This is a genomic window from Arthrobacter sp. BE255 (genome assembly GCF_031457335.1).
In the GTDB taxonomy this organism is placed as follows: Bacteria; Actinomycetota; Actinomycetes; order Actinomycetales; family Micrococcaceae; genus Arthrobacter.
Genome location: NZ_JAVDWK010000001.1, coordinates 1 through 113,200, shown reverse-complemented (window position 1 = coordinate 113,200; position 113,200 = coordinate 1). Strand labels below are relative to the sequence as shown.

At 66.9% G+C, this 113,200-nt stretch carries 100 protein-coding genes and 3 tRNA genes (1 of these 103 cut by a window edge); 39 read left to right on the top strand and 64 right to left on the bottom strand.

Features of this window, described 5'->3' with window-relative positions:
• The 4 genes in view from J2X42_RS00515 to J2X42_RS00500 are tightly spaced (at most 53 nt apart) and all read right to left on the bottom strand, a layout consistent with a single transcriptional unit that may run on beyond the window.
• Positions 1 to 1,699 carry the 5' portion of a glycoside hydrolase family 13 protein gene (locus tag J2X42_RS00515; RefSeq protein ID WP_310161113.1) on the bottom strand. It extends 14 nt beyond the left edge of the window, so 1,699 of the gene's 1,713 nt are visible here — the first part of the coding sequence; it begins with the start codon at positions 1,697 to 1,699; its stop codon lies beyond the left edge, outside the window.
• A 53-nt stretch (positions 1,700 to 1,752) separates the two neighbouring features.
• Complete coding sequence (locus J2X42_RS00510; protein WP_310161110.1) at positions 1,753 to 2,652, bottom strand: carbohydrate ABC transporter permease; 900 nt, start codon at positions 2,650 to 2,652, stop codon at positions 1,753 to 1,755.
• Positions 2,652 to 3,590, bottom strand: a complete 939-nt coding sequence (locus J2X42_RS00505; protein ID WP_310161107.1) for a sugar ABC transporter permease — start codon at positions 3,588 to 3,590, stop codon at positions 2,652 to 2,654. The genes J2X42_RS00510 and J2X42_RS00505 overlap by 1 nt, the downstream gene beginning before the upstream one ends.
• Positions 3,591 to 3,616: 26 nt before the next feature.
• A complete protein-coding gene (locus J2X42_RS00500) occupies positions 3,617 to 4,924 on the bottom strand; it encodes an extracellular solute-binding protein (protein WP_310161105.1) in 1,308 nt (435 codons plus the stop codon).
• Positions 4,925 to 5,152: 228 nt separating this feature from the next.
• On the opposite strand from J2X42_RS00500, the gene J2X42_RS00495 reads away from it, so the two are divergent.
• A complete protein-coding gene (locus tag J2X42_RS00495; protein ID WP_310161103.1) occupies positions 5,153 to 6,352 on the top strand; it encodes an ROK family transcriptional regulator in 1,200 nt (399 codons plus the stop codon).
• 136 nt (positions 6,353 to 6,488) lie between these two features.
• Here the strand turns inward: J2X42_RS00495 and J2X42_RS00490 are convergent, their stop codons facing one another.
• The 8 genes from J2X42_RS00490 to J2X42_RS00455 form a co-directional block, all read right to left on the bottom strand.
• Entirely contained in the window at positions 6,489 to 8,060 is a 1,572-nt protein-coding gene (locus J2X42_RS00490) for a Na+/H+ antiporter (RefSeq protein WP_310161102.1), read from the bottom strand.
• A 123-nt stretch (positions 8,061 to 8,183) separates the two neighbouring features.
• Entirely contained in the window at positions 8,184 to 8,840 is a 657-nt protein-coding gene (locus tag J2X42_RS00485; RefSeq protein WP_310161100.1) for an SDR family oxidoreductase, read from the bottom strand.
• 63 nt (positions 8,841 to 8,903) lie between these two features.
• Positions 8,904 to 9,461, bottom strand: coding sequence for a dihydrofolate reductase family protein (locus J2X42_RS00480; RefSeq protein ID WP_310161098.1), 558 nt, complete (start codon positions 9,459 to 9,461; stop codon positions 8,904 to 8,906).
• A gap of 137 nt (positions 9,462 to 9,598) precedes the next feature.
• On the bottom strand, positions 9,599 to 10,378 hold the full coding sequence (yidC, locus tag J2X42_RS00475) for a membrane protein insertase YidC (protein WP_310161095.1): 780 nt from the start codon (positions 10,376 to 10,378) through the stop codon (positions 9,599 to 9,601).
• Between the two features lie 139 nt (positions 10,379 to 10,517).
• Positions 10,518 to 10,591 (bottom strand) — tRNA-Met (locus J2X42_RS00470).
• A 61-nt stretch (positions 10,592 to 10,652) separates the two neighbouring features.
• Positions 10,653 to 10,724: transfer RNA gene (locus J2X42_RS00465), tRNA-Thr, on the bottom strand.
• Positions 10,725 to 10,973: 249 nt separating this feature from the next.
• Entirely contained in the window at positions 10,974 to 13,181 is a 2,208-nt protein-coding gene (locus tag J2X42_RS00460) for a DEAD/DEAH box helicase (RefSeq protein ID WP_310161093.1), read from the bottom strand.
• A gap of 384 nt (positions 13,182 to 13,565) precedes the next feature.
• The gene (locus J2X42_RS00455; RefSeq protein ID WP_310161092.1) at positions 13,566 to 14,219 is read right to left on the bottom strand and encodes an MOSC domain-containing protein; all 654 of its coding nucleotides are present in this window, start codon (positions 14,217 to 14,219) and stop codon (positions 13,566 to 13,568) included.
• 169 nt (positions 14,220 to 14,388) lie between these two features.
• On the opposite strand from J2X42_RS00455, the gene J2X42_RS00450 reads away from it, so the two are divergent.
• The 4 genes from J2X42_RS00450 to J2X42_RS00435 are packed head-to-tail and all read left to right on the top strand — an operon-like array spanning position 14,389 to position 19,006.
• Positions 14,389 to 14,997, top strand: coding sequence for a Tat pathway signal protein (locus J2X42_RS00450; RefSeq protein WP_396133996.1), 609 nt, complete (start codon positions 14,389 to 14,391; stop codon positions 14,995 to 14,997).
• A 2-nt stretch (positions 14,998 to 14,999) separates the two neighbouring features.
• Entirely contained in the window at positions 15,000 to 16,211 is a 1,212-nt protein-coding gene (locus tag J2X42_RS00445) for a glutathionylspermidine synthase family protein (RefSeq protein WP_310161089.1), read from the top strand.
• A gap of 31 nt (positions 16,212 to 16,242) precedes the next feature.
• Entirely contained in the window at positions 16,243 to 17,772 is a 1,530-nt protein-coding gene (locus J2X42_RS00440; protein WP_310161087.1) for an APC family permease, read from the top strand.
• Positions 17,773 to 17,782: 10 nt separating this feature from the next.
• Positions 17,783 to 19,006 (top strand): acyl-CoA dehydrogenase family protein, encoded by a 1,224-nt coding sequence (locus J2X42_RS00435; RefSeq protein WP_310161084.1) that lies wholly within the window; start codon positions 17,783 to 17,785, stop codon positions 19,004 to 19,006.
• Between the two features lie 28 nt (positions 19,007 to 19,034).
• On the opposite strand, the gene J2X42_RS00430 is transcribed toward J2X42_RS00435, so the two are convergent.
• The 8 genes from J2X42_RS00430 to J2X42_RS00395 all read right to left on the bottom strand — a co-directional run bounded on the left by J2X42_RS00430 (position 19,035) and on the right by J2X42_RS00395 (position 27,430).
• On the bottom strand, positions 19,035 to 19,808 hold the full coding sequence (locus J2X42_RS00430; protein ID WP_310161082.1) for an SDR family oxidoreductase: 774 nt from the start codon (positions 19,806 to 19,808) through the stop codon (positions 19,035 to 19,037).
• A gap of 9 nt (positions 19,809 to 19,817) precedes the next feature.
• Positions 19,818 to 21,206: a glycosyltransferase 87 family protein gene (locus tag J2X42_RS00425; protein WP_310161081.1), complete on the bottom strand. Its 1,389-nt coding sequence runs from the start codon at positions 21,204 to 21,206 to the stop codon at positions 19,818 to 19,820.
• A 126-nt stretch (positions 21,207 to 21,332) separates the two neighbouring features.
• Entirely contained in the window at positions 21,333 to 22,649 is a 1,317-nt protein-coding gene (locus tag J2X42_RS00420; RefSeq protein ID WP_310161077.1) for an MFS transporter, read from the bottom strand.
• Positions 22,646 to 23,134 carry a helix-turn-helix domain-containing protein gene (locus J2X42_RS00415; protein WP_310161074.1) on the bottom strand — a complete coding sequence of 163 codons (489 nt, stop codon included), beginning with the start codon at positions 23,132 to 23,134 and terminating at the stop codon, positions 22,646 to 22,648. The genes J2X42_RS00420 and J2X42_RS00415 overlap by 4 nt, the downstream gene beginning before the upstream one ends.
• Before the next feature lie 13 nt (positions 23,135 to 23,147).
• Positions 23,148 to 24,434: a glycosyltransferase 87 family protein gene (locus J2X42_RS00410; RefSeq protein ID WP_310161071.1), complete on the bottom strand. Its 1,287-nt coding sequence runs from the start codon at positions 24,432 to 24,434 to the stop codon at positions 23,148 to 23,150.
• Positions 24,431 to 25,594, bottom strand: coding sequence for a cystathionine gamma-synthase (locus J2X42_RS00405; protein WP_310161069.1), 1,164 nt, complete (start codon positions 25,592 to 25,594; stop codon positions 24,431 to 24,433). Before J2X42_RS00405 ends, J2X42_RS00410 begins: the two co-directional genes overlap by 4 nt.
• 15 nt (positions 25,595 to 25,609) lie before the next feature.
• Positions 25,610 to 26,995, bottom strand: coding sequence for a cystathionine beta-synthase (locus J2X42_RS00400; RefSeq protein ID WP_310161067.1), 1,386 nt, complete (start codon positions 26,993 to 26,995; stop codon positions 25,610 to 25,612).
• Between the two features lie 42 nt (positions 26,996 to 27,037).
• Positions 27,038 to 27,430 carry a VOC family protein gene (locus J2X42_RS00395; protein ID WP_310161064.1) on the bottom strand — a complete coding sequence of 131 codons (393 nt, stop codon included), beginning with the start codon at positions 27,428 to 27,430 and terminating at the stop codon, positions 27,038 to 27,040.
• Positions 27,431 to 27,564: 134 nt separating this feature from the next.
• Here J2X42_RS00395 and J2X42_RS00390 point away from each other — a divergent pair, with 134 nt between their 5' ends.
• The 3 genes from J2X42_RS00390 to J2X42_RS00380 all read left to right on the top strand — a co-directional run bounded on the left by J2X42_RS00390 (position 27,565) and on the right by J2X42_RS00380 (position 30,407).
• Positions 27,565 to 28,536 carry a 3-methyladenine DNA glycosylase gene (locus J2X42_RS00390; RefSeq protein ID WP_310161060.1) on the top strand — a complete coding sequence of 324 codons (972 nt, stop codon included), beginning with the start codon at positions 27,565 to 27,567 and terminating at the stop codon, positions 28,534 to 28,536.
• 96 nt (positions 28,537 to 28,632) lie between these two features.
• The gene (locus tag J2X42_RS00385) at positions 28,633 to 29,601 is read left to right on the top strand and encodes an ATP-binding cassette domain-containing protein (RefSeq protein WP_310161059.1); all 969 of its coding nucleotides are present in this window, start codon (positions 28,633 to 28,635) and stop codon (positions 29,599 to 29,601) included.
• Entirely contained in the window at positions 29,601 to 30,407 is an 807-nt protein-coding gene (locus tag J2X42_RS00380) for an ABC transporter permease (protein WP_310161056.1), read from the top strand. Before J2X42_RS00385 ends, J2X42_RS00380 begins: the two co-directional genes overlap by 1 nt.
• 83 nt (positions 30,408 to 30,490) lie before the next feature.
• Here the strand turns inward: J2X42_RS00380 and J2X42_RS00375 are convergent, their stop codons facing one another.
• Both J2X42_RS00375 and J2X42_RS00370 read right to left on the bottom strand, forming a co-directional pair.
• Complete coding sequence (locus J2X42_RS00375) at positions 30,491 to 31,183, bottom strand: response regulator transcription factor (protein WP_310161053.1); 693 nt, start codon at positions 31,181 to 31,183, stop codon at positions 30,491 to 30,493.
• Positions 31,176 to 33,221 carry a histidine kinase gene (locus J2X42_RS00370; RefSeq protein ID WP_310161050.1) on the bottom strand — a complete coding sequence of 682 codons (2,046 nt, stop codon included), beginning with the start codon at positions 33,219 to 33,221 and terminating at the stop codon, positions 31,176 to 31,178. Before J2X42_RS00370 ends, J2X42_RS00375 begins: the two co-directional genes overlap by 8 nt.
• Before the next feature lie 177 nt (positions 33,222 to 33,398).
• On the opposite strand from J2X42_RS00370, the gene J2X42_RS00365 reads away from it, so the two are divergent.
• Entirely contained in the window at positions 33,399 to 33,866 is a 468-nt protein-coding gene (locus J2X42_RS00365) for a hypothetical protein (protein ID WP_310161049.1), read from the top strand.
• Positions 33,850 to 35,331: a multicopper oxidase family protein gene (locus J2X42_RS00360; RefSeq protein WP_310161046.1), complete on the top strand. Its 1,482-nt coding sequence runs from the start codon at positions 33,850 to 33,852 to the stop codon at positions 35,329 to 35,331. The genes J2X42_RS00365 and J2X42_RS00360 overlap by 17 nt, the downstream gene beginning before the upstream one ends.
• 70 nt (positions 35,332 to 35,401) lie before the next feature.
• Here the strand turns inward: J2X42_RS00360 and J2X42_RS00355 are convergent, their stop codons facing one another.
• Positions 35,402 to 36,316 carry a hypothetical protein gene (locus J2X42_RS00355; protein WP_310161044.1) on the bottom strand — a complete coding sequence of 305 codons (915 nt, stop codon included), beginning with the start codon at positions 36,314 to 36,316 and terminating at the stop codon, positions 35,402 to 35,404.
• Positions 36,317 to 36,449: 133 nt separating this feature from the next.
• On the bottom strand, positions 36,450 to 38,126 hold the full coding sequence (locus J2X42_RS00350; protein ID WP_310161041.1) for an AMP-binding protein: 1,677 nt from the start codon (positions 38,124 to 38,126) through the stop codon (positions 36,450 to 36,452).
• A gap of 104 nt (positions 38,127 to 38,230) precedes the next feature.
• Here J2X42_RS00350 and J2X42_RS00345 point away from each other — a divergent pair, with 104 nt between their 5' ends.
• Positions 38,231 to 38,509, top strand: coding sequence for an antibiotic biosynthesis monooxygenase (locus J2X42_RS00345; RefSeq protein WP_310161040.1), 279 nt, complete (start codon positions 38,231 to 38,233; stop codon positions 38,507 to 38,509).
• 89 nt (positions 38,510 to 38,598) lie between these two features.
• Here J2X42_RS00345 and trxA read toward each other — a convergent pair whose 3' ends face one another.
• Positions 38,599 to 39,030: a thioredoxin gene (gene trxA, locus J2X42_RS00340; RefSeq protein WP_310161039.1), complete on the bottom strand. Its 432-nt coding sequence runs from the start codon at positions 39,028 to 39,030 to the stop codon at positions 38,599 to 38,601.
• 161 nt (positions 39,031 to 39,191) lie between these two features.
• On the opposite strand from trxA, the gene J2X42_RS00335 reads away from it, so the two are divergent.
• Complete coding sequence (locus J2X42_RS00335; protein WP_310161037.1) at positions 39,192 to 40,115, top strand: ABC transporter ATP-binding protein; 924 nt, start codon at positions 39,192 to 39,194, stop codon at positions 40,113 to 40,115.
• Positions 40,112 to 40,912 (top strand): ABC transporter permease subunit, encoded by an 801-nt coding sequence (locus tag J2X42_RS00330; protein WP_310161034.1) that lies wholly within the window; start codon positions 40,112 to 40,114, stop codon positions 40,910 to 40,912. The genes J2X42_RS00335 and J2X42_RS00330 overlap by 4 nt, the downstream gene beginning before the upstream one ends.
• A gap of 4 nt (positions 40,913 to 40,916) precedes the next feature.
• On the opposite strand, the gene J2X42_RS00325 is transcribed toward J2X42_RS00330, so the two are convergent.
• Together J2X42_RS00325 and J2X42_RS00320 are read right to left on the bottom strand one after the other, a co-directional pair.
• Positions 40,917 to 41,483 carry an acyl-CoA thioesterase gene (locus J2X42_RS00325; protein WP_310161032.1) on the bottom strand — a complete coding sequence of 189 codons (567 nt, stop codon included), beginning with the start codon at positions 41,481 to 41,483 and terminating at the stop codon, positions 40,917 to 40,919.
• A gap of 59 nt (positions 41,484 to 41,542) precedes the next feature.
• Complete coding sequence (locus tag J2X42_RS00320; RefSeq protein ID WP_310161030.1) at positions 41,543 to 43,531, bottom strand: beta-N-acetylglucosaminidase domain-containing protein; 1,989 nt, start codon at positions 43,529 to 43,531, stop codon at positions 41,543 to 41,545.
• Positions 43,532 to 44,040: 509 nt separating this feature from the next.
• Here J2X42_RS00320 and J2X42_RS00315 point away from each other — a divergent pair.
• Complete coding sequence (locus tag J2X42_RS00315; protein ID WP_310161026.1) at positions 44,041 to 44,997, top strand: LysM domain-containing protein; 957 nt, start codon at positions 44,041 to 44,043, stop codon at positions 44,995 to 44,997.
• 135 nt (positions 44,998 to 45,132) lie between these two features.
• On the opposite strand, the gene J2X42_RS00310 is transcribed toward J2X42_RS00315, so the two are convergent.
• The 3 genes from J2X42_RS00310 to J2X42_RS00300 all read right to left on the bottom strand — a co-directional run bounded on the left by J2X42_RS00310 (position 45,133) and on the right by J2X42_RS00300 (position 46,339).
• A complete protein-coding gene (locus J2X42_RS00310; protein WP_310161024.1) occupies positions 45,133 to 45,564 on the bottom strand; it encodes a CBS domain-containing protein in 432 nt (143 codons plus the stop codon).
• A gap of 256 nt (positions 45,565 to 45,820) precedes the next feature.
• Positions 45,821 to 45,902, bottom strand: a tRNA-Tyr gene (locus J2X42_RS00305).
• A 182-nt stretch (positions 45,903 to 46,084) separates the two neighbouring features.
• Positions 46,085 to 46,339: a hypothetical protein gene (locus tag J2X42_RS00300; protein ID WP_310161021.1), complete on the bottom strand. Its 255-nt coding sequence runs from the start codon at positions 46,337 to 46,339 to the stop codon at positions 46,085 to 46,087.
• Positions 46,340 to 46,533: 194 nt separating this feature from the next.
• Between J2X42_RS00300 and J2X42_RS00295 the strand changes: the two genes are divergently transcribed.
• Complete coding sequence (locus tag J2X42_RS00295; protein ID WP_310161018.1) at positions 46,534 to 47,025, top strand: YajQ family cyclic di-GMP-binding protein; 492 nt, start codon at positions 46,534 to 46,536, stop codon at positions 47,023 to 47,025.
• 174 nt (positions 47,026 to 47,199) lie between these two features.
• Here J2X42_RS00295 and htpX read toward each other — a convergent pair whose 3' ends face one another.
• Positions 47,200 to 48,066 (bottom strand): zinc metalloprotease HtpX, encoded by an 867-nt coding sequence (gene htpX / locus J2X42_RS00290; protein WP_310161016.1) that lies wholly within the window; start codon positions 48,064 to 48,066, stop codon positions 47,200 to 47,202.
• Positions 48,067 to 48,095: 29 nt separating this feature from the next.
• Positions 48,096 to 49,367: an MFS transporter gene (locus J2X42_RS00285; RefSeq protein WP_310161013.1), complete on the bottom strand. Its 1,272-nt coding sequence runs from the start codon at positions 49,365 to 49,367 to the stop codon at positions 48,096 to 48,098.
• Positions 49,368 to 49,444: 77 nt separating this feature from the next.
• On the opposite strand from J2X42_RS00285, the gene J2X42_RS00280 reads away from it, so the two are divergent.
• The 4 genes from J2X42_RS00280 (at position 49,445) to J2X42_RS00265 (ending at position 53,022) form a co-directional block, all read left to right on the top strand.
• Positions 49,445 to 50,215, top strand: coding sequence for a hypothetical protein (locus tag J2X42_RS00280; RefSeq protein WP_310161011.1), 771 nt, complete (start codon positions 49,445 to 49,447; stop codon positions 50,213 to 50,215).
• Between the two features lie 30 nt (positions 50,216 to 50,245).
• A complete protein-coding gene (locus tag J2X42_RS00275) occupies positions 50,246 to 50,740 on the top strand; it encodes a Fur family transcriptional regulator (protein ID WP_310161009.1) in 495 nt (164 codons plus the stop codon).
• Positions 50,737 to 52,224, top strand: a complete 1,488-nt coding sequence (locus J2X42_RS00270; RefSeq protein ID WP_310161008.1) for a catalase — start codon at positions 50,737 to 50,739, stop codon at positions 52,222 to 52,224. Before J2X42_RS00275 ends, J2X42_RS00270 begins: the two co-directional genes overlap by 4 nt.
• Before the next feature lie 162 nt (positions 52,225 to 52,386).
• Positions 52,387 to 53,022, top strand: coding sequence for a DUF2461 domain-containing protein (locus tag J2X42_RS00265; RefSeq protein WP_310161006.1), 636 nt, complete (start codon positions 52,387 to 52,389; stop codon positions 53,020 to 53,022).
• Positions 53,023 to 53,059: 37 nt separating this feature from the next.
• Here the strand turns inward: J2X42_RS00265 and J2X42_RS00260 are convergent, their stop codons facing one another.
• The 9 genes from J2X42_RS00260 to J2X42_RS00220 form a co-directional block, all read right to left on the bottom strand.
• Positions 53,060 to 53,671: a TetR/AcrR family transcriptional regulator gene (locus J2X42_RS00260; protein ID WP_310161003.1), complete on the bottom strand. Its 612-nt coding sequence runs from the start codon at positions 53,669 to 53,671 to the stop codon at positions 53,060 to 53,062.
• 9 nt (positions 53,672 to 53,680) lie between these two features.
• Positions 53,681 to 54,055, bottom strand: a complete 375-nt coding sequence (locus J2X42_RS00255) for a nuclear transport factor 2 family protein (protein WP_310161001.1) — start codon at positions 54,053 to 54,055, stop codon at positions 53,681 to 53,683.
• Positions 54,056 to 54,251: 196 nt separating this feature from the next.
• Positions 54,252 to 55,808, bottom strand: coding sequence for an amino acid permease (locus J2X42_RS00250; RefSeq protein ID WP_310160999.1), 1,557 nt, complete (start codon positions 55,806 to 55,808; stop codon positions 54,252 to 54,254).
• 175 nt (positions 55,809 to 55,983) lie between these two features.
• The gene (locus tag J2X42_RS00245) at positions 55,984 to 56,433 is read right to left on the bottom strand and encodes a DUF779 domain-containing protein (protein ID WP_310160997.1); all 450 of its coding nucleotides are present in this window, start codon (positions 56,431 to 56,433) and stop codon (positions 55,984 to 55,986) included.
• Entirely contained in the window at positions 56,433 to 57,455 is a 1,023-nt protein-coding gene (adhP, locus tag J2X42_RS00240) for an alcohol dehydrogenase AdhP (RefSeq protein WP_310160996.1), read from the bottom strand. Before adhP ends, J2X42_RS00245 begins: the two co-directional genes overlap by 1 nt.
• 55 nt (positions 57,456 to 57,510) lie before the next feature.
• Positions 57,511 to 59,034 carry an aldehyde dehydrogenase family protein gene (locus J2X42_RS00235; protein ID WP_310160994.1) on the bottom strand — a complete coding sequence of 508 codons (1,524 nt, stop codon included), beginning with the start codon at positions 59,032 to 59,034 and terminating at the stop codon, positions 57,511 to 57,513.
• A 182-nt stretch (positions 59,035 to 59,216) separates the two neighbouring features.
• On the bottom strand, positions 59,217 to 60,644 hold the full coding sequence (locus J2X42_RS00230; protein WP_310160992.1) for a GAF domain-containing protein: 1,428 nt from the start codon (positions 60,642 to 60,644) through the stop codon (positions 59,217 to 59,219).
• A gap of 159 nt (positions 60,645 to 60,803) precedes the next feature.
• Positions 60,804 to 62,246, bottom strand: a complete 1,443-nt coding sequence (locus tag J2X42_RS00225) for an FAD-dependent oxidoreductase (protein WP_310160991.1) — start codon at positions 62,244 to 62,246, stop codon at positions 60,804 to 60,806.
• A gap of 128 nt (positions 62,247 to 62,374) precedes the next feature.
• Positions 62,375 to 63,373, bottom strand: a complete 999-nt coding sequence (locus J2X42_RS00220) for a DNA topoisomerase IB (protein ID WP_310160989.1) — start codon at positions 63,371 to 63,373, stop codon at positions 62,375 to 62,377.
• Between the two features lie 138 nt (positions 63,374 to 63,511).
• Here J2X42_RS00220 and rarD point away from each other — a divergent pair, with 138 nt between their 5' ends.
• Positions 63,512 to 64,486, top strand: a complete 975-nt coding sequence (gene rarD, locus J2X42_RS00215) for an EamA family transporter RarD (RefSeq protein WP_310160986.1) — start codon at positions 63,512 to 63,514, stop codon at positions 64,484 to 64,486.
• 139 nt (positions 64,487 to 64,625) lie between these two features.
• Here rarD and gabT read toward each other — a convergent pair whose 3' ends face one another.
• Positions 64,626 to 65,996: a 4-aminobutyrate--2-oxoglutarate transaminase gene (gabT, locus tag J2X42_RS00210; RefSeq protein WP_310160985.1), complete on the bottom strand. Its 1,371-nt coding sequence runs from the start codon at positions 65,994 to 65,996 to the stop codon at positions 64,626 to 64,628.
• Between the two features lie 53 nt (positions 65,997 to 66,049).
• Complete coding sequence (locus J2X42_RS00205; RefSeq protein ID WP_310160982.1) at positions 66,050 to 67,480, bottom strand: gamma-aminobutyraldehyde dehydrogenase; 1,431 nt, start codon at positions 67,478 to 67,480, stop codon at positions 66,050 to 66,052.
• A gap of 157 nt (positions 67,481 to 67,637) precedes the next feature.
• On the opposite strand from J2X42_RS00205, the gene J2X42_RS00200 reads away from it, so the two are divergent.
• The gene (locus J2X42_RS00200; protein WP_310160979.1) at positions 67,638 to 69,074 is read left to right on the top strand and encodes a PucR family transcriptional regulator ligand-binding domain-containing protein; all 1,437 of its coding nucleotides are present in this window, start codon (positions 67,638 to 67,640) and stop codon (positions 69,072 to 69,074) included.
• A gap of 11 nt (positions 69,075 to 69,085) precedes the next feature.
• Here J2X42_RS00200 and J2X42_RS00195 read toward each other — a convergent pair whose 3' ends face one another.
• Positions 69,086 to 70,666, bottom strand: a complete 1,581-nt coding sequence (locus J2X42_RS00195) for a CYTH and CHAD domain-containing protein (protein ID WP_310160978.1) — start codon at positions 70,664 to 70,666, stop codon at positions 69,086 to 69,088.
• Between the two features lie 155 nt (positions 70,667 to 70,821).
• Between J2X42_RS00195 and J2X42_RS00190 the strand changes: the two genes are divergently transcribed.
• The 3 genes from J2X42_RS00190 (at position 70,822) to J2X42_RS00180 (ending at position 73,990) form a co-directional block, all read left to right on the top strand.
• A complete protein-coding gene (locus J2X42_RS00190) occupies positions 70,822 to 72,057 on the top strand; it encodes an MFS transporter (protein ID WP_396133994.1) in 1,236 nt (411 codons plus the stop codon).
• A gap of 6 nt (positions 72,058 to 72,063) precedes the next feature.
• Complete coding sequence (locus tag J2X42_RS00185) at positions 72,064 to 72,744, top strand: FadR/GntR family transcriptional regulator (RefSeq protein WP_310160974.1); 681 nt, start codon at positions 72,064 to 72,066, stop codon at positions 72,742 to 72,744.
• Between the two features lie 115 nt (positions 72,745 to 72,859).
• Positions 72,860 to 73,990: an AI-2E family transporter gene (locus J2X42_RS00180; RefSeq protein ID WP_310160972.1), complete on the top strand. Its 1,131-nt coding sequence runs from the start codon at positions 72,860 to 72,862 to the stop codon at positions 73,988 to 73,990.
• Positions 73,991 to 74,202: 212 nt separating this feature from the next.
• Here the strand turns inward: J2X42_RS00180 and J2X42_RS00175 are convergent, their stop codons facing one another.
• Positions 74,203 to 74,739, bottom strand: coding sequence for a hypothetical protein (locus J2X42_RS00175; RefSeq protein WP_310160970.1), 537 nt, complete (start codon positions 74,737 to 74,739; stop codon positions 74,203 to 74,205).
• A gap of 156 nt (positions 74,740 to 74,895) precedes the next feature.
• On the opposite strand from J2X42_RS00175, the gene J2X42_RS00170 reads away from it, so the two are divergent.
• Together J2X42_RS00170 and J2X42_RS00165 are read left to right on the top strand one after the other, a co-directional pair.
• Positions 74,896 to 75,186: a hypothetical protein gene (locus J2X42_RS00170; RefSeq protein WP_310160968.1), complete on the top strand. Its 291-nt coding sequence runs from the start codon at positions 74,896 to 74,898 to the stop codon at positions 75,184 to 75,186.
• A 7-nt stretch (positions 75,187 to 75,193) separates the two neighbouring features.
• Entirely contained in the window at positions 75,194 to 76,021 is an 828-nt protein-coding gene (locus tag J2X42_RS00165) for a DUF1206 domain-containing protein (protein ID WP_310160966.1), read from the top strand.
• Between the two features lie 137 nt (positions 76,022 to 76,158).
• On the opposite strand, the gene J2X42_RS00160 is transcribed toward J2X42_RS00165, so the two are convergent.
• The 3 genes from J2X42_RS00160 to J2X42_RS00150 form a co-directional block, all read right to left on the bottom strand.
• Positions 76,159 to 77,625: an FAD-dependent oxidoreductase gene (locus J2X42_RS00160; RefSeq protein ID WP_310160963.1), complete on the bottom strand. Its 1,467-nt coding sequence runs from the start codon at positions 77,623 to 77,625 to the stop codon at positions 76,159 to 76,161.
• Between the two features lie 87 nt (positions 77,626 to 77,712).
• A complete protein-coding gene (gene cobA / locus J2X42_RS00155; protein WP_310160962.1) occupies positions 77,713 to 78,978 on the bottom strand; it encodes a uroporphyrinogen-III C-methyltransferase in 1,266 nt (421 codons plus the stop codon).
• 198 nt (positions 78,979 to 79,176) lie between these two features.
• Complete coding sequence (locus J2X42_RS00150; protein WP_310160961.1) at positions 79,177 to 79,794, bottom strand: TetR family transcriptional regulator; 618 nt, start codon at positions 79,792 to 79,794, stop codon at positions 79,177 to 79,179.
• A gap of 68 nt (positions 79,795 to 79,862) precedes the next feature.
• On the opposite strand from J2X42_RS00150, the gene J2X42_RS00145 reads away from it, so the two are divergent.
• The gene (locus J2X42_RS00145; RefSeq protein WP_310160960.1) at positions 79,863 to 80,357 is read left to right on the top strand and encodes a cupin domain-containing protein; all 495 of its coding nucleotides are present in this window, start codon (positions 79,863 to 79,865) and stop codon (positions 80,355 to 80,357) included.
• Here J2X42_RS00145 and J2X42_RS00140 read toward each other — a convergent pair.
• The 10 genes from J2X42_RS00140 to J2X42_RS00095 form a co-directional block, all read right to left on the bottom strand.
• Positions 80,354 to 81,091 (bottom strand): DNA alkylation repair protein, encoded by a 738-nt coding sequence (locus J2X42_RS00140; RefSeq protein WP_310160958.1) that lies wholly within the window; start codon positions 81,089 to 81,091, stop codon positions 80,354 to 80,356. The genes J2X42_RS00145 and J2X42_RS00140 overlap by 4 nt on opposite strands.
• Before the next feature lie 138 nt (positions 81,092 to 81,229).
• Positions 81,230 to 82,282: an ABC transporter permease gene (locus J2X42_RS00135; protein ID WP_310160956.1), complete on the bottom strand. Its 1,053-nt coding sequence runs from the start codon at positions 82,280 to 82,282 to the stop codon at positions 81,230 to 81,232.
• On the bottom strand, positions 82,272 to 82,997 hold the full coding sequence (locus J2X42_RS00130; RefSeq protein ID WP_131131183.1) for an ABC transporter ATP-binding protein: 726 nt from the start codon (positions 82,995 to 82,997) through the stop codon (positions 82,272 to 82,274). Before J2X42_RS00130 ends, J2X42_RS00135 begins: the two co-directional genes overlap by 11 nt.
• A 52-nt stretch (positions 82,998 to 83,049) precedes the next feature.
• Positions 83,050 to 84,180, bottom strand: coding sequence for an ABC transporter substrate-binding protein (locus tag J2X42_RS00125; protein ID WP_310162112.1), 1,131 nt, complete (start codon positions 84,178 to 84,180; stop codon positions 83,050 to 83,052).
• A gap of 130 nt (positions 84,181 to 84,310) precedes the next feature.
• Positions 84,311 to 85,477, bottom strand: a complete 1,167-nt coding sequence (locus J2X42_RS00120; RefSeq protein WP_310160951.1) for an RtcB family protein — start codon at positions 85,475 to 85,477, stop codon at positions 84,311 to 84,313.
• Between the two features lie 157 nt (positions 85,478 to 85,634).
• Positions 85,635 to 87,068: a GTP-binding protein gene (locus tag J2X42_RS00115; protein WP_310160949.1), complete on the bottom strand. Its 1,434-nt coding sequence runs from the start codon at positions 87,066 to 87,068 to the stop codon at positions 85,635 to 85,637.
• Positions 87,069 to 88,016 (bottom strand): sulfate adenylyltransferase subunit CysD, encoded by a 948-nt coding sequence (gene cysD, locus J2X42_RS00110; RefSeq protein WP_310160947.1) that lies wholly within the window; start codon positions 88,014 to 88,016, stop codon positions 87,069 to 87,071.
• Positions 88,013 to 88,738 carry a phosphoadenylyl-sulfate reductase gene (locus tag J2X42_RS00105; protein WP_310162109.1) on the bottom strand — a complete coding sequence of 242 codons (726 nt, stop codon included), beginning with the start codon at positions 88,736 to 88,738 and terminating at the stop codon, positions 88,013 to 88,015. The genes cysD and J2X42_RS00105 overlap by 4 nt, the downstream gene beginning before the upstream one ends.
• 77 nt (positions 88,739 to 88,815) lie before the next feature.
• Positions 88,816 to 90,564, bottom strand: coding sequence for a nitrite/sulfite reductase (locus J2X42_RS00100; protein WP_310160944.1), 1,749 nt, complete (start codon positions 90,562 to 90,564; stop codon positions 88,816 to 88,818).
• 147 nt (positions 90,565 to 90,711) lie between these two features.
• Positions 90,712 to 91,422, bottom strand: coding sequence for a sirohydrochlorin chelatase (locus tag J2X42_RS00095; RefSeq protein ID WP_396133993.1), 711 nt, complete (start codon positions 91,420 to 91,422; stop codon positions 90,712 to 90,714).
• A 61-nt stretch (positions 91,423 to 91,483) separates the two neighbouring features.
• Here J2X42_RS00095 and J2X42_RS00090 point away from each other — a divergent pair, with 61 nt between their 5' ends.
• Complete coding sequence (locus tag J2X42_RS00090; RefSeq protein WP_310160942.1) at positions 91,484 to 92,179, top strand: TRIC cation channel family protein; 696 nt, start codon at positions 91,484 to 91,486, stop codon at positions 92,177 to 92,179.
• Between the two features lie 13 nt (positions 92,180 to 92,192).
• Positions 92,193 to 92,618 carry a hypothetical protein gene (locus J2X42_RS00085; protein ID WP_310160939.1) on the top strand — a complete coding sequence of 142 codons (426 nt, stop codon included), beginning with the start codon at positions 92,193 to 92,195 and terminating at the stop codon, positions 92,616 to 92,618.
• Positions 92,619 to 92,733: 115 nt separating this feature from the next.
• Here J2X42_RS00085 and J2X42_RS00080 read toward each other — a convergent pair whose 3' ends face one another.
• The 4 genes from J2X42_RS00080 to J2X42_RS00065 form a co-directional block, all read right to left on the bottom strand.
• Positions 92,734 to 93,570: a type IV toxin-antitoxin system AbiEi family antitoxin domain-containing protein gene (locus J2X42_RS00080; protein ID WP_310160937.1), complete on the bottom strand. Its 837-nt coding sequence runs from the start codon at positions 93,568 to 93,570 to the stop codon at positions 92,734 to 92,736.
• Between the two features lie 377 nt (positions 93,571 to 93,947).
• A complete protein-coding gene (locus J2X42_RS00075; protein ID WP_310160936.1) occupies positions 93,948 to 95,048 on the bottom strand; it encodes a polyprenyl synthetase family protein in 1,101 nt (366 codons plus the stop codon).
• Positions 95,045 to 96,376 carry a geranylgeranyl reductase family protein gene (locus tag J2X42_RS00070; protein WP_310160935.1) on the bottom strand — a complete coding sequence of 444 codons (1,332 nt, stop codon included), beginning with the start codon at positions 96,374 to 96,376 and terminating at the stop codon, positions 95,045 to 95,047. Before J2X42_RS00070 ends, J2X42_RS00075 begins: the two co-directional genes overlap by 4 nt.
• Positions 96,377 to 96,381: 5 nt before the next feature.
• Entirely contained in the window at positions 96,382 to 97,158 is a 777-nt protein-coding gene (locus J2X42_RS00065) for a demethylmenaquinone methyltransferase (protein WP_310160933.1), read from the bottom strand.
• Positions 97,159 to 97,265: 107 nt separating this feature from the next.
• On the opposite strand from J2X42_RS00065, the gene J2X42_RS00060 reads away from it, so the two are divergent.
• From J2X42_RS00060 to J2X42_RS00045, 4 genes are all read left to right on the top strand, one after another.
• Positions 97,266 to 98,672 carry an isochorismate synthase gene (locus tag J2X42_RS00060; protein WP_310160930.1) on the top strand — a complete coding sequence of 469 codons (1,407 nt, stop codon included), beginning with the start codon at positions 97,266 to 97,268 and terminating at the stop codon, positions 98,670 to 98,672.
• Positions 98,673 to 98,846: 174 nt separating this feature from the next.
• Positions 98,847 to 99,647, top strand: coding sequence for an ABC transporter substrate-binding protein (locus J2X42_RS00055; RefSeq protein WP_310160927.1), 801 nt, complete (start codon positions 98,847 to 98,849; stop codon positions 99,645 to 99,647).
• 125 nt (positions 99,648 to 99,772) lie between these two features.
• Positions 99,773 to 100,564, top strand: coding sequence for an amino acid ABC transporter permease (locus J2X42_RS00050; RefSeq protein WP_310160924.1), 792 nt, complete (start codon positions 99,773 to 99,775; stop codon positions 100,562 to 100,564).
• 11 nt (positions 100,565 to 100,575) lie between these two features.
• The gene (locus tag J2X42_RS00045; protein ID WP_310160922.1) at positions 100,576 to 101,379 is read left to right on the top strand and encodes an amino acid ABC transporter ATP-binding protein; all 804 of its coding nucleotides are present in this window, start codon (positions 100,576 to 100,578) and stop codon (positions 101,377 to 101,379) included.
• 83 nt (positions 101,380 to 101,462) lie between these two features.
• Here the strand turns inward: J2X42_RS00045 and J2X42_RS00040 are convergent, their stop codons facing one another.
• Positions 101,463 to 102,437 carry a type IV toxin-antitoxin system AbiEi family antitoxin domain-containing protein gene (locus J2X42_RS00040; protein ID WP_310160919.1) on the bottom strand — a complete coding sequence of 325 codons (975 nt, stop codon included), beginning with the start codon at positions 102,435 to 102,437 and terminating at the stop codon, positions 101,463 to 101,465.
• A gap of 193 nt (positions 102,438 to 102,630) precedes the next feature.
• Positions 102,631 to 104,394 (bottom strand): 2-succinyl-5-enolpyruvyl-6-hydroxy-3-cyclohexene-1-carboxylic-acid synthase, encoded by a 1,764-nt coding sequence (menD, locus tag J2X42_RS00035; protein ID WP_396133992.1) that lies wholly within the window; start codon positions 104,392 to 104,394, stop codon positions 102,631 to 102,633.
• 210 nt (positions 104,395 to 104,604) lie between these two features.
• Here menD and J2X42_RS00030 point away from each other — a divergent pair, with 210 nt between their 5' ends.
• The 6 genes from J2X42_RS00030 to J2X42_RS00005 all read left to right on the top strand — a co-directional run bounded on the left by J2X42_RS00030 (position 104,605) and on the right by J2X42_RS00005 (position 112,839).
• Positions 104,605 to 105,711 (top strand): LacI family DNA-binding transcriptional regulator, encoded by a 1,107-nt coding sequence (locus tag J2X42_RS00030; RefSeq protein ID WP_310160916.1) that lies wholly within the window; start codon positions 104,605 to 104,607, stop codon positions 105,709 to 105,711.
• A 338-nt stretch (positions 105,712 to 106,049) separates the two neighbouring features.
• The gene (locus tag J2X42_RS00025; RefSeq protein ID WP_310160913.1) at positions 106,050 to 107,324 is read left to right on the top strand and encodes a sugar ABC transporter substrate-binding protein; all 1,275 of its coding nucleotides are present in this window, start codon (positions 106,050 to 106,052) and stop codon (positions 107,322 to 107,324) included.
• Positions 107,325 to 107,347: 23 nt separating this feature from the next.
• A complete protein-coding gene (locus J2X42_RS00020; protein WP_310162103.1) occupies positions 107,348 to 108,277 on the top strand; it encodes a sugar ABC transporter permease in 930 nt (309 codons plus the stop codon).
• 7 nt (positions 108,278 to 108,284) lie between these two features.
• Positions 108,285 to 109,238, top strand: a complete 954-nt coding sequence (locus J2X42_RS00015; RefSeq protein WP_310160911.1) for a carbohydrate ABC transporter permease — start codon at positions 108,285 to 108,287, stop codon at positions 109,236 to 109,238.
• A gap of 41 nt (positions 109,239 to 109,279) precedes the next feature.
• Positions 109,280 to 111,190 carry a glycoside hydrolase family 3 N-terminal domain-containing protein gene (locus tag J2X42_RS00010; protein ID WP_310160910.1) on the top strand — a complete coding sequence of 637 codons (1,911 nt, stop codon included), beginning with the start codon at positions 109,280 to 109,282 and terminating at the stop codon, positions 111,188 to 111,190.
• Positions 111,187 to 112,839, top strand: coding sequence for a glucoamylase family protein (locus J2X42_RS00005; protein ID WP_310160905.1), 1,653 nt, complete (start codon positions 111,187 to 111,189; stop codon positions 112,837 to 112,839). The genes J2X42_RS00010 and J2X42_RS00005 overlap by 4 nt, the downstream gene beginning before the upstream one ends.
• Positions 112,840 to 113,200 lie beyond the last annotated feature (361 nt).

The following is a 113,200-nucleotide window of genomic DNA, read 5'->3' as shown; positions in this document are numbered from 1 at the left end:
CTGTGCTGTTGGCGCCCAGTTTTCCGCCCTCCAGCGGGGAGCTGCTGACCAGGACGGTCCCTTCCGGCAGTTCGACGGCGGTGTCCCCGAAGTTGGTGACGGACTGCCAGCCGCCCGGCCGGCTGAAGTGCAGGACCTCTGGGTTGCCGGTTTCCACCCACTCCAGTTCCTCCGCGGCCTGGAGTTCCCGGCGCAGCTTCAGGGCCGTGCGGTACAGCTCCAGGGTGGAGTTTTCGGTGCCGTCCTGCGCCTCCACCGCGTACTTGCTGAACCAGTCCGGCTGCGGCAGGTGCGCGCCGCCGTCGCCAAAGCCGAAGGAGGTCCCTTCAACCTTCCAGGGCAGCGGCACGCGGCAGCCGTCACGGCCCACCTCAACACCCTTGTTCCGGAAGAAGGAGGGGTCCTGACGCTCGGCGTCGGGAATCTCCGCCACTTCCTGCAGGCCCAGCTCCTCGCCCTGGTAAAGGTAGGCGGAGCCGGGGACAGCGAGCATCAGCAGGGTGGCGGCGCGGGCGCGGCGCTCGCCGAGCTCCACATCCAGTTCCTCCTTGGGGCCGCCGGCCAGCAGCCAGTCCTTGCCGTCCTGGCCCTTGGCATGCTTCTTGCCCGCGGACGTCTTGGGCAGGCCATAGCGCGTGGCGTGCCGGACGACGTCGTGGTTGGAGAAAACCCAGGTGGAGGACGCGCCGGTGGCGGCGGCCTCAGCCAGGTTGTGGGTGATGATTTCGCGGAAATCCGCGGCGCTGAAGTCTGCCTGGAGCAGGTCGAAGTTGAAGGCCTGGCCCAGTCCTTCGGGGCTGGCGTAGCGTGCACGCCGGGTGGCGTGCACCCAGGCCTCGGCCACGGCAGTGCGCGGCGGGTTGTATTCGTTGAACACCTCGCGCCATTCGACATAGATGTCGTGCACGTCGTCGCGGTCCCAGAAGGGGTGCGAGCCGTCGTCGAACCCGTCAGTGCCGGTATTGGCAGCGCTCAGCTCCAGCTTGGAGAGCAGCGGTTCGGTGAGGTCCTTGGTGAGGGCGTGCGCCACGTCCACCCGGAAGCCGTCCACGCCCCGGTCGGACCAGAAGCGCAGGGTCTTGAGGAAGTCGTCACGGACCTCGCGGCTGGACCAGTTCAGGTCCGGCTGCTCCTTGGCGAAGATGTGCATGTACCACTGGCCGGGGGTTCCGTCGGGCTCGGTGATGCGTTCCCAGGCGGGTCCGCCGAACACGGAGTCCCAGTCCGACGGCGGGAACTCGCCGTTGGGGCCCTTGCCGTCACGGAAGATGTAGCGGTCACGCGCGGCGGAGCCCTTCGGCGACGCGAGCGCCTCTTTGAACCATTCATGCCGGTTTGAGGAGTGGTTGGGGACGATGTCTGCGATCAGCTTGATGCCGGCGGCGTGCAGGGCCTTGGCCATCTCGTCGAAGTCCGCCAGGGTGCCCAGCTTAGGGTCCACGTCGCGGTAGTCGTCCACATCGTAGCCGCCGTCGGCCAGGGCCGACGGGTAGAACGGGCTCAGCCATACGGCGTCGATCCCCAGTTCCTTCAGGTACGGGACCTTGGCCGTGATGCCCCGGATGTCACCCAGGCCGTCACCGTTGGAGTCGGAGAAGCTGCGCGGGTAGATCTGGTAGACCGCGGCCTGGCGCCACCAGTTGGGATCGGCCAGGCGGTCGGAATCGGACAGGGTTGCCAGAGTGGCAGTGGTGGACAAGGGATGATCCTTTTCTCTTGGTTGGGTTGTTGTTGCTGGGTGGATTGTTCCGGCTATTTAACGGCCCCGCGCATGACTCCGGACAGTACCCAACGTTGGGCCAGGATGTAAACCACCAGGGTGGGTGCCATGGCCATCAGGTAGGACGCGAACGCGAGGCTGTAGTTGGTGTTGAATTCGCCCTGGAAAAGCATCTGCACCACGGGGAGCGTCTGCAGGGCGGGGTCGGCGATCATCATCTGCGGCAGCAGGAAGTCGTTCCACGAACCCAGGAAGGCGAAGATGCCCACCGTCGCGTTCATCGGGGCCAGCAGCGGGAAGATGATCTTGCGGAAAACCTGCCACGTGGTGGCCCCGTCCATCCGGGCCGATTCCTCCAGCTCCACCGGAATGGACCGGACGAAGGCGATGTAGAGCAGCGCGTTGAACGAGATGCCGCCCAGCACGTGCAGGAAGACGACGCCGGCCGGGTTGTCCAGGCCCAGGAGTGCAGTCTGCTTGATGAGGGGCAGGATGATCACCGGAAACGGGATGAACATGGCCGAGAGCAGGTACACGAAGGAACCCCGGAAGAAGCGGTGGTTCCAGTTCCGTGCGATCGCGTAGGCCACCAGTGAGCTGCATGCCAATGAGCCGAGCACGCTGAAGACGGTGACGAAGGCCGTGGACATAAAGGCCCGCGGGAAGTTGGTGGCCACGTATGCTGCTGCGAAGTTTTCCCAGTTCATCGGGGAGGGCCAGGCAAGGCCTGTCCCGGTGCCGATCTGGTCCGGGGACTTCAGTGCCATGGCCACGGTGAAGTACAGAGGAAGCAGCACGGTCAGCGAGGCCACCAGCATCAGGGCGGTGAGCCACCAGTTGACCTTGAAGCCTTCGCGGCCGGACCTGCGGTTCCTGCGGGCTGCTGCCTTCGTCGCGGCGGGCGCGGAGCGGGTGAGAGTTGGTGAAGCCATTAGAGAGAAACCCCCCGGCGCTGGATGAGGCGCAGCTGGATGACGGAGATCAGCAAGGTGATCAGGAAGTAGATGACGGCGTTGGCCATCTGGTACGAGTAGTCGCCGCCCGTGAAGCCGGAGAAGATGCGCATGGCCACTGACTGCGTCGCCATGCCGGGACCGCCGCCTGTGAGGCCCACGATGATCTCGTACGTCCCAAGGAACCCCTTGAAGCCGAGGATCACGTTGATCACCAGGTAGCCAAGGATGAGGGGCAGGGTGAGGCTGAGGAACTGCCGGAAGCTGCCGGCCCCGTCCAGGTCTGCGGCTTCGTAGACTTCGGAGGGCACGCTCTGGAGGCCGGCGAGGTAGATGATGGTGGCGCCGGGCGCGGCCTGCCACACGGTGACCAGCACAATGGCCAGCCAGGCGAGGTTTTCGTTGGCGAGGATGCTGGTGGCCAGCGGTGTGACGCCGAAGCGCTCGGCAAGGACCGGAAGCGTGTTCGAGAACAGGTAGTTGAACACGAAGGACACGATCAGGGCGGACAGCACCATGGGGATGAAGAACACGGTGCGGATGCCGGTGCGCCACTTGATCTTCGCGTTCAGGCCAAGCGCGATGGCCAGTGCCACGACGTTGACCACCACGGTGGTGGTCAGGGCAAAGACGAACGTGAAGATGTACGACTGCAGGACAGCCGGATCCTTGAAGATGTTGACGTAGTTGGAGAGCCCGATGAACTTCCAGTCGCCGTAGCCGGCGTAGTTGGTCAGGCTGAAGAACACTCCCACCAGTGCGGGAAGGGTGATGAAGAAGGCGAACAGCGCCAGGACCGGCACCACCATCCAGTAGTACGTCGGGTCGATCCGGCCCTTGGACCGGACAGGTGGCGTTTCTGCGGAGACTGCGCGCACGGACGGGGCTGCTTCGGCCGCCAGGGAAGATGTGGTCATGGGGGCTCCTGGAATCGGGGCGGGCATCAGACGGCTGTCCGTTCGGCGACACGGCGCCATTCGTCGTCGAGCGCGGAGAGGAACTGGTCGCCGTTCTTGCCGTACACAAAGGACTGGATGTAGTTGTTCACCGGAACTGAGGGCGGGAAGTACGTGACGGCGCCCTGGAAGTAACGGGCGTCCTTGATGGAGTCGTTGAGCCCGCTGATCTGCGGGTTGGTTACCGCCGGTGCGTCCTTCAGCGGAGAGAAGGCTGCGTTCTTTTCGTTGTAGGTGTTAACCACTTCCGGCTCAAGCAGGTAGCTGACAAACCGCTGCGCCGCTTCCATGTTGGGGGTGTTCCGTGTGATGGAGAGCGCCATGTCCACGTTGACCCGTGCCTTGGTCTCGTCCGGATTGTTGGTGACGGGCAGCGGGAAAGTGCCCAGCCGGATCGCCGGATTGGCGGCCACAAGCTGGGACAGGGCCCATGGCCCCTGCAGGTACATGGCTGCCTGGCCCTTGGCGAAGGCAGCATTGCCGTCAGCGTAGTTCTTGCTGGCTGCGCCGTTCTGCGCGTAGGACGCCAGCTGCAGCATCTTGGGCAGGGCCGGACCGAAATTGTTGGTGAATGATTCGGGGGCTGCCGTGCTGATGCCGGCGCCGGCGGCAGTGAGGTTCGTGAAGAATTCGGCGACGTCGAGCGAGCCGCCGGCGACGTAGTCGAACATGCCCTGCGCAAGGGTCCAGGTGTCCTTGTAGGTCCCATAAATCGGGGCGGTTCCGGCCGCCTTGAAGGTTTCGCACGCGGCCACGAATTCGTCCCAGGTGGTGGGGACGGCCACGCCGTTGGCTTCAAAGATGTCCCGGTTGTAGATGACGCCGGCCGCAGCCACCGAGAACGGCAGGGCACTGGTCTCATTGCCGTTGTACCGGCCCCAGGAACTGATGAGCTCCTGCATCTCCGGGTTGATGGTGGAGGCTGCCGGAAGGCCGGCGAGGTCGGCGAAGATACCCTTCTTCACGAAGTCGGCAGTGGCCTGGGCGAAGCCGCGGGTCACGACGTCGGGCGGATCGTTCCGCACCAGACCGGGAACAAAGTTGCCCTCATTAAAGTCCTGGATGACCCGGATGTCCGGGTTCAGTGCCTCGAAGTCCTTGATCACCTGGTTGAAGTAGTCCACCACCTCCGGCTTGTTCTGCATAAAACGCAGGGTGGTGACGCCGTCCTGCTTGCTGGCATTGGCGCTGGCGCCGCAGCCGGTGAGGGGCAGGATGGCGGCCGCGCCCGCCAGGCCGGCGGCCCGGAGCAGGGAACGCCTGCTGGGCAGCGATGCGGGGACAGAGGCGCTCACAGGGCCGTGGCTGACGTACGGATCTGGCGCCGACGGGGCCGGGACCGGGGCGGGCAGTGCTTCGGGATGCAGTTCACAGTTGCTCCTTTGCAAAAGGCGGAAGGGGAGGGCTGGAGGTAAGGCCAGTGGTCGGCGGCCGTCCGGCCACCACGCTCCAGGCTATTTATTTGGAATCTAAATTTAGTTCCTCAAGTATTATGTGGTGCAAAGCACAGAGAGGTCAACACCATGTCGGAAGTTTCCTCCGCAACGCCCCAGCTGCTGCGGCGCGTGAGCGCCGGAGCCGTCCTTGATTTCATGCGCGCCTCGGACGCGGTGACGGTCACGGAAGTCATGGAGGCCACCGGACTCACCCGCGCCACGGCCATTTCCGTGTGCGAGGACCTCATGGAACGGGGCTGGATCCGTGAGTTGGAGAACCAGCGGGCGTTTGGCGGCTACCAGAAAGGCCGGCCGGCACGCCGGTTTGAGCTCAACGAACGCGCCGGCTACGTCCTGGGCATGGACATCGGCATCCTCAAGGCGACCGTGGTGGTGTCCGACCTCCGCGGAAAGGCACTCGGCAGGTCCAGCCAGCCCTTCGCCGACGCCGAAATTTCAGCCGAAGAACGCATCTCGGTCATCGACCGCGCTGCCATGCTGGCGCTTCACAGCGTGGGGGCCAGCCCGGAGTCAGTCCTTGCCGTCTGCGCCGGGATCGCGGCGCCGGTGGACCGGAACGGCGACGTGCTGGTGACCCAGCACTTCTGGGGCCTGTTCGACGTCGGACTGAAGTCCGCCCTGCGCGACCGGCGGGGCTGGACGGTACTTCTGGAAAACGACGCGAACCTGGCCGCCCTGGGTGACCGCTGGCGGGGAGCTGCTGCCGGCGTCGACGACGTCGTGGTCATCCTCGCCAGTGAGCGGCTTGGCTCTGGCGTGATCGACGGCGGGCGGCTGCTGCACGGCCGCGGCGGAGGCGCCGGCGAGCTGGCCTTCCTGGACATGGTGGAGGGAGTGGGAGACACCTTCGGCATTGCGGCGCTGGCACGCGGCTGGGCAGCCGATGCCGTCGCGGGCAAGGCCAGGACTTCGCTGCGGGACCATGCCGACGGCGCCGAGGCTGAACAGGTGTTCGCCGCTGCCGCCGCCGGCGACGCCGTGGCGCTGGGTATCCTTGAGCGGATTGCCGACAGGATGGCCCGCGTGATCGGGGCCGTGGCCACCATCATCAACCCCGAACTGGTGGTCATTGGCGGCGCCGTGGCGAACTCCGCCGGGGTGCTGCTGGAGCCGATCTCCGAACGCCTGACAAAGTACACCGTCACTCCCCCGCGGGTGGCCGTCTCCCCGCTGGGCGATTCGATCGTGACGGTGGGAGCCGTACGGTGCGCGCTCGATTACGTGGAGAAGAACACCCTGGACCTGGAGCTCGCAGCGCAGGCCTGACACGTCCCGCCCAACTCTCCCCAAAGCGCGAACGTACACTTGAGGCCCCAGCCAAGCCCGAACTGGCAGATAATGCCCTTAAAACTCGGTTTTGAGGGCATTATCTGCCAGTTCGCGCTGTGTTGGACGCGCTAGGCTACTCCGGCATGATCATGGTCCGCAGGTCCAGCTGGCGCAGCACCCGGTCCGCCACTTCGGGGTCCATGTCGGGTTCGTTGCGTGCCAGCACTACTTCCTGCCGTGCGGCGTCCAGCGCGATGGTCTGGACAGCGATGGCCAGCCCGCGGCCCCTGACCCGCAGGTCATCCACGCTTTCGTTCCGGAGGCTGCCGTCCAGCAGTTCTGCGTGCAGGCGGCCCATCTTCGCCTTCACCAGCGCCACTTTCTCGGGCGGCAGGTCCTTCATCAGGTCGTGCTCCTTCAAGGCCGCCACGGCGGCAGCCTGTGCCCGCTGGGCCAGGACGCGGGCGGCGTCCCGCTCCTCCGACCCGTCGTTGGAGGCCTTAAGGATCCGCATCAGCCAGGGCAGCGTCAGCCCCGGGAGGACCAGCGTGGCCAGCAGCACCGCGCAGGCGATCACCAGCAGGTAGTCGCGGGCCGGGAACGGCGTTCCGTCCGCCAGGGTGAGCGGCAGTGCCAGGGCAAGGGCAAGGGTGGCCAGTCCCCGCATGCCGCACCAGGTCAGGATGAGGACTTCCTTGCCGGAGGTGGGCTGCAGGACGTTCTTGCGCTTCCGGGCCCCCAGCGCCAGGACCGCCAGCCAAAGGAACCGCACAGCAAACACCAGGACGCACACCAGCGCCGCCACACCCAGCATGCTGTAAATGTCGGTGCCCTCTGCCCGGATAACGTCCCTGATTTCCAGACCCACCAGGCCGAAGGCCAGGCCGGTGACCAGCAGTTCCACCACGTCCCAGAATGCCGTCCGGGTGACTCTCTCGGCCGCGTCCTGCGGGCGGGTATGCCGCTGCATCTCCAGGGCCGTGACCACGACGGCGATCACGCCGGAGGCGTGCATCTCCTCGGCCAGGATGTAGGCGGCGAACGGCACCACGAGGGTGACCGCGCTGCGCGCGACCATGGAGGCCACCAGCCTGGTGATGAGGGCTGTCAGCCAGCCCATGGCTATGCCCACCACCACCGCCACCGCAGCGCCGATGACAAAGTCCAGGACGACGTCGGGCCCTATCCTGGTGCCGCCCACGGCGGCGGCCACCGCTGCCTGGAAGATGACGATGGCGGCGGCGTCGTTGAACAGGCCCTCGCTTTGTAGGACGGTGATGAGCCGGCGGGGCATGTGCACCCGGCCGGCCACCGACTCCACGGCCACCGGATCCGGCGGTGCCACCATGGCCCCCAGGGCGATGGCCGCGGGAATGCCGATCCCCGGAATCATGAGCCAGGCCGCGCCCGCCACCACGGCGGTGGTGATGACCACCAGCGCGACGGCCAGCATGATCAGTGTCCGCCAGCGGACCCGGAAGACCGCCCACGAGCTGCGCTGGGCCGTTGCAAAGAGCAGCGGCGGCACGAAGATGGGCAGGATGAGTTCGGGCGGGATATCCAGGTCGGGGAAACCCGGGATGAAGGTGAGGCAGACCGCCAGGAGCAGCATCAGGACCGGATACGGGAGTCGGAGCCGGTCCCCCAGCCCCACGGCCACAACAGTGGCCAGCAGGAGTCCGATAATGAGTGCCAGCTGATCCATGTCCCTGCTTCCCCGGTGGGGCGCCTGTCCCGCCGTCCGGCGGGAGGCGGTGCTCCCTGTTTCAGCTTATCGGGGCCTCAACTGTACGTTCGCGCTGAGCCGTTGGTGCGCCGGGCCGGTGGGCTACGGCTGCGGCTCCAGGGCGGCGGCGATGGGCAGCGTGCCGTCGCGGAATTCGATGGTCCGGCCGGCCGTCTCCGGCAGGTCCAGCACCGCTGCGGCCACACTCGCGGTGTTGCTGCGGGAGGTTTCGCCGCCGCCCTCCCGTGCGGGGTCAACGTCGATCAGCCCGGTTCCCGGACGGTCCGTCAGCGTGCCGGGACCCAGGATGGTCCAGGCCAGCGAGGTGCCGCGCAGGTACTCATCCGCGGCCGCCTTGGCCTCCGCGTAGGCGAAGAAGCTGTGGTCGGCCGGGATGCCGTGGTCAGGCCCCGCACCGAGGTAGGACACCATGACATAGCGTCCGACGCCGGCCTCCGCCGCCGCGTCCATCGACCGGATGGCTGCGTCACGGTCCACGGCGTACGTCCGCTCGGGATTGCCGCCGCCGGCCCCGGCTGACCAGACCACTGCGTCGTGGCCGGCGAGGGACCCGGCGATCGCCGCCGTCGTCGAATTTTCCACATCAAGGACCGACGGCGTTGCGCCTGTGGCCGCGACATCGGCCGCGTGGTCCGGGTTGCGGATGATCGAGGTGACACTGTGCCCCTCTTCCGTGAGCAGGGTGGACAGGTGGAGGGCCACTTTGCCGTGGCCGCCGATGATTGCGATGCGGGTCATTCCCCCATTCTGCCCCTCCGGTGCATCCGATGCCTTCAGGAGGGCGCCGTCGGGCGGGCCCTGTCAGGCGAGGGTGCGGTAGCGGAGGTAGACCACGCCGTTTCCAAACGTGTGCTGTTCGAGGAGTTCCAGCCGCAGTCCCAGCCCGTCCGGCAGGAAGCGCAGGCCCCCGCCCACCGCCACCGGGTTGAGGAACACCCGGCACTCGTCCACCAGTCCGGCGTCGAGTGCGGCAGCGGCCAGGGTGGGGCCGCCGATGCCGATGTTGCCGTCCGTCCCCGCCTTCAGCGCCCGCACGGCGTCGGGGTCGAACGTCCGCTCGATCCTCGTCCGGGCAGTGTTGACGGTGGCGAGCGAGGAGGAGTAGACAACCTTGTCTGCCCCCTGCCAGATCCGGGCGAAGTCCTGGATCACCGGCGGGTCTTCGGCCGTGCCAAGGGCTTCCCAGACTGCCATGACGTCGTACATGCGACGCCCGAAAAGGTACGTTCCGACGTCGCGCTCGAGGTCGTTGATGAAGGCGTGGACTTCCTCGTCCGGGGCGCTCCAGTCGAAGTTACCGTCCCGGTCCGCGATGTAGCCGTCCAGGGACGCGATTCCTGAGTAGATGAGCTGGCCCATGCGCCCCATTCTGCCCCGGGCCGCAGCGGATGGACAGGCGCTGGTGCCTGTCCGGCGCGGTGCCCTGCGGTGAGGGGCGGGCTTTCGGCGCTAAGCCCGGTCCTTAGCGCCTGTCCTTAGCGCCGGGAGCCCACCCCTCATTTGATCGTGAACTGCTGCGCCATGGTCCAAAGGTTAGTGGTGGTCCAGTAGATCAGGACGCCGATCGGGAAGTAGACCCCGCCCGCGGCGAAGACGAGCGGCAGGATGTACAGGATCACCTTCTGCTGGCGCGCGAAAGGAGTGTCAGGAGACTCGTCAGGCACGTTCCTGACCATAATCCGTCGTTGCGTGATGAACTGCGAGACCGTCATGGCCAGGATCATCAGGACTGTCAGTAGTACGACCGCCCCCTGGTCACCGCCGCCATGCAGCACGGACGCCGGCATCGGAGCACCAAAAATGCTTGAGGCATCGAACTGCAGCGCCTGGTCGCGGCTCATCGCTCCGATGCCCTGGCCCTGCCCCGCTGCGGCCGGGATGCCGGAGAGCACCTGGAAGAGCGCGAGGAAGAATGGCACCTGGATCAGCATCGGCAGGCAGGCGGACAGAGGGTTGGTCCCGTGTTCCTTGTAGAGCGCCATCTGTTCCTGCGCCATGGCCTGCCGGGACAGCTGGTCCGTCTTGCCCTGGTACTTGGCCTGCAGCTTCTTCAGCTCAGGCTGCAGGAGCCGCATCCGGCGCTGGGCGCTGACCTGCCTCAGGAACACCGGAATCAGGGCGGCACGGATGATCAGCACGAGGCCGATGATGGACAAAGTCCACGTCCAGCCGCTGGCCGCAGGCATTCCGGCGCTGCTCAGGACGTCGTGGAGCCCGACCATAATGGCGGACACCAGCCACTTGAACGGAACCATTATTGTTTCGAAGACGTCCACTGATATCCCCCATCGCCGGCTGCAGCAAAGCTACGGCGAAAAGCGGCGCTTGTCACGGCCTCACGCCGCGGCGGCCGCACATCGTGCCTTGAAACAGAAAAGCCCCCGGAATCTCGGGGGATTCCGGGGGCTTAGCCTGTAGCGGTGGGGAGGCTCGATCTCCCGACCTCACGATTATGAGTCGTGCGCTCTAACCAACTGAGCTACACCGCCACGAATGAGAAAAACCTGCGCCAAGCCGGTCAAAACCGCCTTGACACAGGCCCTCATCCAGAGCCCCCCACCGGAATCGATCCGGTGACCTCGTTCTTACCAAGAACGCGCTCTACCACTGAGCTAGGGGGGCAACGAGTAAATACTCTACCCGAAGATTTCGCCACCAACAAATCGGCGGCCTGACGCGGTCCGGACCCCGAAAAAGCGCGTGAATCCGGGCCTGAAAGTGCTTCCGGCGGGGCGATTCGGGGCTGCCAGGGCCCGCTGCCGAAGCCGGTGTGACGAAGCGAACATGCGGCTTCGGCATGGAAGCGTTAAATGCCGATGGGCCGGCTCGAAAGCCGGCCCATCGAAGGGAACGCGTCAGGCTACCTGACGGTTACCACTTGCCCTTGCGGTTGAAGTCGCGCTGTCCGCCCTCGTTGCCGTGGCGGGGCTTGCGTGAGCCGTCGCCGTGGCCGGCGAAGCGGGAGTCGCTGGCCTGGCCGCGGGTGGCGCCGGTCTCGGCACCAGCGGAACGCTCGCTGTAGGAACGGCCGCCGCGGTCAGCGGAGGAACGCTCGCCGTCGGTCTTGCGGAATTCCTTCTTGAACCCGCCGTTGCCCTTGAAGTTGCCGCCACGGTCTCCGCCGCCGGAGTAACCGCCGCGGTCGCCGCCACGGTTGCCCTGGTAGCTGCCGCGCTCGCCGCCGCCGGACGGCTTGCGGCCGTTGTCCAGTTCGAGGTGGATCAGCTCGCCGCCGATGCGGGTGCGGGACAGGGCGCGCAGCTGCTCGGGGCTCAGGTCTGCCGGGAGCTCCACGAGGGAGTGGTCCGAGCGGATGTCGATGCCGCCGATCTGGGCCGAGGAGATGCCGCCTTCGTTGGCGATGGCGCCGACGATGGAGCCCGGCATGACGCGCTGGCGGCGTCCGACGGCGATCCGGTAGGTGGCGTTGCCCTCGGTGAGCGTGCGGGTCGGGCCACGGGAGCCGAAGCCGTCCTTGGCGCGCTCGCGCTTCTGGAACTCGGGAGCTGCGGGCAGTTCCTTGACCAGCAGCGGCTGTCCGCCCTGGGCCATGACGGCCAGCGCAGCAGCGATCTCCGAGGCGGGAACGTTGTGCTCTTCCTCGTAGGAGGAGATGAGGTCGCGGAACGCGGCAACGTCCTCGGACTCGAGGGTCTCGGTGATGCGCTCGGCGAACTTGCCCAGGCGCAGCGTGTTCACGGTCTCGGCCGTGGGCAGGTGCATCTGCTCCACCGGCTGGCGGGTGGCCTTCTCGATGGAACGCAGCAGGTACTTCTCCCGAGGCGTCATGAACAGGATGGCGTCACCGGAACGGCCTGCACGGCCGGTGCGGCCGATGCGGTGGACGTAGGACTCGGTGTCGTGCGGGATGTCGTAGTTGACCACGTGGCTGATGCGCTCCACGTCAAGGCCGCGGGCCGCGACGTCGGTGGCCACCAGGATGTCGATGCGGCCTTCCTTCAGCGCGTCGACAGTGCGTTCGCGCTGCTGCTGCGGGATGTCGCCGTTGATGGCGGCAGCCTGGAAGCCCCGCGCCTTCAGCTTGTCGGCCAGGTCCTCGGTAGCCATCTTGGTGCGCACGAACGCGATGACGCCGTCGAACTCTTCAACCTCGAGGATGCGGGTCAGGGCGTCGAGCTTGTGCGGGCCCATGACCTGCAGGTACCGCTGGCGGGTGTTGGCGCCGGTGGTGGTTTTGGACTTCACCGAGATTTCGGCCGGGTTGTTCAGGTACTGCTTGGACATCCGGCGGATCTGGCTCGGCATGGTGGCGGAGAACAGTGCCACCTGGCGGTCAGAGGGGGTCTGCTGGAAGATCTGCTCCACGTCTTCGGCGAAGCCCATGCGCAGCATTTCGTCGGCCTCGTCCAGCACCAGGTACTGGAGCTCGGACAGGTCCAGGGAACCCTTGGAGATGTGGTCGATCACGCGGCCGGGGGTACCGACAACAACCTGGGCACCGCGGCGCAGGCCGGCGAGCTGGGGGCCGTAGGCGGAGCCGCCGTAGACGGGGAGGACCGTGAAGTCATCGATGTGCTTGGCGTACGAGGTGAAGGCCTCGGCAACCTGGAGCGCGAGCTCGCGGGTCGGGGCCAGGACCAGGGCCTGGGTCTTGCGGGACGGGCCGTTGAGGTCGTGGAGCTCGGCCAGGCGGGACAGTGCCGGTACTGCGAATGCTGCAGTCTTACCGGTGCCGGTCTGGGCGAGGCCCACGACGTCGCGGCCTTCAAGCAGCAGCGGGATGGTTGCTGCCTGGATGGGGGAAGGCTTTTCGTAGCCGACATCCTGCAGGGCGGCGAGAACGCGGCCGTCGATGCCGAGGTCGGCGAACTTGATGCCCTCTTCTTCCTCGTCCTCAGCCTTGGCTGCGGGAGCGGCAGGCGCTTCCTCGGCCTTGGATTCGGCGGGAGCTTCGGCCTTCGGGGCGGGCTCGGCGGCCGGCTCGACGGCGGCGGGAGCAGCTTCGGGAGCGGGAGTTTCGGCGGGCTCGGCTGCGGGGACAGCGGCCTCAGTGAACTCGATGGTGGCGGTTTCGGCGGTCACTGCTTCAGCAGTGGCGTCGTTCTGATTTTCGGGCATAGGGAAATTTCCTCATCCATAGGGGGCCAGGCGGCACTACCCGAGGTGAGCGGAGCCGCAGTACATGTGCCGTGGATGCCGGGCAAACATTGACCGGCCGGTCACGTAGAAGTCCGGCGCTTTCGCAATCCCGTGGCAGGACTTCCCGCTGCATCTCTTGGCTGCTATCCCAGCAGTCTGTACAGCGTTTTCTTTAGCCGGCTCTCCCTATGAAAATGCCCGCTTCACATTTGCGGGCCCCAACACTTGCCAGTCCTGCCTCAAAAATTGGGCAGGAATAAGGGATTTCCGGAGTGGGGGATGTTTCAAGTGTAAGGCACAGATCCGCCCAGCACTAAATTAACGGCCGACGGCGGCGGTGAGCTTGCGCACACTGCCGCCTGGCTACTGCCCCAGCCGCCGCTGCAGCACCTCGAATTTGTCGTGGTATTCGGGCTGGAGGCGGATCTCGCCGTCGGCATCGGCATCCCGCAGGGCCTCCATGATTTCGAGGTCCGGCTCGCTGAACCACCGGCCGATGGTGATTCCGTGCTTGGGTACATAGAGGCGGTGGATATGGTCGCCGGCCCTTATGGTTCCGGTCCGGATCACGCGCAGGTAGGTGCCCACCCGGCCCGCTTCGGTGAAGCGCTTGACCCATTGGGGCTCCCCCATCCGGCGCTGGAAGGCCGCGCACGGGACGCGGGGCGATGTGACTTCCAGTTCGACGTCCAGGCCGATCTTCCAGCGTTCGCCGATCACTGCGCCGGTGGTTTCAATGCCGGCAACCCGCAGGTTCTCGCCGAAGATCCCCGGCGGAAGATCCCGCTGAAGCTCCCCCGCCCAGTAGTCGGCGTCGTCCTGGGAGTAGGCGTAGATGGCCTGGTCTTCACCGCCGTGGTGGATCCGGCTCGCCTGGACATCACCGTGGACGCCGAGTTTGTGGACCTTGACGGGTCCTTCCACCGGCCGTTTGTCGATGGCGGTGACGCCCACGCTGCCTTCGTCGGGAAGGAGCTGGTGGACACGGCAGACGGCTAGCACTGATGCGGTTTCCATGGCTCCAGTGTAGGTTCCCGGCGTTACAGCCACTGGGGAACCGGCGATGGGCAGTTCCCTCCGTTTCGTGCTCGCAGCCTGACCGGGCAGAGACTACGCTGAATTCAGGATTGAGATTCCGGCGCGAAGGTGCGCCCACATTCAACATGGACTACCGAGGGGGGACGCCGTGGACCCGAACAAGGATCCAGAGCACGATCCGCAGAAGGACCGTGCCGGCAACGGCCCTGAAGGCAGCACCGGTGACGCCGGCGACAACATCGCGGGCGCGCCAAAACCCCCGCCGTGGCAGGTCCCCAAGCCCGAACTTCATCCGGAACTCCTTAACGCTCCGCCCACCGTGGTGGACCCGTTCGCCAAGGACCGCGAGCGCCAGATGCATGAGGCCGCGGCCCGCAAGAAGCGCTCCCAGCGCCGGACGGTCGTGGTGGGACTCGGGGTGACGGCGCTCCTTGCCGGCACCATCACCGCCGTCGTGGCCAGCAACCAGGACGAAGCCGACTACGCCCAGGTGTGCTTCAACGACGAAACCGGCGAGCGCGTGGACGACACCCAGTGCAACAGCTCCGCGGGACGCAGCGGCGCACTTTATGCCTGGTACTTCTACTCGCGCGGCGCCAGCGTGCCCGCGGTGGGCCAGAACCGCTCCGCCTACCCCAGCTACACGAGCACCATCCCCAGCGGCGCCAAGGCCTCCACGGGGTACAGCACCAAGGGCGGAACCGTCAGCAGGGGCGGCTTTGGCAGCAGCTCCAAGAGCGGAAGCACGGGGGGCTAGGCGTGAAGCGGTTGTTATCGGAGCCCAGGCCCGGCTGGAAGCAGAAGATCGAAGAGCAGGGCCTGGTCTTCTCCACCACCACCATGCCTGACGGCCGGAAAATCGAATACTGGCACGAGGCCGCGTACTACGAATTCACCATGGACGAGGTGGAGACCCTGGAGGTCACGGCCGAGGACATGCACAAGATGTGCCTGGAGGCGGCGAAGTTCCTGGCGACCGGCGCGATGGGGAACATCGGCATCGGCCCGCAGGCCCTGGAGCTCGCCGCTGAGTCCCTGCAGGCCGGCGACATGGATGTCTACGGGCGTTTCGACTTCATCTACGACGGCCAGGGCGGACCGGCCAAGATGCTCGAGTACAACGCCGACACCCCCACGGGCCTGATCGAGGCCGCCGTCGCCCAATGGTTCTGGCTGCAGGACGTCTTCCCCGAAAAGGACCAGTGGAACGGCATCCATGAGGCCCTGATCCGGCAGTGGAAGAAGATGCAGTACCGCACCGGGATGAGCACCCTGCATATCGCCCACTCCGAGGCGGAGGAGTCCGGCGAGGACTGGATGACGGCCGCCTACATGCGGGACGTCGCCAGCCAGGCCGGCTGGACCACCATTGGCATCAACATGTCCGACATCGGCTGGGACCCCAACCTGAACCGCTTCGTGGACCTGGACAACTTCATGATCAGCACCATGTTCAAGCTGTACCCGTGGGAGCTGATGATGAAGGAGCCGTTCGGGCACCGGCTCCTGCAGCGGGCGCACAATCCCCGCTGGGTGGAGCCGGCGTGGAAGATGCTGCTCTCCAACAAGGCCCTCCTCGCCGCGCTCTGGCACCTCTACCCGGGCCACCCCAACCTGCTGCCCGCCTATCTCAACGAGACTGGACCCCTGAAGGAATGGGTGGCCAAGCCGCTGCACGGACGCGAAGGGGACAACATCAGGATCCACGCGCAGGGCATCAGCATGGAGCAGCCGGGCGGATACGGCCGTGAGGGCTGGTGCTACCAGCAGTTCCACGCGCTGCCGGACTTCGACGGCAACCACCCGGTCCTTGGCCTCTGGGTGGTGGACGGCGAGTCCGTGGGATGCGGGATCCGGGAGTCGGACGGTCCCATCACCGACTACTTCTGCCGTTTTGTGCCCAACACCATTGACGCCCCGGCGCCGCTCTCAGCGCAGGCCCACTCCAACAAGGCAGGAATCGCCCTATGAGCCCCCTGACACTCCTGAGCACGGTGACACCATGAGCACGGAGACGACGACGGCGGGCGGCGGTTCCGGCGGGCCGTCCGGCGGTGCCGTCCCCGCCAAAGGCCTCCGGGCCGGGATCCTGGACCTCGGCGACTCGGTCATGCTGGGCCTGGCGTCCACGGCGCCCGTGTATTCGCTTGCCGCGACGCTGGGCCTGATCGTGGCCGTGAACGGAAACTACACTCCGCTGATCCTGCTCCTGGGCTTTATCCCCGTCCTGTTCATCGCCTACGCGTTCCGGGAACTGAACAGCGCCATGCCGGACTGCGGCACCACGTTCACGTGGTCCCGCCGGGCCTTCGGTCCGTGGGCCGGCTGGCTGGGCGGCTGGGGCGTGGCGCTGGCGGGCATCGTGGTCCTCGCCAACCTGGCGCAGGTGGCCGGGCAGTACCTGTGGCTGCTGGTGGGCGACGGTTCGCTGGCGGAAAACAGCCTGTTGGTCACGGGCACGGGAGTGCTGTTCATCGTGTTTATGACCCTGGTGAACTACCGGGGCATCCGGCTGGGCGAGCACGTCCAGCGGGTCCTGACCTACGTGCAGTATGTCTCGCTGGGCATCTTCGCGCTGGCCATCATTGTCCGGATCGCGGGCGGCGCACCCGAGGGCCAGGCCTTTGACATCGAGTGGTTCAACCCGGCCGGGGCCTTCGCGGATCCGGGTGCCGTGGTACACGGTGCGCTCCTTGCCCTGTTCATCTACTGGGGCTGGGACACCTGCCTGGCCGTGAACGAGGAAACCGAAAACCCGTCCACCACCCCGGGCCGCGGCGCCGTCATTTCGGCGTTTGTCCTGGTGGCCATCTACGTCTCGGTGGCCCTCCTGGTGATGATGTACGCCACGGTCGGGACCGAGGGCATCGGGCTGGGCAACGAAGCGAACCAGGCCGACGTGTTCCTGGCCATGAAGGATGTGGTCCTGGGCCCGTGGGGCTGGCTGATCGTGGTGGCCGTCCTGGCCTCCGTGCTGTCTTCGACCCAGACCACCATCCTGCCCACGGCCCGCGGCACGCTGTCGATGGGCGTGCACGGTGCGCTGCCGCCGAAGTTCGGCGAAGTCCATGCCCGCAACCAGACCCCGGGATTCTCCACCCAGGTGATGGGCGCGGCCGCCGTGGTGTACTACGTGGCTATGAGCTTCCTCAGTGAGAACCTGCTCGCCGACTCCATCAGCTCCATCAGCCTGTTCATCGCCTTCTACTATGCGCTGACCGGTTTCGCGTGCGTCTGGTACTTCCGCGGAACCCTCCGGGAGTCCGCCCGCAACCTGTGGTTCCGCGGCATCCTTCCCCTGCTGGGCGCAGTGATGCTGACCGCGGCCTTCTTCATCTCCGCCGTCCAGATGTGGGACCCCGCCTACGGTGACACGCAGATCGTGGGCGTCGGCGGCGCCTTTGTCAGCGGCGTCGTGCTCCTTGCCCTCGGCGTGGTCCTGGCCGTGGTCTGCCGGTTCCTGCCCTCAACGCGCGGATACTTCACCGGGAAACCAACCCCGGCCGCTGCCACTACCTCCACGCCGGCCTAGGGATCTCCGAATGAGCGACGCCGCTGAAGTCACCGCCGAGTTTCCCGCCGAAGCGCCCGCAGCGCCGGATCCTTCCGACGTCCTTGCCCTCGATTCCCTCCTGAGCGCGGAGGAACTTTCGCTCCGCCAGAAGATCTGCGACTTTACCGACCAGCGCATCAAACCGGACATCGCGCGCTGGTATGAGGATGCCGTCTTCCCGCTGGAGCTGGCTCCGGAGCTCGGCGAGCTGGGCGTCCTGGGGATGCACCTGGACGGCTACGGCTGCCCCGGCCGGTCCGCCGTCGAATACGGCCTCGCGGCCATGGAACTGGAGGCCGGCGACTCCGGCATCCGGACCTTCGTCTCAGTGCAGGGGTCCCTGGCCATGACGGCGATCCATAAGTGGGGTTCCGAGGACCAGAAACAGGAGTGGCTCCCCCGGATGGCTGCCGGCGAGGTGATCGGCTGTTTTGCCCTGACCGAGCCCACGGCCGGTTCGGACCCGTCGTCGATGACCACCTTCGCCCGCCGGGACGGCACCGGTGACGGGGCAGGCTGGGTGCTGGACGGCGCGAAGCGGTGGATCGGGCTGGCGTCCGTGGCCGGGGTGATGGTGGTCTGGGCCATGACCGACGACGGCGTGCACGGTTTCCTGGTGCCGGCCGGAACCCCGGGCGTCACCGCCACGCCCATCACGCAGAAGCTGTCCATGCGCGCTTCGATCCAGTGCGATGTGGTGTTCGACGGCGTCAGGCTTGGACCGGAGGCGCTGCTGCCGGCCGCCCGCGGCCTGCGCGGGCCGTTCACGTGCCTGAACGAGGCGCGGTACGGCATCGCGTGGGGCGCCATGGGGGCGGCCCGTGATTCCTACCAGGCAGCCCTGGCCTATTCGCAGGGGCGGCTCCAGTTCGGCAAGCCGCTGGCCGCGTACCAGCTGACGCAGGAGAAGCTGGTCAACATGCTGCTTGAGATCCAGAAAGGCACCATGCTGGCCCTTCATTTGGGCCGGCTGAAGGACGCCGGCGCACTGAAGCCGGAGCAGATCTCACTCGGCAAGCTCAACAACGTCCGGGAGGCCATCAAGATCGCCCGGGAAGCCCGCTCCATCCTGGGTGGCAACGGCATCACGCTGGACTATTCACCGCTGCGGCACGCCGCGAACCTTGAGTCGGTCCGCACGTATGAGGGCACCGACGAGGTCCACACCCTGGTGCTGGGCCAGCACATCACGGGCTTCGGAGCGTTCCGCTAAAGCCCGCCGCGAAGGCGCGGCAGGGCACCTAAGCGGAGAAGCCGCCGTCGGACTTGATCAGCTGGCCCGAGACCCAGCGGCCTGCCGGGGAGACCAGGAACGCTACCGTGCCGGCGACGTCCGCGGGGGTACCGAGGCGGCCGCCCGGCTGGCGGCGGGTGAGTTCCTCGCGCACCGCGGGGGTCATCCAGCCCGTATCGACCGGGCCGGGGTTGAGCACGTTCGCCGAAATACCCAGCGGCCCAAGCTCCCGTGCCGCGGCGATGTCGATCCGGTCCAGGGCACCCTTGGAGGCACCATAGGGCAGGTTGAAGGCGGTGTGGTCGCTGGTCAGCGCCACGATCGCCCCGCCGTCGGCCGTTGCCTGCCGGGCGAACGCGGCAATCAGCTGCCAGCTCGCCCGGGTGTTCACGGCGAAGTGCCGCTCGAACGCCTCCACGGTGGTGTCCAGGACCCCGGAATCCACGGACTCGGCGTGGCTCAGCACCATGGCGGCGAGCGGCCCGGCCAGCTGGTTGGCTTCAGCCATGAGCCGGTCCGGGACAGCGGGGTCCTGCAGGTCGGCCGGCACGGCGTGGACGCGCGCGCCGATCGCTTCCAGCTCGGCGGTGAGGCGTACGACGTCGTCGGGCTGGCTCCCCCACGGCATCCGGCTGTCGTAGTCATGCCAGTAGCTCAGGACCAGGTCCCAGCCATCGGCCGCCAGCTGCCGCGCGATGCCGGCGCCGATGCCGGCAAGCCTGCCTGCCCCGGTGACCAGGGCTGCCTTCCGCGGGGTGGATTCAACGGGATGGGATTCCATCAGGTCAGCCTAGCGGCGCGCTGCTCCCGCGGCCGCTTCGACCAAAGCCGCAGCCGGGACTGTGTCCAAGGGATCTGCAGGGGCCAGGGCGCCCCGGCGGAGGACGGCCAGCCAGCACAGCAGGACCGCAGCCGCGCAGAAGACTCCGGCGCTGGAGGCCATGATCCACAGCCCGGGCGTCTGGACGTCCAGGTTTTCGGCGTCGAACGCCATCCCGATGGATTTGGGCGAAAAGAAGAACACCAGGACTGAAAGCAGCAGCACGGCCGTCATCCCGGCGCGCAGGCGCCGGTAGCGCTCCGGCGTTTCCCGCAGCGTCCAGGCGAACGCGGGCAGGACTGCGGCGGCCCAGACCCAGTGGTGGGACCACGAGACGGGGCTGATCAGGAGCATGGCCAGGGCCGTGGCGGACATGGCCACCACCCGGGCGCCCTGGTCGGTGGCGAGTTTGATGACGGCGGCCGCCAGGGCGACAACCAGCAGGCTCAGCAGCATCCAGGGAACCGTAACAGCCGACGCCGGGACCCCGAAGTGCAGCAGCGCGCCCTTGATGGACAGGTTGTCCACGTAGCCGGCGCCGCCGATCCGTGAGGTGTCCGGCAGGATCTCCAGCCAGAACTGGAGGGACTCGGCGGGACGGAGGAGCCAGCCGAGCAAGACCGTGGCCGCGAAGCCGGCGCCCATGTTGGCAAGTCCGCGCCAGTCCTTGCGGACCAGGTAGTAGAGGCCAAACACCAGTGGCGTCAGCTTGATGCCTGCGGCTACGCCCACCAGGAAGCCGCTGCCGGGCATGCTCCGGTTCCAGCGGTGGTTCCGGGACAGCAGGTCGGCGGCCATGAGGCCCATCAGGAGGATGTTGACCTGGCCGAACGCCAGCGTCTCCCGCCACGGGCCAAGGCTCAGCATCGCCAGGAGGACGGCGGCGGCGATCCACCGGCTGCGGGGCGTCTCGAACGTCCGGCGCCAGTCCGCCTTGGCGTTCCAGTAACGCACGGCAAGGAGTGAGAGCCAGGCGGCCACCGCCACGCCGGCGGCGTTGAAGACCTGAAGGGCGAGCGGCTCCGGGAGCCTCGCGAGCAGGCTGAACACCAGGGCCGCGAAGGGCGGGTACGTGAACGGCAGGCCGGGACCGCCGGCCCATTCAACGGTGGGACCGTACAGCTCGGAGACGGTCCAGCCGGCGTCGTTCAGGATTTTGCCGCCGTGCCAGTACACCCTGAAGTCCAGGCCCTGCTTGTTCCATCCCGACAGCAGGAACCAGACCGGTACGGCGACCACCGCGGCCGGCAGCCACAAGGCCACTGTCCGCCACAGCGCCAGGCCCCAAGGTCGTGGGCCGGGAGCCCTCGGGGCTCCCGTTGCGTCGACGTCGACTAAATCCAGGTCACGCTGTGCCATCCGTTGTCCCCCAAGGTCGCTAGCTGCGGGCGGCCGCGTCCGCAGGTTGCATCATTGGAACGGCGGCCGGCCGTAGCTACATACTACATATGCATGCGGAGGATTCCCGGCACGCGACCGGCAGGTTTACGCCGCGGCTACCGGCTCGGGCTCCCGCGCGGCGGCGTCCTTGCGGATGGTGGCGCTGATGACCGCGGCGATGGTGCACATGGCTGCGGCTCCGAACCAGGCGTACGTGTACTGACCGGTGGCGTCGCGGATGACTCCGGCGCCCAGGGCAGCGGCCGCAGCACCCAGCTGGTGGGCCGCGAAGACCCAGCCGAACACCACGCTGCCGTCCGCGCCGAACGTCTTGCGGCAGATGGCAGCCGTGGGCGGCACCGTGGCCACCCAGTCCAGGCCATAGATCACGACGAAGACGATCATGCTGGGCTGGACGGTGGCGCTGAGGAGCAGCGGCAGCACCAGCAGGCCAATGCCGCGGAACTGGTAATAGACAGCGAGCAGGATCCGCGGGTTGAAGCGGTCGGTCAGCCAGCCGGACGCGATGGTCCCCACGATGTCGAAGATCCCGACGACGGCAAGCAGGCCCGCGGCCGTGGTTTCGGCCATGCCGTGGTCATGGGCCGACGGGATGAAGTGGGTGCCGATCAGGCCGTTCGTGGTGGCGCCACAGATTGCAAAGCCCGCCACGAGCGCCCAGAACGTCCGCACTTTGCTGGCCCGCTTGAGGACCTGGAGCGCCCGGACGGCGGCGTTAGTGCTCCGCCCGGGTTCGGGCTCTGCCGGGGACGGCGCAGGTGATCCCTCCTCTGGCGCAATTTCGCCGTAAGGCAGCACGCCGGCGTCGGCCGGTGAGTTCTTGAGGAACTTCAGCACCAGCGGAACCACGGCGAGGGCGCCGGCTGCGATGAGCAGGGATGCCTGCCGCCAGCCGGGATTCTGGGCCAGCATGGCGATGAACGGCAGGAAGACCAGCTGGCCGGCCGCGCTGCCGGCGGTGAGGATGCCGATCACCAGGCCACGGCTCTTGGCGAACCAGGTGTTGGCGATGGTGGCGGCGAAGACCAGCGCCATGGAGCCGGTGCCGAGGCCGATGAGCAGACCCCAGGTGAGCAGGATCTGCCAGGACTGGTTGACCAGGACTGTGAGCGCGCTGCCGGCCCCGATCAGCACCAGCGCGGTGGCGGTCACTGCGCGGATCCCAAACCGTTCCATCAGGGCGGCGGCGAAGGGAGCGGTCAGGCCAAAGAGCACCAGGTTGATGCTGACCGCTGCCGAGAGGACGGTGGTGGACCAGCCGAACTCCTGCTGCAGCGGCACCATCAGGACGCCCGGCGCGGCCCGGAACCCGGCGGCACCGACGAGGGCCAGGAACGCGACGGCAGCCACGATCCAGGCGGGGTGCAGCCGACGGCGGCGGGAGGTTTCGGTGGCGCTCATGCGGCTGTTGCCAGTTGCACGGGAGCATCTGAGCGGGTGAGGCTGTGCCAGCTGGTGTTGGCGGCCGTGAGCCGCTCGCCGCATCCGGTGCAGGTGTCTGCTGAGCTGGTCCGCTGCCCGCAGCCGGAGTGGATCACGTACATGTGGGCCTGCTCGGACGGGACGGGGAGGTGCTTTTCCGCCCACATCACCACGGCGTTCAGGACGGGGAGGGCATCCTCGCCTTTGGGGGTCAGGACGTATTCCTGGCGGGTGCGGCCGCCGCCGTCGTACGTTCTCTTGCTGAGCAGCCCGGACTCCACCAGCCCTGCCAGGCGCTTGGTGAGTACGGAATCGGCTACCTCCAGCCGGGACTTCATGGCGTCGAAGCGCCCGTTGCCGAAGAAGACCTCGCGGAGCACCAGTATGCTCCAGGGGTCGCCCAGGATGTCGAGGCCGCGTGCCATGCTGCAGGTGCGGGTGGACCAGTCTGATCGGAGTGCCATACAGGCACCCTAGCTAACTTTCTTGAAGAAAGCCAGGGCTGCGGCGCGACGGGCTGTAGGCCACCGCCCAATAGACGATCAGGGCCACGCCGCAGAGGACGCCCAGGCTGGTGACGGCCAACTGGAACTGGGTCTGCGGGTCCTTGCCCCACTCATTGGCGCCGGCCATCATGGCCAGGTACTTGGGCGTGAGGTAGAACGCCACGGCCGAAAAGGCCACGATGATCCAGCCGTACAGCCGCATTTTCCCGGTACGGGAGGGGACCCGGTGCATGGCGAAGGCCATGGACGGCAGGGCCACAGCCATCCAGACCCAGTGGTGGGACCAGGAGACGGGGCTGATCAGCAGCATCAGCACTGCGGTGGCGGAGACGGCCACGAAGTTCTCGTCCGCTGCCACGGCCCACTTGATGACCAGGGCGGTCAGCGCGGCGAGGCCCAGGGAAAGCACCAGCCAGAGCACGCTGGTCAGGCCCGAATCCGGCAGGCCGACATGGAGCAGCAGGCCCTTGACCGAGAGGTTGTCCAGGTAGGCCGGCCCGCCGATCCGGCCGGTGTCCGGCAGGATCCTGGTCCAGAACGTGAGCGAGGCGTTGGGCAGCACCGCCCAGGCCAGTCCGATGGAGCCGAAGAAACCGGCCGCCATCCAGCCGAGGGCCTTGAAGTCGCGCCGCACCAGGAAATAGAGGCCGAACGCCAGCGGGGTGAGCTTGATGCCGGCCGCCAGGCCGATCAGCAGCCCGGCGGGCCAGCGGATCTCCCCGGCCCGGTCTTTCCCGTACAGCGCGAAGTCGGCCAGGATCAGGCCCATCAGGATGATGTTGATCTGGCCGAAGTCGAAGGTGTCCCGCCAGGGGCCAAGCAGCAGGATGGCACCGGTGCCGGCGAGTGCAACGGTACGGAACCGCCAGTCGGCGAAGGAGGTGCGCCAGCTGCGGAGCCCGAAGTAGTGCCGGGCCAGCCAGGCGGCCACCACGGCGGCCCCCACCAGCGCCGTCGTGACAAAGATCAGGCCGCTGGTCCCGAGCGGCAGCAGCGCCAGCCCGGCAAACAGCAAGGCCGCGAACGGCGGATACGTGAACGGCAGGCCGTCACGCGGCGCGTACAGCTCGTTGGCGGCGGTCTCCCCGGTCTGCAGCACGCGGCTGCCGCCGTAGTAGTAGACCTCGAAGTCGTTCATCAGAGGTATGTAGGCGGAGTACAGCACCGCCAGGGAAGCGACGACGGCGGCAGCGCCGGCCGCCGTCGCGATCCAGCCGCGGGTGGTTGCGGAGGCCAATGCCGGGGAAGTTGCGGTCACCGGAGGAAGGTGAAGGCGTGCTCGAGGTCCGCGATGAGGTCCTCAACGTCCTCGATGCCGCAGGACAGCCGGATCAGGTTGACGGGAACGGCCAGCTCCGTGCCCTTGACCGAGGCGTGGGTCATCTCCGAGGGATAGTTCATCAGCGATTCGATGCCGCCCAGCGACTCGGCCAGGGTGAACACGGACGTGTTTTCCGCGACCGTGCGGGCCGCCGCCTCGCCGCCCTTGAACTGCACTGACACCATGCCGCCGAACTTCTTCATCTGCTTCTTCGCAAGCTCGTGGCCGGGGTGTGAAGGCAGGCCCGGGTACAGGACCGCCTCCACCTCCGGGCGCTCCAGCAGCCATTCGGCCACCGCCTGGCCGTTGTCGCTGTGCCGGTCCATCCGCACGCCCAGGGTCTTCAGGCCGCGGGTGGTGAGGAAAGCATCCATCGGGCCGGACACCGCGCCCACGGCGAACTGGACAAAGCCGATCTTCTCCGCGAGTTCCGCGTCCTTGACCACGATGGCGCCGCCCACCACGTCGGAGTGGCCGCCGATGTACTTGGTGGTGGAGTGGACCACGACGTCGGCACCCAGGGCGAGCGGGGTCTGCAGGTAGGGAGACGCGAAGGTGTTGTCCACCACCAGGAGGGCCCCGGCGTCGTGGGCCACCTTGGCGAGGGCCTCGATGTCGGTGATCTTCATCAGCGGGTTGGAGGGGGTCTCCACCCAGACGAAGCGGGTCTTGTTGGCGGCCACGGCCTTGCCCACGGCCTCGAGGTCAGCCATGTCCACGGGGGTGTTGCCGATCCCCCAGTCGCCGAGCACGCGGCTGATCAGCCGGTACGTTCCGCCGTAGGCGTCGTTGCCGAGGACAATGTGGTCCCCGGGCCGGGTCAGGGCACGGATCAGGGAGTCCTCCGCGGCCAGGCCGGAGCTGAAGGAATAGGCGTGGGTTCCGCCTTCAAGCGCGGCGAGCTGTTCCTGCAGGGCGTCGCGGGTGGGGTTGCCGCCGCGGCCGTACTCGTAGCCGTCGCGGAGGCCGCCGATGCCGTCCTGCGCGTACGTGGAGCTGAAGTGCAGCGGCGGAACCACCGCGCCGGTGCGGGGTTCGAAGGCCTGGCCGGCATGGACGGCGCGGGTGTTGAAGCCCTGGTTTTCAGAAACAGACATTGTGCTCCTTTGGAGTTAGTTGCTGAGGTAGGCGAGGAGGTCGTGCCGGGTCAGGATGCCCACCGGCGCTCCGACGAACGTCACCATCACCGTGTCCACGTCGGACAGCAGCGCACGGGCCGCCGAGATGGTTTCCAGCGAGCCGATGACGGGGAGCCTCGGGCCCATGTGCTCTGAGATCTTGTCCGTCAGCTTCGCTTCGCCGCGGAACAGCTTGGCCGTCAGGGTCCGCTCGTCCACCGCACCCAGCACCTCGCCCATCACCACCGGCGGCTCCTGCGAGAGGACCGGGATGTGGCTGACGCCGAACTCGTTCATGATGGTGATGACGTCGCGGACGGTCTCGTTCGGGTGGATGTGCACCAGGTCCGGAAGTTCACCCGTCTTGGACTTGATCACCTCGCCCACGGACGCCTCCTCGCCGCCGGAGAGGAACCCGTAGGACCGCATCCACTGGTCGTTGAAGATCTTCGCGAGGTAGCCGCGGCCGGAGTCGGGCAGGATGACCACCACAACGGCGCTTTCCGGGAGGTCGCGGGCGGTCCGCAGCGCAGCCACCACGGCCATGCCGGACGAGCCGCCCACCAGCAGCCCTTCCTCGCGGGCCAGCCTGCGGGTCATGGCGAAGGAGTCGGCATCGCTGACGGCGATGACGTCGTCCGGGACGGACTTGTCGTAGTTCGCCGGCCACATGTCTTCGCCCACACCCTCGACGAAGTACGGCCGCCCGGTCCCGCCCGAGTACACCGAGCCTTCGGGGTCAGCCCCGATGATCCTGACCCGGCCGCCGTCGGACTCCGCGCGGTCCGCCGAGACCTCCTTGAGGTACCGGCCCGTGCCGGTGATGGTGCCGCCGGTGCCGGCGCCGATCACGCAGTGGGTGACCTTGCCGTCCGTGTCGCTCCAGATCTCCGGCCCGGTGGTCTCGTAGTGGCTGCCGGGGGCGGCAGGGTTGGAGAACTGGTCCGGCTTATACGCGCCAGGGGTCTCGGACACGATCCGGTCCGAGACGCTGTAGTAGCTCTGCGGGCTGTCGGGGGCGACGGCGGTGGGTGTCACCACCACCTCGGCGCCGTAAGCCTGCAGCACGGCGCGTTTGTCCTCGCCGACCTTGTCCGGCACCACGAAGATGCACTTGTAGCCCTTTTGCTGGGCCACCAGGGCCAGGCCCACGCCGGTATTGCCGGACGTGGGCTCCACGATGGTTCCGCCCGGGAGCAGCTTGCCATCCCGCTCGGCGTCCTCGATCATCTTGGCCGCGATGCGGTCCTTGATGGATCCGCCGGGGTTCAGGTACTCCAGCTTGACCAGGACCGTGGCTTTGATGCCGTCCGTCACGTGGTTGAGCTTGATGAGCGGGGTCTTGCCGATGAGGTCCAGGATGGACTGGGCGTACTTCATAGGTACAAAGTTACCGTCTCCGGTGACGGGCCTTGCCCCGGGTCAGCTCCCTGCCGTGGAATCGGTCTGCCAAAGGCCCATGATGTTGCCTTCGGTGTCCTTGAAGTAGGCGTAATACCCCATGCCGGGAACGGCATCCTTGGCCTGGGCCACCGATCCCCCGGCGGACTCCACCTTTGCCAGCGCGGCGTCAATGTCGTCCACATCGATGGTGATGATCGGCGTTTTGAGGTTGTCCGTGCGCGGGAAGAGGGCACCGTTGATGGCACCTGGCGCGCTTGGCATGCCTGTCTGTTCGTCCGACGGTGTAGTAATGGCGCTGGTGTAGTCCATCCCCTGCATGGGCACCAGGTTCCAACCAAACGCGCTTTCGTAGAACGAGTTGGCGCGTTCCTTGTTGTCGGCGGGGATCTCGAAATGCACAACTCCGGCCACTGCATGCTCCTTTGAATGCGAGGGGGAAGGGCGCGGACACCCCGCGCCACACGATGGAGTCTAGTCCTGGCATCCGTGGCCGGTAAGGGGGCTCCGGAACGCGTTTTGTCAGTCCACCGTGGGACGATTGCTGTATGACCATCGCAGCTGCACCCGCCAGGCTGGCCGCCGCCGCGGACGCCTCCCTGCGGTGGCATCCGGATGGCCCCTACAGCCTTTCGCAGACATTGGGAGTGCTCCTGCGCGGCACCGGGGATCCGTCGTTCTCGTCCGGGCCGGACGGGTTCTGGACGGCATTTACGACGCCGGACGGCCCGGTTTCGCTGCGCCTCACCAGTGCGGCGGACGGGGCGGTTGACGCCCAGGCGTGGGGGCCCGGTTCCGGGGCCGGCATCGCGGGCGTGCCCCGCCTCCTGGGCGCCGGGGACGACTGGTCGGCCTTCGACGAGCCGGCCTTCCACGCCACACTCCCCCGGATGGTCCGCGAGGCCCGGCGCCGGAACCGTGCCGTCCGCCTGCCCTCAACCGGCCGGATCGTCGACGCCCTGGTGCCCACCATCCTCGAGCAGAAGGTCACCGTCATCGAGGCCCGCCGCGGCTACCGGTACCTGATGTACCGCTACGGGTCCGCGGCCCCGGCCGCCGGCAGCGCCGCGCCCGCCGGTCTCCGCGTCCAGCCCACTGCCGAACAATGGCTGCGCATCCCGTCCTGGGAATGGCACAAGGCCGGTGTTGGCCCCCAGCGTTCCGCAACGGTCATGCGGGCGCTGCGCTCCGCCGTCGCGCTTGAACGGCTCGCAGCGCTGCCGTCCATGGAAGCGGCGTCGAAAATGCAGGTCATCCCCGGCGTCGGGATCTGGACCGCGGCGGAGGTGGTGCAGCGGACCCACGGCTGCCCGGACTCCATCGCGGTGGGCGACTACCACCTCGCGGCCTACGTCGGCGCTGCGCTGACCGGCAGGCGCACGGATGATGCGGGCATGCTGGCGCTGCTTGAGCCCTGGAAAGGGCACCGCCAGCGCGTGGTGCGGATGATCGGCCTGAGCGGGTTCCGCAAACCCACGTTCGGGCCGCGGATGACCATCCAGGACCACCGCGGGCACTGACACTTTTTCCGTGGACTCGCGCCACCGATGGGTATAGCGTGGCGCCATGGAGCCCGCACCAGAGCCCCGGATTTCCGAAATTCTCTGGAGTCACCCATGATCCACACCGACAAGCTGACCAAAACCTTCATCGTCAAAAAAGAAGCGGTTGAAGCCGTCAAAGGGGTCGACATCGACGTCGCCCCCGGCGAACTCGTGGCATTCCTCGGACCCAACGGCGCCGGCAAGTCCACCACCCTAAGGATGCTGACCACCCTGCTCAGGCCCACGTCCGGCACAGCAACCGTGGCAGGGGTGGACGTCGCGGCGGACCCGGCCGGAGTGCGCGCCCGGATCGGCTACATCGGCCAGGGCAACGGCGGCGGCCACAGTTTCCGGGTCATCGACGAACTCGTGATGCAGGGCCGCTTCTACGGCATGAACACCACGGACGCCTCCGCCCGCGCGCAGGAACTGCTGACGTCCCTCGACCTCACCGACCTTGCCAAACGCACAGTCATCAAACTGTCCGGCGGCCAGCGGCGGCGCATGGACGTGGCCCTGGGACTGATGCACTCACCGCGTCTGCTGTTCCTCGACGAACCATCCACCGGCATGGACCCGCAGAACCGGGCCAACCTGTGGGAGCACATCATGCGGATGCGCGCCGAACACGGGACCACCATCGTCCTGACCACGCACTACATGGACGAGGCCGACCTGATGTCCGAGCGCGTGATCGTGATCGACCACGGCCGGATCATCGCCGACGACACGGCTGCCCGGCTGAAGGCAAACCTCGCCGGCGACCTTCTGGCAGTCGAAGTGGCGGCGGAATCCGCCCCCGGCGTGCGCGGGCTGCTCGGCAGGGCCGCCGCGGGCGGTGAGATCAGTGAAAACGTGTACGACGGCGTCGTCCGCTTCCGTCTCCGGCTCACCGAAGGTGCCCGGCTGGCGCCGGCCCTGCTGAAGGAAATGCACGACGCCGGCGCTCCCGCCCAGTCGCTGGAGCTGAAACCGCCGACGCTGGACGACGTGTTCCTGGAACTGACCGGCCGCAACCTGCGGGAAGGAGCAGACCGCTGATGAGTGTCCAAAGCCCTCCGGACGTCCTGAGGAAACCCAGCCTCGGCCAGGTCCTGCGCGACACCAAGTACGTGTTCTGGCGCGAGATGCTGCTGCCGCTGCGGGATCCGTTCTCACTGATTTTTTCGCTGATCCAGCCGCTGGTGTTCCTTGGCCTGTTCGGCCCGCTGCTTGGTGCTGCCGTGGGCGCGCCGGCTTTCGGCGGCCAGTCCACCCTCCAGTGGTTCCTGCCCGGGGTGGTGGTGATGATTGCCCTGTTCGGCACGTCCATGACCGGCTCCAACCTGCAGTACGAGCTCATGACCGGTTCGTACGAGCGGATCCTGGCCACGCCGTTGTCCCGTTCCTCCCTGATGATCGGGAGGGCGCTGAAGGAGTGGGCGCCGCTGGTGGTGCAGGGGTTGCTCATCGCCCTGGTCTGCATCCCGTTCGGCTTCGTGTTTTACCCGCTGCATGTGCTGGCGGGGCTGGTGATCCTGGGGATCTTCGGCATCGGGCTCGGCGCGCTGTCCTACGCCCTGGCGCTCGTCTCGCAGAACAAGGAGTGGATCTTCTGGGGCGTGCAGCAGACTCTGCTGTTCCCGCTGATGATCCTCTCCGGCATCATGCTGCCCATCGAAGCAGGCCCGGCCTGGATGAAAACGGCCAGCCTGTTCAACCCGCTGACCTACCTGGTGAACGCCGAGCGGGAACTGTTCGCCGGCAGCGTCGGGGCCGACACGCTACTGGGCCTGCTCGCCGCATCGGTGACTGCCGCCGTCGGGCTGGTGGTTGGTATCCGCGCGATCAACCGCAACATCAGCTGAGCACTCCCTCCCCTAAGGCAACGCGGGGTCACTTTTGGCCCGATAACCCTCGATTATCGGGCCAAAAGTGACCCCGCGTTGCTTTAGGAGGCCGGCGGGTCCCCGCCGTTCCTTTGCAGGAAGGCGAGGACCGCGGCCACCCTGCGGTGCACGCCTGTCGCGGGAAGGCGGAGCTTGGTGAAGATTGAGTTGACGTGCTTCTCCACGGTGGACGAGGACAGGTAGAGCGACTGTTCGATGCCGGCGTTGGTCCGTCCCTGCGCCATCTCCCGCAGCACGTCCAGCTCGCGGGGTGACAACTCGGCGAGCGGGTTCGCCGCGCCGGCACTGCGGCGCCGCACCAGGGTGTCAACGATCTGCGAGTCGATGACGGACCCGCCGGCATGGACCTCACGGAGCGCATGGACGAGGTCCTCAAGATCGCCAACACGGTCCTTCAACAAGTAGCCAAGGCCCGCCGAGCCGTCGGCGAAGAGCGCCAGCGCATAGCTTTCGTCGGCGTGCTGGGACAGCACCACCACGCCTGTGTCCGGGTGAGCGGCCCGGATCGCGCGGGCCGCGGAGATGCCCTCCATGTGATGGCCCGGCGGCATCCGTATATCGGTGAGTACCGCGTCCGGGGAGAACCGGCGAACTGCATCCAACAGCTCAGTCGCGTTGCCTGTGCACGCGACAACATCGATCTCGCCGGAGTCCTCCAGCAGACGGCGGATACCTTCGCGGACCAGGTAGTTGTCCTCGGCGATGACCACCCGTAGCACCCCCGACTCATCCATCGCGCTCCCCCTGCCCCTCGACCGGGAGCTCGACCAGCACGGTGGTGCCTGACGGTTCATTGGCCGAGACATCCACACTGCCCCGCAGCGCCGCCACCCGGTCGCGGATGTTCGCCAGGCCGCCGCGGGCGGCAGGCACGAGGGAGCCGATGCCGCACCCGTCGTCCCTGATCGCAATCTGCAGATGCCCGTTACTGCGGACCAGCCCGACTGAGGCGAGGGTCGCGTTCGCGTGCTTCGCCGTGTTTGCCAGCGCCTCCCGGACCACGTAGTACGCCGTCGTCTCCACATCCTCAGGGAACCGCTCGGTGCGGACGCCGTCATCCGCGTCCACGGTGAGCGGGATCGGGAACTTCGCCACGCCCGATTCGATGGCCGCGACGAGGCCGTTGTCGCTCAGTACGGGCGGGTGGATGCCGTGCGCCAGTTCCCGCAGGTCAGTGAGCGTTTCCCGGGCCTGGTCCTGCAGGCCTGCCAGTTCGTCCGCCGTGAGCTCCCCGCGCTGCAGCCGGTTCCTGGCGAGCCGGAGCCCGGCGATCTGCGCCACCACGTTCTGCTGGATCCCGTCATGCAGGTCGCGCTCCAGGCGTCTGCGCTCGTCATCCTGCGCGGCGACGAGCCGTTCCCGGGACTCGGTCAGATCGCTGAGTTGATCGGCGAGTTGCGCACTGAGGCGGACGTTGGCAACCGAAGCCGCGGCCTGCCCGGCGACTGTGCGGAGCAGTGCCCTTTCGGCGTCGCTGTATTCTCCACGCCGTCGCGGGCCTACCTCGATGCGTCCCAGTGCCTCATCGGCCTGTACCAGGACGCACGATTCAACGGGCGCGCCGGCCGCCTGGCCGGCAGCGCCCATCGGCGACCCGGCGAGCGTGCCGCCCGGTCCTGAGACGAAGATCCGGACCCAGGAGGCGTCGAGGCCATCACGTACGGCAACCGCGAGCCGGGTGAGCAGTTCCCGCGGATCTCCGGCCAGTTCCAGCTGGGTGCCGAGCCTGCTGAGCAATGCCAACTGTTGGTCCCGGTCGCCGAAGACCGAGCGGTGAATCCATCGCTGCAGCCGCCCGCGCAGCGGCAGCAGGCAGACGGCGAGGACCGTGGTGAGAAGGACGGCACCGGTCGCCGTCAGGTTGCTGGCGAGCAGCACGGCCGGCGTCGCGGTGCCAATCGCGTAGAGGACCGTGATCAGCAGGTCCGACGACCGAGCCACTGTGCGCCCGCGGTCATCCGGAGCAATGTCAAACGCCCCGTACCGGAAAATGCCGTGGACGGCCGCGAGGGGCACTGCAATGAGTGATGCGAAGACGGCGACGGCGGTGGGCCAGTTCGGCGGGGCGACCGTCCACACAACAAAGCTGGCCAGCGCCGCCGAGACCACCCAGGTCATGACGCGCATTCGCGAACGGACGGCCGTATTGCCGAAGAGCGCGCGTGAGTAGAGCACGCCAAGCCCGAGAAGAACTGCCGGCCAGGGCTGGTAGACGAGGTAGTACACGGGCACTGCGGCCCATTCGAGCCAGGGCACAGCAAATTGATTGGGAATGCCCTCACCGTTGATGCCAATGTATTCCTGCATCACGACGTGCGGGGTCGTAGCCAAGGTCAGCGGGCCGACCAGCACCGGGACCCAGAGGAAAGGTACGGCGATGCGTTGCCACCGCCGCTCTGCAGTGCCGGTCGGATAGGTAGCGAACATGGTGAGGAAGGCTGCGGTTGCTACTGCGTCCGCCGTCAGTCCAACCATGTTGAAAGCCGGGAACCATGGCTCCTGGATCAGCCCGGTGTTCCGCTGGACGAACGTCTCGTATGCCGAACCTGCGGCCATGGCAGTGGCGGCCACGGCGATGAACACGGCGGACCGGGACGGGGACACCGTGAGCAGCCAGACGCCGAACACAAACGTCGGCAGAATGCCCAACAGGGGCCAGCCAAGGCCGTGGTCAGCGGCCGATTCGACGAATCCGCGGACAATGACGACGTAGATGAGGGACGCCGCTCCGATCGGAGCCAGCGTGGCGACTAATCCCCATCTTCGGAGCACAGTCCTATGATCCGCCTCCATCGCGGTTCCCGGGAGGGGGTACCTACCCAACCCCTATGGTGGCTGGCCTCCAGCTACCCTGCGGCCACCCGCGTTCCGGCCCCACCCTCCGGGCGCCTACGGTGGGCTCGAGCGGACGCCGCGGAATGGCGGCCGCATAAACAGGAGGAGGACATCATGCGCAGGATCTACTCGGCCATCGCCTGGATCATCGCCGGCGGCGTTGCGGTGCAGGCCGCGTCGATCGCCTTCGCCTTCGGGGGCATGGGCCGCTACATCCAGGATGGCGGTGTCATCGACAAGGCCCTCGTCGAGAGCCGTCAGGCGACGTTCACCGGTGAGCTCGGCTTCCCGATCCACGGCATCGTAGGCGGTATGGTCATCCCGCTCGCAGCTGTCGCGCTGCTCGTCGTCGCCTTCTTCGTCAGGGCCCGCGGCGCACGCAAATGGGCGGGCATCGTGCTCGCACTTGTGGCGCTGCAGATCACCCTCGGTTACTCAATCGTTGACATGCCCTACCTTGGCCTGGTCCACGGTGCGAATGCGCTGGCCGTGCTCCTGACCGCCATATATGCGGCGATGCGGATCAGGCGGTCCGCAATGACCGGTGCCGAGGAGCCTGCCGCCGATGTCATCGCGACATGACCTCGTCCGACGCGTTGCCGCCGGCCTCGCGCTGACCGGTGCGCTCGGCCTGGGTGCGCTGGTGTGGAGCTCGACGCTGCTGGGCGAGTACTCGGTGATGGACATGGGCGGTCAGGCCGCCCATGTCCATGGCTCCGTCACCGCTGCCGGCGCCGGCGAAAGCCCTGCCGGTGACGTCAGCGTGACTGAACTGATCGCCGACCCGCTTCGGGCCCCTGACGTCCGGGTCGACCTCGTCGCCCGGCGGCAGACGATCGATATCCCCGGCGGCCGCCCGGTTGAGGGGTACACCGTCAACGGCACGTCCCCGGGACCGACAATCCGCGCCCGGCAGGGCGACCTCATCGAGGCGGTGTTCGTCAACGAGTCGGTCCCGGCCGGTGCCACCTTGCACTGGCACGGTGTGGATGTGCCCAATGAAGCTGACGGGGTCGCGGGAACCACCCAGGACGCCGTCCCTGTCGGCGGCCGCCATGTCTACCGGTTCATCGCCGTCGACGCCGGCACGTACTGGTACCACTCACACCAGGTCTCGCACGAGCAGGTGGAGGGCGGGCTGCTCGGTGCGGTCGTCATCGAACCCGCAGCGCCGCCGTCGAGCCAGCACGACGCCGAGGCCGTCGCGCTGCTGCACGTCTACGGCGGCCAGCACACCCTCAACGGGCGCGTCCAGGACGAGCACTTGCCAGCCAGACCCGGCACCACCGTGCGGGTCCGGGTTATTAACACCGACCAGGGCACTGCCGCAGTCTGGTCAGCTGCTCCCTTCCGGGTTGCCGCAACCGACGGGCACGACGTGAACGCCCCGGCCGCCGTCGACGGCCGAAAAGTACTCATTCCCGCCGGCGGCCGGCTGGATGTCACGGTGCAGGCCCCTGCTACCGGTTCGGTGCGCCTGCACGTCGGCGGGGCGCGGAGCATCTCCATCGGCGACCCGGCAGCCGGAGCGCCGCCCGCGCGGCAGCCAGCCGAGACACTCGACCTGCTGGCCTACGGCGACCCTGCCCCGCTCGGCGTCGACCCGCAGTCACCGGACCGCACGTTCGACTACGTGATCGGACGCCGCCTGGGCCTCATCGACGGCAGGCCCGGCAACTTCTGGACAATCAACGGACAGCTCTTCCCCGACGTGCCCATGTTCCACGTGCGCCAGGGGGACGTCGTGGCGATGCGGGTCGTCAACGAGTCAGGTGAGGTCCATCCGATGCACCTGCACGGCCACCACGCCGTCGTGCTTTCACGCGACGGCACGCCGGCTTCCGGAAGCCCCTGGTGGGTCGACTCACTCGACGTCCACCCCGGCGAGACGTACGGGATCGCCTTCGTCGCCGACAACCCCGGCATTTGGAGCGACCACTGCCACACGCTCCAGCACGCCGTCGACGGCCTCGTGGCCCACGTGATGTACGAGGGAGTCACAACACCGTTCACGATCAACGGCGGCGCCGGCAACCAGCCCGAGTAAAACCCAACGCGGGGTCACTTTTGGCCCGATAAACCCCGAACATCGGGCCAAAAGTGACCCCGCGTTGCGGTTAGGAGCGGCGGGCGCGTTTGATTCTGGCGATGAGTTCCTGAAAATTGTCCGCGAGGTCATCTGCGTTCGGCTTGAAATAGGACCAGCCGGCCCTGATGAAAAATTCGTCGCGGCGGTTATCGCGCGACTGCTGTTCCCTCGTGAGGTGATGCGCGCCGTCGTACTGCACCGCGATCCGGTGCTGTCGAAAACCAAGGTCCGCTGCGGGCGACCAGGGATCGCCGGGATCAAGGCGCAGCTGCAACTCGGGTTCGGGCAGGTGCGCGTCCAGGAGCGCGAGCCGGAGGAACGTTTCGGGGAACGAATCCGACCCCACCCGCATCTCCTCCAAGGCCAGCCGCGCCTTTTCAACACCTTTCATGTTGGGATGCTGCCGGATCAACAGGCGCAGCCCGTCTTTGTAGGCGAGCGGCACGCTCCGGAACTCCAGCTCAGGGTGTGGAATGCGGATCAGTTGGTCTCCCATTGCCACTATGTATCGCAGGGGCAGCTCATGGGCCAGGTCAAGCCACGTCCGGGCGGGCCCGCTGACCCTGACCCCATCAATCTCCACCACTTCGCCCGGAATCACGTGGACACGGTGACCGATGATGCCGGCCCGCCGGACCCTGGGCAGTCCATGCGGCTTGCTGAGGTGGATGCGCGGCTCATGGCCCAGCCAGGGCGGAAGGCCCAAATCGAAGAAGACAGCCGCCGTCTCGTGGGACACCCAGGCGTCCGGGGTGGCAGCGCACAGCACGCGTGCCCGATCAATCAACGAAACGTCCCGGCCGGCGTGCGCGTGAATCAGCCGCCCGGCGCCAACCAGGTCCTTCGCCTGCAAACGCTTCGCTCCAACACCCAGGGCCCGTGCCTGATAGACGGTGAATGGCAGCTTGGCGAGATCCTCGGGCAGTGGCTTCGCGGTAACCATGCCACCCAGTGTGCACTCCCTGAGGAATATCTTCAGAAGTTATCCACAGGCCGCACCCGCCCCCGGCAACGCGGGGTCACTTCCGGCCCAAAGAAGCCCAATTATCGGGCGGAAAGTGACCCCGCGTTGCTTCTCAGAGGCCGAGGCGGATGACGGCTTCCTCGCGCATCTCCACCTTGCGGATCTTCCCGGACACTGTCATGGGGAAGCTTTCGCGGACGTCCACGTAGCGCGGGATCTTGTAATGCGCCAGCTTACCCCGGCAGAACTCGGCGACGGCGGCCGCGTCCAGCGGTTCAGCGCCGGGCGTGAGGATGATGCAGGCCATCAGTTCCTCGCCGTATTTGGCATCGGGGACCCCGATGACCTGCACGTCCTGGATGGACGGGTGGCTGTAGAGGAACTCCTCGATCTCGCGCGGGTAGATGTTCTCGCCCCCGCGGATCACCATGTCCTTGATCCTGCCCTCGATGACCACGTAGCCGCCGTCGTCCATCCGGGCGAGGTCCCCGGTATGCATCCAGCCGTCGGCGTCGATGGCTTCCGCGGTCTTGTCCGGCTGGTCCCAGTACCCCTGCATCACCGCATAGCCGCGCGTGCACAGCTCGCCGATCTGCCCGCGCTCCAGCACCTCGCCGGAGCCGGGGTCAATGACCTGGCTTTCCAGCCGCGGCATGGTGCGGCCCACCGTCTCGGTGCGCTGTTGCAACGTGTCCCCGTCCCGGGTCATGGTGGACACCGGCGAGGTCTCGGTCATGCCGTAGCAGATGGCCACATCCACCATGTGCATCTCCGAAATCACCCGGTTCATCACCTCAACGGGGCACACCGATCCGGCCATCACGCCGGTGCGGAGCGATGCGAGGTCGTAGGAGGCGAAGTCCGGAAGCGCCAGCTCGGCGATGAACATCGTGGGTACCCCGTACAGCGACGTCCCGCCGAAGTCCTGCACAGCCTCCAGCGCGGCCGCCGGGCTGAAGCCGCGGCCGGGAATGATGGTGGCCGCGCCGTGGCTGAGCGCCGCCAGGTTGCCGATCACCATTCCGAAGCAGTGGTAGAACGGCACGGGAATCACCACCCGGTCGTGTTCTGTGTAGCCCAGCAGCTCACCGATGGAGTAGCCGTTGTTCAGGATGTTGTGGTGCGTCAGCGTTGCGCCCTTCGGGAAGCCCGTGGTCCCGGAGGTGTACTGCAGGTTGACGGGATCATGCGGTTCCAGTTCCGCCATCCTCGCCTTGAGGCCGGAATGCGCGACGTCGTCAGCCCGCTTGAGCAGCTCGGCGTACGTGAGCTCCGCGTCGGTTGCCGGAACACCGGCGTCGAGCCCGTCCACGCCCGAATCCGGCAGGAACACCAGTTGCCGCAGGTCCGGGCACTCCGCGAGCGCCCGGCGGGCCATCCCCACATAGTCACTGGTCCGGTCCGACGGCGCCGTGACCAGCAGGCGCATGCCGTTCTGCTTGACCACGAACTCCAGCTCGTGGCTGCGGTAGGCGGGATTGACGTTAACCAGGATGGCGCCGGCCTTCGCCGTGGCGTACTGCAGCAGCGTCCACTCGGCGCAGTTCGGGCTCCAGATGCCCACCCGGTCACCCTTGGCGATGCCCAGGGCGAGGAGCGCACGGGCGAGGCGGTCGACGTCGTCGTTCATCTTGGTGTAGCTCCAGCGCCGGGCGTCGGCGCCTGGAACCGCCGCGGCTTCGATCAGCGCGTCATGGAAGGGAAACCGGGCCACCACCCGCTCAAAGTTCGTGCCGATGGTCTCTTCGAGCAGCGGGACGTCAGTGTCCCCGGCTGTATAAGCGCGCATGCTGGCACGCTACCAACAGCAGCCGGGCAAGAGAAGCGCAACAGGTGGGTGTCCGCGCGTAAACAGGAACGGCCGGCGGCCGGCGGCCCGGTATTGTGAAATCCATGAGTGCACCCATCGACCTGCAGGCAACGTTCATCCCCAACGACGGCGAGTTCCTCCGTGTGAAGCTCGCCCTGGAAATCGCCATCGACGAGGTGGTGAATGAGCCCGGCTGCATCCGCTACGAGCTGACCGAGGCCACCGACGAGAAGCTGGTCCTGACGGAGCAGTGGGAATCCGAGGAACTGCTGGAAAAGCACTCCAAGGGCACGGCCGTCCAGGACCTGAACGAATCCCTGAGCGCGCTGCTCGCGGAGCCCGTCAAGCTGGAACGCCTGTAGCCTTCCGAACAAAAACGCGGGGTCACTTCGCGCCCAAAGAACCGCGGTTTTTGGGCGCGAAGTGACCCCGCGCTGCTGTTAAGGGCGGCTTAGAGATCCGGGATCTGGGTGCCGTCCTGCGGGCCGGCCGGCTTGCTGCCGGCGGCCGCCGCAGCGGCTTCTGCCTGCGAGCGCGCCACGTGCGCGTGCACCTCGTCCATGTCCAGGGCCTTGACGGCGTCAACCACCTGCTCCAGCTGCTGGGCATTAAGTGCGCCCGGCTGCGAGAAGACCAGGACCTTTTCGCGGAACGCCATCAGCGTGGGGATGGACGTGATGCCGGCCTCGGCGGCGAGCTGCTGCTCGGCCTCGGTGTCCACCTTGGTGAACAGGACGTCGGAGTGCTTCTCCGACACTGCGCTGTACGTGGGCCCGAACTGCTTGCACGGACCGCACCATTCAGCCCAGAAGTCCACCAGGACAATGTCATTGCCTTCGATGGTCGATGCGAACTGATCACTGGTGATGTCAACGGTAGCCATGCCTTCAACGGTACGCGAGCAGGCCATGGAATGTCGCGGCCGGGGGTACCCTGTTCGCTTCCCGCGTCATCGGGAATAACCGGGCGCCCCATATACAGCACGGGCCGCTGAGCCTACCCTTGGGGTCATCAGCCGCCGGCTGCCATCAACAGGAGGGGTGTATGGCCCACGCTATCTCCACCAGGTCGCTGACCAAGAAATTCGGCCGCCGGGAGGTGCTTCACGGCGTGGATTTCGCCGTCGAGGCCGGCTCCGTGTTCGGCGTCATCGGCCCCAACGGCGCGGGCAAGACCACCACCATGCGCTGCCTGCTGGACATCATCCGCCCCACGTCCGGGGAGGTCCGGGTCCTCGGCAAGGACCCCCGCGAGGGAGGTACGGAGCTCCGCCGCCGGATCGGGTACCTTCCGGGCGAGCTGTTCCTGGAGGGCCGCGTCACGGGCCGGAAGCTCCTGGCCCACTACCAGGCGATCAGCGGTCCGGTGGCTCCGGGCAGGATCGATGCGCTGGCCGAACGGCTGGGCCTGGACCTGGACAGCCACACCCGCAAGCTGTCCAAGGGCAATAAGCAGAAACTGGGCCTGGTCCAGGCGTTTATGCACGATCCCGAGCTCCTGGTCCTCGATGAGCCCACCAGCGGCCTGGACCCCCTGGTGCAGCAGGAGTTCCACGCCATGATGCGCGAAGCCCAGCACAAGGGCCAGACCATCTTCCTCAGCTCCCACGTCCTCAGCGAGGTCCAGCAGACGGCGGACACGGTGGCCATCCTCCGGGACGGCCGGATCATCGCGGTGGAGTCGGTGAACGGGCTCCGGGAAGGTGCCGTGCGGCACGTCCGGCTCTCGGCTACCGGAATTACCGCGCACGACGCCGGCGCGCTGGTGGGTGCGGTGCCGGGCGTCGGACACGTGGAGGTACTGGAGTCCGGCAGCGCCGTCACCCTGACGGCCACACTGGAAGGAGGGATCCAGCCGCTGGTCCAGGCGCTTTCGTCCCTGCAGCTCACCGATCTTGTCCTGGAGGAGCCTGACCTGGAGGAATCGGTGCTGAAAATGTATTCGAGCCCGCAGGAGGCCGCCACGTGAGCACCACCCTGCCGCTGTTCCGCCGGGCCTTTTTTGACACCTGGCGCTCCACCCTCGGCTGGGCAGCCGGGCTGGCAGCCGCCACGTTCCTTTACCTGCCGCTGTACCCGTCCATCGGCGGGAGCGCGCAGATGCAGGACATGATCGATGCCCTCCCGGCCGAGATGACCAAGGCGCTGAACTACGACCAGATCGCCACCGGCCCCGGCTACACGCAGGCCACGCTCTACGGGCTGATCGGGTTCCTGCTGATGACCATCGCCTCCGTCGGGTGGGGTGCCGCGGCCGTGGGCGGCGACGAGGAATCCGGCCAGCTGGAACTGACTCTCGCCCACGGCGTGACCCGCGTCCAGGTGGTGCTGGAACGCGCATTGTCCCTGTTCCTGCGCGTGCTGCTGCTCGCGGCGCTGGTCTTTGTGCTGGTCCGGCTGCTCAACGATTCGGCCCAACTCGACATCCGGCCCGAAAACCTGTTCGGTGCGGCAGTGCTGTTCGCCGGCCTGGCGCTCCTGAGCGGAACCGCCGCGCTGTGCGCTGGCGCCGTGTCAGGACGGCGGACCTACGGGCTGGCCGCCGGCGCCGCCGTGGGTGTCCTGGGGTACGTGTTCAACGCCGTCGGCCGGCAGAGCGAGGATGTGGAGTGGCTGCTCAACCTCAGCCCCTACCACTGGGCCTACGGGAATTCGCCGGTGGCCAACGGGGCGGACTGGGCTGCGGCCGGATGGCTCTGGGGAATTTCAGCAGGTTTGGTGGCCGTGGCCGCGTTCGCGGTGAGCAGGCGCGACGTCGGCGCGTAGCCGGTCAGCGCGCCGGGCGGGCGCTGCCCTCCCAGAGGTGCGGGGCCGGCGTCCGGCTGCCGGGCAGGGCGTTTGTCTCGCGCCACTCGTGGATCCATTCCGGGAGCACAAGATCGGCCGGGGGCTGGCCGAACTCGCGCAGGATCTCGTCCTGGCTGACGGGTTTGCCTTTGCTGACCAGGCGGGTGGCGATGTACGCACGGGCGTAAATCTCGCCGTCGGACACCATGCGCTGTTCAAAGTAGATGGCCTTGGCGTCCAGCCCAAGGATCCTGGTTTCGATGGTGTACTGCTGCCAGAGCTGCAGGGACTTCCGGAAGGCGATGGTCTCCCCCGCCGCCACCGGCGTCCAGCCGCGCTGGCGCATCCTCTTCCATACCCCGCTGCGGACCATGAGGTCGAACCGGCCCAGGTCCATGAGGGAAAAGTACATGCCGTTGTTGACGTGCATGGCGATGTCGATGTCGGTGGGCAGGACGCGCAGCGGCAGGGACGAGGGGTCCCAGATGGTCAGCGCGGAGCGGCGGGCGGACGTGAACAGCATCAGGAGGGTGCGCAGAAGCAGGTGCATCCCTCAATGTTACCCATCAGTAACTTTGGGGCAAGGCCCGGCTTTCATCCTTCAGACATCTATCGGCCTACGCGGCGATCCGATTCCGCGATTGCCCGCTCAAGGAAGGCTTCGAACAAGCCGTCCCCGACTCTGGGCTTCAGCAGTGGGCTATCGATCGCCGGCTGGGTGGCCTGGCTTGCCCGCTCGACGGCGGTATCCAGCATCGAGCGGGCATCGGCCACAGCCACGGCATCGCCTTGCTCCGCTGCTGCGAGCATGGTGATGGCGCTTCGCAGTGCCTCACCGTAGCCGGCTGCTGAGTCAATCCAGTGAATGGCGTCGTTGTAGAAGCCCTGCACCGGCACACGTGAAAGGACGTCAGGAAGCCTGCTGATCGTTGCCGCCCGGCGTTCCAGCGCCGAGTCATCAAACGTGCCGCCCTCGTAGGACCGCCAGAACTCCTCCATGTCTGCCGCGAGCAGCGGGGACTTCGCCGTCAGCTCATCAATGGTCCAGTGCCTGTTGAGATCTGCGAACGTCTTGACCGCATCCTGGACGTCCTTGTCCGCTCCGGCAATCCCTTCGAGGGCGGCATTCCAGGAATCCTCGCCGTCTGATCGCGGACCATTCCACATGTAGTCTGCAAAGCTGGCAAGCGCCGGCATGGAGGCATAAGACTGAACCATCGGATTGGCGGTGATCCCCGGGACCACGGTATACAAATCCCGGTTGCGGCCCACTACGGGTCCCAGAAACAGCCGGTCCGGGGCAAAATCATTGACGGGATAGTTGTCCCAAAGAAAAATAGCTCGAGGTTGATCCGGGGTGCCGTACGCCATGCTGGCCGCTTTCACGGATTCGGACGTGATGGCCGGGGACACTATGTCGGGGCCGGTCCATTGCACCAGGACGCCAGCGTCCAGGTCGCCGCCGAGTTCCTCCCTGTAGGGGTCGGTCGCCACACCGTTGAATTTGGTCGGCACCATCTCGAGTGGGTTGACATCCGGATTTTCCTGCACGAATTGGCTATTGATGCTGTTGAGGAAGGCCGCCTGCGCTGCGGCGAGTCCACGTTCGCCGTCCATGTTCGCCGCGCGGTCGTCCATGCATTGCAGGTCCAAATCAATGTCATCCAACGCAATTGCGAAAGTCTTGACCCCCAGCCCGTGCACGGCCTGCAGTTTACCCAGCGCTGACTCCAGGTCCGCCTGGTCCGAATAGCAGATATCCGTCCCCGGTGAGAGGGCGAAGACAAATCTCACATGGTTCCGTGCGGCGCTCTGAATGAGCTCCGATAACTCCTCCAACTGGCGGCCGGTGTATTGCTGGCGCCAGTCTCCGCGAAGCAAGGGGTCATTCTTGGGAGAGTACATGTAGGTGTTCAGCTTGTGCCGGCCATAGAACTCCAACTGATCCAGCCGGGCCTGGTGTGTCCACGGCAAGCCGTAAAAACCCTCCACCACGCCACGGATGCTCATAAGCGGCCAGTCCTTAATGACGACGGGAACCCCACCCAAATCCTCCGCGACCTCCCTCAAGGTCTGCGCCGCGTAGAAAACACCATCCTGGTCATGCCCGGCCAGCACGATTGCAGGTTGTCGGCCATCCCAGCCTGCGGCCACAACGTAGCCCTCCGGCTTATCGAGTGCTTCCGCGCTGTCGACGTCCATGGCCGCCAAAGCAGGGCCGATGGACACGTTGTCCTCAGGCGTGCCGATGTAGACCCGGGTATGGCTTGTTTTGTAGGCGGCAGCATCGGGCGCTTCCAAGGTGCCGCCGGCTTTGGCGATCATCTGCGTGACGATCTCAAGGGCGGCGTTATCGGTCCCCGGTCCTTGGTCAATCACGACACGCCCACTCAGCGACACAGACGTCCTGGCGGCTTCAATACTCTGCGGCGTTGGAAACACCCGCACGGATTCGGCGGACAGCTGTGGAGGACGGGGATCCGGGTGCCGGTCTGCGGCGAATCCCAGCAGGACCAGGACGGAAACCAGCAAAGACGTCATCAGCTTCGGGCCGTCCGTACTTACACGCCTCTTCAACGGCTTCCGCCCTAACGCCATGAATGGCACCTTCTCCCCCACTGCAGGGCCTGACCATGCCGCCTGACATGGCTGGGTTGACCGGTCCACGACATCGTCCCTGGGAGCCAGCATATCCGGCCAGTCCCTGCAGGCACCCGCGCTCTCTGCGTCACTCCAGGCGGCCCACAAGTACCCGCAACGGAAAGGGTAGGTATCCGATCCGTTTGCGCCAAGTAATCCTCCAAAAAACTCGGGTAATGCCTACTCGTGCCGCCTGCTCCGCCGCTTCCTAGACTCGAAATTCCTAGGGCCAAACAAAGTTGCTGGCGCATCCTCCGAGCTGGGGTGGATGATGCCGCTTCATAGTGGAGCTTCCGTATCTTCTGGGTATGCGGGCGGCTCCCATCATGCGCATCCCTGCGCGGAGCCGGTTACTGACCGGAACCGCATCGCGCATCACACCTCGATCCGTCCCGCAACGAAAAACCGGCGTACGCCGCTGCTTTTCCTTGCCGGGGCCGACCTGCGATGGGCCACCCATGTACCAGTTGACCGCAAAAACTTCCGAACCGCCCCGCCGAAACTTCGAAACAGACGTCCCCCGGACAGAACTGACCCAAGACCGCAAACCGGTCAGTAACCGGCTCTGGGCCGGCATGGCCGCCGCGGCCGTGGTTTCCGCCGTCGGCGTCGGGGTCCTGGCCGGTCCCGTGCGCACGGCTGAGGTGTCTCCGCCCGCAGAGGCAAGCACGACGTCGGCCCCACCGGTAGTCAGCGTCGCACGGCCGTTGGTTGCGGCGCCCCTGGATGAACCGTACGTCGGTACCTTTGTGCCCGGTTCGGTTGAGGCTGCCACGGCGCAGCCGGAGGTGGCCGCCGCGCCAGCCGAGGCTCCCCCTGCGCCGGCTCCGGAGCCTGCACCGGCTCCTGCCCCCGCCGGCGACTCCAACCACTACACAGTTGTCCCGGGCGACACCGTGGGCGGGATTGCGGCGCGGTACGGCGTGGACGTGAACGCGATGCTGGCTGCCAACGGACTGGGTGTTTACAGCATCATCGTCCCGGGCCAGACCCTGGTCCTGTCAGGTCCCGCCGTCGCGGCAGCTCCGGCGTACGCACCTGCACCGGCTGGGCCCGCCCCGGCAGCAGCCCCGGCTCCGGTCCAGGCCGCTCCGTCCGTCCGGACGATCTACGTGGCCGGTGCCGGCGGACAGGCCATGGTGGACGCGTGCATCGGGCCGATCCATTTCACCCCCAATGACGGCTACTCGCTGTTCATCACCGAACACGACTTCTGCGGCGGCTGGGCACGGTTCTCCGGCATCGCCGTGGGCGAAACCATCAGCATCCCGGGCTATGGCACCTACACGGCGACAGCCCGCGGCCAGGTCCCCAACCCCGGCACCACCAACGACGTCATCCGCGTGTTCGGCGGTTTCCCCAGGGCGATCCTGCAGACCTGCATCCCGGGGACCAGCCAGATGCTCCTGATCGCACTGAACTGATCTTCCTAAGCTTGTCCGCGGTTCCGAACCGTCAGGGCCAGGAGCCGCGGACAAGGCCACGTCGAACCACACGGTTCAGGCCACAAAGTAACGCCACGGAGTGGGACTCCGTGGCGTTCCGGGTTGAATTGCTGGCTACACCTGCATTCGGCTGCGTTCCGAAATATGCTCCACGAGCTCGCCCACACGCTGTTCGGAGTAGTTTCGGGCGATGTCACCCTGGCTGATGATGCCCACCAACTTGTGGTCGGCGATGACCGGGAGGCGACGGATCTGGTGCTTCTCCATCAGTTCGATGGCGGCGTCAACGTTTGCATCGGCGTCGACCCAGTGGGGCCGTCCGCTGGCCAGCTCACGGGCCATCATTTCGCGTGGATCGCGGCCGGCGGCGACGCACTTGAGCACGATGTCGCGGTCGGTGATCATGCCCTTCAACTTGCCGTCGTCTCCGCAGATTGGCAACGATCCGCAGTCCAGATCCTGCATCATCCGTGCGGCATCGGCGAGGGACTGTTCTTCCTTGATACACCGTGCATCCGTAGTCATGAATTCTCGTACAGCACTCATTGGTCCTCCTTCATCGATTGATGTATCGACACAGGGCACCGGGGCACGTGCGCCGATGGTGTCAGCCTACGCCGGGGCGAGCGCTGCTGTCGACGACGGTTTTGGAGGGATTCTTCCGCCGCGTCTTTCCCCGCCAAGTGGTCAAATCCCCGTGTCATGCCGGGGGGAATAGTCCATCTGGAGGGGAAGCCTATGGCTGGCATCGGGACACGAAAAAACCTCCGGAACCTGATGGTTCCGGAGGCTTTTCCTTGGGTGGCAGATGAGGGATTCGAACCCCCGTAGGCGTTGCCAGCTGATTTACAGTCAGCCCCCTTTGGCCGCTCGGGTAATCTGCCGAACTTCAAAAGAAGATCACCCCCGGCTGCAGTGTTCAGAACGTCCGTTTCCGGGCCGTTCCGCTTCCAGTAACCGCGGGCAAGACAACTTTACAGAACTTCTGCCGAAGAATCGAATCGAGCCCCACGGCATCCGGAAAACAGCGAAAAACCCTTGAAATGACGGGGAAAACCGGCCGAATTCAGGCCTCGCCGAAAATGCGTCCGGCGAGCCGCGCCTCAAATTTCACGGCCTGCTCCTCGGTGATCTGGTTCAGTTCCACCGCACGCAGCAGGTCCTGGCTGACCCCGTCCATCCGGGCCGAAGCATCCGCCACGGGACTGAAGATGATGGAAGCTGCGACGGCGGCTGCCGCAACGGACGTGGCTGCGGTGGCAACGGCGCCTGCGGCAGCAGCCGTGCTTCGGTTGACGTAACGGATGGCTTTGCGGTGCATGGTCTTTCCCTTCGCGCTCTTTCCCAACAACTCCAACTCTCCGGCGCCGTGCTTCGTTCCCGCCCTGTGTCCGCTGGGAGGGAACTGTGAAAGCTGCAGGAACTTCACAAAGGAGTCATCCGTACTAGGCTGGAATGCAGACACCAGGCGCCTCCGGGGCGCCACCAATCGGCACCACCAGCACAAGGAGAGTCATGGCAGGCGAGTCAACGTTCGACGTCGTAAGCAAAGTGGACAAGCAGGAAGTGGCCAACGCGCTGAACCAGGCACAGAAGGAACTGGTCCAGCGCTACGACTTCAAGGGCGTCGGCGCCGAGGTCGACTTCAGCGGCGAGAAAATCCTGATGAAGGCGAACTCGGAGGAACGCGTCCTGGCCGTCCTGGATGTGCTCCAGTCCAAGCTGATCCGCCGCGGCATCTCGCTGAAGTCCCTGGACAGCGGCGAGCCGTACCCATCCGGCAAGGAGTTCCGCCTTGAGGCTTCCATCAAGGAGGGCATCGAGCAGGATCTGGCCAAGAAGATCAACAAGCTGATCCGCGATGAGGGCCCCAAGGGCGTCAAATCCCAGATCCAGGGCGACGAACTCCGTGTCTCGTCCAAGTCCCGCGACGACCTGCAGGCCGTCATGGCGCTCCTGAAGGACTTTGACGAGGCCGACCTGCAGTTCGTGAACTTCCGCAGCTAGCCACCAGGCTTTCGTTTTCGAGGCGCAAAATTACTTTCGACGCCTAAAAACGCCGGCGCTACCTGTATTCGGGTAGCGCCGGCGTTTTTGCGTGTCGAGGGTGATTCTCGGCGTCGCCCGAGGAGGTCACCTTACAGAAAGCACGACGGCGGCGCGCCCCTTGGTCGGTTTCCGCTAGTTCAGCGGCCGGCCGGCCATCCGCTCGAGCCGGGCGATCCGGTCCTTCATGGGCGGGTGCGTGGCAAACAGCTTGGTCATCGCGCCGCCGCGAAACGGGTTGGCGATCATCAGGTGCGAGGTGTTCACCAGCTTCTGGTCCTGCGGGAGCGGCGCGATCCGGACGCCCTGCTCGATCCGGCCCAGGGCTGAGGCGAGCGCCAGCGGATCGCCGGTCAGCTGCGCACCGTCCTCGTCGGCGTCGTACTCCCTGGTCCGGGAGATGGCGAGCTGGATCAGGGACGCCGCGAACGGCGCCAGCAAAGCCATGGCCAGCATGGCCAGCGGGTTGGAGTTGCGCCGGTCGCCGCCGAAGAACAGCAGCATCTGGCCCACCGAGGTGATGACACCGGCGACGGCGGCCGCCACCGAGGAGGTCAGGATGTCCCGGTTGTACACGTGCATCAGCTCGTGCCCCAGGACGGCGCGGAGCTCCCGGGCGTCCAGCAGCTGGACGATGCCTTCGGTGACGCAGACTGCGGCGTTCCGGGGATTCCGGCCCGTCGCGAAGGCGTTCGGGTTCATGGTGGGCGAGACGTAGATCCGCGGCATCGGCTGGTTGGCGCGGACGGACAGCTCACGGACGATCTGGTACAGCTGCGGCGCCTGGGCCTCGGTGACCGGGTAGGCCTGCATGGAGCGGATGGCGATCTTGTCGCTGTTCCAGTAGCCGTAGGCCGTGGTGGCCACGCCAATAAGGGCCATGATCCAGATGGGCGCCGAGCTGCGCGTGTTGAGGCCAATGAGGCCGCCCAGGCCCAGCAGGACAGCCCAGAGGACGCCGAAGAGCGCCGCAGTTTTCAGGCCGTTGTAATGCTTGTGCACGTCCACTCCTCCACGTCTGCCCGGCAGTCCTAGGGGACCGGGTTGCGGGCATCATACTTCCGAAAGCCCGGCTGCAGCTGTGCGGCCAACCACGCCACGGCAATGCACAAAACCCCGCCGAGCAGCAGGACCCAGCCCTCAGTCAAAATCTTAGTCCCGCCGCCTGCCAGCAGGTCACCCACGCGCGGTCCCCCGGCGACCACCACAATGAAGACGCCCTGGAGCCGTCCCCGCAGGTGGTCCGGGGTCGCTGCCTGCAGGATGGTGTTGCGGAAGACGCTGCTGATGGAGTCCGCAATTCCTGCCAGGGCACAGCACAAAGCCGCCGGCAACAGCCAAAGGGTAGCGCCGCCGTCGTCCGTCCGGCCTGCCAGGAGCACCACCACGCCGAAGCCTGCAATGGAGGCGCCCCATCCCATCACCGACCACACCACGGCACTCCCCTGCCACCGGACGTGGCCGAGCGGACCGGAAAACAGTCCGGCCAGGAACGCGCCCACCGCGGTGGAGGCCAGCAGGATGCCCACCGTGGACTCGCCGCCTCCGATCATGACGGCACCGATGGCCGGCATCAGCGCCCGCGGCTGGGCGAGGATCATCGCCACGAGGTCGATGATGAAGGTCATCCGCAGGTTGGGCCGTGTGCCCAGGAACCGGAAGCCTTCAGCGACGGACCGGATCCCGGCCCGCCCGGCACTGGCCGCCGGCGGCATGGCGGGAAGGCGGAATACTGCCCACAACACAAACGCGAAGCTGATGAAGTCGATCGTGTAGGTCCAGCCGAAGCCCACCCACGCCACGAGCAGACCTGCCAGCAGGGGTCCCACCGTCATGGCCAGGCCGAAGGACACCATGCTGAGCGCGTTGGCGGCCGGCAGCAGCTCCTTGCGGATCAGCACGGGGATGATGGCGCTGCGGGCCGGCTGGTTGATGGCCTGCGCCGCGCTTTGCAGCGCGACCAGCAGGTACAGGATCCACACGTTTCCCAGGTGCAGCCACGACTGCAGGGCGATCAGGCCCGTGGTCAGCCACAGGACCGCCGTGGCCAGGAGCGCCACGCGCCGGCGGTCGTGGGAATCGGCGATGGAACCGCCCAGCAGGCCGCCGAACACCAGCGGCACCAGGGCAAAGACGCCCAGCAGGCCCACGTAGAAGCTGTCCTCCGTAAGCCGGTACACCTCCAGGCTCACGGCCACCAGGGTGAGCTGGCTGCCGACGGCGGATACCGCCGAGCCCAGCCAGAGGCGGCGGAAAGCAGGGCTCTCCTTCAGCGGTGTGATATCGGCCAGCAGTTTCCCCACCCTGCAACCCTAGTGGGGCGGCCGTGTCCTGTTTTGTCACACGCTTGGTATCCTCAGGCGGGGGAAGGAATTGGCTTATGAATCTGTCCAGGCGGCTGCTCTTTGCATCGGCGTTTTGGGAGGTGGCCCGGCCCCGGACCGCCCTGAACGCCGGCCACCTCCTCATCCGGCTCACGAATCCCGCCGTCGCCTTCGATCTCCGCTCCGCCGCCGACTGGCTCCTGTGCCACAACGCGGCCAGGCAGGCCCTCGCCGACGTGCTCGGTGCCCAACGCTGCACGGTGGTTTTTGCCCACCAGTGGCACCCCATCGGAGCGGCCATCGGCGAGCCGGAAGCCGAGTCCTCCACCCCCACCTTCCACGTGTTCGGGCGCTGGGACGGTGAGCCGGTCACGCCGGGCGAACAGCTCCGCCTTCCAGCCCAGCGCCGCGTGCCCGCTCCTGGGGACCGGCTCCTGGAATACGACGGCGGTCTCCGCGCCGCCCTGCGCCGTTCGGCCCTGGAGCGCCAGGGTGAGGCGGGTCGGCAGTCCGCGGAGCCGGTACCCGTCGGCGATGCCGTTCCGGAACTGGTGGCGGCGGCGCCCCGGTTCAAGGCCGGCGCCCACCACACTGTGCTTGCGCCGGCGTCGGGCGAACCGGGCCTGACACCCGGGCACCTGCTGGCACTGGCCGGCTCCCTGCAGGGCCTGACGGAACGCCGCGGCGTCACCGGGCTGAGCTGTGTGGTGCCGGAGCCGGGGAGCGGGCTGTTGGAAGTCCACGCCCTGGGACGTTCGGCAGGGGAATCCGTCAATCCCATGCAGGAATTCCTGGATCTGCCGGAGGTTAGCCAAGCCTTATTGTGAAGAACTCATAATAAGTGCTTCAATGGAGGCATGACGGAACACTTTGGCGGCCACGAAGCATGGGCTGCTGCCCTGCGCGCCCACGGCCGCCGGGTGACCAAACAGCGGCTGGCAGTGCTGGCCGCCGTCGAACACCACCCCCACTCCCCGGCCGAGAGCATCCTGGCCGCCGCGCGCACGGAACTCCCGGAGCTGACGGCCCAGTCCGTCTACGTGGTCCTGGGCGACCTGACCGACCTTCACATGCTGCGCCGCTTTGAGCCTCCCCACTCGCCCGCGCTGTACGAGACCCGCGTGGGCGACAACCACCACCACGCGATCTGCATCAGCTGCGGCCGCGTCGAGGACGTGGAGTGCGCCGTCGGGCATGCGCCCTGCCTCACCCCGCACTGGGATGAGAACGCCAAGCCCATGACCATCCAGATCGCCGATGTCATGTATCAGGGCATCTGCCAGGACTGCCAGCAGTCCCAACAACTTCCTTCTGAACGTCCCTCACAAAATAGAGAAATAGGAGAAAAATGACTGCCATTTCAACCACCCAGTCAGGTGCGCCCGTTACGTCCGACGCGCACTCGAAGTCAGTTGGTGCCGACGGTGCCATCATCCTGACCGACCACTACCTGGTGGAAAAGCTCGCCCAGTTCAACCGCGAGCGGGTGCCGGAGCGCGTAGTGCACGCCAAGGGCGGCGGCGCATTCGGTACGTTCAAGGCCACCGAGGACATCTCCCGGTACACCAAGGCCGCGTTCCTGCAGCCCGGTGCCGAGACCGAGATGCTGATCCGCTTCTCCTCCGTCGCCGGCGAGAACGGCTCCCCGGACACCTGGCGCGACCCCCGCGGGTTCGCCGTGAAGTTCTACACCTCCGAGGGCAACTACGACCTCGTGGGCAACAACACCCCTGTCTTCTTCATCCGCGACGGCATCAAGTTCCCGGACTTCATCCACTCGCAGAAGCGCCTCCCGGGCACCCACCTGCGCGACGCTGACATGCAGTGGGACTTCTGGACCCTGTCCCCCGAATCCGCACACCAGGTCACCTGGCTCATGGGCGACCGCGGCCTGCCCGCTTCCTGGCGTGAAATGCAGGGCTACGGCTCGCACACCTACCAGTGGATCAACGCCGCCGGCGAGCGTTTCTGGGTCAAGTACCACTTCAAGTCCAACCAGGGCGTAAACACCATCACCGGCGACGAAGCAGCCGAGCTGGCCGGCTCGGACGCGGACTTCTACATCCGCGACCTGTCCGAAAACATCGCCGCCGGCAACTTCCCGTCCTGGGACCTGCACGTCCAGGTCATGCCGTATGAGGACGCCAAGACCTACCGGTTCAACCCGTTCGACCTCACCAAGGTCTGGCCGCACTCCGACTACCCGCTGATCAAGGTGGGCACCATGGAGCTGAACAAGAACCCGGAGAACTACTTCGCGCAGATCGAACAGGCCACCTTCGCGCCGTCGAACTTCGTGCCGGGCATCGCCGCGTCCCCGGACAAGATGCTGCAGGCCCGCATCTTCTCGTACGCCGACGCTCACCGCTACCGCGTGGGCACCAACCACGCCCAGATCCCGGTGAACCAGCCCAAGAACCAGGTCAACAACTACAGCCAGGACGGCTCCGGACGCTACCTGTTCAACGCCCCCACCGTCCCGGTCTACGCCCCCAACTCCGTGGGCGGACCGGCTGCAGTTGAGCCGGCTGTTGCCGGCGGCGGCTGGGAGAACGACGGCGAACTGACCCTCTCCGCGCACACCCTGCACGCCGAGGACAGCGACTTCGGCCAGGCCGGCACCCTGTACCGCGAGGTCTACGACGACGCCGCCAAGGCCCGCTTCCTGGACACCATCACCGGTGCCGTGGGCGGCGTGAAGAGCGCCGACATCAAGGAACGCGCCATCCAGTACTGGACCAACGTCGACGCCGAACTCGGCGCCAAGCTGCGAGCCAACCTGGGTGCGGCTGCTGCCGACTCCTCGGACGCCGAGGCTGCCAACAAGATCGGCTAATTGGCAATTGCATCAACGGTTGGCCCTGGGCCACCGGAAGAACACCCCGCCGCGGACACTCCGCGGCGGGGTGTCCTGCGTTGGGGCCGCTTTTCTCCCGCGCTTTCCACATAGGGGATGCCGGCTCTGGCTGGAGCCGGCCGCCGTCCCTAGGATCACTGCATGAGTACATTCCAAGGCATCCCCGCTGGGGCATTCGAGTTTTATGCCGAACTTGAGGACAACAACAACCGGGAGTGGTGGCTGGAGCACAAGGACAGCTACAACGCCCTGGTCAGGGATCCTGTCACGGCGCTGCTGGCCGAGCTTGAACCGCGGTTCGGGCCGGGCAAGGTCTTCCGGCCCAACCGGGACATCAGGTTTTCCCAGGACAAATCTCCGTACAAGACCGCCCAGGGCGGCTTCGCGGCCACCCAGGAGGGCGTCGGCTACTACGTGCAGGTGAGCGCTGACGGGTTGTTGGTGGGCGGCGGCTGCCACACCAGCACGCCGGCCCAGTTGGTCCGGTTCCGGAACTCCGTTGATGCCTCAAGCACCGGCGAAGCACTCCGGCAGATCGTTGATTCCGTAGCGGCCGCCGGCTTTGCGGTGGAGGGCGAAAAGCTGAAGACCGTGCCCCGCGGGTTCGACAAGGACCACCCGCGGGCGGAGTTGCTGAAGCACAAGTCGCTGTCCGCCCGCGTTGAGCTGGGCGAGCCGGACTGGGTGCACAGCCCGGAAGCGGCCGGGAAGATCTCCGGGATGTGGGACCAGCTGCGGCCGCTGGTGGAGTGGGTGGGCCGGCACGCCTCACCCTGAGGGTCGTTGCGGAAGCCGGTCCGGCTGTGCCGATCGGTCAGGCCGAGGATTCCTGCGCCACCGCTGCGAGCCGGGTTTCCAGGTTGTTGAAGAAGACGGTGAGCATCAGTTCAAAGGCCTTCGTGGCGGCTTCCTGCTGGTTCATCACGACAAAGTCGAACTGCAGGCCGTAGAAGGTGGACGTGAAGAGCCGGGCATCGGTGTCCGCGAATTCTTCAGGGATGCCCTGCACCATCAGCCAGTCCCGGGTTTTGTGGTGGAGCATGCGGAAGTGTTCCTGGGAGGTTCCGCGCGGATCGGCGGCCACGATGTCCTGCGCAGTGGCCTCGAACTCGAGGCGGGCCAGGTGCCGGTTCCGCTGGGCCATGGTCCACTGCCAGGACTCCAGCAGGTACGTTCTCCAGGCTTCCCGGTCGGTGTCGTGCACGTCTGCGCCGCGCATGCTGTCCAGCCGTGACTCGATGGACCGGATGATCTCGTTGACCAGCTGCTCGCGGCTGCCGAAATGGTACACAAGCACGTACGCGCTGATGCCCAGGCCTTCCGCCAGGCTGCGGAACGTCAGTTCCGCCAGCGTCTTGTCCATCAGGTAGTCCAGGATCGCGGAGAGCAGCTCTGCCTTGCGTTCGGGTTTTGCGGGGCGGGCCATGGATCCATCCTAAGTACTGGCCGCCGGCTCCTGCGGCCCCAGCTCGATGTTGTAGGAACGGATGTGCGTGAGCTGTCCGCCGGTGAAGTCGTAGATGTCGCAGGACGCCACCCTGCTGAGGCTGCCGTCTGCGGCACGGTACCCGGCTACGCTGTCGATCACCACGCTGGCCGGACCGGCAATCACCTTGAACTGCTCGAAGCTGGTCTCGCCTTCACGGAGCTCCGCGGCTACCGAGGTGCAGGCATCCACAACGGCCTGTTTCCCGGCCAGGACGGCCTCTCCCACCAGCTCCCAAACAACGTTTTCACTCAGGTAGGGCGTTGCGTCTTCAAAGCGGTGGCCCGAAATGGCCCGGGCTATTTCCTCGATCGACAGGTCCACGCTGGCCTCCCTTGTGCTGGAAACATGGTCAGCGGCCCCTGCGCGGCCAGGGGGGCCGTCTGATCATTGAACTCCAAATCCGGCCAGCCCGCCATGCCGGAAACTGCTTGGAAAACACGAAACCGCCCGCCGACGTGTGTTGTGTCGGCGGGCGGTTTCATCCGATGCGGGTACCAGGCACCATGTCCTGGTTGTCTCAGGCGCGGCTGAACTCGTCCTCGTCGTTGGAGGATTTCGGAGCGGTTGCGTCCGAGGGTCCGTTGACCGCTTCCTTGGCCTCGGTAAAACGCTCGTTGAGGCGCGAGTGGCGCTGGCCGTAGGCGAAGTAGATGGCGAGTCCGATCACCAGCCAGATGGCGAAGAAGATCCAGGTTTCCACAGCCAGGTTGGTCATCAGGTAGAGGCACAGCACAGCGGAAACCACCGGAAGGACCTTGCCGAACGGCACCCGGAAGGAGGGCTTGAGGTCGGGGCGCTTCTTGCGCAGCACCAGGATGCCCAGGCTCACCATCACAAACGCCGACAGCGTGCCGATGTTGATCATTTCCTCCAGCAGGTCCACGTTGGTGAGCCCGGCGACGAGTGCAACGGCGGCGCCGCAGATCACCTGGAGGCGGGCCGGCGTCGAACGCTTTTCACTGGTCTTGGACAGGGCACGCGGCAGCAGGCCGTCGCGGCTCATGGCCAGGACCACGCGGGACAGGCCCATCAGGAGCACCATGATCACCGTGGTCAGGCCGATGAGGGAGCCGAAGGCGATGACCTTCGCCGCGGTGGTGTCGCCCACGGCTTCGAAGGCGGTGGTCAGCGTGGGGTTCTTGGCTTCAGCCAGGTCGGTGTAGGACACCATGCCCGTCAGCGCGAGGGACACCAGGATGTAGAGGAGCGTGACGACGGCGAGGCCGCCAAAGATGCCGCGCGGCAGGGTCTTCTGCGGGTTCTTCACTTCCTCGGCGGACGTGGCCACCACGTCGAAGCCGATGAAGGCGAAGAACACCAGGGCCGCGCCGGCGAAGATGCCCAGCGTGCCGTACTGTGCGGGGGCAGCCCCTGTGAGGAAGCCGAAGAAGGACTGCTTGAGCACGTCGGCGGTGCCGCTGGCGCCAGTGGGCTCGGCTGCGGGAACGAACGGGCTGTAGTTCTCGAACTTGACGTAGGTGAAGCCCACCACGATCACAAACAGGACCACGGCGATCTTGATCAGCGTGAAGATGTTGCCCACCCGGGCGGAGAGCTTGGTTCCGAGGACCAGCAGCACCGTGAAGATCGCAACGATCAGGAAGGCTCCCCAGTACAGGTCCACCCCGCCGAGGGACACGGCAGCCGGAACGTCCGCACCCATCAGCGCGAACACCTTGCTGAGGTAGATGCCCCAGTACTTGGCGATCACGGCGGCGGCGGTGAAGAGCTCCAGGATCAGGTTCCAGCCGATGATCCAGGCCAGCAGTTCACCCATCGTGGCGTACGTGAAGACGTAGGCCGAACCGGCGACGGGGATGGCGGTGGCAAACTCGGCGTAGCACATGATGGCCAGCGCGCACGTGACGGCGGCGATGGCGAAGGAGACGGTCACGGCGGGTCCGGCAAAGTTGGCTGCGGCCTTGGCTCCGACGGAGAAGATACCGGCCCCGACAGCGACGGCGACGCCCATGATCATCAGGTCCCAGGTGCTGAGGGACCGTTTGAGCTTGCGTCCGGGTTCATCGGCGTCGGCCATTGACTGCTCGATTGATTTGGTCCGGAGGAGGTTCATAAGAGATCCACAATCCTGATAGGGGATGGAAACAGACTTATCAACTTTACTGTCCATCCACTGGACTCCTCCACTTGTTCCGTATCGTGAGACGCCCGGGATGCCGAAGTTAATTGCGGGAAACACCTCGAGGCCCTCCGTTTTGGAGGGCCTCGAGGGTAAAACATCGAACTGCCTAGACCGGCCAATCCATCAGGGTGGACCGGATGAGGAAGCGCTTCCCCTCCGGCGACTCCACCGAGAACCCGCTGCCGCGGCCCGGAACAACGTCCACCGTCAGGTGCGTATGGCTCCAGTAGCTGAACTGTTCACGGGACATCCAGAATTCCAGCGGGTGACCGTTCCCGGGGCCGCCGGGAGGGTCGGACGTTACGCCGCCGCCCGTCCCGGCACCGGAGAGGTCGAACAGGCCCAGCAGCACGTCCGAGTCGCCGGTGATGAACTCGCCGGCGGGATAGCACATCGGTGAGGAGCCGTCGCAGCAGCCGCCGGACTGATGGAACATCAGCGGCCCGTGCTGGCGCCACAGTTTCCGCAGCAGCTCCACGGCGTCGGCGGTGAGCGCCACCCGGGAGAAGTCCTCCCCGGGCAGCGTCACTGCGGCGTCGAGCCTGTCCTGGGGCATCAGAACCTCAGGACCACACGGCCGTCGATCTTGGCGTGCTTCATTTCGTCAAGGACGGCGTTGACTTCCCCGAGCTCCCGCACCGAAACGGTGGGGTGGATCTTGCCCTGGGCGTAGAAATCCAGCGCCTCCTCCAGGTCCTGCCGGGTCCCCACGATCGAACCGCGGACGGTCAGGCCCTTGAGCACAATCTCGAAGATGGGCGCCGGAAAGTCGCCCGGCGGCAGCCCATTGAACACAATCGTCCCGCCGCGGCGGGCCATGCCGATCGCCTGTCCAAAAGCTGACGGGTGCACTGCGGTGACCAGGACTCCATGGCAACCTCCGGTTTCACGCTGGATGACTTCGACTGGATCTTCGTGCAGGGCGTTGACGGTCACTTCGGCGCCGTGGGCCTTCGCCAGGGCGAGCTTGTCGTCCGCGATGTCCACGGCCGCAACCCGCAGGCCCATGGCCACCGCGTACTGGACGGCGATGTGCCCCAGGCCGCCGATGCCGGAGATGGTGACCCACTGTCCCGGCTTGGCCTCGGTCATTTTGAGGCCCTTGTAGACCGTGACGCCGGCGCACAGCACGGGCGCCACCTCCACGGGGTCCGAGCCTGCCGGGATCCTGGCCGCAAAGCGGGTGTCCACCAGCATGTACTCGCCGAAGGATCCGTCCACGCTGTATCCGGCGTTCTTCTGCACCTCGCACAGTGTTTCCCACCCGGTGCGGCAGTACTGGCAGTCGCCACAGGCGGACCAGAGCCACGCGTTCCCCACGAGGTCGCCAACGGCGAGGTCAGTGACGCCCTCGCCGAGGGCCACCACTTCACCCACGCCTTCGTGGCCGGGTACAAACGGCGGCGACGGCTTGACCGGCCAGTCACCCTCCGCGGCGTGGAGGTCGGTGTGGCAGACGCCGGTGGTGAGCACCTTGACCAGCGCTTCCCCCGGCCCCGGGGTGGGGATGGCGATGTTCTGGATCTGGAGATCCTTGCCGAATTCGGTTACTACTGCTGCTTGCATTGTCGTCGTCATTGGCGAAATCCTTGCGTTGTTGTAGCGATGGTAAAACGTGGGACGCAGACCGGGCTTAGAAGAAGCCCAGCTTGTTCTCGTTGTAGCTGACCAGGAGGTTCTTGGTCTGCTGGTAGTGGTCCAGCATCATGGAGTGGTTTTCACGCCCGATGCCTGAGGACTTGTAGCCGCCGAACGCGGCGCCGGCCGGGTAGGCGTGGTAGTTGTTGACCCAGACGCGGCCTGCCTGGATTTCGCGCCCGGCGCGGTACGCAACGTTGCCGTTGCGGGACCAGACGCCGGCTCCGAGGCCGTAGAGGGTGTCGTTGGCGATTTCCATCGCGTCGTCATAGTCGCTGAAGCGGGCGACCGAAACCACCGGGCCGAAGATCTCCTCCTGGAAGATCCGCATCTTGTTGTGGCCCTCGAAAACGGTGGGCTGGACGTAGTAGCCGCCGGCGAGGTCGCCGGGCAGCTCCGCCCGGGCACCGCCGGCGAGCACCTTGGCACCCTCCTGCTTTCCGATGTCGATGTAGGAGAGGATCTTTTCGAGCTGGTCGTTGGAGGCCTGGGCGCCCACCTGGGTTTCGGTGTCCAGCGGGTTGCCCTGGATCATCTTCTCCACCCGGGCCACGGCGTCGGACATAAACGAGTCGTAGATGTCTTCCTGGACCAGGGCACGGGACGGGCACGTGCAGACCTCGCCCTGGTTGAAGGCGAACAGCGCGAAGCCTTCCTGGGCCTTGTCGTAAAAAGCGTCATTGGATTCCGCAACATCGTTGAAGAAGATGTTGGGGCTCTTGCCGCCCAGTTCCAGCGTGACCGGGATCAGGTTCTGGCTGGCGTACTGGCTGATGAGCCGGCCGGTGGTGGTTTCGCCGGTGAAGGCGATCTTGCGGATCCGCGGGCTGGAGGCGAGCGGCTTGCCCGCCTCCACGCCGAAGCCGTTGACGATGTTCAGCACACCGGCCGGGAGAAGGTCGCCGATGAGTTCGATCAGGACCAGGATGGACGACGGCGTCTGCTCGGCCGGCTTGAGGACCACGCAGTTGCCGGCGGCGAGGGCCGGGGCGAGCTTCCAGACGGCCATCAGGATGGGGAAGTTCCAGGGGATGATCTGGCCCACGACGCCGAGGGGCTCGTGGTAGTGGTAGGCCGTGGTGTCGTCGTCGAGCTGGGACAGCCGGCCTTCCTGGGCGCGGACGGCGGAGGCGAAGTAGCGGAAGTGGTCCGCGGCGAGGGGGATGTCCGCGTTCAGGGTCTCGCGGATGGGTTTGCCGTTGTCCCAGGATTCGGCGACGGCGAGCATCTCGGTGTTTTCGTCGATCCGGTCGGCGATCTTGTTCAGGATGGCGGCGCGCTCGGCGACGGAGGTCTTGCCCCAGGACGGTGCGATCTTGTGTGCGGCGTCCAGTGCCAGTTCGATGTCCTCTGCCGTGCCCCGTGCAACCTCGCAGAAGACCTTGCCTGTGACGGGGGTGATGTTTTCGAAGTACTGGCCTTTGACGGGGGCAACCCACTCGCCGCCGATCCAGTTCTCGTAACGGTCCTTGAATGTGACCTTCGAACCGTCGGTACCGGGCTGTGCGTAAACAGTCATTGCTAGCTCCTTTGCTGTGCATGGGGCGGGCCTTGATACTGGGGCCGCCGTTGGTTTCAGCGTAGGAGTGTGGAGGTTGCAGTCAGGTTGCGCGGTCGTGAGCCAGCTCACAGCTGCCGGGGTCCCTGGCCGAGCTTGCGAGGTTAGGGGGCAGGTGGGGACAGCAAAGGTTGCAAAGGCGTTTAGGCGCTGAGTTCGGCTTCCAGCCGTTCGAGGTCGGCGACGACGGCGGCGCGCTTGGGCGAGCGCGGCGGCAGCAGCTTCAGCGCGGCAGTCCGGACGTCGACGTCGTCCCTCGCCTCTGGCAGGGCCGCGTACTTGAGCAGCGTCTCGGCGCTGCCGTCGGTGAGCACCGCTTCGCGCATCAGCGAGGACACCCTGTCGCGGAGGTCGATGATGCCCGGCGCCTCGGACCGCGGCAGCACCGCGCCGCGGTAGATTTCCAGCGCGATGCGGTGCGCGCCGCGCTGGAGGCAGCTGAGCACCTGGCCGCTGTCCGGGACCAGGTCCATGCTGAGCTTGTACGGCCGGGATTCGGGCACCGCGGCAGGGTTGAGCTGCTGCAGGATCTTGCGCAGCCGGACCATCTCGGCGCGCAGGGTCATGGTGGACCCGTCGCCCGGGTAGAGCAGGACGCTGAGCTCCTCGGCGCTCAGCCCGTCCGGGTGGGTGCTGAGCAGGGCGAGGATTTCGCTGTGCCGGGCGGACAGGGCCACGGTTTTGCCTTCGATGCTGAGCAACGCCTGGTCGCGGCCCAGGAGCTGCAGGCTGTTGCGGTACAGGCTGCCTTCCTTCGCGCCGCCCACTCCCCCGGCCCGCGCCGAACCTGCCCTGGCCGCGGAACTGCCGCTCCGCCGTCGGGCCGGCCTGCTGGCCAGGGCTGCCGCCAGCTGGAGCCGTTCAACGCGCAACTGCGCCTGCGCGGCAGCCACCGTTGCTTCGACGAGGGACAGCGTGTGGGGCGCCACCGCCGAGGCCTTGCCCGTAATGTCCACAACGCCCAGCAGCGCGCCGGAATCCGGATCGTGGAACGGCACCGCGGTGCAGCTCCAGGGGTGCACGGACCGCTGGTAGTGTTCGGCTCCGGAAATCTGGATGCCGCGGCCCAGTGCCAGGGCAGTTCCGGGTGCACTGGTGCCCACGGTGGCCTCTGACCAGTCCGCACCGGCCACGAACATCATGCCTTCCGCGCGGCGCTGCAGGGCCGGGTCACCTTCCACCCAGAGCAGCCGGCCCACCTCGTCGCCCACCGCTACCAGGAGGCCGCTGTCGTGGCTGGGCTGGACCAGGAGCTTGTGGATCACGGGCATGATGCTGGCGAGCGGGTGCTGCCGGCGGTATTCCTCGAGTTCGTCCGTGTCCAGGGCCAGCGGCGCTTCGGGGTTGTCCGGGTTGGCTTTGAGCCGGGCGGAACGCTGCCAGGACTCGCGGATCAGCTTGCGCAGGCCGGGGATTTCCTCTGCGCCCGGGAAGCCGGCGCCGGGGAAGTCGGCACCGGGACCCGCGAGGTGGATCACGCCGTCGAGCCGTTCATGTCCCGCCAGGGCACTGCGCTGGATCAGCCCCTCGGAGTCGCTACCGGGAGCCGCCGGGTGGATCAGGTTCCTCATCGAACTCCCGCTTGCGCTCAGCCTGCAGGCGCGGCGCATTGCCGACAGCCTTGGTGTGGCCCCAAGTGTAGCCCCGTTGACACACACCCGCCTAGGGCCGGCAGGCAGGGCCGGATCCCGGGGCATGATCCCCGGGGCCGGATCCCGGGGCATGGCGGACTACTCGCGGGAGATGCTGATCATTTCCTCGCGCGGAACCACCTTGATGCGTTCGCGGACGACGCCGTTGGTTCCGTCAGTGCCTGTCCACGCCGCGCCCAGGGCTGCTTCGTGGGCGTCGAGCTTGTTCCAGCCTTCCCACGTGGTGTACTCGATGCCGCGCTCCTCCAGCAGGTGGATGATCGCCTGCGGATCCGGATTCTGAGCCGGCGGCAGGGTAAGGCGGTCCTCGAGCAGGAAGCCGATGGTCTCCAGGGCGTCGCCCTTGGTGTGCCCGATCAGGCCGACAGGGCCGCGCTTGATCCAGCCGGTGGTGTAGATGCCCGGCACAGGGTTGCCTTCGGCGTCCAGCACGCGGCCGCCTTCGTTGGGGACCACGCCGCGCCTGGCGTCGTACTCGAGTTCGTCCAGCGCCGAGCCGTGGTAGCCGATGGCGCGGTAGACGGCCTGGACGGGGTAGTCCACCATTTCCCCGGTCCCCTTGACGTTGCCGGTGCCGTCCAGCTGCATGCGCTCGAACTTGATGCCGGCCACCTTTCCGGCCCCGCCGTTGTCGGCGTCCTCGTAGATCTCCACGGGGCTGTGCAGGAAGTGCAGGTGCAGGCGGCGGGAGGAGGGCTCTTCCGCTTCGGCGTGCTCCTCGACGAGCCAGTTGGTGAGGGTGTTCACCATGGTCTTGATCTGGTTGTTGCTGCGGATCGCGTCGTCGGAGGCTTCGTCGAACTCGAAGTCCTCGGGGTACAGGACGATGTCCACGTCCTTCATGTGGCTCAGTTCGCGCAGCTCCAGCGGGGTGAACTTCACCTGGGCCGGGCCGCGGCGGCCGAACACGTGGACGTCGGTGACCGGGGAGTTTTTCAGGCCCTGGTAGACGTTGTCCGGGATTTCGGTGGTGAGCAGTTCATCGGCGTGCTTGACCAGCATCCGGGCAACGTCGAGGGCCACGTTGCCGTTGCCGATCACGGCGATTTCTTTGGCGTCCAGCGGCCATTCGCGCGGAACGTCGGGGTGGCCGTCGTACCAGGAGACGAAGTCCGCGCCGCCGAACGAGCCCTCGAGTTCGATGCCGGGGATATCCAGCTGGGCGTCCTTAATGGCTCCGGTGGAGAAGATCACGGCGTCATAGAAGGCGCGGAAGTCGTGCAGCGTGAGGTCCCGGCCGTAGGTAACGTTGCCCAGGAACCGGATGTCGCCGCGGTCCAGGACCTTGTGCAGGGCATTGACGATGCCCTTGATGCGCGGGTGGTCCGGGGCCACGCCGTAGCGGATCAGGCCATACGGCGCGGGGTAGGCCTCGAACAGGTCGATGCTGACTTCAAAGTCGCCGCCCTTGACCTCATTGGACTTGGTGAGGATGTCCGCGGCGTAGACCCCCGCCGGTCCGGCGCCCACAATGGCGACGCGGAGGGGACGTTTGGAGCTGGTTTCGCCTGGGTTGGACACCGGGAGCCCTTCTGGAAGCAGGATATTGCGCCGGAGGCACAGTGCAGCAGCGCGCACAGTGCAGGAAGCGCACAATGCCCCATTCTAAATGTCTGCGGGGCCGGACGGGGTAACCCGTGACGCAGGACTCAGCCGCTTTTCCGCAGCGGAACAATGTCCCCTTCGCGGTACAGCAGCGCGCGCAGCTCGGACTCCGCCGAGTCCACCCGCCTGGGATCAATCGTTTCACCGGCGGCGAAGTGGTCCAGCAGCCGCGGATCCACGTAGCTCTTGCGCGCGATCGACGGCGTGTTCCCCAGCACGGCGGACGCGTCCTGCATGGCTGCGCTGATGGCCTGCTTCCGGGCGCCAACGGTTTTCTGCGGGCCGCTGCGGGCCAGGCTGACCGCGGCGGCGACGGTGCCGCGCAGGGTGCGGAAGTCCTTGGCGGTGAAGTCCGAGCCCGTACGCTCCTTGACGTAGCTGTTGATGTCGGCGCTGGTGACCGGGTGCCAGCTGCGGCCATCCTTGAACGCCAGCAGCCGGGCGTTCCCGCCGCGCCGCTTGAGCGTGCGCACCAGGGCGGCGAGGTCGGCGTCGTGGATTTCCGATTCCCAGTCCTTGCCGCTCTTGGCCGGGAACTTCAACTCCAGGCATTCCTTCCGCACGTGGACGTGGGCGCACAGGAGCGTGGCCAGGCCGTGGCTGCCGTTCTCGTTGGTGTACCGTTCGGAGCCCACCCGGAGGGATCCGCTGTCCAGCATCCTGAACGCCGCCGCCAGGACACGTTCGCGGCTGTGACCATCGCTGCGCAGGTCCAGGGTGACCAGGCGCCGGGCAGTGGGCAGTGACTCCGCCAGCTGCAGGGCACGGTCGAACTTGACCCGGTCCTTCCGCTCCCGCCATTCGGGGTGGTAGATGTACTGCCGCCGGCCCACGGCGTCGAGCCCCGTTGCCTGGATGTGCCCGTTGTCGAAGGGTGCGATCCACACATCGGTCCAGGCCGGCGGGATGCCGATGCTTTCCAGCCGGTCCCGGATGGGGCCGGGCGGCAGCGTGGAGCCGTCCAGGTCCCGGTAGCTGAAGCCTGTTCCTGCGGCCACCCGGCGGTAGCCGCGGCCGGAGGCGTTGCTGCGGCGGAGCCTCACGCGGCGTCCTCCGCCAGGTTCATCCTTGTCATAAAAGCAAGCATACTGACTAGTTGCTGGAATACCTGTCCAGCAACTGGTGTTACTGGTTAGGTGCCTACTCCCGACGGATCCGTCTCTTCCCCCAGCGTCCCCGCGATGCCAGCCCGCCAAACCCGGTCCAGCCCGGGTGTGCCGGCTCCCGGGCTCAAGGCAGTGGACAAGGAGACGACGGCGGGAATCGCCTTCGGCATCGGCGCTTACGGCCTGTGGGGGCTGCTCCCGCTGTACTTCTTTGCACTGCAGCCGGCCGGAGCGGTGGAAATTGTGGCCAACCGGGTGGTCTGGTCGCTGATCTTTTGCACGCTGCTCATCACTGTCACCCGCTCGTGGCGGTCCCTCGCGGGCGCTTTCCGCGACCGTTCGGTCTTCGCCACCCTGGCCATCGCCGCCGTCCTCATCGCCATCAACTGGCTGACCTACACCTACGGCGTGACCACAGGGCAGGCCGTCGAAGCCTCGCTGGGCTACTTCATCAACCCGCTCGTGTCCGTCCTGCTCGGCGTGTTCGTCCTGAAGGAGAGGCTGCGTCCGCTCCAGTGGGCCGCCGTCGGGATCGGTTTTGTGGCCGTGGGCGTGCTGACGGTGTCCTACGGCAAACTCCCGTGGATTGCGCTGACGCTGGCCGTGAGCTTTGGCCTGTACGGGTTTGTGAAGAAGCGCGTGGGTCCGAAGGTCGACGCCGTCACCAGCCTCAGCGTGGAGACGATGGTGCTGGCGCCGGTGGCTGCAGCCACCATGGTGTGGCTGGGCGTGACTGGCGTTGCCACCCTGGCCAGCGAGGGTCCGGGACACTTCTGGCTCCTGCTGGCCTCCGGCGTGATCACCGCGGTGCCGCTGCTGTTCTTCGGGGCCTCGGCACGCCGGCTGCCGATGACCACCATCGGGCTGCTGCAGTATTTCGCGCCTGTGCTCCAGTTCGTCGTGGCGCTGGTGGTGTTCCGGGAGGCCATGACGCTGGACCGCTGGATCGGCTTCGGCGTGGTGTGGCTGGCGCTGCTGGTGCTCACCGTGGACATGCTCCGCACCGCCCGCAAAAACTCCGTGGCGAGGAAGCGGGCCCGCACCGCATAAGACACGCGCGAACGAACACTTGAGGCCCCACCCCCACGCGCGAACGAACACTTGAGGCCCTGGAAACGGAAGTTTCCAGGGCCTCAAGTGTTCGTTCGCGCCGTTGCGAGGGGACGCTAACTCTGTGGGGGGCTGCGTCCTAGGCGTTGGCCTTGATCGCGGCGGCCAGGACGTCCAGGCCGTCGTTCAGCAGCTCGTCGGTGATGACCAGCGGGGGCAGCAAGCGGATTACGTTGCCGTAGGTGCCGCAGGTCAGGATGATGACACCCTCCTTGAGGCAGGCAGCCGCCACGGCCTTGGTCAGCTCCGGGTTGGGTTCCTTGGAACCGGACTGGACCAGTTCGATGGCCAGCATGGCGCCGCGGCCGCGGATGTCGCCGATCACGGCAGTCCCGGCGGAGGCCAGCTCAGCCTGGAGTTCCCGCAGGCGTCCCGTGGCCAGGGTCTCGATGTGGCGGGCGCGTCCGGCGAGGTTGTATTCCTCCATGGAGCCGATGGCAGCCAGCGCGGCAGCGCACGCAACCGGGTTGCCGCCGTAGGTGCCGCCGAGGCCGCCCGGGTGGACGGCGTCGAGCAGGTCCGCGCGGCCGGTGATCGCGGACAGCGGCATGCCGCCGGCGATTCCCTTGGCCATGGTCAGGATGTCGGGGACAACACCTTCGTGGTTCACGGCGAACCATTCGCCGGTACGGCAGAAACCGGACTGGACCTCGTCGGCGATGAACACGATGCCCTTTTCCTTGGCCCAGTCGGCGAGGGCCGGCAGGAAGCCTTCGGCGGGAACGATGAAGCCGCCCTCGCCCTGGATGGGCTCGATGATGATCGCGGCAACCTGGTCGCCGCCGATCTGCTTCTCAATCATGGTGATGGCGCGCTTGGCGGCCTCGGCACCGGTGATCGAGGGGTTCTCCTCGCGGTACGGGTAGCTCATGGGCATGCGGTAGACCTCGGGCGCGAACGGGCCGAAGTTGGTCTTGTACGGCATGGCCTTTGCGGTCAGCGCCATGGTCAGGTTGGTGCGGCCGTGGTAGGCGTGGTCAAAGGCGACGACGGCGTCCCGGCCGGTTGCGAGGCGGGCCACCTTCACGGCGTTCTCCACTGCCTCGGCGCCGGAGTTGAACAGCACCGTGCGCTTTTCGTGGTCGCCCGGGGTCAGGCGGTTGAGCTGCTCGGCGAGGGCCACGTAGCTTTCGTACGGGGTGACCATGAAGCAGGTGTGGGTGAAGTGCTCAACGGCTTCCTTCACGGCACCGACGACGGCGGGATCGGACGCGCCGACGCTGGTCACCGCGATGCCCGAGCCGAGGTCGATGAAGGAGTTGCCGTCGACGTCGTGGATGATGCCGCCGTCGGCGTCCGCCACGTAGACGGGGACGCTGGAGGCGACGCCGGCAGCAACAACTGCCTTGCGGCGTTCGGTCAGGGCCACGGACTTGGGGCCCGGGAAGTCGGCCTGGACACGGCGCTTCTGCTCCAGGCGGAAGGTGAGTTCACTTGCGGTGGTGGTCATGGGAGGGCCTTTCTTGAAAGCTGGGGATGAGGCGTGAAGGTCGGGAGGCCGGGTTATGCGTCGAGTGCGGACATGACGTGCTTGATGCGCGTGTAGTCCTCGACGCCGTACATGGAGAGGTCCTTGCCGTAGCCGGACTGCTTGAAGCCGCCGTGGGGCATTTCGGCGGTGAGGAGAATATGGGTGTTGATCCACACGGCACCGAAGTCCAGGTCGCGGCTCAGGCGCATGGCCGTGCCGTGGTCGGAGGTCCACACGCTGGAAGCCAGGGCGTATTCGACGTCGTTCGCCAGCTCCACTGCCTCTTCCTCGGTGCTGAACTTCTGCACCGTGATGACCGGGCCGAAGGTTTCCTTCTGCACGATGTCGTCCGTCTGCTTGGCGCCGGTGACGATGGTGGGTTCGAAGAAGAAGCCCTTGTCGCCGGCGCGGTGGCCGCCGGTGACAATCTTGCAGTTCTCCGGGAGGTGCTCCACCACCGACGTCACGGCGTTGAAGTGGTTCACGTTGTTCAGCGGGCCGAAGTAGTTGTCTTCATCGTTCTGCGAGCCGGTGTGCAGCGTTCGGGTGTGCTCCACCATGGCCGCCACAACGTCGTCGTGGACCGAGTCTTCAACCAGCACCCGGGTGATGGCGGTGCAGTCCTGGCCGGCGTTGAAGAAGGCGAACTCGGCGATGGCCGCGGCGCTCTTTTTGATGTCGGCGTCCTTGAAGACGATGGCCGGGGCCTTGCCGCCGAGTTCCAGGTGGGCGCGCTTGAGGCCCTTCGCCGCTCCGGACGCGACGGCGATGCCGGCCCGGACCGAGCCGGTGATGGAGACCAGGCCGGGGACCTTGTGCTCCACCATCATGGCGCCGGTTTCGCCGGTTCCGAGGACAACGTTCAGCACGCCGGCGGGGAAAATTTCCCCTGCCAGGCGGGCCAGCACCAGGGTGGATTCGGGGGTGGTGTCGGAGGGCTTGAGGACCACGGTGTTGCCGGCGGCCAGGGCGGGGCCGATTTTCCAGATGGCCATCAGGAAGGGGTAGTTCCAGGGCGCAACCTGGGCGACGACGCCGATGGGTTCGCGGCGTACGTAGGAGGTGTGGCCCTCGAAGTACTCTCCGGCGGACTTGCCTTCAAGGATGCGGGCGGCCCCGGCGAAGAAGCGGAGCTGGTCGGCGCCGGCGGCAACTTCCTCGGACGCGATCAGGCTGCGCACCTGGCCGGTGTTGCGGTGCTGGGCTTCGACGAGCTCGTCGCTGTTGGCCTCGACGGCGTCGGCGAGCTTAAGCAGCATCAGCTGGCGCTGGCCGGGGGTGACGTGCTTCCAGGTCTTGAACGCATCCTTGGCGGCTGTCATGGCCGCATCAACGTCGGCCTGGACGGAGATGGGCGACTGGGCCACAACCTCGCCGTTGGTGGGATTGACGATGTCCAGCAGGCCGGTGCCGGCGGGCGTGACGAACTCACCGTTGATGAAGTTCTGCAAGGTTTGAACCACGGTGTGCAACCTCTTTCATAGGGATCATCAGCTGCGAAGCGGATGGATGCGACTGCTTTGAGCCTATGCCAGCGCCCCTAGCCAGGGAATAGCCACCTGCACACCTTTGACAAACATGTTTAGTGCGGTTGCCCAGCGCGCGGTTATCCTTTAAACCATGGCCATTTCCCTCGCTGCACTCCTTGGCGTGAACTCCCTGAACCTGTCCAAGGCAGGCCTCGCCGAGACCACCTGGCACCAGGACATCAACTGGGTCGCCGTGACGGAACTGGAGGATCCGCAGCGGTTCATCAACGGCGGCGAACTGGTGCTCACCACCGGGCTGCGCCTGAAGTCCGCGCCGGAGCAGCGCCGGTTTGTCCGCCAGGTCCAGCGCGCCGGCGCGGTGGGGATCGGCTTCGGCATCGGCCTCTCGCACGACGCCGTCCCGCCGGCCATGATCGCTGAAGCCAACCGCTGGGGCCTGCCCATGGTGGAAGTCCCGTACGAGACGCCGTTCATCGCCATCGGCAAGCTGGTGGCGGACGCCCAGTCCGCGGACCACTACTCCAAGCTGGAGCGGCTGATCGCCGGGCACCAGGTCCTGGCCCGGGCGCTCCTGACCGGCGGCGGCCTGGCGGAACTGCTGAAGCACCTGGGAGGAATGCTCCGGACCGACATCGCCCTCACCCAGTTCACGGCGCAGCTCTACAGCAGCAGCAAGGACCACCCCTCCGCGGACACCTGGGCCTCCTACCCGATCCCCACCGGCCGCCGCGATGCCTGCACCCTCTGGGTCCGCCAGCCGTTCGAGGATTCGGGCATCATCGGCTACGCCCAGAACCTGATCAGCGTGGAGCTGAACAACATGGTCAAGCAGCGCCAGGCCCAGCGCGCCCTCTGCGGCCAGGTGCTGGAGGACGTCATCCACGGCGCCCTCGAGACCAGCGAGGCCCAGCGCCGCCTCGCAGGCGTGGGCCTGAACAGCACCCGCAAGAACGTGGTGCTGCTGGCGGTATCCGCCGCCCACCACAAGGCCCTGGTGAGCACCTCCGTGCCGCAGCCGCTGGAGAACGCGGTGGCCGCCGTCGTCGGGAAGGACCTGGTGGTGGTGATTAACGACGACGGCGGCACGGCACCTGCGCTGGCACGGAAACTCAGCGACCACCTGGCTGAGGCCGGCATCCACGCGACCATCGGCATCGGCGGCGCGTACACCAAGCCCAATGGCCTGCGCTGGAGCTACTTCGAGGCCCGCGATGCCGCCAGCCACGGCCTGCCGGTGAACGAACCGGAACGGCTGAGCCTGACCTCGCTCCTGCTGGCGAGCGAGGATGTCCCGCTGGCGGACATGGCCAACGAATCCCTCAATCCGCTGCGGGCCTTCGACTCCGCCCACGGAGCCGAACTGATGACCACGCTGGAAAGCTACCTGGGCAACAACGGTTCCGTGGCCGCCGTCGCCGAAGCCCTGACCCTGCACCGGAACACCGTCCGCTACCGCCTGGCGCAGATCACCGAGCTGACCGGCTACGACCCCTCGGTCACGGCAGACCGGGTGCAGCTGTGGCTGGCCCTTGCCGTCGCGCGGCTCGGTGGCCGGCAGGGCAGGTAGGGCAGGCTGGCTTAAAGCACCCCGGCCTTCAGGCGCTTCTTCGACTTCTTCCAGGCCTTCACGTACTTCGCCTCGGCTTCGGCCGCGAGCTGTACTTGCCGGGTCTGGAGCGTGATGTAGGCCGAGGCGATAGGTTCGGGCACACCCGCGACGGCGCCGAACTCCGCCAGCAGGTCCCGGGCGATGACACCGTCGTGGAAATCGCCCAGTGCCTGCTGCAGCCGGTGCGCAGCCTTCGCGGCCTTCACCGCACGCTTGCCGTGGACCGGCACCATCGATTCCGCCACGTGCCGCACCTTCTTGGCATCCTTGCGGACCTGGTGCAGGGCGGATTCGTGCGGAGCGCCCCGCCGCGCATTCTTCGCGGCGCGGTGAGACAGGCGCAGCCGCTTGGCGGCCTTGCCCACCAGCTTGCCCGCCACCTTCCGGGCCGGAGCATCCGCCTCCGGCCTGGCGGGGGGCTGGTCGCGGAAGCGTTCCAGGTCGTCCAGCAGCCGGTAGTACCGCTCGGACAGCAGGGTGCCCTGGACTTTCCGGTAGGCCGCGTCCAGGGTGTCCCCGAGTTCCTTCTCCAGCTGGGCCTTCACGGCGGTCGCGGCCGGGCCGGGTTCAAGGTCGTCGATGTGGCCGCGGAGCCGGTCCAGCATGACTTCGGCGTCACGCGGTTCCCCGAGGATCTGGCCGAGCCATTTGAGTTCATCGCACAGCCGCCGGACCGCCACGGCACTGTACAGCTGCCGGTAGGCCGAGAGCACCGAACGTGCCCGGCGCGTGGCCGAGCGCATCTCGTGAACGGCTTCCGGTTCCTCCAGGCGGACGCCCGGATCGCGCGCCAGGATCTCCTGGATCTGCGCACCGAGGTATGCCGTGACGACGGCGGTCGCAGGCGATTTCCTGCCGGCTCCCGCAACCGCCGGGGCGGCCCGGTCATGGGGACTCGGGTCCGGACCGCCGGCGAGCGCCCGCGCCAGTTTGGATGCGAATTCGGCGGGGCTGGCTCCGGCGGCGGCCAGGGCGTCGTCGGCTGCGGGGAAGAGTTCGGGGCTGCCGTGGACGAGTTCAAGCTCCCATTCGCGCCACCGCTGCGTCGTGCCGGAGTCCCCCGCGGTTCCGAGCAGGTCCGCACTCACCCGGTCATCCGCAAGGTCCGCCAGGTGTACGCCGTCTTCGGCATACAACGGGTAGGTGGTCCGCCGGGTCTCCAGCCTGACCACCGGCGCCACGTCGTCACCGCGCAGGTAGGCACGCAGATGGGCCAGCAGCCTGTCAGGCACGACGTCGGCCTGGCCCAGTGGCTCGTGCAGCTCACGCCGCTGCTGGGGTGCTGACCCGGCGGCCGCGTCGGATGCGCCGGGCACGGCTTCCGCCGGGAGTTTCAGGTGCCATCCGGCGTCAGCGTCGCCGGTGCGCCGGCGCAGGGTCATCCGCCGGGAAGCCAGGGTATGCCGGCCGGTGTCGAAGTACACGGCATCCAGCGTTGCCGTCCGCGGCTCCCCCACCCGCGCCACTCCCGGCACACCGGTCAGCGACGGCACTTCGGCCGCCTCGCCGACGTCGTACTTCTTTTCGATTTCGACTCCCTGGGAAACCACTGCGCGCCGTCCTTCCACATCACTTCGCTGCGGCGCATCCGGACCGTGCTGTCCGGACATGCCGTGGCCACGAGTCTATGGCCCCGACGTTAACGGCCGGGAGAGGTTGGCCACAAAACCATAGACATCAAACGTCTAACGTCTAACCTTGTATGATGACCACCGCCGCCTCAGCCCCAGCTGCCCTGGACGTCCCACCCAAGCCGCGCACCGCCGTCGTGCTGGGTGTCATTGCACTGGTGCTGATCGGCCTGAACCTCCGCGCCGGGATCACCGGGGCGTCGGCATTGCTGCACGACCTGCAAATGGTGCTGGGCTACGGGCCGCTGGTGGCGTCGATCATTCCCTCGATTCCCACCCTCTGTTTTGCCGTGGCGGGCGCAGGCACGTCCTGGCTCACCGGCCGGCTGGGCGTGGAGAAGTCCATCCTCCTGGCGCTGGCGATGCTGGCGGGCGGGCTGATGCTCCGCGGCATCCCGGCCACGGGCGCGCTGGTGGCCGGCACTGTGGTGGGGATGTCCGGGCTGGCGGTCTGCAACGTGGCCATGCCGTCCTTCATCCGCGAGCACTTCGCCCACAAAACGTCGCTGATGACCGCGCTCTATACGGTGACCATGACCACCGGAGCCACCGTCACCGCCGTCGCAGTGGTCCCGCTTGCCCAGGCCCTCGGCTCGCCTTCTGCCGCCGTCGGGGCGATCGGGATCATGGCCGTGGCCGCGTTCCTGGGCTTCCTCCCCGTGGCGCTGCACGCCCACCGCAACAGCGTCCGCGCCAAGGCCGGGCACGTTTCGCCGTGGCCGCTGCTGCGCACCCGCAAGGGCCTGCTCCTGACCGCCATCTTCACCCTGCAGGCCCTGCTCGCCTACGCGCTGCTGAGCTGGTTCCCGTACATGCTGACCACCATGGGGCTCAGCGCCTCGGCGAGCGGGCTGATGTACGGGCTGATGCAGCTGGTGTCCGTGCCGGCCGGGATGGTGCTGATCGCCATCGGCTCCCGCCCGCGGATGCTGCGCCCGGCCTTCTACCTGGCCAGCGTCACCATGGCGGCGGGTGTGGCGCTGCTGCTGTTCCTGCCGGTTTCGCTGGCGGTGGTCCCGGCGGTCCTGCTGGGCTTCGGCCTGGGCATTTTCCCGCTGGTGATGGTGATGATCAGCCGCAGCGGCGAGAGCACCGCGGAGACCACGGCCCTGTCCACCCTGGCCCAGTCCACCGGCTACCTGCTGGCCACGGCCGGGCCGTTCGGCACCGGCCTGCTGCACAGCGCCACCGGCGGCTGGACACTCCCGCTCGCCATCCTGCTGGGCCTCGCCCTGGTCCAGATCGTTGTTGCGCACCTGATCAGCGGCCGCCCGTCAATGACCGGCCGCCCGGCCGCCAAGAAGAAGTAGGCCACGATGACCCTGAGCACCTCGCACCGCCAGCCCCTGGCTGACGAAATCACCGCCAAGCTGCGGGCCATGATCCATTCGGGCGAGTGGCCGCTGCAGCAGCGGATTCCGTCCGAGCCCGAGCTGATGGCCAAGCTCGGCGTCTCCCGCGGCACGCTCCGTGAGGCGGTCAAGGCCCTGGCCCACAGCGGCATGCTGGAGGTCCGCCGCGGGGACGGCACCTACGTCCGGGCCACCAGCGAGATGTCCGGCGCTGCGCGGCGCATGTACCAGGACCACACCGGGGAGCACATCCTGGAGGTCCGGGTGGGGCTGGACACCCAGGCCGCCCGCCTCGCCGCCCGGCACGCAACGGACGACGACGTCACGGCCCTGCGTGCCCTGCTCGCCGAGCGCGATGAGGCCTGGCATGCGGCCGACTACGCGGCGTGGGCCCGCGCCGACTGGGGTTTCCACGAGCGCGTGGCCCAGGCATCCCGGAACCCGCTGCTGCACGAGCTGTACGTCAGCTTCGGCGACGTCTTCCACGATGACCTCCTGAAGCAGCAGCGCCGCGCCGGCTTTGACGGCCTCCCCCACGAGGGCCACGACACCCTCGTGGATGCCATCGAGGCGCGCGACGGCGACGCCGCCGTGGCCAGTGTCAACCGGAACCTGAACTCCTGCGCGGAGTGGCTGGGCGCGTAGCCGTATTGCGGGGTTTCGCCGCACTCCAATCGGTCAGTAGGCTTACTATCTGACGTATGTCGTCATGCCCCGGGTGCCGCCGGTACTCCGGGCGCCCGCCGATGAAGGAGTACATATGGCGCGAGTAACACGCCCGCCCGCGACCCAACGAAAGCCGGCCGCGGCCCTGTGGGCTGACGGACTGGGCAGGGCGGGCATCCGTTCCGCCCAGGTCCTGCTGATCCTGGCCGTGGCCGTCGCCTCGGTTTACGCGTTGATGCAGATCAAGCTGCTGGTCATTCCGGTGCTGATCGCACTGATCCTTGCCGCCGCCATCGGACCGTTCGTGAACATGCTCCGCCGCCGCGGGATGCCCGGCGCCGCGGCCACGGGCATCGCGTTTGTGGCCCTCCTGCTCGTACTGGGCGGCGTATCAACGGTGATTTACTTCTCCGTCCGGAGCCAGTGGGGCGACCTGGCGCAGCAGGCCACTCAAGGGCTGGATGAGCTGGAGCAGTTCCTGCGTAACGGCCCCGTGCCCATCGACCAGGGGCAACTGGACCAGGCCCGGGAGGGGATCATCCAGTTCGCCACCAGCAGCCAGGTCCGCTCGGGGGCCATCACCGGCCTGTCCGTGGTGACCGAGTTCATCACCGGGACCATCTTGATGGTGGTCATCCTGTTCTTCTTCCTCAAGGACGGCGCCAAGATCTGGAACTTCTTCCTCCGGCCGTTCACGGGGCAGCGCGAGGCCAAGCTCCGCCGCGTTGGCAGCCGCACGCTCGAAGTGCTGGGCGGCTACGTCCGCGGCACCGCCATCGTGGCCCTGGTGGATGCCGTGGCGATCGGCGCGGCGCTCCTGATCCTGCAGGTTCCGCTGGCCTTCCCGCTGGCCATCATCGTTTTTATGACCGCCTTCATCCCGCTGGTGGGTGCCACCGTCGCCGGCATCCTCGCCGCGCTGGTGGCACTCGTAGCCAACGGCCCGGTGGTGGCCCTGATCGTGGTGGCCGTGGTGATCGCCGTCAACCAGCTCGAAGGCGACCTGCTGCAGCCAATCGTCATGGGCAAGTCGCTGCAGCTGCACGCCCTGGTGATCCTGATGGCACTGACCGCCGGGACCATCCTGGCCGGCATCGTGGGCGCCGTGCTCTCCGTCCCGCTGGCCGCCGTCGCCTGGGCCATCATCCAGGTATGGACCGCGGAGGATCCGAACCTCGAGGACATGAACCCGGACCTTCCGCCGGCCAACACCGAGCCCGCCTAGGTCTCGAGCCGGATCTTCAAAATCGACGCGCATATTCCCTGGCGCACGGGATATATCCGTTGCGCCAGGGAATATGCGCGTCGCACACAACGTACGACGGCGGCCCGGCACGTGGGTGCCCGGCCGCCGTCGAACTTCCACCAGCGCGAACGTACAGTTGGGGCCTTTTGGTGAGGGCCCCAACTGTACGTTCGCGCCGTCTTTGTGGCTGGTTAGGAGCGGAGGCCGGCGAAGACGTTCTTCGGCCGCTGCATCTCGCCGTGCTTGGCACCGAGGACAACTACCGCCGCCGCGAAGGCCGGGATGGCCCACTGCAGGATCTTGAGCTGCTGCTGCGCCGACTTCAGCTCGTCAGACGCCGCCGGCTGGGGCTCGGTCGCACCGCGTGCACCCTCGTCGGCGAGCTTCTCCACCTTCTTGCCGAGGATGCCGGCGTACAGCGTCACGCCAGCACCCGCCAGCGTCACCGCCGCCTTGATCACGGTGTCCCTGGCCACGCCGTCCTGCGTTGCGATGCGCCCTTTGTTCTCCAAGGCGATGGCGAGGTCAGCCACCAGGTGCGAGGCGAACGCCGCCGTCTGGACCGGCGCCCACTTCATCCAGCCGGCGCTGGACAGCCGGGTGCGCTCCGCCGGGTCCTTGGCCTGCGCGGCCGCCCCGTTCAGCCCGATCGCTCCCATCAGCGAACCACCGAACCATGCCGCGGCGCTCAGATCGTGAACGGACCGGGCAACAAGATTTCCTGCCATGATGTGGTTTCCTAACGTCGAACTGGTTCCGAAACTGCCGCTTGTGCGGTCTTCACTGGCCGTGTTCCATGAATTTCATGGAGTAGCTATGGTAAGCACACTTACTAATGTTACGAAACCCTGACTTGAAGCACGCTTACGCGTAATATCGTCGCCATGGAAGACACAGGGACTTTGTTCGGCTGGGCATTCGGCGACCCCGCCCGTGGGGACGACGCCGCGTACATGACAGGCCTCGAGAAGGAAGCGCTGGAGAACGCGACAGCCACAGCGAAGGCCAAGGGCGTGACGGTGGTCGCGGGCTCGGAAGTCTTCACCGCACTCAGTGCCAACGACAGCCTGGTGGAGCTCGATCATGCCCCCGGCAAGCTCGTGGTCCGCTGCACGGTGCACGTGGAAGGCCCCGGGGCCGCGAAGCTGCACGCCGAGGGGCCCATGAACGGGTAGCACTCTCATGGCGGACGGGGAATCCGGCATCAGCGAGGCGGCGGATGCGGTCGAGGAAGCGTCGGACACCAAGGCGCTGGATGTTGTGGCGCGCTCGGGATTCGCCGTGATGGCCCTGCTCCATATTATTGTCGGCGCGATTGCCATTGCCCTGGCCTTCGGCCAGCCGGGGCAGGCCGAACCCACCGGCGCAATCGAGCAGCTGGCCGCGAACCCGTGGGGGCCGGCCGTGCTGTGGGCCTGCGTGGTTGCCTGCACCGGCCTTGCGTTATGGCAGCTCAGTGAAGCGACGCTGCGGGCACGGCGCCTTCCCGCCGGGAAGCGGCTCGGGAAGCTCATCTCGTCGGGATGCCTGGCCGTGGCTTACGGCAGCGTGGGGCTCAGCTTCGCCGGGTTCGCCGTGGGCATGCGCGGGGACTCGGGAGACACCACCCGGGACTTCAGCACCGCGCTGCTGAACGCCCCGTTTGGCCTGCCTTTGCTGGTGGCGGTGGGCCTGACCACCATGGGTGTCGGCGTCTACTTTGTGGTGAAGGGGCTGCGGCGAGGGTTCAAGGAGGAGCTGTTCCGGTTCGACGGCAGGCGGCGTGGCAAACTCATCGACGCTTTGGGCGTCACCGGGCACGTGGCCAAGGGAGTCGCGCTGAACCTGGCGGGGCTGCTCTTCGTCGTTGCCGCCGGGAAGCAGAGTCCGGAGGAGTCCACCGGGCTGGACGGAAGCCTGAAGGCGCTCCGCGACCACCCGTTCGGCCCCTACCTGCTTGTCGCTATCGGGGCGGGCTTCATCTGCTACGGCTTGTTCGCGCTGGTCCGGGCGCGGTTTGGCCGGATGTAACCGCGAAGGAAAAAGGTCCTGTCCGCTGGTGATCACGACCGGCGGGTGCTGGGAGTTAAAAGCAACGCGGGGTCACTTCCGGCCCAATAAATCCTGATTATTGGGCCGGAAGTGACCCCGCGTTGGTTGTCGGGGGGTTAGACGTTCGCGGCTACGCCGTCGCGGGAGATGGCAACCATGTCCTCGCGCGGCACCACCTTGATGCGCTCACGCTTGACCTCCACGCCGTGGGATCCGCCGGCCTCGGTGGCCGCAGCACCCAGCGCAAGCTCGTGGGCGTCCAGCGCAAGCCAGCCCTCCCAGCTGGTGAACTTCACGCCGCGGGCGTCAAGGAGTTCGACGACGGCGTCCGCCTCGGGAACGGCGGCAACCGGCAGGTTTTCGCGGTCTTCGAGCAGGTACGTCACGGTCTCCAGGGCATCGCCCTTGGTGTGGCCGATGAGGCCGACCGGTCCGCGCTTGATCCAGCCTGTGGCGTAGATGCCGGGCACGTGGGTGCCGGCGGCATCCAGGACGCGTCCGCCGTCGTTCGGGACGACGCCCTTCTTGTGGTCGAACTCGATCTCCGGCAGCGCCGAGCCGAAGTAGCCGATGGCGCGGTACACGGCCTGGACCGGGTAGTCCACGAACTCGCCGGTGCCGCGGGCGTTGCCCGTGCCGTCCAGCTCGGTGCGCTCGAACTTCATGCCCGCAACCTTGCCGGGCGTCTCGGCGTCGTCGAAGATTTCCACCGGGCTGTGCAGGAAGTGCAGGTGCAGGCGGCGGGAAGCGGTCAGCTCGGAAAGGTCCTCAGGCTGCTCGGCGATCCAGTTGGTAAGCGTGCCCACCATGGTCTTGACCTGGTTGTTGCTCTGGATCAGGCGGTCCGATTCCTCGTCGAACTCGAAGTCCTCGGCGTAGAGGATGATGTCCACGTCCTTGGAGTGGGACAGCTCGCGGAGCTCCAGCGGAGTGAACTTAACCTGGGCGGGGCCGCGGCGGCCGAAGACGTGCACGTCCGTGACGGGCGAGTCCTTCAGCCCGGCGTAAACGTTGTCCGGAATTTCGGAGACCAGCAGGTCATCGGCGTGCTTGGACAGAACGCGGGCCACGTCCAGCGCCACGTTGCCGTTGCCGATCACGGCGATTTCCTTGGCGTCCAGCGGCCATTCGCGGGAAACGTCGGGGTGGCCGTCGTACCAGGAGACGAAGTCCGCGCCGCCGTAGGAGCCGTCCAGCTCGATGCCGGGGATGTTGAGGTCCGCGTCCTTGATGGCGCCGGTGGCGAAGATGACGGCGTCGTAGTGGGTGCGGAGGTCCTCGATGGAGAGGTCCGTGCCATAGTCCACGTTGCCGAAGAAGCGGATGTCGCCGCGGTCCAGGACCTTGTGCAGGGCGTTGACGATGCCCTTGATGCGGGGGTGGTCCGGGGCAACGCCGTAGCGGATCAGGCCGTAGGGTGCCGGGTAGCGGTCAAAGAGGTCGATGCTCACGGTCAGCTCGCCGCTCTTGACGGCTTCGCTCTTGGTGAGGATGTCCGCGGCGTAGACGCCGGCCGGGCCGGAGCCCACAACGGCAACGCGCAGCGGACGCTCGGCAGATCCTACGGTGGTGCTGGTTGACACGGCTGTGTTCCTTTTCTTCTGCATCGGTTGCTCCGTAATGGCCCTTGTGAGGCCTCATAAGGGCGGTTGCGGAGCAATCGATGGGTTTCAGGGGGTTAGAACTCGGGTGGTACGGGGCTTGTTCGGGCTGGTGGTGCTGTAGTCGGCGGTCTTGAAGTGCGACGGCGCGAAGGGGCTCACGCGAACCACGTCACCGATCACAATCACGGCGGGATTTGCGACGCCGGCGGCTTCCGCCTGGTCGGCGATGGAACCGAGCGTGCCGATAGTCACGCGCTGATTCGGCAGATAGCCGTTCTCAACGATGCCAACCGGAGTGTCCAGAGGCAAACCGGCTTTGGCTAAGGCGGATGCTGAATCGCGCAGCGCGGCGACACCCATCAGCAGGACGACGGTGTGGTCCGGGCGGGCCGGAACCTCGGAGAGTTCCTCATGGCCGGTGACCACGCTGAAGCCCTTGGCCAGGCCTCGGTGCGTCACGGGGATGCCGGCGGCGGCGGGAACGGAGATCGCGGACGTGACGCCGGAGACCACTTCAACCTCGACGCCGTGCTGCCGGCAGTATTCGGCTTCCTCGCCGCCGCGGCCCAGGACGTAGGGGTCGCCGCCCTTGAGCCGGACCACGCGGTGTCCGGCGAGGGCTTCTTCGACGAGGATCCGGTTGATCTCGGCCTGCGGCACGGGATGGTGGCCGGGGGTCTTGCCTACCTCGATGACGCGGACGTCGGGGGCGAGTTCGTTGAGCAGTTCACGCGGGCCGAGGCGGTCAGCCACTACGACGTCGGCCTGGCCCAGGAGCCGGCGGCCGCGGACGGTGATGAGGCCGGTGTCGCCGGGTCCGCCGCCCACGAGGGCCACGGAGCCCGCAGATGCACGACGGCGGCGCAGCGGCAGGTCGCCCGTTTCCAGGGCCGTGGCGACGGCGTTGCGCAGGGCCATGGCGCGGCGCGGGTCTCCCCCGGCGTTCACGGCGATCTGCACGTCGTCCACCACGGCGACGGCGGGGGTCCACGCGGCTGAGGCTTCGTGGTCTGAGGCGTTGACGCACCAGACGCGCTGCGCCTCAGCGTCTTTTGATACCTGGGTGTCCACGGCGGGATCGCCGGTGGCGGTCTGGACGAACCAGACGCCGTCGACGTCGGACGGACGGTAGGTGCGCGGCTCCCAGGTGAGGAGGCCGGCGTCGGCCAGGTCCTTGAGCGCGGCGGAGGCAACGGGAGCCACGACGGTGACCCGGGCACCGGCGTCGAGCAGACCCTTGGCGCGGCGGGCAGCCACGGGTCCGCCGCCCACCACCAGCACGGGGCGGGCGAGCAGCCGCAGTGCTGTGGGGTAAATATCCTGAATTGCCATGGATCAACGGTAGGGCCGCGTCACATTCACCAACAACGGCAGTGGAAACACCAGTTCACGTAAGGTAACGCTGCGTCACATACGGATGGGCCGCCGTCGTACCTCCGTCGTGGGGCACATTGACGCCGTTGAGGTCCTTGGAAGGCTCTATCTGCGGCGTGTCCGTGTCGAAGTGCCCCACGACGGCTGTTGGCGAAGCTAGTGCGCAGCGCCCGGCAACCCGCGCGAGAGGGCCTGGTTGAGCAGGGCGGCCGCCGTCCACCGCTGGGAGGCAACAGCGTCTTCCCGGTCCAGGCCGCCGACGTCGGTCAGCCAGACCAGGGACTCGATGCCGGTGGCACTGCGGATCGCCAGGACCAGCCGGTGAATATCCTTTTCCGCCATGGTTTCCCGAAGCGGGGAGAGCGCTTCAGTGATCCAGGCGATCGCCCGGCCCTGCCGCAGGGGCAGGCCTTTTTGCTCCTCAGCGCTTTGTTCAAGGGACAGCCTCAGCATGGTCCGCTGCTGCGCCTCCGTTTCGAGGATCATCCGCGTGAACTCGACGACGACGGCGTCCAGGCGCTCGGCGACGTCGGCCGGCGGATTTTCCGGGAGCATCGACGTCCTGGCAGTTTCCGGGTGGGCGGCGGCGAGCAGTTCACGCTGCCCCGGGAAGTACCGGTAGGCCGTGCTGCGGGCGACGCCGGCGACGAGCGCGGCCTCGTCCACGGTAGGCGTGGCGCCGTCGGCAACAAGCTGCCGCGCCGCTGCGACCAGGGCATCAAGGGTGCGGCGTTTCTGGCCCGTGCGGCCGACGTCTGCGTAGGGTCTTGACATGGACTTCATGGTACTCCAGTCTTGTTATGGGACGCGAGTCCCATAACCCCAGCGTCGAGGCGGCCACCATGGAGACAAAGAATTCAGCATCCGCAATTGTCCGGCAGCCCGGCGAAGGGGCCAGGCGCTGGTTCTTCGGCGGAGGCGTGCAGACCTGGAAGGCCACGGAGGAGGACACCGGCGGTGCATTCCTCCTGTTCGAAGATGAGATGGAACGCAACAAGGTCACTCCGCTGCACACCCACCCGGACTCCGACGAAACCATGTACATCCTGTCCGGCGAGATCCTGATGAACATGGACGGCACCGAGCACCGGGTGGCGGCCGGCGGGGTGACCATCGCACCGAGAGGCGTTCCGCACGCGTTCAAGGTCATGCAGGAGGGCACCCGCGTCCTGTGCCTGCACACCCCCGGCGGCGCCCAGGCGTTCTACTTCGGCGCCAGCGAACCGCTCGCGGCCGGTGAAGCTTCGGGAGTTGTTGATTTCGGCCGCATCCGGGAATCCGGCCGGCTCAATGGCGGCATCGAGCTCCTGGGGCCGCCGCCTTTTACGGAAGACTAGGCGTTCTTCAGCCGCAGGTAGTGGTCCCGGTCCGGCTTGTCCAGGTGCTCGATCGCGTAGCGCAAGGCCGTCCGCGGCATCGTGGCCGCGTGCGCGTCAAGGAACTCCAGCAGCCGGGGCCGGTCGCTGCGGCCGGCGTCGCGGAGCCATCCGCCGGTGGCCTTGTGGATCAGGTCCTCCTTGTCGTCGAGGAGCAGCTCGGCAATGGCGAACGTGTCCGTTACGTCACCGGTCCGCAGGAACCACGACGTGGCCACGATGGCCGTGCGCCGCTCCCACAGGTTGGCTGAGCGCGCCATTGTGTACAGGACGTCGCGGGGCTTGTCGACGAGCCACCCGCCCACAACCCGTCCGGCACCCAGGTCCACAAGGTCCCAGTTGTTGATCCGGTCATGGCGGCGCAGATACAGCCCGTAGAGATCCCGGCGCACGTCTTCGCTGGCCTTCCTGCCGGACGACTGGAGTGCCATGATTTTGACGGCTCCGGCCCGCGCCTCATGGAGGTCCTGCTCAAGGAGTGCCTCGATCTGCGGGAGCTCCATGGCCACGAATTCCTTGCCGAGATCGAAGACCTGCCCCATCCGGACGCCCAGGAAGAAGTCGCCTTCGGCGTAGTCACCCGGGCCTGTCTTGAAGTAGCGCTGGTACTTCAGCTGTTCGGCGTCGGACTGCAATTCCTGCAGCCGGGCCAAGAACGCGGCGGCAGTGGGATGGGCTGGGGATCCGGAGGCCATGGCGCCAGTCTGCCAGACGCAGTGCCACGGTCCGGCGGTCGCGGCATTGAAGTCGCGCCTTAAGCCAACGCGGGGTCAGATCCGGCCCAATAGACGATGGTTATTGGGCTGGATCTGACCTCGCGTTGGTTCGGCGGGTTAGCGGGTGCTGCCGGAGAGGAGGCCGCGGCTGCGGAGGAGGCGCTTCTCGATCGGGGCAAACACCAGCAGTTCGATCAGGATGCCGACGCCGAGGATCAGCAGGATGGCCGCCATCACCACGGTCATGTCGGACAGGACGCGGCCCTGGTCCAGCAGCGAGCCGAGGCCGAAGCCGATGGTGCCGCCCACGGCGATGATTTCCGCCGCCATCAGGGAGCGCCACGAGAAGGCCCAGCCCTGCTTCAGCCCGCCGAGGTAGCCGGGAAGGGCCGCGGGAAGGATGATCTGGACAGCCATCTGCAACCGGTTCGCGCCCAGGACGGTGCCCACGCGGCGGTACTGCGGCGGGATCTGGTCCACGCCGGAGATCAGCCCGTTGATGATGGACGGGATGGCACCCATGAACACCACAAAGTAGACGGTGGCGTCGGTGAGGCCGAACCAGATGATCGCTGCGGGAACCCAGGCGACGGACGGGAGCACCTGCAGGCCGGAAATCAGCGGCCCGAAGGCACGGCGCAGCGGAGCGACCTGGGCCAGCAGCAGCCCCACCGGGGTGGCGATGGCGACGCTGATCAGGAACCCGACCAGGCCGCGCTGCAGAGAGGTCCACACTGCTTCCTGGAGCTTGCCTTCGCCCCAGAGGACTCCGACCTGGCCCAGGACGTCGAGCGGGCCGGGCACCAGGTCGCGGCGCTTCACGCCGAGGGAGACATAGAACTGCCAGATCAGGACCAGGACAACCAGGGCGGCCACCGGCAGCAGGATACGGCTCCAGTCGATGCGGGCCTTGCGGACGGCGTCGGACTGCAGGGAGTCCAGGCCGGCTTCCAGCTGGCGCAGGTCCTCGTGCCCGGTGGAGGTCCGGGTCAGGGCGGCGTGGACGGACGGAGCGCCCGATGCCGCCCTGGGAGTGGCATCGGGCCTGTCGAAGCCGGCCGCTTCGTCCGCAGGACGAAAGCGGTCCGGCGAAGGGGCGAGGGCGGCATCGGGCGCGGAGGCCGTGGCATCCGGCGCGGAGGCGGCGAGGGGTGTGGGGTTATTTGGCATGGCGGCGAATCTCCTCCCGGAGCCGGGCGGTGATGACCCCGGTCAGCTGTCCGGCCAGGCCGGCGTCGGTTCGGTGTTCCTCGGTGACGGCCCACTCTTCCACCACACGGCCCGGGCGGGACGACAGCAGCAGAACACGCTGGCCCAGCCGCACGGCCTCGCGGACGTTGTGGGTGACAAAAACAATGGTCCGCCCGGTCTCTTTCCAGATGCGTTCCAGCTCATCGTGCAGGAGGTCGCGGGTGATGGCGTCCAGGGCCGCGAACGGCTCGTCCATCAGCAGCAGCTGCCGGTCCTGGGCCAGGGACCGGGCCAGCGAAACACGCTGCCGCATGCCGCCGGAGAGCTCGTGCGGGCGCTTGTCCCCGGCTCCGCCGAGGTGCACCAGTTCCAGCAGCTCGTTGGCTTTGGCGCGGCGCTCGGCCTTGCCCACGCCGCGCAGCTGCAGCGCCAGCTCGATGTTCTCCCGCGCCGTGAGCCAGGGGAACAGGGCGGCGTCCTGGAACATAAACGCTGCGCCGTCGCTGGGCACTTCCAGGGCGCCCGACGTCGGGGCCTCCAGTCCCGCCATGATGTTCAGCAGGGTGGATTTGCCGCAGCCCGAGGCACCGAGGAGGGCGACGAACTCGCCCGACGCGATGGTGGCGTTGACGTCGTCCAGCACCGGGGCGCCGTCGCCGAAGCGCTTGCCCAGGTTTTCCAGTACGACTGGCATGGTCCCGTCCTTAGGTTGGTGGTGCGGTTGCTGGGTGATGCAGTGTGCGGGGTCAGTCCTGGCCGAGGTTAGCCGCGGAGATGGACTTTCCGGTGACCTCGTTCAGGGCCCGGAGGTCGAACAGGCCGTTGATGTCGGCCTGTTTGGTGGTGCCGGCCGCCACCCCGTCTTTGAGCAGCTTGGGGTAGGTTCCGGCCAGCGGATCCACGGTGAACACGATGTTCTTCAGGGACCTGTCGATGACGTCGGCCGGGAGGGCTGCGCCGGCGGATTCCTGCAGTGCGGCGTTGATGACGGCCGCTTTCTCTGCGGAGGCGGTGTCATTGAGCCAGGCCACGGACTTGGCGTGGCCGCGGAGGAGGGCCTTGACGGTGTCCGGGTGTTCGGCAGCGAAGGTCTTGTTGACGATCAGGATGGTGGTGGGGAACTCCCCCGGCTTGCCGGACGCTGAACCGTCCCAGAGGTCCTTTTCGTCCACCAGGACCTTGGCTCCGGCCTGGAGCACCAAACGCGAGGCCCACGGCTCCGGCAACCACGCGCCGTCGAGCTTTCCGTCCTGGAAGAGCTTGAGCGTCTGGGCGTTGTCCGTGGGGTTGATGGCGACGTCGCCGCTGCCGTCCACGTTGGTGTCGTAGCCCTGCGAGCCCAGCCAGGCGCGCAGCGCGACGTCCTGGGTGCCGCCGAGCTGGGGGGAGGCGAGGGTCTTGCCTTTGAGGTCCTCGGCGGAGTTGATGTCCGGCCGGACCACGAGCTGGGCGCCACCGGCCGCGGCGCCTGCGATGACGCTCACCGACTCCCCGCCGCTCTTGACGAACGAGTTGATGGCCGGGTTGGGGCCGATATAGGCGGCATCGATGGCGCCCGCGTTGAGGGCCTCGATGGCGGCCGGCCCGGCGTTGAACGTTGCGGTGCTGAGCTTGGTGCTGCCCAGTTCCTTGGCGAGGAAGCCCTGGTTGATGCCCACCAGGGCGGCGGCGTGGGTGATGTTGCCGAAGTATCCAAGCTTCAGTTCTTCAGCGGGAGTGGGCGACGGCGTGGCAGCCTGGGCGTCCGTGTTACGCGAAACGCTGGACGCCACCACGGCGCCCACGGCGATCAGCAGGACCAGCCCGATGGCAAGCGCAGCCTCGACGGCACGCTTGTGCTTGGGCACCGCGCTTTCACCGGCCACGATCCGGGTCATCCCGGGCTTGGAACTAGTCATTGTTTCACCATAGGGAGTGCCGATTACCCGTTCAATGAAGCAGAAACGCTGGGTCACGCGGGTTCATCTAGCGTCACATTCGGTGGCTGGGAGACGCGGTTTACTCAGTTCAGTCGCCCTTAACATTGACCAGCTGCCGCAGCTTGTGCCGCACCTTCACCAGGTCCGCGGCGTCCCGCATCACGACGTCGATGGGCTTGTACGCCGCCGGGATTTCGTCGATGAATGCCTCGGACGGGCGGAACTCGATCCCGTGCATGGCTTCCTTCAGCTCGGCGAGGGTGAACGTCTTCCGGGCCGCGGTCCGGGAGTACTCGCGGCCGGCGCCGTGCGGGGAGGAGTTCAGCGACGCGGGGTTGCCCAGGCCTTCCACCACGTACGACGCCGTCCCCATGGATCCCGGAATAAGTCCCGGATCGCCGGGCTCGGCCCTGATCGCGCCCTTGCGCGAGACCCACACCGACTTGCCGTAGTGCGTCTCCAGCTGCGTGAAGTTGTGGTGGCAGTTGATCCGCTCGCGCTCCGTGACGTGGCCGCCCACCCAGCGGCCGAACTGCGTGATGACCCGGTCCATCATTTCCTCGCGGTTCAGGAGCGCGAAGTGCTGGGCCCAGCGGAGTTCCTTGATGTACGAATCGAACGGGGGTGTGCCTTCGTCGAGGTAGGCGAGGTCGGGGTCCGGCAGTTTGGTCCCCCGCTTCCGGGTTACCTGCTGGGCGACGCCGATGTGGTGCTGCGCGATCTTGTTCCCGACGCCGCGGGAGCCGGAGTGGAGGAAGAGCCAGACGGCATCCGTTTCGTCGGCGCTGACCTCGATGAAGTGGTTGCCCGAACCCAGGGAGCCCAGCTGCAGTTCCCATTTTTCGACGTACTGGGCCGGGTTGAAGCCGGCCTTGGCCGCCAGCCTCTTGAGCTCGGCGATCCGCGGCTCCGCGGTGGCCTGGACTGACCTGTTGTTGTGCCCGGCGGAAAGGGGGATGGCGCGTTCGATGTCCTCGCGCAGCCGTTTCCGGTCCCTTGGCAGGTCCTTCACCGAGTACTGCGTCCGGACGGCGATCATGCCGCAGCCGATGTCAACACCAACGGCGGCCGGAATGATGGCGTGCAGGGTGGGAATCACCGATCCCACGGTGGCGCCCTTGCCCAGGTGCGCATCCGGCATCAGGGCCAGGTGCGGGTAGATGAACGGCAGCGTGGAGGTGGCCAGCGCCTGGTCAAGGGTCTTGGCGTCCAGGATCGAGGCCCAACTGATGAGCTTGCTGTTGATGGTCTCCACGGTGGCGCCTCCCATTCCTGATGATGGGGGGCTGTCGCACGGCGTGGCAAGGGCGGGGACAAGTCGTTAAACCACGAAATCGCCGGAAAGGAGCGAGGTCGCCGCAAATCTGCAGCGATCCCACACGTTTCCGGCGACCTCAGGGCCTAGGAGAAACTCAGATCGAGTAGCGCTCGTCCTCGTGGTCGCCGGGGTGGTCCTTGACCAGGCCCGCGGCCAGCGTGTTGCCGTCCAGCGGGTCGATCACCAGGAACGCGCCGGTGCGGCGGTGGTGCAGGTAGTTTTCCAGCGGCAGCGGCGCGGCGAGCCGGAGCTGCGCGTGGCCGATGTCGTTCAGCTCCAGGCTTGACGCAGCCTCCAGCTTGAAGGAGGCCAGGTCCAGCTTGCCGCTGACGTTGCGGACCAGCGCCTGGACGGTGCGCGTGCCGTGCTTGACCAGCACCTTGGCACCTTCCCGCAACGGCTTGGGCGAGAGCCAGCACAGGGCTGCGTACAGGTCCGCGGAGGACTCGCGGACGGTCCCGGCGGCGGCGATGGTGTCACCGCGGGCGACGTCGAATTCCTCGGCCAGGCGGATGGCCACGGACTGCGGCGCGAAAGCCTCCTCCAGCGACTCACCGGCGAAGTCGATGCCGGTCACTGTGGTGGTGCGGGGGGCCTGGCCGGGCGTCAGGACGGAAACCTTGTCCCCCACCTTCACAGAACCCTCGGTGATCTGGCCGGCGTACGCGCGGTAGTCGCGGTAGGCCTCAACGTCCAGGCCACCGGCCACGGCGTCGGGGGCCAGCGCACCCTGCGGGCGGATGACCAGCTGCACCGGGAAACGGAAGCTCTCCAGCTGCGTGTCGATCTCATCGGCGGCCGGCAGCGTCTCGAGGACCTCCAGCAGGGCCGGGCCGTCGTACCAGGGGGTGCGCTCGGACCGGTCCACCACGTTGTCGCCGTCGAGGGCGGACACCGGGATCACCAGCAGGTCGTCGATGTGGTCTGCGGTCCCCAGCGCGGCAGCGCCGATGCCCAGTTCGCGGGCCACCTGCTGCACGTCGGCCTGGATTTCGCGGAACACGGACTCGCTGAAGTCCACGAGGTCGATCTTGTTGACGGCCACGATCACGTGCGCCACGCGCAGCAGCTGCAGCACGGACAGGTGCCGGCGGGTCTGCTCCAGGACACCCTTGCGGGCGTCAATGAGTACGACGACGGCATCCGCAGTGGACGCGCCAGTCACCGTGTTCTTGGTGTACTGCACGTGCCCGGGGCAGTCGGCCAGGATGAAGCTGCGCTGGTCCGTGGCGAAGTAGCGGTAGGCCACGTCGATGGTGATGCCCTGCTCGCGCTCGGCGCGGAGGCCGTCCGTGAGGAGCGCCAGGTCGATCGCCTGGGTGCCGGTGGCACCCGCGCCGCCGAAGCCGCGGTCCGCGGACGTGCGGGCAACGGCGTCTAGCTGGTCCGCGAGGATCGCCTTGGAGTCGTGCAGGAGGCGGCCCACCAAAGTGGACTTCCCGTCGTCGACCGATCCTGCGGTGGCGAAGCGGAACAGGGTGGTGGGCAGGGCTGTTTCCAGCTCAGCGGCCAATATGTCGGTGCTCATTTAGAAGTACCCATCCTTCTTGCGGTCTTCCATGGCTGCCTCGGAGATGCGGTCATCTGCACGGGTGGCGCCACGTTCGGTGATGGTGGAGGCGGCAACTTCGATCACAACGTCGCTCACGGTGGCTGCGGCCGACTCAACGGCACCGGTGCAGGACATGTCGCCCACGGTGCGGTAGCGGACCGTCTTGGTGATGACTTCCTCGTGCGGCAGCGGCTGGGAAACCTCGCCCACCGCACGCCACATGCCGTCGCGGGCAAACACTTCGCGGTCGTGGGCGTAGTACAGGCCCGGCAGTTCGATGTTCTCGCGTTCGATGTAGCGCCAGATGTCCAGCTCGGTCCAGTTGCTGATGGGGAACGCGCGGACGTGCTGGCCCACGGTGTGGCGGCCGTTGTAGAGGTTCCACAGCTCGGGGCGCTGGTTGCGCGGGTCCCACTGGCCGAATTCGTCGCGGAGGCTCAGGATGCGCTCCTTGGCGCGGGCCTTGTCCTCGTCGCGGCGGCCGCCGCCGAACACGGCGTCGAACTTGTTCTTCTGGATGGCGTCCAGCAGCGGGACGGTCTGCAGCGGGTTGCGGGTGCCGTCGGCGCGCTCGGCCAGCTCGCCGCGGTCGATGAACTCCTGGACGGACCCGACGACGAGCTTCAGGCCCAGGCGCTCGACCGTGCGGTCGCGGAAGTCGATGACCTCGGGGAAGTTGTGGCCGGTGTCCACGTGCAGCACCGGGAACGGGACCTTGCCCGGCCAGAACGCCTTGGTGGCCAGGTGCAGCATCACCACGGAGTCCTTGCCGCCGGAAAACAGCAGAGCGGGCTTCTCGAACTCGGCCACGACTTCGCGGATGATGTGGATCGCTTCGGACTCGAGGGCGTCCAGGCTGGAGAGGCGCGTGGATACGGCGGCTTCAGTCACCTGGGTGGTCTCCTCAGTTAGGAAAGTGCTCATACGTGTAGTCCGCATTCTGTCTTGTCGGTCCCTGCCCAGCGGCCGGCGCGGGGGTCGTCGCCCGGCGCCACCTTCCGGGTGCAGGGCTGGCAGCCAATGGAGGGGTAACCCTGGGAAAGCAGCGGGTTGACCGGCAGGAGGTTGTCATCGGAGTACTGGACCAGCTGGTCGAACGTCCACGCGGCCACGGGGTTGACCTTGACCAGGCCGTTGACCGCGTCCCAGGTCACCAGCGGCGTGTTGGTCCGGGTGGGGGCCTCGTCGCGGCGGACACCGGTGAACCAGAGTTCGTAGCCGGCGAGGGTGCGGCGCAGCGGGGCCACCTTCCGGAGGGCGCAGCACTGGGCGGCGTCGCGGGCAAAGAGGTCCTTGCCCAGGAGCCGGTCCTGCTGTTCCACGGTGTTCTCCGGCAGCACGTCAACGACGTTGACACGCAGGTTCGCGGCCACCTCATCACGCGTGGCGTAGGTTTCCGGGAAGTGGTAGCCGGTCTCCAGGAACAGGACGTCGACGCCGGGCATCTGGTCCGCGACCAGGGCCGGGAGGACGGCGTCGGCCATGGAGCAGGCGACCGCCACTGCGGGCAGCTCGAAGTTGCGCTCGACCCAGGCGATCACGTCGCGGGCCGGGGCGTCCCAGCCGAGCTCGGCAGCGCCGGACTCGGCGATGGCTTTGAGCTCGTCGTGGGTGCGGAGGGTGGGCTTCTCGACGGTCTCAGCCACGGGGTCGACTCCGAGGGAGGGGCCACGGCCACCGGGGTACCCGGCCGAGCTTGCGAGGTTGGGGAGTGGCTGGGGATTCACTGGAGGGCCTCCTCATCTGCTGCGTGGGCCCACTCGGCGAAGGTCTGGCCTTCGGCGCGCTGGGCGACGAACGTGCGGACGACGCGCTCCACGTAGTCCGGCAGGTCCTCAACGTAGACCTTGAGGCCGCGGACGGTGCGGCCCAGCCCTGCTTCCTCGCGGTCGGTGGAAGCCAGCCCACCGCCGAGGTGGACCTGGAAACCCGGGGTGGGGTCGCCGTCGGGCGTGGGAAGCATCATGCCCTTGAGTCCGATGTCCGCGGTCTGGATGCGGGCGCAGGAGTTGGGGCAGCCGTTGATGTGCAGGGACAGCGCGTGCGGCAGTTCGCCGGACGCCGTGAGGTCCGCGAGGCGGCGTTCCAGCTCGGCGACGGCGGTGGCCGCGGTGACCTTGGTTTCCACGATGGCCAGCTTGCAGTATTCGATGCCCGTGCAGGCGATGGTGCCGCGGCGGAACACGGAAGGGCGGGCGGACAGGCCCAGTGCGTCCAGCTCGGCAACCAGCGGCTCAACGTGGTCCTTGGCGACATCCAGCACCACGAGCTTCTGGTGCGGGGTGGTGCGCAGGCGGAACGAGCCGCGGGCCTCAAGGGTGTCCGCGAGCTTCACCAGCTGACCGCCGGAGAGCCGGCCGGCCAGCGGGGTGGCGCCAATGAAGAACTTGCCGTCCTTCTGTTCGTGCACGCCGATGTGGTCGCCCGGGGACGTGGGCTTGGGCGCGGCGGGGCCGTCGGCCAGCTTGTAGCCCAGGTATTCGTCTTCGAGGATCTGGCGGAACTTCTCCGGACCCCAGTCGGCCATCAGGAACTTCAGGCGGGCCTTGGTGCGCATGCGGCGGTAACCGTAATCGCGGAAGATGCTGGTGACGCCGAGCCATACTTCGGCGGCTTCCTCGGGCTTCACAAAGGCACCGAGGCGCTTGCCGAGCATCGGGTTGGTGGACAGCGCGCCGCCGGCCCAGAGGTCGTAGCCGATGCCGAGTTCGGGGTGCTTCACACCCACCAGGGCGAAGTCGTTGATCTCGTGGACCACGTCCTGGCTGGGGTGGCCGGTGATGGCGGTCTTGTACTTGCGCGGCAGGTTGGACAGCAGTGGGTTGCCGATGAACCGCTCCCCCAGTTCCGCTATCAGCGGGGTGGGGTCGATGATCTCGTCCTTGGCGATGCCGGCCACCGGGGATCCGAGGATGACGCGGGGCACGTCGCCGCAGGCTTCGGTGGTGGACAGGCCAACACCTTCCAGGCGGGTCCAGATCTCGGGGATGTCCTCCACACGGATCCAGTGCAGCTGGATGTTCTGGCGGTCGGTGAGGTCGGCGGAATCCCGGGCGAAGTCAACGGAGATCTGGCCGATGACGCGCAGCTGCTCGGTGGTGAGCGCGCCGCCGTCGATCCTCACACGGAGCATGAAGTACTTGTCTTCGAGCTCGTGCGGCTCAAGCGTTGCGGTCTTGCCGCCGTCGATCCCGGGCTTGCGCTGGGTGTACAGGCCCCACCAGCGGAAGCGGCCGTGCAGGTCCTGGCCGGGGATCGAGTCGAAGCCCTCTTTGGAGTAGATGGACTCGATACGCTCGCGCACGTTGAGGCCGTCGTCTTCCTGTTTCCAGGTTTCGTTGGCGTTCAGCGGGGTTTTTCCGTCCACTTTCCACTGGCCGTGCGGCTTTGCAGCGGGGCGGGTGGAGGTGCGTGCGGGGCGCTTGGTGGCAGCGGGGTCCGCAGACGCTCCGGCTAGAGCTGTATCAGTCATGCATCGACTGTAGGTCCCACCCGAATAGCGTCACAAAGGGTCGGGAAACGCTAAGTCACCTAGGGAAACATTTCGTCATGAACCGCCGGAGGGCCTTGAAGATGCCTCCGGGCTGTGCATGGCCGGGCGCTGCCGGGTGGCCTCCGTTTAGGGCTTCTGACTACCCACGACGGCGGCGTCGTAGCGGTCCAGCGCGATCTCAGCCATGAGCCGGGACGGCAGCAGCGGTTCCGTCACGATGTCGGCTGCGGCTTTCGCCAGCTGGTCGTGGAAGAAGCCGTGCGCCAACAGGTAGGAGGCGATGATGACCCTCCCCTGCCCCTCCCCGCCGGGGAAGTCGGCACGCAGGGAGGCAACGGCGTCGGGCACTGAAGGCTTCGCGGCCGCACCGTAGGCGGGCACGATCCGGTTGCTCCGGAGACTTCTCAGGTGCTTGGCGAGCTCCTCCACGCTGACGGAGGCCTTGGGATTGGTGGAGCCCGCAGCAGCCAGCACGACGGCGTCGTGTTCCGTGGCCCCGGCCTCACGCAGCCGCTGGTCCAGGATCTCCGCCAGCCGCGGGTCCGGGCCGAGGGGTTCCGACGCGCTGCTGCCATCGCGGCCACGCGCCGCCTTCGCGATGTCCACTTTGGTGTGGAATCCCACGCTGAGCAGCAGGGGCACTATGACCGCCGGCTCTCCCTCCGGCAGCCCTGCCATGACGTCAACGAGGTCCGGGTCCTGGACATCCACGTACGCCTCCCGCACGTCCAGGCCGGGGCGCAGGGCGGCGATGTCGGCACGGAGGCCGTTGACCTCGGAAGCACCCAGCGGGCTGGACGTTCCGTGGGCGCAGGCGATCATGATGGGGCTGTTCATACCCGCTAGCGTAACGTTGGAGCCGCCCTGTCCGCCCTCTCGAAATACGCCGGGACGCTCCATGACATTCCCTTTTGACATCGCCCTGGTCTGGCTGGACCTGGCCGGCGTCTTCTTCTTTGCCGTCTCCGGATCCCTGCTGGCGGCACGGAAGCAGTTCGACCTGGTCGGCTCGCTGCTGCTGGCCTCCCTGGTGTCGTTGGGCGGCGGCGTGATCCGCGACATCATCCTCAACACCACCCCGGCCGCGTTCACCAACCCGGCGTACCTCGCGCCTCCTGTCTTTGCCACCGTGCTGGTCTATTTCCTGTTTTCCAGCGTCCAGCGGTTCACCTCGCTGCTGACCCTGTTCGACGCCGGCGGGCTGGCACTGTTCTGCATCACCGGCACGCTGAAGGCCCTGACGCTGGGGATGAACCCGGTTGCCGCGGTGCTGCTGGGTGTGACGACGGCGGTGGGCGGCGGCCTGCTCCGGGACATCACCGCCAATGAGGTGCCCCAGCTGTTCGACCCCCGCGACCTGTACGCCCTCCCCGCTTTCAGCGGCGCGGCGCTGACGACTTTCCTCTGGGTGACCGGTTCGTTCAACGCCTTGACCGCGTGTGCCGTGGCGGCCGTGGCGTTCACCTTCCGGGTGGTGGCCTGGCGCCGCTCCTGGTACGTTCCGCTGGCGGTGCACGGCTGGCATCGGCGGGGTGTGCCCGGCGCTGATGGGGCTGGTGGGGCTGGGCGCGGCTCGGGAGCACCACGGGATTAGCTACGATATGACCATGACTGACATGTTCCTCGAGAAGTTCCGCGCGCTTGTTCCGAAGTATCTCGAAGACGAATGGCAGGAAGAGGACGGGCTGTCCGCCGACGAGCTTGACTCCGCCCTCGACGAACACCAATTCCAGATCCCCTTGGTCCTGCGCGAGTTCTACCTGGCCCTCGGCGGCTGCGAGGACCTGATGGAGGCGTACCACTACTTCTGGGACCCCGAGGAACTCGAAGTAGACGACGAAGGCTTCCTGATGTTCCTCGAAGACGAGGAAGAGCAGTTCACCTGGGGCTTCCGTGTGGGCGACCTCGGCGTCCCGGACCCCATCGTTTACCGCCGCAACAATGCCCGCGGCCAGTGGAAATCCGAGGAAGGCACGTTCTCGGAGTTCGTCTTTGACATGTTCGAGTGGGCGTTTAACGACGAAGAAGACTAGGGCCCCGGGCTTTCGTGGCTGGCTCCGCCGCCGTCGCGGGGCACTTCGACACGGACACGCCGTCAATCCAGCACGGAACGCGCTTGCCGGGCTCCGAAGTGCCCCACGACCGGCCCTAACGCGCGCCGAAGCCTCCCTGCCGGCACAGGTCCAGTACCGCCAACACCTCTGCCACCATCCGCTCGGGGTGATGGACGACGTCGTCATAGCCGAACCTCAGGCCCAGACGACCGCCGATCAGGGTGGCATTGTTCCGCTTTCTGTCCTTTTTTACTTGCCGGGGCTCCAAATGCGTGCTGCCGTCGGTCTCCACCACGAGGCATTCCTCGACAAGGAAGTCCACCTCCCCCACCCCCGGAAGCTCTACATGCCTGCGGACGTGGAGCCCCGCCCGCCGGAAGTGGTAGTTGGCCAACACCTCCAATACGGAATCCGCCCGGGGAATCACGTAGTCCAACAGGGACCTGGCCCGGGCGTTGCGGTTGCCCGGGAGCTTGCGCCGCAGGAAATCTACGGTGACGTCTCCCCGCTGGGCTGCGCACTGAACCATAACCAGGGCCTCCACCGCGGGCAAGCAACGCAGCGCATGAATGAGGACGTCGGCCAGGCCCGCCACCGGCAGCCATTTGTGCGGCGGATGTGCACACCTCCCGTGAATCAGCGTCCCCGGCGGAGACTTCTTATGCCCTGGGCTCAGGTGCACGGAATCTGGGTTGTGCAGCGTCCATAGCCGGTACGTGGGGGCGGCGGACAGGCACGTCAGCAGGGCGTTGTGCCGTAGCGCCAGGCCGAGCACATCCGCCTGCCGCGGCAAGCCGTAGACGCCCCGCCGGATTCTCACAATGCGTCCGGCGGCCAGCGCCTTGTCGAGGTATGTCCGGGAAAAACCGGCCTTATGAAGCGTCGAAGCCCGGGACACGCTCCGAGGGGCGAGGAAACTCTCAATATCCATGGCTCCACGGTGCCCGCCGGCCACAGCAGTGGGCAGATCCAAGATGGGCCATGTGGACAACGCCGCCGTCCCGGGGCACTTCGACACGGACACGCCGCCACTCCAGCGCGGAATGCGCTTGCAGCGGACGAATGTGCCCCACGAAGGAGCAGAAAGTCTGTGACACGGCCAGTAACAAGGGACTTGCGTTCTGTGACAAAGCTGTCATAGACTGTTCACGGATCCGCTAAACGCCTCCGGCGGATCTGATGCGAACGGAGAAATAGCCCCGGTTCGACGCAACGCATGACTCGTATCGTTGCTGAGAATCGGGGCTATTCCGTTTTAAGCCAAAGGCCTGGCCGGGCGTTAACCCGGGCCAGGCCCCAAATCAATAATTAGCTTGCGCGGTCAACCACTGCCAGGGCGAAGTTGGACAGCGACGACTTCACGACGCCCTCCGGCAGCGGAGCCAGCGCGGCAATGGCCTCGTCGGCCCAGCGGCGCGCAACCACCCAGGACTCAGCTGTGACGGGGTGCTCGCGCAGCCCGGCAACGGCGGCGGCCAGGGCGTCGTCGGATGTCAGGTCGCCGTCAATCAGCTTCAAAAGTTCGACGGCGGTCTGGTCGCCGTCCGCTGCTGCATTGCGCAGGAGCAGCACCGGCAGCGTGGGGACACCTTCGCGGAGGTCGGTTCCCGGGGACTTGCCGGACTTGACCTTGATGCCGGTGACGTCGATGACGTCGTCTGCGAGCTGGAAGGCCACGCCCACCTTTTCGCCGTATTCCACCAGGACGTCCTCGTAGGTGGGGTCGGCGCCGGCGAAGATGGCACCCAGCTGGCCGGAGGCGGCCACCAGGGATCCGGTCTTGTCGGCGATGACGGAGAGGTAGTGCTCCACGGGGTCCTCATCGGGGCGCGGGCCAACGGTCTCATGCAGCTGGCCCAGGCACAGCCGCTCGAACGTGCGGGCCTGGATGCCCAGGGCGCGCGAGCCCAGCTCGGACACCAGGATGGAGGCGCGGGCGAAGATGAGGTCGCCCGTGAGGACGGCTACGGAGTTTCCCCAAACCTCGTGGGCCGTGGGGGCGCCGCGGCGGAACGGGGCCGAGTCCATCACGTCGTCGTGGTAGAGCGTTGCCAGGTGGGTCAGTTCCACCACGACGGCGGCCTGCACCACGGCTGGCAACGACGCGTCACCGAGGTGCGCGCACAGCAGTGTCAGCAGCGGCCGGATGCGCTTGCCGCCGGCTTCCACGAGGTGACGCGACGTTGCGTCAGCCAGCGGGTCCGAGTTGGCAATGGCTTCACGCAGCTTTTTTTCCACCCGCGCCAGGTTGTTGGTGATGGCGGGGCCCAGTTCGGCGTCCTCCGCGATCGCCGCGAAGCCTGCGGGCAGCTGAAGTCCCGTGGCAATGGCGGTGGTGTTGAGGCTGGGTTCGGAGTCCGGCAGGCCGTGCCCGGCATGCGTCCAGCTGTGGTCTGCGGAGTTGGTCACGGGTTAACCCTAACTTTTTGTTGCGGATACCGCTGATTCGAGGCCGACGGTGTATTGGATGTGGCCGGAACCAGCGACTCCAGGACGCGGATGGCCCGGTCCTCGAAGCCTTTCGCGGCTGGATCGGTGAGGTTGGCAAGCAGCCGCACCACAAAGCGCATCAGCACGGGAATAGGCATCCCGGTCCGCAGCGCGAGCTTCATGACGGCGGGCTTTCCGATCAGCGCGGCAAATGCCCGGCCCAGCGTGAAGTGCGATCCCCACTGGCCCCGAACATAGTCCGCGTAGCCGGAAAGGTGCGCATCGGCGTCGTACATTCCGCCCGCGGCATGAGAGCGCGCGGAGGCGTCAATGATGAACTCGGCCGCGAACCGTGCCGACTCCATCGCGTAGGAGATGCCCTCGCCGTTGAACGGGGAGACCATGCCGCCGGCGTCGCCCAGGAGGAGCATGCCCGGCGAATAGTGCGGGGTGCGGTTGAAGCCCATGGGCAGCGCGGCGCCGCGGATTTCGCCCACCTGATTCTCGGGGGTGAAGCCCCAGTCGGCGGGCATGCCGGCGGTCCATTCGCGCAGGACCTGCTTGTAGTCAAGCCTGCCGAAATCCTTGGACGAGTTCAGGATGCCCAGTCCCACGTTGGAGGTGCCGTCGCCGACGCCGAACACCCAGCCATAGCCGGGGAGCAGTTTTCCGTCGCGGCCGGGGAGCTCCAGCCAGCCTTCCATCCAGTCGTCGTCGGTGCGGGGCGACGTGAAGTACGTGCGGACGGCGACGCCGAGGGGACGGTCGTCGCGCTTCTGGATGCCCAGCGACACGGCGGTTCGCGTCGAGTTGCCGTCGGCGGCGAGTACGACGTCGGCGCTGAAGTCGCGTGACTCCCCCGTCTTGCGTCCCGACTCGTCCAGGAGCGCTGCGCGGACACCGGTCACGCGGCCGTCTTCCGACCGCAGGGCTTCGGTGACGCTGTGCCGCTCGAGGATTTGTGCGCCGGCGGCTTGTGCGTGGCGCGCCAGCTCCTCGTCGAAGCCCAGGCGGGTGCGGATCAGGCCGTACAGCGGAAAGTCGGACACCTCGGGCCAGGGCAGCTCAATGGTGCGGCCGCCGGCGATCAGGCGCAGGCCTTTGTTCTTACGCCAGCCGTCCGTTTCAGGGTGGGGCAGGCCAAGCTTCTGGATTTCGCGGACGGCCCGGGGGGTGAGGCCGTCGCCGCAGACCTTCTCGCGCGGGAAGCTGGTTTTTTCCAGGACGGTCACGCTGATGCCGGCCCTGGCAAGGTAATACGCGGCGGTGGAGCCGGCAGGCCCCGCGCCGACGATCAGTACATTCACGCCGTTCAGCGGACGATGTTGCGGCGAAGCTTGGCCACGGGGCCTTTGTTCGCGGCGATGGCGGCCGCACCGCCGTCGGGGCTTGAGTCCGCCGGTTTGGTGGCGCGGTGGACGGCCACGATCCCGCCGGTGAGGTTGCGGTAGGTGACCTTTTCCCAGCCGGAGTCCTGCAGCCAGGCGGCCAGGTGGTCCTGGTCCGGCCAGGCGCGGATGGACTCGGCGAGGTAAACGTAGGCGTCCGGGTTGGAGGCTACCTTCACGGCGATGGCCGGAAGGGCCCGCATGAGGTATTCGGTGTACATCGTGCGCCAGAGCGGGACCACGGGCTGGGAGAACTCGGCGATGACCAGCTTGCCGCCGGGCTTCGTGACGCGGAGCATCTCGGCCAGGGCCTTCTTGGGCTCGTTGACGTTGCGCAGGCCGAACGAGATGGTGCTGGCGTCAAAGGAGTTGTCCGCGAACGGCAGGTTGGTGGCGTCACCGGCAACGAAGTTGATGTCGGGGCGGCGGCGCTTGCCCACTTTCAGCATTCCGAGCGAGAAATCACAGGCCACTACATCTATGCCCGCATCAGCATATGGCTCGCTGGAAGTGCCGGTTCCGGCGGCCAGGTCGAGCACCCGCTGGCCCTTGGTGACTTCCATGGCTTCCACCACAACCTTGCGCCAGCGGCGGGTCTGCCCCATGGAGAGGACATCGTTGACGACGTCGTATTTAGGTGCGACGTCGTCAAACATCGTGGCTACTTCGTCCGGACGCTTATCCAAGGATACTCGGTTCACTCAGCCATTGTCTCAAATGTTCAGCAGGCCCCCTAACCACGGGCGGTTTCCGGCGCCGGGGGCCAGTTACGGGGACTCCCTGCGCCCGGGAGTACTGTTATCTCATCATGACGAGCACGTTCCGCACCTTGACAGTCCCCCTGGATGGAAAAGCATCTCCCGGGGGGCTGCCTCAGTTTCTGGTCCGGGACGATGTCCTCTGCTGGACCCGCCGCGAGGCCGGACTGGTGGGGTTCGGCGAGATCGCCCGGTTCACGGCCACGGGTCCCGAGCGCTTCCTGGAAGCCGACATCTGGTGGCGCCACCTGGTCCTGGAAGCCGAGATCACGGATTCCGTGGAACTGCCCGGCACCGGCCCGGTGGCTTTCGGCTCGTTCGCGTTCTCCAAAAAATCCGCCCATGAGTCACGGCTGATCGTGCCGGAGATCGTGGTGGGTGTCCGGGACGGCCGCTACTGGGTCACCCAGTTAACGTTCGACGACGGCGCGCTCAGCGAAGCGGGCGCCCTCGCCGCCCTGGAACGCTGGCTGAGCAGCGGCAGTACGGGTGCCGAGGGCACGTTGGGGGGCGGCCCGACGCCGGCAGGTACCTCAGCCGGGGACGGCACCTCCCCTGCCGGTACCGCGGAGGCGGGTCACGCCGTCGTACGTCCTTTGCCTTTGGCCGCCGGTGCGACGCTGCACACCGGGTCCCTGAGCGAAGAGGACTGGATGGCCGCCGTCGCCGCCGGGGTGGAGGAAATCCGGACCGGGGCGCTGGAGAAGCTTGTGCTGGCGCGCGACATCGTGGCCACGGTACCCACCGGAGTAAATGCCGCCCGGGTGCTGCGCGAACTGTCGGCCCGGTACCGCGAATGCTGGACGTACGGCGTGGACGGGCTGGTGGGGGCCACGCCGGAGATGCTGATCCAGGTGGAGGGCCGCACCGCCCAGGCACGGGTGCTGGCCGGGACGCTGGACCGGCGTGACGCGCACGGCGAGGCGGGGATTCCGATGGATTACGCGGAGCGCGTGCTGGCCGGATCCGAGAAACAGCGGCACGAGCACGAGATCGCGATCCAGTCGCTGACGTCGCAGCTGGCGCCGTTCTCCGAGGCGATGAACGCACACGACGAGCCGTTCATCCTGGAACTGCCCAACGTGTGGCACCTGGCGTCGGATGTGAAGGCTGAACTGGCCGAGGTGGAGGGCCACGTCCCCACGTGCCTGGCCCTGATCAACGCGCTGCACCCGACGGCCGCCGTCTGCGGCACGCCCACGCTGGTGGCGGGTGCGCTGATCCGCAAGCTTGAACACCTGGACCGCGGGCCCTATGCCGGGCCGGTGGGGTGGCTGGATGCGGCCGGCAACGGCGAGTGGGGCATCGCGCTGCGGGGCGCCGTGATCGAGTCGCCGGATACTGTGCGCCTGTATGCCGGCTGCGGCATAGTCGACGGTTCCCAGCCCGAGGCCGAGCTCGCGGAGACGTGGGCGAAGTTCCGGCCGATGCTCGAGTCGCTGGGCATCAGCAGCTAGCTTCCGGCGGAGTGTCCGGAATCGCAGACACCTACCCCTCGCCTAGGCTTGAAATCAGCGGTAGTTTAGTTATCCAATAGTGAAACTAAGTTTCCTGTGATGCACATCTCTTGTTCGGCGCTACACTATGAACCGATTTAGTACCGCATACCCCTGCAACAAAAGGTAAGAATTATGCAGCTCAAGTCCCTGGCCACGGCCAAAATGACCGCCAAGGCAGCAGCAATCCTCGCCGCCGGCGCCCTCACCCTCACGGCCTGCGGCGGCAGCTCCACCCCCGCAGCGTCCGAAGGCGGCATCCAGCTCATCAACGCCGGCAAGCTCACGGTCTGCTCCGACGTCCCCTACGAGCCGTTCGAATTCCAGAAGGACGGCAAGACCGTCGGTTTCGACATGGACATCGCCGCGGAGGTCGCCAAGGACCTCAAAGCCGAACTGAGTGTTGTGGACAGCTCCTTCGAAGCGATCGAGACCGGCACCGCACTCACCCAGTGCGACGTCTCCATCTCCTCGATCTCCATCACGGACACCCGCAAGTCCGTCATGGACTTCTCCACCCCGTACCTGGACGACGACCTGGCACTCGTGGCCAGCTCGGACTCCGGCATCAAGACCCTGGACGACGCCAAGGGCAAGAAGGTTGGCGTCCAGCAGGCCACCACCGGCGCCGACTACGCAGCAGAGAAGGGCCTCGACGCCCAGCAGTTCGAGGACACGGGCCTCCTGGTCCAGGCCCTGCAGGCCGGCACCATCGACGCGGCCCTGGGCAACCAGTCCGTCCTGGGCTACGCCATCAAGGACGCCCCCAAGTTCAAGGCTGTTGAGAAGTTCGCCACCGGTGAGCAGCTGGGCATCTCCATCAAGAAGGGCAACACCGCCATGGCCGAAAAGGTCAACGGAACGCTCAAGCGCCTGACCGACGACGGAACCCTCAAGAAGTTCGAGACCACCTGGTTCGGCGAGGTCGCCAAGTAGCCAGCGCTTTGGCCCCGGGCAACTGAGGCCTTCGCCGCCCTGAGAACCACGCCGCCGGGGCCCCGGACACGCTGTACCGCAGTAGGTCCGGGGCCCCAGCCACGCACTACGAATGTGAGCACCCCATGGCAATGACCGCACGTCAACGGGCCAGAGTGAGCCTGTATGTCCAGATCGGCATCTTCATTGTGGCCGTTGCCGCACTGGCCCTGGCCACGGACTGGAAGACCATTGGCAACAGTGTCTTCAACTTCGGCAAGATCGGCCCGATGTTCCCGGACATCTTCCTGGTGGGCCTGAAAAACACCCTGATCTACACGTTCCTGGGCTTCGTCGTGGGCCTGTCCGGCGGCTTGCTGCTGGCCCTGATGAAGCTCTCCAGCTTCCCGCTCTACCGCTGGATCGCCACGGGCTACATCGAGTTCTTCCGCGGCATCCCGGCGCTGCTGGTGTTCATCGCCTTCGGCTACGGCGTACCCCTGGCCTTCGGCGTCTCCTGGAACGTGACCATCGTGGTGATGGTTTCGCTGGGTATGGTCGCCTCGGCATATATCGCCGAAACCCTCCGCGCCGGCCTGCAGGCTGTGCCCAAGGGACAGCTGGAGGCCGCACGCTCGCTGGGCATGCCGCAGTGGCGGGCCATGGTCTCCATCGTCATCCCGCAGGCGTTCAAGATCGTGCTGCCGCCGCTGACCAACGAGGTCATCCTGCTCACCAAGGACTCCTCGCTGATCTACGTCCTGGGCCTCACCGCGTCGCAGTACGAGCTGACCAAGTTCGGCCGCGACGGCATCTCCAGCCTGGGAGCCGGCCTTACCCCGCTCCTGGTCGCCGGTGCTTTCTACCTGGTCATCACCATCCCGCTGAGCCTCCTGGCCCGGAAGTTCGAAAGCCGCTCCGCGCGGACCAAGCGATAGGCAGGGAAGCCATGAACGACGTCGTAAATTCCACCGCCGGCAACCCCGGCACCGTCAACGCGGCAGGTGTCTCCATCAAGGACCTGCGCAAGTCCTACGGCACCAACGAGGTCCTCAAGGGCATCAGCCTGGACGTCAAGCCGGGCGAAGTGGTGTGCCTGATCGGCCCCTCTGGCTCCGGCAAGTCCACCCTGCTGCGCTGCGTCAACCTGCTGGAGCAGCCCAACGAAGGCGCCATCCAGGTGGGCGGCTTCGAAGCCACCGACCCCGACGTGGACATCGACAAGATGCGCCGCAAAGTGGGCATGGTGTTCCAGCAGTTCAACCTTTTCCCGCACCTGGATGCCAAGCGGAACTGCACCATCGCCCAGACCAAGGTCCTCAAGCGGTCCCAGGCCGAGGCGGACGAGGTAGCCCAGCACAACCTGGAGCGCGTGGGGCTGGGACACCTGTCCGACCGTTTCCCTGACCAGCTTTCCGGCGGCCAGCAGCAGCGCGTTGCCATTGCCAGGGCGTTGAGCATGAACCCCGAACTGATGCTCTTCGACGAGCCCACCTCCGCGCTGGACCCCGAGACCGTGGGCGACGTCCTTTCGGTCATGCGGAACCTGGCCAAGGAGGGCATGACCATGCTGGTGGTGACCCATGAGATGGGCTTCGCCCGCGAAGTCGCCGACCGCGTGGTGTTCATGGACGGCGGCGTGGTGGTGGAAGAGGGCGTGGCCGAACAGGTCATCTCCGCCCCCACGCAGTCCCGCACCAAGGAGTTCCTGCGCCGCGTCCTGGATCCGACGCACATCGAGATCGAGGAATAGGCTCCCTCGACGCGCTGATTCGAAATCGACTCGCGTATTCCCTGGCGCTACCTGTATGCCGGTCGCGCCAGGGAATTTGCGCGTCACCGGGTAACCCGCGCGTCGAGATCCGCGGAACGCGTACGACGGCGGGGCACGCCGGCTGCTGCCAGCATGCGTTCCAGCTTCCCGGGCTCCATCAGATCTGCCCAGTCCCACCGCACCACGTTCAAGCCCGTGGCCCGGATCCGGTTCTCGCGGTTCTTTTCGTCCACCACCGCCTGCGATGCCGTCCGCCCCTTGAGGAATTCGGGTTTAACGTACTTCTCGACCCCATCAAACTCGCCAACCACCTTGGCCTGCTTCCAGCAGAAGTCCGTGTAGCCCACCAGGCCGTCACTGTTGTAGATTGCGTGCTGCAGGATGGGAGGTTCGAAGCCGGCAATATGGATCAGCGCGCGGCTGCACGATTCCCCTGCCGAACCGGACAGCGGATCAGCGAAGGCGATTGCGGCGAGTATTCTCCGCCCAGCCGCCGCTGAGTACTTCGTGCCGATGCCCGCCACCAACTCATCCTTGGTCAGGGCAGGCAGTCTCTGGGTCCGGTCCGGTTTGAGCACGTGGTCCAGCGGCGCAGCCGCCTCCGCGAACGGCGTGAACGCCGCAAGATCCAGGACCGTGCGGATGCGGCAGGTGACCAGCAGGCCCTCCCTCCGGACCACCGTGAGTCCCGCGGGATCAGCGAAGTGGCGGACAACTCCGGCACGGGACCTGCCGCCGTCGTTCTTCAGAGCCAGTGCCTGAACCGGGTGATGCAGGCCAATGGTGGGAATGCCCCAGACACTGGCCGCGGAGTGGCGGGCGAACACAGTGGGGCTCTCGAAAGTTTCTGCGGCCGCGCTGACAGTGAGTCTGTACTGTTCCCAGGGCTTCAACGTCTTCCAGGCGGGCCCGTCCGTATAGACGCCGTGCCGGATCCTGACGAGGGCGCCAGCCTTCACCCGCCTGGCAAGATCCTTCGGGGTCAGCCCGTGCTGGATGCGGTCACGGGCCAATAAAAGCGGCGGCAGGTCGGTCATGTACCGAAGATGCCAGTCCTCGCCACGTCCCGACAGATGCAGATGGCGCCATGTGGACAACTACAGACACGGCTGCTGACGCGCATATTCCCCCGCGACCCGCATGATTTCCGGCGCGCCCGGAATACAGGCCGCGTCCGGAAATATCCGCGTCGAAAAGGGAGAAGCGCGTCACGCAGCCGGCGCCGCGTCGTCAGCGAGCCAGGACTCCCGCGACCGCCGCGGCCACTGCTGCCTTGATGCGGGCGTGGAGGGCGCGGAGGCTGTGCCGGTCAGTCCGGACCTCGACGATGCTGCGGCCCTCGATCGGCCGGGCAAGCGCTTCAGCGAGTGCCGCCGTCGTACTTACCGAACAGTGCCCGACGCCGTACGCTGCGGCGAGTGCCGCGAGATCCACTGTGTGCGGGGTGCTGAAGAGGCGTTCGACGGCGTCTCCGTAGGTTCCCGATTCGCGGACGGCCCCGTGCTCGAGCAGGTCGAAGATGGCGCCGCCGGAGTCGTTCAGCACCACGATCCGGAGGTCCGGCGAAACCTCCCCGGAGCCAAGGAAGAGGCCGCCGGCGTCGTGGAGGAACGTGACGTCGCCAAGGAGGAGGGTGGTTTCCTGCCGGCCGCCGAGGGCGATTCCGGTGGCGGTGGAGGTGGTGCCGTCAATCCCGGAGAGGCCGCGGCTGGCGTAGACCGTGGCGGCAGGTTCGGCGGCGGGCAGGCCGGCGAGGTCGACGTCGCGGATGCCGTTTGAGGACCCGAGCACGAGCTGGCCGCGCGAGTGGTTCCACACCTGCGCGCCCACGGACGGCCCGGTGGCGGCGGTCTCCCCGGCCAGGACCTGGTCCAGGGCATGCTGCGCCGCGGACCCGGCAAGCAGCCAGGCATCCAGCCAGGCGGACGGGCCGCGGCCGGCGAAATCGGCGAGGTCGGCCAGGCTTTCCAGCGGCAGCTCGGTGCGCCGGCCGGGCTCGTACCAGGCCACGGGAACCGGCTGGTACAGCACCGACGGCACGTCCGCACGCGCCAGCAGGGACGCCACCGGACGGGACAGCGTGGGCCTGCCGAAGAGCACCACCCGTTCGATCGGCTGCGCGGATTCCGGTCCGAAATGCGTGAGCAGCAGCCGGTACGGCCCCACCGCGTTCGGCCCGAACCGGGCGTTGGACGACGGCTCGGCCAGCAGCGGCAGGCCGTGCGCGCGGGCGAAGGCTTCGGCGACGGGACCGGCGTCGTGCCCTGCCAGCACCACGGTGCGCCGCTCCGCCAGGTCCGCGGACGCGGGCGGCAGGTTCATGGTGAGCGGGTCGGTGCCGATGCGGAATTTCGGGCGCGCAGCTTCCGTCGGGAGCTTCTCGCCCGGTGCGGGCACCAGCGGATCGCGGAATGCAAGGTTCAGCTGAACGGGCCCGGGTGCGAGGTCGGAGAACGCGCCGGTGGCGGCGGCCAGCGCCGTCTCGACTGCGCGCAGCGGGCTGGTGCCGGCATCGATGTCGGCGGCGAACCTGACGTGCTCGCCGAAGAGGTCCAGCTGGATTGTGGTCTGGTTGGCGCCGGTGCCGCGCAGTTCCTCGGGCCGGTCGGCCGACAGCACCACGAGGGGGACGGCGGCGTGGTTGGCCTCCATCACGGCGGGCATGAGGTTCCCGACGGCGGTGCCCGACGTGGTGAGGACAGCCGCCGGGGAGCCGGTGGACAGAGCCAGGCCCAGCGCCGTGAATCCTGCGGAACGTTCGTCGATCCGGACCAGCAGGTCGACCCGCCCGGCAGCTGACGCCTCGGCCAGCGCATAGGCCATCGGCGCCGAGCGGGACCCCGGCGACACCACCACGTACTCGACGCCGCCGTCGATCAGGGCGCCGACGGCGATCCGGGCCGCCTCGAGTGAGGTCAGGTCGGGCGCGGCCGGGGGTGGGGAGGCGCCGTCGTCGGAAGCGGGACGGAAGGCGGAGTCGTTCGGCGAAGTCACCAAACCAGTCTGCCACCCTGAAACCCTCTCCCACTTCCTGTCGCTTAAAACCGAACGCTCTCTCACTCGGCGCCCCGCGCGGGCCGGCAGGTGAGAGAGCGTTGGCCCAAAACCTGCAGGAAGTGAGAGAGCGTCCTGGAAGGTGAGCCGGGCCGGAACTCCCCCGAGCCCGTACTAAGCGCATAGACTCGGACCAGAAGGAGTATTCACATGGCCAAGGGTCCCACTGTTTACCACGTCGCCGAACGCGCCGGCGTCTCCATAGCAACCGTCTCGTTCACGTTCCGGCAGCCTGAAAAAGTCAAGGCGTCGACCCGCGAACTGGTTTTGGCGGCCGCCGAGGAGCTTGGTTACGTGCCCAGCGCGAGCGCCCGGGGCCTGGCGCGGGGCCGGACCGGGGCTTTGGGCCTGTTTGCCTACGACTACCTGCTGGACCCTTCGGGCGGACCGGGCGGTCCGGGCGGACCGGGCGGATCCGGCGACCTGTCGCAGGACGTGGACGCACCCGGTGACCGCGAGGACGGGAACCTCCGGCTGTTCCCCCTGTACGTGGACGAGGTCCAGCGCGGTGTTGAGCTGGAGTGCTGGCGCCGGGGGCAGGCACTGCTGGTTGGCGGCGGCAACCCGGCGAACAACGAGGCAGTGCTGTCCGATATTGCCGGGCGGGTTGACGGCCTGGCCGTGTTCCCGCGCTCCGTTCCGGTCGAAGCCCTGGCCCGCATAGCCCGCCGCATCCCCGTGGTGGAGGTTTCCGAAAGCCAGCGCAACCGCAGCGTGGACCACGTGACCGTCGACAATGCTTCGGGTGCGCGGGCGATCACCGAGCACCTGATCAGGGTGCACGGACTGACCGATCTGCTGTTCATCGGCGCCGGGCAGTCATCCGACAACGATGAACGGCTCGAAGCCTTCCAAAGTGTCCTCAAGGACGCCGGCGCGGCCCTCCACGAGCCCCGGTATCCGGCAGGCAGCGAGCCCGCGGTTGCGGAAATCGTCCGGGCCATCTGCCAGCAGGGCACCCTGCCACAGGCCTTTGTGTGCGCCACCGACCAGGACGCACTCGTGGTCATGGATGTGCTGGCCGAGGCCGGCATTGACGTGCCGAAGCAGGTGGCCGTCACCGGGTTTGACGGCATCGCCGCGGGACGGGTCATCCGGCCGTCGCTGACCACAGTCCGCCAGCCCATGGAACGCATGGGGCGGATTATGGTGGAGCTGCTCCTGGACCGACTGGACCACCCGGACAAGCCCCCGGTGGAGCTCCGCCTCCCCGTCAGCGTGGTGCTGCGCGAAAGCTGCGGCTGCTCGCCGGCCTAGGCACAGGAGCGTCGCGCGCCGGAGTCCAGGGGCAAGGGTACGGCGGTGACGCACGACGGCGGCGCGGGCACTTGCGGGCCGGCGCGGGGACGAGGGCCCCAAGTGTACGTTCGCGCCAGTTTCGCGTGCCCCAGCAGGCAGGGCCCCAACTGTACGTTCGCGCCAAAGGATCAGGAAAGTTTGCGGCAGCTGTTGCCAAAATCACATTCAATGCGCTTAGATTGATCTTACGTAATGAATCAAAGCGCTTAGATATTTCCTGGCGGGATGGCTCCACCGCTCCTGCCCCCTCCGCGCCGTGCCACCTGCCGGCCCGCGGAACCACGAAAGGAACAACGATGATCCATCCGAACGCCAAGAAGGCAGCCGCCGTCGGCATCGCAGCCGCACTGCTGCTCACAGCCTGCGGGCGTGACTCCTCCGGAACCACCGATGCGGCTCCGGCCAAAGCCATCGCCTCCGGGCCGGCGTCGGGCACCATCACCCTGTGGGCGCAGGGCGCCGAAGGCGAGGCGCTTCCCGCGCTGCTGAAGGAATTCGAAGCCGAGAACCCCGGCGTCCAAGTCAACGTCACGGCCATCCCCTGGGACGCCGCCCTGAGCAAGTATCAGACCGCCATCGCCGGCGGCACCACCCCGGATGTGGCCCAGATGGGCACCACCTGGATGGGCGACTTCGCCGACTCCTTCGATGCCACACCGAAGGAAATCCAGTCCGGAGACTTCTTCCCCGGATCTGTGAAGTCCACCGAGGTTGAAGGAACCACCTACGGCGTGCCCTGGTATGTCGACACCCGCGTGGTCTACTACCGCAGCGACCTGGCGGAAAAGGCCGGCATCACCAAGGCACCAGAAACCTGGGACGACTTCAAAGCCCTGGCCAAGGGCCTCCAGGAGAAGGCCGGGGCAAAATACGGAGTCCAGCTGCCCGCCGGCGTCGCCGGCTCCTATCTGGACACCCTCCCCTTCCAGTGGTCCAACGGCGCGAAGCTGATGAACGACGACGGCACCAAGTGGACCCTCGACACCCCGGAATCGGTAGAGGCGCTGAAGTACTTCTCCAGTTTCTTCGCTGACGGGCTCGCATCCAAGGCCGTGTCCACCGGCACCACTGCCGAGGCATCCTTCGTGGACGGTTCCGCCCCGATGATGATCAGCGGCCCGTGGCACGTCGGTCTGCTGAACAAAGCCGGCGGCGAGGGCTTCGAGGACAAGTACAAGGTTGCCCCGATGCCGAAGGAGAAGACCTCAACGTCCTTCGTCGGCGGGTCGAACATGGTGGTCTTCAAGAAGTCCGAGAACCGTGATTCGTCGTGGAAGCTCCTCCAGTGGCTGTCCAAGCCGGAGGTCCAGCTCAAGTGGTACGAGGCCACCGGTGACCTGCCGTCCCAGCAGAGCGCCTGGAAGGACCCGTCCCTTGCCTCGGACAGCAAGCTCTCCGTCTTCGGAGACCAGCTCAAGTCCACGAACAACCCGCCTGCCGTTACCACCTGGACCCAGGTTGCCGCAGCCGCTGACAGCGAAATCGAGCAGATCGTCAAGGCCGGCAAGGATCCCGCCGAGGCCCTGAAGTCGCTGCAGCAGACCGCAGATTCGATCGGCACCGGGAAGTAACAGTGGCTGCCACCACCAACACGATGCCTGCCGGCACCTCACGGGGTGCCGGCAGGCCTCCGGCCAGGCCCGGAGGCTCGCGCCGCCGCCGCAACGCCATCACGGCGTGGCTGTTCGCAGCGCCATTCGTCCTCATCTTCGGCATCTTTATGCTGGGCCCGCTGGTGTCATCGTTCCTGATGTCCTTCACGGATTTCACCAGCCGCGACATCAGCAACCCGCTGGCCGTGGGATTCGTGGGGCTTGACCAGTACATTGCCCTGTTCAAAAATCCGCAGTTCCTGCATTCCATCCTGAACACGGCCTACTTCGTGCTGGCCGGCATCCCCCTCACCATGGTCCTGGCCCTCGCCCTCGCGGTGGCCCTGAACAACGGCATCACCCGCTTCCGCACGGCCTTCCGCGTTGGCTTCTATACCCCCGTGGTCACCAGCATCATCGCCGTGGCCGTGGTGTGGCGGTTCATCCTCCAGCCCGACGGCCTGCTGAACATCATCCTCAGCTGGGTGGGCATCGCGGGACCGGACTGGCTCAACAGCACCGCCTGGTCCATGCCGTCGCTGATCCTGATGGCCGTGTGGCGCAACTTGGGCACGCTGATGATCATCTTCCTGGCCGGCCTGCAGGGCGTCCCGTCGGACATCCTGGAAGCGGCCGAGGTTGATGGTGCGAGCGCCTGGCAGCGTTTCATGAAGATCACGCTCCCGATGCTGCGCCCCACCCTCCTCCTGGGCACGGTCCTGCTGTCCGTAGGGTTCCTCCAGGTCTTCGAGGAGCCGTTTGTGATGACCAAGGGCGGCCCGCTGGACTCCACCCTGTCGGTCAGCTACTTCACCTTCAACCAGTTCGGGTTCGGCAAATACGGGCTCGCGTCGGCCGCCAGCTATGTGCTTTTCATAGCCATCGCGCTGTTGAGCCTCATCCAATTCCGTGCCCTGCGATCCAAGGACTGAGGCCCACATGACGATCCCGGAAACCGCACCCACCCCCACGGAAAAGGTGCTGACGGAACGCAAAAAGGCAGAACGGACGACGGCGGGAGGCACCCGGGTGCCGGCATCACCGCCCGTCCCGGCCCGCCGCCGTCGTACCCGCCGGTTGCCCGCGCGCCGGGCACTGATCTACGGCGTCCTCACCGTCGCCGTCACCGCGACCCTCCTGCCCTTTGTCTGGATGCTGCTCGGCGCGTTCAAGACCCAGGGTGAGCTGCTCCGCCGGCCCATCACCTGGTGGCCCGAACAGCCCACGCTGGAGAACTTCGTGGTCTGGTTCACGGAACTGAACATCGGCACGTTCTACCTGAACAGCGCTGTGGTGGCCGTCTTCACGGTGCTCGGCAACCTCCTGTTCTGCTCGATGGTGGGCTATGCCCTGGCCAAGATGGATTTCCCGGGCAAGCGCTTCCTGTTCCTGCTGGTGATGGTCATGCTGATGGTCCCGGGCGTGGTGACGTTTGTGCCGCTGTTCGTCCTGATCAGCAAGCTGGGAATGGTCAGCACCTACCCGGCCCTGATCCTGCCGTTCCTCGCGGCGCCGATGGGGGTGTTCCTGATGCGGCAGTTCATCGCCGGCATTCCGGATTCGCTCATTGAGGCCGCCCGGATCGACGGCGCCGGCGAGCTGCGGACCTTCCTGCGGATTGTGATGCCGCTGTGCGGACCGCCGCTGGCCACCCTCGGCATCCTGACCTTCCTCGGGTCCTGGAACAACTTCCTGTGGCCGCTGGTAGTGGCACAGACCGAGGAAATGTACACCCTCCCGGTGGCCCTGTCCCTCTACTCGACGGGCCAGAACGCCACGGACTACGGCCTGCTCCTGGCCGGTTCGGTGCTGGTGATCGCGCCGATCCTTCTGCTCTTCGTGGCGCTCCAGCGCTACTTCATCCAGGGCGTCGCGGCCACCGGCATCAAGTAGCCGCGGCCGCTCCCCCGTCCCTTCTCCCCAAGAGAGCCCCCATGACACACGCCCAGAATCACGCACGCCCCGGGACGTCCGTCGCTGACGGAAAAGCGTTCCGGGACCTCAACGGCAACGGGATCATGGATCCCTTCGAAGACCCGGACCTCAGCCCGCACGAACGCGCCGCCGACCTGGTGGCCCGCCTCAGCCTCGAGGAAAAAGCCGGGCTGATGTTCCACACGGTCATCGAAACCGGCCCGGACGGCACCCTCCTCGAGACCCCGGGCAACATCAGCAAGTCGCCCACCAGCACGGTGATCCGCGCCAAGTTCATGAACCACTTCAACGTCCATGCGCTCGGCACCGCCCGGGAGGCCGCCCGCTGGAGCAACGCCCTGCAGGAGCTTGCGGCACAGACCCCGCACGGGATTCCCGTGACCATCTCCACGGACCCGCGCCATGCGTTCATCGAAAACTCCGGCGTCTCGTTCACGGCCGCCCACTTTTCGCAGTGGCCCGAGCCGATCGGCCTCGCGGCGGTGGGCAGCGGCGAACTGGTCCGCCGCTTCGCCGAGATCGCGCGGCAGGAATACACCGCCGTCGGGATCCGCGCGGCGCTGCACCCCACCGTTGACCTGGCCACCGAACCGCGGTGGTGCCGGCAGGCCGGGACGTTCGGCCAGGACTCGGAGGCCAGCGCGGCCTACGTGGTGGAATACCTTCAGGGGTTCCAGGGCGCGGAGCTGGGGCCGGACAGCGTGGCCTGCACCACCAAGCATTTCCCCGGGGGCGGTCCGCAGGCTGACGGCGAGGACGCGCACTTCCCGTACGGCCGCGAACAGGTCTACCCCGGCGGCCGGTTCGACGAGCACCTGGCCCCGTTCCGGGCGGCCATCGCCGAGAAGACGAGCGCCATCATGCCCTACTACGGAATGCCGGTGGGCGTGGAACTCGACGGCGAACCCGTTGAGGAGGTCGGCTTCGGCTACAACCGGCAGATCATCACCAACCTGCTGCGCGACAAGCTCAACTACGACGGCGTGGTCCTCAGCGACTGGGAACTGGTCAACGACAACATCGTGGGCGACCAGGTGCTGCCGGCGCGGGCGTGGGGCGTTGAAGAGCTCACCGCGCCCGAACGCATGCTGAAGATCCTCAACGCCGGCGTGGACCAGTTCGGCGGCGAGGAATGCACCGAACTGCTCATCGGGCTGGTCCGCGACGGCCTGGTCAGCGAGTCGCGTTTGGACGAGTCCGCCCGGCGGCTGCTCCTGGTCAAGTTCCAGCTGGGCCTATTCGACAACCCGTTCGTGGATGAGGACGCCGCGGCGTCCGTGGTTGGGAACGCCGAATTCCGGCGCGAGGGACACCGCGCCCAGTCGCAGTCCGTCACGGTGCTCACCAACGGAACGTCCGACGTCGGGCCCGTGCTTCCGCTGTCCGGCTCACCTGCCGTCTACCTGGAAGGCATGGATCCGCTCAGCCTCGACGGTTACGGAACCGTTGTGCAGGACCCGGCCGATGCCGATGTTGCCCTTATCCGGCTGCATTCGCCGTGGGACCACCGTAACGACCTGTTCCTGGAGGAACACTTCCATGCCGGGAGCCTGGACTTTCCGCCGGGGCTGATCGCGCGCCTCAGGGCCCTGGCGGAGAAGGTTCCGCTGGTCATTGACGTGCGGCTGGACCGGCCCGCGATCCTCACACCCCTGACCGGTTTTGCCACTGCCCTGGTGGGGACGTTCGGGGTCTCGGACACGGCTCTCCTGGACGCCCTCTTTGGCCGGGTCGGGCCTGAAGGGCGTCTGCCGTTCGAGATCCCGCGGTCGATGGATGCCGTCCGTGCGTCCCGGCCGGACGTCCCCGGCGACACCGCCGATCCCCTTTTCCCGTACGGGCACGGCCTGCGCCTGCCGGTGCCGGCAACGGCCACCTCTTCAACGGACACGTCAGGACATACCTCATGAACCAGCGCCCTCACCCGAACCCCGGAATTTCCACCGCCACCCGCCGCCAGCTCCTGGCCGGCGCGGCCGCGTTCGCTGTCACCGGCTTCGCCGCCGCCACGGCCACTCCCGCATTCGCCGCCCCGGTCGGCGCCCCGCTCGGCGGGTCCGCGGGATCCGGCTTGGGATCGCCGCCGTCCCGGGCACGGAACGTTAACGGGATAGACCGGAAGGTCATCAACCGCTGGGCGCGCGACACCTGGCAGTCCCTGGTTGCCATGACCGACCCCGTGACCGGCCTGCCGGCCGACTACATCGGCGAGTCCACCACCGCCCCGGAGCGCAGCGGCTTCACGTCGCCCACCAACATCGGCGGCTACATGTGGAGCACCGTGGTGGCACGGGAGATGAACATCATCAGCGCCAGCGAGTGCCGGGAGCGGCTGACCCGCACCCTCACCACGCTGGCCGGGCTCAAGCACCACGAGCCCAGCGGCATGCTCTACAACTGGTACGACGAGGCCACCGGCGAGGTCATCACCATCTGGCCCGAGAACGGGAACCCCGTCGCTCCGTTTATGTCCAGCGTCGACAACGGCTGGTTCGCCGCGGCACTCATGACGGTCCGCAACGCCGAACCGAAGGTCGCGGGGCTGGCCAACACCATCCTCGGCAGGATGGATTTCGGGATCTTCTACAACAAGGATGCCCGGCCCGGTGTGGCCGCCGGCCTGCTGCGCGGCGGGTTCTACGACGTCAAACCTTCCGTGGAGACGGTCCAGGGCAACTACCTTGGCAAAGGCCCCGACGTTTTCTACACGATGAACCATTACGACATCACCAACTCCGAGCCGCGCATCGCCACGTACATCGGCATCGCCCTGGGCCAGCTTCCGCCGGAGCACTATTTCGCCACGATGCGGGTCTTCCCAGACACCTGCGACTGGTCCTGGCAGGAGCAGAAGCCCATCGGCGGGCACCGGACTTATATGGGCATCGACGTCTTCGAAGGCGCCTACACCTACCGCGGCATGCGGATCGTGCCGAGCTGGGGCGGGGACATGTTTGAGTCGCTGATGCCTGACCTGTTCGTGCCCGAATCCAGCTGGGCGCCCAAGGCCTGGGGCATCAACCACCCCCTGACCGTCCGGGCGCAGCGCGAGTTCGGCCTGGACGACGCCAAGTACGGGTACTGGGGCTTCTCCCCCGCCAGCCACCCCAACGGCGGGTACTCCGAGTGGGGCGTGGACATCCTGGGCATGAGCAGCGACGGCTACCCGTCCGACGTCGAACGCACCAGTGTCGACGTCGGTTTCGAGGGCTGCCGGCCGGCCAGCAACCCGACGCCGGCCTGGGGTGATGGCGTGGTGACTCCGCACGCGGCGTTCCTCGCCATGGAATACGAGCCCCGCGAGGCGTACGACAACCTGGTGAAGATCGAGAACGACCTCGGCGCGTACGGCGCCGGCGGGTTCTTCGACGCCGTGGCCGTGAAGTCCGGCACCGTGGCCCGGCGGTACCTCTCGCTGGACCAGGCCATGGTTTTGGGCGCCATCGGCAACGTGTTCGGCAACAACGTGATCCGCCGCAACTTCATCCAGGGCGAGGTGGAAGCGGTCATCAAGCCGCTCATCGCCGAAGAGGAGTTCGGCGCCGGCCTGATCGGCTAGGAGGCTCTCTCCCTTTCCCGGTCCGGTGCGGGCGGGATCGGCAGGCGTCACGCGGGGCACGCTTTAGGGGAGCGGACGACGGCGGCGGCCCGGTTTGGCGCGGCAGCGGCACCTACAGCGGGCCGAAAGGCTGCCTGGCGTGACGCCGTCGGACGTCCCTTCCGGACCCTCTCTCACTACCTGTCGCTTAAACCCGAACCCTCTCTCACTCCCCGCGGCGCGCGGGACGGCAAGTGAGAGAGCGTTGGCCAAAAACCTGCAGGAAGTGAGAGTGTCCCTATGTTGTTCGTCAAGGGGTTTGGGGTGTTTTGGGGTGGTAGAGGCTGCCATCGCGGAGCATGGCGAAGAGGGTGTCGCAGCG

Excerpts from the sequence above, each read along its gene's own strand:
- J2X42_RS00510 (WP_310161110.1), bottom strand. The coding sequence starts at position 2,652 with ATGGCTTCACCAACTCTCACCCGCTCCGCGCCCGCCGCGACGAAGGCA.
- J2X42_RS00505 (WP_310161107.1), bottom strand. The coding sequence starts at position 3,590 with ATGACCACATCTTCCCTGGCGGCCGAAGCAGCCCCGTCCGTGCGCGCA.
- J2X42_RS00495 (WP_310161103.1), top strand. The coding sequence starts at position 5,153 with ATGTCGGAAGTTTCCTCCGCAACGCCCCAGCTGCTGCGGCGCGTGAGC.
- J2X42_RS00490 (WP_310161102.1), bottom strand. The coding sequence starts at position 8,060 with ATGGATCAGCTGGCACTCATTATCGGACTCCTGCTGGCCACTGTTGTG.
- J2X42_RS00485 (WP_310161100.1), bottom strand. The coding sequence starts at position 8,840 with ATGACCCGCATCGCAATCATCGGCGGCCACGGCAAAGTGGCCCTCCAC.
- J2X42_RS00480 (WP_310161098.1), bottom strand. The coding sequence starts at position 9,461 with ATGGGCCAGCTCATCTACTCAGGAATCGCGTCCCTGGACGGCTACATC.
- J2X42_RS00460 (WP_310161093.1), bottom strand. The coding sequence starts at position 13,181 with ATGCCCGAAAATCAGAACGACGCCACTGCTGAAGCAGTGACCGCCGAA.
- J2X42_RS00455 (WP_310161092.1), bottom strand. The coding sequence starts at position 14,219 with ATGGAAACCGCATCAGTGCTAGCCGTCTGCCGTGTCCACCAGCTCCTT.
- J2X42_RS00440 (WP_310161087.1), top strand. The coding sequence starts at position 16,243 with ATGAGCACGGAGACGACGACGGCGGGCGGCGGTTCCGGCGGGCCGTCC.
- J2X42_RS00435 (WP_310161084.1), top strand. The coding sequence starts at position 17,783 with ATGAGCGACGCCGCTGAAGTCACCGCCGAGTTTCCCGCCGAAGCGCCC.
- J2X42_RS00430 (WP_310161082.1), bottom strand. The coding sequence starts at position 19,808 with ATGGAATCCCATCCCGTTGAATCCACCCCGCGGAAGGCAGCCCTGGTC.
- J2X42_RS00425 (WP_310161081.1), bottom strand. The coding sequence starts at position 21,206 with ATGGCACAGCGTGACCTGGATTTAGTCGACGTCGACGCAACGGGAGCC.
- J2X42_RS00420 (WP_310161077.1), bottom strand. The coding sequence starts at position 22,649 with ATGAGCGCCACCGAAACCTCCCGCCGCCGTCGGCTGCACCCCGCCTGG.
- J2X42_RS00415 (WP_310161074.1), bottom strand. The coding sequence starts at position 23,134 with ATGGCACTCCGATCAGACTGGTCCACCCGCACCTGCAGCATGGCACGC.
- J2X42_RS00405 (WP_310161069.1), bottom strand. The coding sequence starts at position 25,594 with ATGTCTGTTTCTGAAAACCAGGGCTTCAACACCCGCGCCGTCCATGCC.
- J2X42_RS00400 (WP_310161067.1), bottom strand. The coding sequence starts at position 26,995 with ATGAAGTACGCCCAGTCCATCCTGGACCTCATCGGCAAGACCCCGCTC.
- J2X42_RS00390 (WP_310161060.1), top strand. The coding sequence starts at position 27,565 with ATGACCATCGCAGCTGCACCCGCCAGGCTGGCCGCCGCCGCGGACGCC.
- J2X42_RS00385 (WP_310161059.1), top strand. The coding sequence starts at position 28,633 with ATGATCCACACCGACAAGCTGACCAAAACCTTCATCGTCAAAAAAGAA.
- J2X42_RS00380 (WP_310161056.1), top strand. The coding sequence starts at position 29,601 with ATGAGTGTCCAAAGCCCTCCGGACGTCCTGAGGAAACCCAGCCTCGGC.
- J2X42_RS00375 (WP_310161053.1), bottom strand. The coding sequence starts at position 31,183 with ATGGATGAGTCGGGGGTGCTACGGGTGGTCATCGCCGAGGACAACTAC.
- J2X42_RS00365 (WP_310161049.1), top strand. The coding sequence starts at position 33,399 with ATGCGCAGGATCTACTCGGCCATCGCCTGGATCATCGCCGGCGGCGTT.
- J2X42_RS00360 (WP_310161046.1), top strand. The coding sequence starts at position 33,850 with ATGTCATCGCGACATGACCTCGTCCGACGCGTTGCCGCCGGCCTCGCG.
- J2X42_RS00355 (WP_310161044.1), bottom strand. The coding sequence starts at position 36,316 with ATGGTTACCGCGAAGCCACTGCCCGAGGATCTCGCCAAGCTGCCATTC.
- J2X42_RS00350 (WP_310161041.1), bottom strand. The coding sequence starts at position 38,126 with ATGCGCGCTTATACAGCCGGGGACACTGACGTCCCGCTGCTCGAAGAG.
- J2X42_RS00345 (WP_310161040.1), top strand. The coding sequence starts at position 38,231 with ATGAGTGCACCCATCGACCTGCAGGCAACGTTCATCCCCAACGACGGC.
- trxA (WP_310161039.1), bottom strand. The coding sequence starts at position 39,030 with ATGGCTACCGTTGACATCACCAGTGATCAGTTCGCATCGACCATCGAA.
- J2X42_RS00335 (WP_310161037.1), top strand. The coding sequence starts at position 39,192 with ATGGCCCACGCTATCTCCACCAGGTCGCTGACCAAGAAATTCGGCCGC.
- J2X42_RS00325 (WP_310161032.1), bottom strand. The coding sequence starts at position 41,483 with ATGCACCTGCTTCTGCGCACCCTCCTGATGCTGTTCACGTCCGCCCGC.
- J2X42_RS00320 (WP_310161030.1), bottom strand. The coding sequence starts at position 43,531 with ATGGCGTTAGGGCGGAAGCCGTTGAAGAGGCGTGTAAGTACGGACGGC.
- J2X42_RS00310 (WP_310161024.1), bottom strand. The coding sequence starts at position 45,564 with ATGAGTGCTGTACGAGAATTCATGACTACGGATGCACGGTGTATCAAG.
- J2X42_RS00300 (WP_310161021.1), bottom strand. The coding sequence starts at position 46,339 with ATGCACCGCAAAGCCATCCGTTACGTCAACCGAAGCACGGCTGCTGCC.
- J2X42_RS00295 (WP_310161018.1), top strand. The coding sequence starts at position 46,534 with ATGGCAGGCGAGTCAACGTTCGACGTCGTAAGCAAAGTGGACAAGCAG.
- J2X42_RS00280 (WP_310161011.1), top strand. The coding sequence starts at position 49,445 with ATGAATCTGTCCAGGCGGCTGCTCTTTGCATCGGCGTTTTGGGAGGTG.
- J2X42_RS00275 (WP_310161009.1), top strand. The coding sequence starts at position 50,246 with ATGACGGAACACTTTGGCGGCCACGAAGCATGGGCTGCTGCCCTGCGC.
- J2X42_RS00270 (WP_310161008.1), top strand. The coding sequence starts at position 50,737 with ATGACTGCCATTTCAACCACCCAGTCAGGTGCGCCCGTTACGTCCGAC.
- J2X42_RS00265 (WP_310161006.1), top strand. The coding sequence starts at position 52,387 with ATGAGTACATTCCAAGGCATCCCCGCTGGGGCATTCGAGTTTTATGCC.
- J2X42_RS00260 (WP_310161003.1), bottom strand. The coding sequence starts at position 53,671 with ATGGCCCGCCCCGCAAAACCCGAACGCAAGGCAGAGCTGCTCTCCGCG.
- J2X42_RS00250 (WP_310160999.1), bottom strand. The coding sequence starts at position 55,808 with ATGAACCTCCTCCGGACCAAATCAATCGAGCAGTCAATGGCCGACGCC.
- J2X42_RS00245 (WP_310160997.1), bottom strand. The coding sequence starts at position 56,433 with ATGCCCCAGGACAGGCTCGACGCCGCAGTGACGCTGCCCGGGGAGGAC.
- adhP (WP_310160996.1), bottom strand. The coding sequence starts at position 57,455 with ATGACGACGACAATGCAAGCAGCAGTAGTAACCGAATTCGGCAAGGAT.
- J2X42_RS00235 (WP_310160994.1), bottom strand. The coding sequence starts at position 59,034 with ATGACTGTTTACGCACAGCCCGGTACCGACGGTTCGAAGGTCACATTC.
- J2X42_RS00230 (WP_310160992.1), bottom strand. The coding sequence starts at position 60,644 with ATGAGGAACCTGATCCACCCGGCGGCTCCCGGTAGCGACTCCGAGGGG.
- rarD (WP_310160986.1), top strand. The coding sequence starts at position 63,512 with ATGCCAGCCCGCCAAACCCGGTCCAGCCCGGGTGTGCCGGCTCCCGGG.
- gabT (WP_310160985.1), bottom strand. The coding sequence starts at position 65,996 with ATGACCACCACCGCAAGTGAACTCACCTTCCGCCTGGAGCAGAAGCGC.
- J2X42_RS00200 (WP_310160979.1), top strand. The coding sequence starts at position 67,638 with ATGGCCATTTCCCTCGCTGCACTCCTTGGCGTGAACTCCCTGAACCTG.
- J2X42_RS00190 (WP_396133994.1), top strand. The coding sequence starts at position 70,822 with ATGACCACCGCCGCCTCAGCCCCAGCTGCCCTGGACGTCCCACCCAAG.
- J2X42_RS00185 (WP_310160974.1), top strand. The coding sequence starts at position 72,064 with ATGACCCTGAGCACCTCGCACCGCCAGCCCCTGGCTGACGAAATCACC.
- J2X42_RS00180 (WP_310160972.1), top strand. The coding sequence starts at position 72,860 with ATGGCGCGAGTAACACGCCCGCCCGCGACCCAACGAAAGCCGGCCGCG.
- J2X42_RS00175 (WP_310160970.1), bottom strand. The coding sequence starts at position 74,739 with ATGGCAGGAAATCTTGTTGCCCGGTCCGTTCACGATCTGAGCGCCGCG.
- J2X42_RS00170 (WP_310160968.1), top strand. The coding sequence starts at position 74,896 with ATGGAAGACACAGGGACTTTGTTCGGCTGGGCATTCGGCGACCCCGCC.
- J2X42_RS00165 (WP_310160966.1), top strand. The coding sequence starts at position 75,194 with ATGGCGGACGGGGAATCCGGCATCAGCGAGGCGGCGGATGCGGTCGAG.
- cobA (WP_310160962.1), bottom strand. The coding sequence starts at position 78,978 with ATGGCAATTCAGGATATTTACCCCACAGCACTGCGGCTGCTCGCCCGC.
- J2X42_RS00150 (WP_310160961.1), bottom strand. The coding sequence starts at position 79,794 with ATGTCAAGACCCTACGCAGACGTCGGCCGCACGGGCCAGAAACGCCGC.
- J2X42_RS00145 (WP_310160960.1), top strand. The coding sequence starts at position 79,863 with ATGGAGACAAAGAATTCAGCATCCGCAATTGTCCGGCAGCCCGGCGAA.
- J2X42_RS00140 (WP_310160958.1), bottom strand. The coding sequence starts at position 81,091 with ATGGCCTCCGGATCCCCAGCCCATCCCACTGCCGCCGCGTTCTTGGCC.
- J2X42_RS00135 (WP_310160956.1), bottom strand. The coding sequence starts at position 82,282 with ATGCCAAATAACCCCACACCCCTCGCCGCCTCCGCGCCGGATGCCACG.
- J2X42_RS00130 (WP_131131183.1), bottom strand. The coding sequence starts at position 82,997 with ATGCCAGTCGTACTGGAAAACCTGGGCAAGCGCTTCGGCGACGGCGCC.
- J2X42_RS00125 (WP_310162112.1), bottom strand. The coding sequence starts at position 84,180 with ATGACCCGGATCGTGGCCGGTGAAAGCGCGGTGCCCAAGCACAAGCGT.
- J2X42_RS00115 (WP_310160949.1), bottom strand. The coding sequence starts at position 87,068 with ATGAGCACCGACATATTGGCCGCTGAGCTGGAAACAGCCCTGCCCACC.
- cysD (WP_310160947.1), bottom strand. The coding sequence starts at position 88,016 with ATGAGCACTTTCCTAACTGAGGAGACCACCCAGGTGACTGAAGCCGCC.
- J2X42_RS00100 (WP_310160944.1), bottom strand. The coding sequence starts at position 90,564 with ATGACTGATACAGCTCTAGCCGGAGCGTCTGCGGACCCCGCTGCCACC.
- J2X42_RS00095 (WP_396133993.1), bottom strand. The coding sequence starts at position 91,422 with ATGAACAGCCCCATCATGATCGCCTGCGCCCACGGAACGTCCAGCCCG.
- J2X42_RS00090 (WP_310160942.1), top strand. The coding sequence starts at position 91,484 with ATGACATTCCCTTTTGACATCGCCCTGGTCTGGCTGGACCTGGCCGGC.
- J2X42_RS00085 (WP_310160939.1), top strand. The coding sequence starts at position 92,193 with ATGACTGACATGTTCCTCGAGAAGTTCCGCGCGCTTGTTCCGAAGTAT.
- J2X42_RS00080 (WP_310160937.1), bottom strand. The coding sequence starts at position 93,570 with ATGGATATTGAGAGTTTCCTCGCCCCTCGGAGCGTGTCCCGGGCTTCG.
- J2X42_RS00060 (WP_310160930.1), top strand. The coding sequence starts at position 97,266 with ATGACGAGCACGTTCCGCACCTTGACAGTCCCCCTGGATGGAAAAGCA.
- J2X42_RS00055 (WP_310160927.1), top strand. The coding sequence starts at position 98,847 with ATGCAGCTCAAGTCCCTGGCCACGGCCAAAATGACCGCCAAGGCAGCA.
- J2X42_RS00050 (WP_310160924.1), top strand. The coding sequence starts at position 99,773 with ATGGCAATGACCGCACGTCAACGGGCCAGAGTGAGCCTGTATGTCCAG.
- J2X42_RS00045 (WP_310160922.1), top strand. The coding sequence starts at position 100,576 with ATGAACGACGTCGTAAATTCCACCGCCGGCAACCCCGGCACCGTCAAC.
- J2X42_RS00040 (WP_310160919.1), bottom strand. The coding sequence starts at position 102,437 with ATGACCGACCTGCCGCCGCTTTTATTGGCCCGTGACCGCATCCAGCAC.
- J2X42_RS00030 (WP_310160916.1), top strand. The coding sequence starts at position 104,605 with ATGGCCAAGGGTCCCACTGTTTACCACGTCGCCGAACGCGCCGGCGTC.
- J2X42_RS00025 (WP_310160913.1), top strand. The coding sequence starts at position 106,050 with ATGATCCATCCGAACGCCAAGAAGGCAGCCGCCGTCGGCATCGCAGCC.
- J2X42_RS00020 (WP_310162103.1), top strand. The coding sequence starts at position 107,348 with ATGCCTGCCGGCACCTCACGGGGTGCCGGCAGGCCTCCGGCCAGGCCC.
- J2X42_RS00015 (WP_310160911.1), top strand. The coding sequence starts at position 108,285 with ATGACGATCCCGGAAACCGCACCCACCCCCACGGAAAAGGTGCTGACG.
- J2X42_RS00010 (WP_310160910.1), top strand. The coding sequence starts at position 109,280 with ATGACACACGCCCAGAATCACGCACGCCCCGGGACGTCCGTCGCTGAC.
- J2X42_RS00005 (WP_310160905.1), top strand. The coding sequence starts at position 111,187 with ATGAACCAGCGCCCTCACCCGAACCCCGGAATTTCCACCGCCACCCGC.